Origin of the sequence: Tessaracoccus sp. MC1679 (assembly GCF_014164775.1) — a bacterium.
Lineage (GTDB): Bacteria > Actinomycetota > Actinomycetes > Propionibacteriales > Propionibacteriaceae > Arachnia.
Window position 1 is genome coordinate 57,672 of record NZ_JACJGB010000002.1, and the last position, 112,289, is coordinate 169,960.

107 protein-coding genes and 2 pseudogenes (1 of these 109 only partly in view) are annotated in these 112,289 nt (G+C 69.3%); 38 read left to right on the forward strand and 71 right to left on the reverse strand.

The genetic code is table 11. From position 1 onward, the window contains the following. Positions 1-2: 2 nt before the first annotated feature. The 8 genes from H5398_RS03390 to H5398_RS03425 form a co-directional block, all read right to left on the reverse strand. The gene (locus H5398_RS03390; protein ID WP_182799025.1) at positions 3-557 is read right to left on the reverse strand and encodes a TlpA disulfide reductase family protein; all 555 of its coding nucleotides are present in this window, start codon (positions 555-557) and stop codon (positions 3-5) included. Further along, entirely contained in the window at positions 550-1,452 is a 903-nt protein-coding gene (gene ccsB / locus H5398_RS03395) for a c-type cytochrome biogenesis protein CcsB (RefSeq protein WP_182799026.1), read from the reverse strand. Before ccsB ends, H5398_RS03390 begins: the two co-directional genes overlap by 8 nt. Further along, entirely contained in the window at positions 1,436-2,839 is a 1,404-nt protein-coding gene (locus tag H5398_RS03400; protein ID WP_220489115.1) for a cytochrome c biogenesis protein ResB, read from the reverse strand. The genes ccsB and H5398_RS03400 overlap by 17 nt, the downstream gene beginning before the upstream one ends. 6 nt (positions 2,840-2,845) lie before the next feature. Then, on the reverse strand, positions 2,846-3,646 hold the full coding sequence (locus tag H5398_RS03405) for a hypothetical protein (RefSeq protein ID WP_182799027.1): 801 nt from the start codon (positions 3,644-3,646) through the stop codon (positions 2,846-2,848). Beyond that, positions 3,636-5,111: an ammonia-forming cytochrome c nitrite reductase subunit c552 gene (locus H5398_RS03410; RefSeq protein ID WP_182799028.1), complete on the reverse strand. Its 1,476-nt coding sequence runs from the start codon at positions 5,109-5,111 to the stop codon at positions 3,636-3,638. The genes H5398_RS03405 and H5398_RS03410 overlap by 11 nt, the downstream gene beginning before the upstream one ends. A 5-nt stretch (positions 5,112-5,116) precedes the next feature. Further along, on the reverse strand, positions 5,117-5,602 hold the full coding sequence (gene nrfH, locus H5398_RS03415) for a cytochrome c nitrite reductase small subunit (RefSeq protein ID WP_255422096.1): 486 nt from the start codon (positions 5,600-5,602) through the stop codon (positions 5,117-5,119). 75 nt (positions 5,603-5,677) lie between these two features. Then, entirely contained in the window at positions 5,678-6,625 is a 948-nt protein-coding gene (locus H5398_RS03420; protein WP_182799296.1) for an alpha/beta hydrolase, read from the reverse strand. A 16-nt stretch (positions 6,626-6,641) separates the two neighbouring features. Then, positions 6,642-6,854 (reverse strand): DUF3073 domain-containing protein, encoded by a 213-nt coding sequence (locus H5398_RS03425; RefSeq protein ID WP_182782278.1) that lies wholly within the window; start codon positions 6,852-6,854, stop codon positions 6,642-6,644. 196 nt (positions 6,855-7,050) lie between these two features. On the opposite strand from H5398_RS03425, the gene H5398_RS03430 reads away from it, so the two are divergent. Then, complete coding sequence (locus tag H5398_RS03430; RefSeq protein ID WP_182799029.1) at positions 7,051-9,264, forward strand: NADP-dependent isocitrate dehydrogenase; 2,214 nt, start codon at positions 7,051-7,053, stop codon at positions 9,262-9,264. Between the two features lie 80 nt (positions 9,265-9,344). Here H5398_RS03430 and H5398_RS03435 read toward each other — a convergent pair whose 3' ends face one another. The 4 genes from H5398_RS03435 to H5398_RS03450 all read right to left on the reverse strand — a co-directional run bounded on the left by H5398_RS03435 (position 9,345) and on the right by H5398_RS03450 (position 13,124). Continuing rightward, entirely contained in the window at positions 9,345-10,031 is a 687-nt protein-coding gene (locus tag H5398_RS03435; protein WP_182799030.1) for a YceI family protein, read from the reverse strand. Positions 10,032-10,115: 84 nt separating this feature from the next. After that, a complete protein-coding gene (locus H5398_RS03440; RefSeq protein WP_182799031.1) occupies positions 10,116-11,408 on the reverse strand; it encodes an MFS transporter in 1,293 nt (430 codons plus the stop codon). Further along, on the reverse strand, positions 11,398-11,832 hold the full coding sequence (locus H5398_RS03445; RefSeq protein ID WP_182799032.1) for a MarR family winged helix-turn-helix transcriptional regulator: 435 nt from the start codon (positions 11,830-11,832) through the stop codon (positions 11,398-11,400). Before H5398_RS03445 ends, H5398_RS03440 begins: the two co-directional genes overlap by 11 nt. Before the next feature lie 44 nt (positions 11,833-11,876). Further along, on the reverse strand, positions 11,877-13,124 hold the full coding sequence (locus H5398_RS03450; protein WP_182799033.1) for an ROK family protein: 1,248 nt from the start codon (positions 13,122-13,124) through the stop codon (positions 11,877-11,879). A 112-nt stretch (positions 13,125-13,236) separates the two neighbouring features. Between H5398_RS03450 and H5398_RS03455 the strand changes: the two genes are divergently transcribed. The 5 genes from H5398_RS03455 to H5398_RS03475 are packed head-to-tail and all read left to right on the forward strand — an operon-like array spanning position 13,237 to position 19,816. Then, on the forward strand, positions 13,237-14,541 hold the full coding sequence (locus H5398_RS03455; RefSeq protein ID WP_370586040.1) for an ABC transporter substrate-binding protein: 1,305 nt from the start codon (positions 13,237-13,239) through the stop codon (positions 14,539-14,541). Between the two features lie 18 nt (positions 14,542-14,559). Further along, entirely contained in the window at positions 14,560-15,465 is a 906-nt protein-coding gene (locus H5398_RS03460) for a carbohydrate ABC transporter permease (protein ID WP_182782271.1), read from the forward strand. Beyond that, complete coding sequence (locus H5398_RS03465; RefSeq protein ID WP_182782270.1) at positions 15,462-16,355, forward strand: carbohydrate ABC transporter permease; 894 nt, start codon at positions 15,462-15,464, stop codon at positions 16,353-16,355. The genes H5398_RS03460 and H5398_RS03465 overlap by 4 nt, the downstream gene beginning before the upstream one ends. A gap of 36 nt (positions 16,356-16,391) precedes the next feature. After that, complete coding sequence (locus H5398_RS03470; RefSeq protein ID WP_182799034.1) at positions 16,392-18,116, forward strand: alpha-glucosidase; 1,725 nt, start codon at positions 16,392-16,394, stop codon at positions 18,114-18,116. 26 nt (positions 18,117-18,142) lie between these two features. Next, positions 18,143-19,816 carry a glycoside hydrolase family 13 protein gene (locus tag H5398_RS03475; protein ID WP_182799035.1) on the forward strand — a complete coding sequence of 558 codons (1,674 nt, stop codon included), beginning with the start codon at positions 18,143-18,145 and terminating at the stop codon, positions 19,814-19,816. A gap of 1,036 nt (positions 19,817-20,852) precedes the next feature. On the opposite strand, the gene H5398_RS03480 is transcribed toward H5398_RS03475, so the two are convergent. From H5398_RS03480 to H5398_RS03510, 7 genes are all read right to left on the reverse strand, one after another. After that, positions 20,853-21,797 (reverse strand): AEC family transporter, encoded by a 945-nt coding sequence (locus tag H5398_RS03480; protein WP_182799036.1) that lies wholly within the window; start codon positions 21,795-21,797, stop codon positions 20,853-20,855. 53 nt (positions 21,798-21,850) lie between these two features. Continuing rightward, positions 21,851-22,894 carry a phosphoribosylformylglycinamidine cyclo-ligase gene (gene purM, locus H5398_RS03485; RefSeq protein ID WP_182799265.1) on the reverse strand — a complete coding sequence of 348 codons (1,044 nt, stop codon included), beginning with the start codon at positions 22,892-22,894 and terminating at the stop codon, positions 21,851-21,853. Further along, positions 22,891-24,318 carry an amidophosphoribosyltransferase gene (gene purF / locus H5398_RS03490; protein WP_182782266.1) on the reverse strand — a complete coding sequence of 476 codons (1,428 nt, stop codon included), beginning with the start codon at positions 24,316-24,318 and terminating at the stop codon, positions 22,891-22,893. Before purF ends, purM begins: the two co-directional genes overlap by 4 nt. 62 nt (positions 24,319-24,380) lie before the next feature. After that, on the reverse strand, positions 24,381-25,442 hold the full coding sequence (locus tag H5398_RS03495) for an ABC transporter ATP-binding protein (RefSeq protein WP_182799037.1): 1,062 nt from the start codon (positions 25,440-25,442) through the stop codon (positions 24,381-24,383). Next, positions 25,435-26,217 (reverse strand): ABC transporter permease, encoded by a 783-nt coding sequence (locus H5398_RS03500; protein ID WP_182799038.1) that lies wholly within the window; start codon positions 26,215-26,217, stop codon positions 25,435-25,437. The genes H5398_RS03495 and H5398_RS03500 overlap by 8 nt, the downstream gene beginning before the upstream one ends. Continuing rightward, positions 26,214-26,918 (reverse strand): molybdate ABC transporter substrate-binding protein, encoded by a 705-nt coding sequence (gene modA, locus H5398_RS03505; RefSeq protein WP_220489116.1) that lies wholly within the window; start codon positions 26,916-26,918, stop codon positions 26,214-26,216. The genes H5398_RS03500 and modA overlap by 4 nt, the downstream gene beginning before the upstream one ends. Further along, a complete protein-coding gene (locus H5398_RS03510; protein ID WP_182782264.1) occupies positions 26,915-27,322 on the reverse strand; it encodes a molybdopterin-binding protein in 408 nt (135 codons plus the stop codon). The genes modA and H5398_RS03510 overlap by 4 nt, the downstream gene beginning before the upstream one ends. 77 nt (positions 27,323-27,399) lie before the next feature. Here H5398_RS03510 and H5398_RS03515 point away from each other — a divergent pair, with 77 nt between their 5' ends. Next, a complete protein-coding gene (locus tag H5398_RS03515) occupies positions 27,400-27,912 on the forward strand; it encodes a molybdenum cofactor biosynthesis protein B (RefSeq protein WP_182782263.1) in 513 nt (170 codons plus the stop codon). On the opposite strand, the gene moaC is transcribed toward H5398_RS03515, so the two are convergent. Further along, positions 27,913-28,389, reverse strand: coding sequence for a cyclic pyranopterin monophosphate synthase MoaC (moaC, locus tag H5398_RS03520; protein ID WP_182782262.1), 477 nt, complete (start codon positions 28,387-28,389; stop codon positions 27,913-27,915). Between the two features lie 79 nt (positions 28,390-28,468). Between moaC and H5398_RS03525 the strand changes: the two genes are divergently transcribed. Next, on the forward strand, positions 28,469-28,813 hold the full coding sequence (locus H5398_RS03525) for a helix-turn-helix transcriptional regulator (RefSeq protein WP_182782261.1): 345 nt from the start codon (positions 28,469-28,471) through the stop codon (positions 28,811-28,813). Positions 28,814-28,816: 3 nt separating this feature from the next. Then, a complete protein-coding gene (locus H5398_RS03530) occupies positions 28,817-29,299 on the forward strand; it encodes an SRPBCC domain-containing protein (RefSeq protein ID WP_182782260.1) in 483 nt (160 codons plus the stop codon). Positions 29,300-29,362: 63 nt separating this feature from the next. On the opposite strand, the gene glp is transcribed toward H5398_RS03530, so the two are convergent. From glp to moaA, 10 genes are read right to left on the reverse strand one after another with little or no spacing between them, the layout of a single operon-like run. After that, a complete protein-coding gene (gene glp, locus H5398_RS03535) occupies positions 29,363-30,571 on the reverse strand; it encodes a gephyrin-like molybdotransferase Glp (RefSeq protein WP_182799039.1) in 1,209 nt (402 codons plus the stop codon). 13 nt (positions 30,572-30,584) lie between these two features. Further along, the gene (locus H5398_RS03540; RefSeq protein ID WP_370586041.1) at positions 30,585-31,001 is read right to left on the reverse strand and encodes a molybdenum cofactor biosynthesis protein MoaE; all 417 of its coding nucleotides are present in this window, start codon (positions 30,999-31,001) and stop codon (positions 30,585-30,587) included. 22 nt (positions 31,002-31,023) lie between these two features. Further along, positions 31,024-32,415 carry an MFS transporter gene (locus H5398_RS03545; RefSeq protein ID WP_182799040.1) on the reverse strand — a complete coding sequence of 464 codons (1,392 nt, stop codon included), beginning with the start codon at positions 32,413-32,415 and terminating at the stop codon, positions 31,024-31,026. Continuing rightward, on the reverse strand, positions 32,412-33,755 hold the full coding sequence (locus H5398_RS03550; protein ID WP_370585700.1) for a nitrate/nitrite transporter: 1,344 nt from the start codon (positions 33,753-33,755) through the stop codon (positions 32,412-32,414). Before H5398_RS03550 ends, H5398_RS03545 begins: the two co-directional genes overlap by 4 nt. 38 nt (positions 33,756-33,793) lie before the next feature. Then, on the reverse strand, positions 33,794-34,552 hold the full coding sequence (gene narI / locus H5398_RS03555) for a respiratory nitrate reductase subunit gamma (RefSeq protein ID WP_182799041.1): 759 nt from the start codon (positions 34,550-34,552) through the stop codon (positions 33,794-33,796). Continuing rightward, a complete protein-coding gene (gene narJ, locus H5398_RS03560) occupies positions 34,549-35,163 on the reverse strand; it encodes a nitrate reductase molybdenum cofactor assembly chaperone (RefSeq protein ID WP_182799042.1) in 615 nt (204 codons plus the stop codon). Before narJ ends, narI begins: the two co-directional genes overlap by 4 nt. Next, positions 35,160-36,740: a nitrate reductase subunit beta gene (gene narH, locus H5398_RS03565; RefSeq protein WP_255443525.1), complete on the reverse strand. Its 1,581-nt coding sequence runs from the start codon at positions 36,738-36,740 to the stop codon at positions 35,160-35,162. Before narH ends, narJ begins: the two co-directional genes overlap by 4 nt. Next, positions 36,740-40,453 (reverse strand): nitrate reductase subunit alpha, encoded by a 3,714-nt coding sequence (locus H5398_RS03570; RefSeq protein WP_182782254.1) that lies wholly within the window; start codon positions 40,451-40,453, stop codon positions 36,740-36,742. Before H5398_RS03570 ends, narH begins: the two co-directional genes overlap by 1 nt. Before the next feature lie 56 nt (positions 40,454-40,509). After that, positions 40,510-41,112, reverse strand: a complete 603-nt coding sequence (locus H5398_RS03575) for a molybdenum cofactor guanylyltransferase (protein ID WP_182799043.1) — start codon at positions 41,110-41,112, stop codon at positions 40,510-40,512. After that, positions 41,109-42,128, reverse strand: a complete 1,020-nt coding sequence (gene moaA / locus H5398_RS03580; RefSeq protein WP_182799044.1) for a GTP 3',8-cyclase MoaA — start codon at positions 42,126-42,128, stop codon at positions 41,109-41,111. Before moaA ends, H5398_RS03575 begins: the two co-directional genes overlap by 4 nt. 55 nt (positions 42,129-42,183) lie before the next feature. Between moaA and H5398_RS03585 the strand changes: the two genes are divergently transcribed. Continuing rightward, positions 42,184-42,849, forward strand: a complete 666-nt coding sequence (locus H5398_RS03585) for a helix-turn-helix domain-containing protein (RefSeq protein ID WP_182799045.1) — start codon at positions 42,184-42,186, stop codon at positions 42,847-42,849. Between the two features lie 50 nt (positions 42,850-42,899). Here H5398_RS03585 and H5398_RS03590 read toward each other — a convergent pair whose 3' ends face one another. The 3 genes from H5398_RS03590 to H5398_RS03600 all read right to left on the reverse strand — a co-directional run bounded on the left by H5398_RS03590 (position 42,900) and on the right by H5398_RS03600 (position 46,706). After that, entirely contained in the window at positions 42,900-43,787 is an 888-nt protein-coding gene (locus H5398_RS03590; RefSeq protein ID WP_182782250.1) for a sugar ABC transporter permease, read from the reverse strand. Then, positions 43,787-45,361 (reverse strand): ABC transporter permease subunit, encoded by a 1,575-nt coding sequence (locus tag H5398_RS03595; RefSeq protein ID WP_255443526.1) that lies wholly within the window; start codon positions 45,359-45,361, stop codon positions 43,787-43,789. The genes H5398_RS03590 and H5398_RS03595 overlap by 1 nt, the downstream gene beginning before the upstream one ends. 94 nt (positions 45,362-45,455) lie before the next feature. Then, complete coding sequence (locus H5398_RS03600) at positions 45,456-46,706, reverse strand: maltose ABC transporter substrate-binding protein (protein ID WP_182799046.1); 1,251 nt, start codon at positions 46,704-46,706, stop codon at positions 45,456-45,458. Positions 46,707-46,993: 287 nt separating this feature from the next. Between H5398_RS03600 and H5398_RS03605 the strand changes: the two genes are divergently transcribed. The 6 genes from H5398_RS03605 to H5398_RS03630 all read left to right on the forward strand — a co-directional run bounded on the left by H5398_RS03605 (position 46,994) and on the right by H5398_RS03630 (position 53,014). Further along, positions 46,994-47,992, forward strand: coding sequence for a LacI family DNA-binding transcriptional regulator (locus H5398_RS03605; RefSeq protein WP_182799047.1), 999 nt, complete (start codon positions 46,994-46,996; stop codon positions 47,990-47,992). Then, a complete protein-coding gene (locus H5398_RS03610; protein WP_182799048.1) occupies positions 47,982-49,607 on the forward strand; it encodes a glycoside hydrolase family 13 protein in 1,626 nt (541 codons plus the stop codon). The genes H5398_RS03605 and H5398_RS03610 overlap by 11 nt, the downstream gene beginning before the upstream one ends. A gap of 152 nt (positions 49,608-49,759) precedes the next feature. Further along, positions 49,760-50,014, forward strand: a complete 255-nt coding sequence (locus H5398_RS03615) for an HPr family phosphocarrier protein (protein WP_182799049.1) — start codon at positions 49,760-49,762, stop codon at positions 50,012-50,014. Between the two features lie 42 nt (positions 50,015-50,056). Further along, a complete protein-coding gene (locus H5398_RS03620; RefSeq protein ID WP_182799050.1) occupies positions 50,057-51,205 on the forward strand; it encodes a cytochrome P450 in 1,149 nt (382 codons plus the stop codon). 25 nt (positions 51,206-51,230) lie between these two features. Beyond that, positions 51,231-52,145 (forward strand): nitronate monooxygenase family protein, encoded by a 915-nt coding sequence (locus tag H5398_RS03625; RefSeq protein ID WP_182799051.1) that lies wholly within the window; start codon positions 51,231-51,233, stop codon positions 52,143-52,145. Next, on the forward strand, positions 52,142-53,014 hold the full coding sequence (locus H5398_RS03630; protein WP_182799052.1) for an enoyl-CoA hydratase-related protein: 873 nt from the start codon (positions 52,142-52,144) through the stop codon (positions 53,012-53,014). The genes H5398_RS03625 and H5398_RS03630 overlap by 4 nt, the downstream gene beginning before the upstream one ends. Positions 53,015-53,019: 5 nt before the next feature. Here H5398_RS03630 and H5398_RS03635 read toward each other — a convergent pair whose 3' ends face one another. Continuing rightward, positions 53,020-54,495, reverse strand: coding sequence for an aspartate ammonia-lyase (locus H5398_RS03635; RefSeq protein WP_370585699.1), 1,476 nt, complete (start codon positions 54,493-54,495; stop codon positions 53,020-53,022). Between the two features lie 56 nt (positions 54,496-54,551). Here H5398_RS03635 and H5398_RS03640 point away from each other — a divergent pair, with 56 nt between their 5' ends. After that, the gene (locus H5398_RS03640) at positions 54,552-54,986 is read left to right on the forward strand and encodes an NUDIX domain-containing protein (protein WP_182799053.1); all 435 of its coding nucleotides are present in this window, start codon (positions 54,552-54,554) and stop codon (positions 54,984-54,986) included. On the opposite strand, the gene H5398_RS03645 is transcribed toward H5398_RS03640, so the two are convergent. Together H5398_RS03645 and H5398_RS03650 are read right to left on the reverse strand one after the other, a co-directional pair. Next, complete coding sequence (locus H5398_RS03645; protein WP_182799054.1) at positions 54,983-55,981, reverse strand: glycoside hydrolase family 76 protein; 999 nt, start codon at positions 55,979-55,981, stop codon at positions 54,983-54,985. The two genes, H5398_RS03640 and H5398_RS03645, sit on opposite strands and share 4 nt — an antisense overlap. Beyond that, positions 55,978-57,303 carry a dipeptidase gene (locus tag H5398_RS03650; protein ID WP_182799055.1) on the reverse strand — a complete coding sequence of 442 codons (1,326 nt, stop codon included), beginning with the start codon at positions 57,301-57,303 and terminating at the stop codon, positions 55,978-55,980. The genes H5398_RS03645 and H5398_RS03650 overlap by 4 nt, the downstream gene beginning before the upstream one ends. Positions 57,304-57,345: 42 nt before the next feature. Here H5398_RS03650 and H5398_RS03655 point away from each other — a divergent pair, with 42 nt between their 5' ends. Further along, positions 57,346-57,825: a hypothetical protein gene (locus H5398_RS03655; RefSeq protein WP_182782237.1), complete on the forward strand. Its 480-nt coding sequence runs from the start codon at positions 57,346-57,348 to the stop codon at positions 57,823-57,825. Here H5398_RS03655 and purL read toward each other — a convergent pair. The 6 genes from purL to H5398_RS03685 are packed head-to-tail and all read right to left on the reverse strand — an operon-like array spanning position 57,761 to position 64,839. Next, the gene (purL, locus tag H5398_RS03660) at positions 57,761-60,016 is read right to left on the reverse strand and encodes a phosphoribosylformylglycinamidine synthase subunit PurL (protein WP_182799056.1); all 2,256 of its coding nucleotides are present in this window, start codon (positions 60,014-60,016) and stop codon (positions 57,761-57,763) included. The genes H5398_RS03655 and purL overlap by 65 nt on opposite strands. 4 nt (positions 60,017-60,020) lie before the next feature. Then, positions 60,021-62,546 (reverse strand): aminopeptidase N, encoded by a 2,526-nt coding sequence (gene pepN, locus H5398_RS03665; protein ID WP_182799057.1) that lies wholly within the window; start codon positions 62,544-62,546, stop codon positions 60,021-60,023. A 49-nt stretch (positions 62,547-62,595) separates the two neighbouring features. Next, positions 62,596-63,270: a phosphoribosylformylglycinamidine synthase subunit PurQ gene (purQ, locus tag H5398_RS03670; protein WP_182799058.1), complete on the reverse strand. Its 675-nt coding sequence runs from the start codon at positions 63,268-63,270 to the stop codon at positions 62,596-62,598. Next, entirely contained in the window at positions 63,270-63,509 is a 240-nt protein-coding gene (purS, locus tag H5398_RS03675) for a phosphoribosylformylglycinamidine synthase subunit PurS (protein WP_182799059.1), read from the reverse strand. Before purS ends, purQ begins: the two co-directional genes overlap by 1 nt. 59 nt (positions 63,510-63,568) lie before the next feature. Continuing rightward, positions 63,569-63,934 (reverse strand): GntR family transcriptional regulator, encoded by a 366-nt coding sequence (locus tag H5398_RS03680; protein ID WP_182782232.1) that lies wholly within the window; start codon positions 63,932-63,934, stop codon positions 63,569-63,571. Continuing rightward, complete coding sequence (locus tag H5398_RS03685; RefSeq protein WP_182799060.1) at positions 63,931-64,839, reverse strand: hypothetical protein; 909 nt, start codon at positions 64,837-64,839, stop codon at positions 63,931-63,933. Before H5398_RS03685 ends, H5398_RS03680 begins: the two co-directional genes overlap by 4 nt. Before the next feature lie 105 nt (positions 64,840-64,944). Here H5398_RS03685 and H5398_RS03690 point away from each other — a divergent pair, with 105 nt between their 5' ends. Further along, entirely contained in the window at positions 64,945-66,117 is a 1,173-nt protein-coding gene (locus H5398_RS03690) for a pyridoxal phosphate-dependent aminotransferase (protein WP_182799061.1), read from the forward strand. Positions 66,118-66,120: 3 nt separating this feature from the next. Here the strand turns inward: H5398_RS03690 and H5398_RS03695 are convergent, their stop codons facing one another. From H5398_RS03695 to H5398_RS03705, 3 genes and pseudogenes are all read right to left on the reverse strand, one after another. Next, a complete protein-coding gene (locus H5398_RS03695) occupies positions 66,121-66,738 on the reverse strand; it encodes a DNA-3-methyladenine glycosylase (protein ID WP_182782229.1) in 618 nt (205 codons plus the stop codon). Continuing rightward, on the reverse strand, positions 66,738-67,586 hold the full coding sequence (locus H5398_RS03700) for an aminotransferase class IV (RefSeq protein ID WP_182799062.1): 849 nt from the start codon (positions 67,584-67,586) through the stop codon (positions 66,738-66,740). The genes H5398_RS03695 and H5398_RS03700 overlap by 1 nt, the downstream gene beginning before the upstream one ends. Positions 67,587-67,632: 46 nt before the next feature. Next, positions 67,633-68,496, reverse strand: a pseudogene (locus H5398_RS03705) (phosphoribosylaminoimidazolesuccinocarboxamide synthase); the annotation flags it as partial. A gap of 515 nt (positions 68,497-69,011) precedes the next feature. Here H5398_RS03705 and H5398_RS03710 point away from each other — a divergent pair. From H5398_RS03710 to H5398_RS03725, 4 genes are all read left to right on the forward strand, one after another. After that, positions 69,012-69,674: a carbohydrate ABC transporter permease gene (locus H5398_RS03710; protein ID WP_220489117.1), complete on the forward strand. Its 663-nt coding sequence runs from the start codon at positions 69,012-69,014 to the stop codon at positions 69,672-69,674. Continuing rightward, positions 69,671-70,615, forward strand: a complete 945-nt coding sequence (locus H5398_RS03715) for a carbohydrate ABC transporter permease (protein WP_255422093.1) — start codon at positions 69,671-69,673, stop codon at positions 70,613-70,615. The genes H5398_RS03710 and H5398_RS03715 overlap by 4 nt, the downstream gene beginning before the upstream one ends. Before the next feature lie 79 nt (positions 70,616-70,694). Beyond that, entirely contained in the window at positions 70,695-72,053 is a 1,359-nt protein-coding gene (locus H5398_RS03720; RefSeq protein ID WP_182782225.1) for an ABC transporter substrate-binding protein, read from the forward strand. Between the two features lie 130 nt (positions 72,054-72,183). Beyond that, positions 72,184-73,695 (forward strand): alpha-N-arabinofuranosidase, encoded by a 1,512-nt coding sequence (locus H5398_RS03725; RefSeq protein WP_182799064.1) that lies wholly within the window; start codon positions 72,184-72,186, stop codon positions 73,693-73,695. 650 nt (positions 73,696-74,345) lie between these two features. On the opposite strand, the gene H5398_RS03730 is transcribed toward H5398_RS03725, so the two are convergent. From H5398_RS03730 to purB, 9 genes are all read right to left on the reverse strand, one after another. Then, a complete protein-coding gene (locus tag H5398_RS03730) occupies positions 74,346-75,638 on the reverse strand; it encodes a sulfate adenylyltransferase subunit 1 (protein ID WP_182799065.1) in 1,293 nt (430 codons plus the stop codon). Beyond that, the gene (gene cysD, locus H5398_RS03735) at positions 75,638-76,549 is read right to left on the reverse strand and encodes a sulfate adenylyltransferase subunit CysD (protein ID WP_255422089.1); all 912 of its coding nucleotides are present in this window, start codon (positions 76,547-76,549) and stop codon (positions 75,638-75,640) included. Before cysD ends, H5398_RS03730 begins: the two co-directional genes overlap by 1 nt. Continuing rightward, a complete protein-coding gene (locus H5398_RS03740; RefSeq protein ID WP_182782221.1) occupies positions 76,546-77,265 on the reverse strand; it encodes a phosphoadenylyl-sulfate reductase in 720 nt (239 codons plus the stop codon). The genes cysD and H5398_RS03740 overlap by 4 nt, the downstream gene beginning before the upstream one ends. Next, a complete protein-coding gene (locus H5398_RS03745; RefSeq protein ID WP_182799066.1) occupies positions 77,258-77,440 on the reverse strand; it encodes a hypothetical protein in 183 nt (60 codons plus the stop codon). Before H5398_RS03745 ends, H5398_RS03740 begins: the two co-directional genes overlap by 8 nt. Next, positions 77,437-79,104 (reverse strand): nitrite/sulfite reductase, encoded by a 1,668-nt coding sequence (locus H5398_RS03750; protein ID WP_182799067.1) that lies wholly within the window; start codon positions 79,102-79,104, stop codon positions 77,437-77,439. The genes H5398_RS03745 and H5398_RS03750 overlap by 4 nt, the downstream gene beginning before the upstream one ends. Before the next feature lie 101 nt (positions 79,105-79,205). Beyond that, positions 79,206-79,616, reverse strand: a complete 411-nt coding sequence (locus H5398_RS03755) for a hypothetical protein (RefSeq protein WP_182799068.1) — start codon at positions 79,614-79,616, stop codon at positions 79,206-79,208. After that, the gene (locus H5398_RS03760; RefSeq protein ID WP_182799069.1) at positions 79,613-80,422 is read right to left on the reverse strand and encodes a hypothetical protein; all 810 of its coding nucleotides are present in this window, start codon (positions 80,420-80,422) and stop codon (positions 79,613-79,615) included. Before H5398_RS03760 ends, H5398_RS03755 begins: the two co-directional genes overlap by 4 nt. Before the next feature lie 170 nt (positions 80,423-80,592). Then, complete coding sequence (locus H5398_RS03765; protein WP_182799070.1) at positions 80,593-80,976, reverse strand: hypothetical protein; 384 nt, start codon at positions 80,974-80,976, stop codon at positions 80,593-80,595. Between the two features lie 301 nt (positions 80,977-81,277). Further along, positions 81,278-82,708: an adenylosuccinate lyase gene (gene purB, locus H5398_RS03770; protein WP_182799071.1), complete on the reverse strand. Its 1,431-nt coding sequence runs from the start codon at positions 82,706-82,708 to the stop codon at positions 81,278-81,280. 168 nt (positions 82,709-82,876) lie between these two features. On the opposite strand from purB, the gene H5398_RS03775 reads away from it, so the two are divergent. Beyond that, positions 82,877-83,668 (forward strand): DUF559 domain-containing protein, encoded by a 792-nt coding sequence (locus H5398_RS03775; protein WP_182799072.1) that lies wholly within the window; start codon positions 82,877-82,879, stop codon positions 83,666-83,668. A gap of 440 nt (positions 83,669-84,108) precedes the next feature. Here the strand turns inward: H5398_RS03775 and H5398_RS03780 are convergent, their stop codons facing one another. Genes H5398_RS03780 through H5398_RS03795 form a run of 4 tightly spaced genes read right to left on the reverse strand, consistent with a single transcriptional unit; the run spans position 84,109 to position 87,956 of the window. Beyond that, positions 84,109-84,474, reverse strand: a complete 366-nt coding sequence (locus tag H5398_RS03780; RefSeq protein ID WP_370586042.1) for a YchJ family protein — start codon at positions 84,472-84,474, stop codon at positions 84,109-84,111. Continuing rightward, the gene (locus tag H5398_RS03785; protein WP_182799073.1) at positions 84,471-85,325 is read right to left on the reverse strand and encodes a MaoC/PaaZ C-terminal domain-containing protein; all 855 of its coding nucleotides are present in this window, start codon (positions 85,323-85,325) and stop codon (positions 84,471-84,473) included. The genes H5398_RS03780 and H5398_RS03785 overlap by 4 nt, the downstream gene beginning before the upstream one ends. Then, on the reverse strand, positions 85,325-86,713 hold the full coding sequence (locus H5398_RS03790; RefSeq protein WP_182799074.1) for a 3-oxoacyl-ACP reductase: 1,389 nt from the start codon (positions 86,711-86,713) through the stop codon (positions 85,325-85,327). The genes H5398_RS03785 and H5398_RS03790 overlap by 1 nt, the downstream gene beginning before the upstream one ends. 1 nt (position 86,714) lies before the next feature. Beyond that, a complete protein-coding gene (locus H5398_RS03795) occupies positions 86,715-87,956 on the reverse strand; it encodes an acetyl-CoA C-acetyltransferase (protein WP_182799075.1) in 1,242 nt (413 codons plus the stop codon). 75 nt (positions 87,957-88,031) lie between these two features. Here H5398_RS03795 and H5398_RS03800 point away from each other — a divergent pair, with 75 nt between their 5' ends. Beyond that, positions 88,032-88,694 carry a TetR/AcrR family transcriptional regulator gene (locus H5398_RS03800; RefSeq protein WP_182799076.1) on the forward strand — a complete coding sequence of 221 codons (663 nt, stop codon included), beginning with the start codon at positions 88,032-88,034 and terminating at the stop codon, positions 88,692-88,694. Then, a complete protein-coding gene (locus H5398_RS03805; RefSeq protein ID WP_182799077.1) occupies positions 88,691-90,682 on the forward strand; it encodes an acyl-CoA dehydrogenase in 1,992 nt (663 codons plus the stop codon). Before H5398_RS03800 ends, H5398_RS03805 begins: the two co-directional genes overlap by 4 nt. A gap of 12 nt (positions 90,683-90,694) precedes the next feature. Here H5398_RS03805 and H5398_RS17150 read toward each other — a convergent pair whose 3' ends face one another. From H5398_RS17150 to trxA, 4 genes are all read right to left on the reverse strand, one after another. Further along, the gene (locus H5398_RS17150; protein WP_182799078.1) at positions 90,695-92,308 is read right to left on the reverse strand and encodes a hypothetical protein; all 1,614 of its coding nucleotides are present in this window, start codon (positions 92,306-92,308) and stop codon (positions 90,695-90,697) included. 53 nt (positions 92,309-92,361) lie between these two features. Continuing rightward, positions 92,362-93,588, reverse strand: a complete 1,227-nt coding sequence (purD, locus tag H5398_RS03815; protein WP_182799079.1) for a phosphoribosylamine--glycine ligase — start codon at positions 93,586-93,588, stop codon at positions 92,362-92,364. A gap of 31 nt (positions 93,589-93,619) precedes the next feature. Beyond that, complete coding sequence (locus H5398_RS03820; protein ID WP_182799080.1) at positions 93,620-94,903, reverse strand: adenylosuccinate synthase; 1,284 nt, start codon at positions 94,901-94,903, stop codon at positions 93,620-93,622. Between the two features lie 111 nt (positions 94,904-95,014). Then, entirely contained in the window at positions 95,015-95,431 is a 417-nt protein-coding gene (trxA, locus tag H5398_RS03825; RefSeq protein WP_182799081.1) for a thioredoxin, read from the reverse strand. 169 nt (positions 95,432-95,600) lie between these two features. Between trxA and dhaK the strand changes: the two genes are divergently transcribed. From dhaK to H5398_RS03855, 6 genes are all read left to right on the forward strand, one after another. Beyond that, a complete protein-coding gene (gene dhaK / locus H5398_RS03830) occupies positions 95,601-96,596 on the forward strand; it encodes a dihydroxyacetone kinase subunit DhaK (RefSeq protein ID WP_182799082.1) in 996 nt (331 codons plus the stop codon). Then, positions 96,593-97,228, forward strand: coding sequence for a dihydroxyacetone kinase subunit DhaL (gene dhaL / locus H5398_RS03835; protein WP_182782201.1), 636 nt, complete (start codon positions 96,593-96,595; stop codon positions 97,226-97,228). The genes dhaK and dhaL overlap by 4 nt, the downstream gene beginning before the upstream one ends. Then, positions 97,228-97,941 (forward strand): dihydroxyacetone kinase phosphoryl donor subunit DhaM, encoded by a 714-nt coding sequence (gene dhaM / locus H5398_RS17690; RefSeq protein WP_182782200.1) that lies wholly within the window; start codon positions 97,228-97,230, stop codon positions 97,939-97,941. Before dhaL ends, dhaM begins: the two co-directional genes overlap by 1 nt. 23 nt (positions 97,942-97,964) lie before the next feature. Continuing rightward, entirely contained in the window at positions 97,965-98,411 is a 447-nt protein-coding gene (locus H5398_RS03845; protein ID WP_255422088.1) for a DUF3151 domain-containing protein, read from the forward strand. Between the two features lie 134 nt (positions 98,412-98,545). Further along, the gene (typA, locus tag H5398_RS03850; protein ID WP_182782199.1) at positions 98,546-100,408 is read left to right on the forward strand and encodes a translational GTPase TypA; all 1,863 of its coding nucleotides are present in this window, start codon (positions 98,546-98,548) and stop codon (positions 100,406-100,408) included. A 105-nt stretch (positions 100,409-100,513) separates the two neighbouring features. Continuing rightward, positions 100,514-101,230: a PadR family transcriptional regulator gene (locus H5398_RS03855; RefSeq protein ID WP_255422087.1), complete on the forward strand. Its 717-nt coding sequence runs from the start codon at positions 100,514-100,516 to the stop codon at positions 101,228-101,230. Here H5398_RS03855 and H5398_RS03860 read toward each other — a convergent pair. Further along, entirely contained in the window at positions 101,206-101,751 is a 546-nt protein-coding gene (locus tag H5398_RS03860) for a metal-dependent phosphohydrolase (protein ID WP_182799083.1), read from the reverse strand. The genes H5398_RS03855 and H5398_RS03860 overlap by 25 nt on opposite strands. Before the next feature lie 29 nt (positions 101,752-101,780). Next, entirely contained in the window at positions 101,781-102,209 is a 429-nt protein-coding gene (locus H5398_RS03865; protein ID WP_182782197.1) for a hypothetical protein, read from the reverse strand. A gap of 85 nt (positions 102,210-102,294) precedes the next feature. Here H5398_RS03865 and H5398_RS03870 point away from each other — a divergent pair, with 85 nt between their 5' ends. Further along, positions 102,295-102,933 carry a SatD family protein gene (locus H5398_RS03870; protein WP_182799084.1) on the forward strand — a complete coding sequence of 213 codons (639 nt, stop codon included), beginning with the start codon at positions 102,295-102,297 and terminating at the stop codon, positions 102,931-102,933. A 572-nt stretch (positions 102,934-103,505) separates the two neighbouring features. On the opposite strand, the gene H5398_RS17155 is transcribed toward H5398_RS03870, so the two are convergent. Both H5398_RS17155 and ppk2 read right to left on the reverse strand, forming a co-directional pair. Continuing rightward, on the reverse strand, positions 103,506-104,015 hold the full coding sequence (locus tag H5398_RS17155) for a low molecular weight phosphatase family protein (protein ID WP_255443551.1): 510 nt from the start codon (positions 104,013-104,015) through the stop codon (positions 103,506-103,508). Positions 104,016-104,024: 9 nt separating this feature from the next. Beyond that, positions 104,025-104,900: pseudogene (gene ppk2, locus H5398_RS17160) on the reverse strand (polyphosphate kinase 2); the annotation flags it as partial. Positions 104,901-104,982: 82 nt separating this feature from the next. On the opposite strand from ppk2, the gene H5398_RS03880 reads away from it, so the two are divergent. Then, positions 104,983-105,276: a redoxin family protein gene (locus H5398_RS03880; RefSeq protein WP_182799086.1), complete on the forward strand. Its 294-nt coding sequence runs from the start codon at positions 104,983-104,985 to the stop codon at positions 105,274-105,276. Here the strand turns inward: H5398_RS03880 and H5398_RS03885 are convergent. From H5398_RS03885 to H5398_RS17165, 4 genes are read right to left on the reverse strand one after another with little or no spacing between them, the layout of a single operon-like run. Next, complete coding sequence (locus tag H5398_RS03885; protein WP_182799087.1) at positions 105,269-106,642, reverse strand: acyltransferase; 1,374 nt, start codon at positions 106,640-106,642, stop codon at positions 105,269-105,271. The genes H5398_RS03880 and H5398_RS03885 overlap by 8 nt on opposite strands. Before the next feature lie 34 nt (positions 106,643-106,676). Then, entirely contained in the window at positions 106,677-107,606 is a 930-nt protein-coding gene (locus tag H5398_RS03890) for a folate-binding protein YgfZ (protein ID WP_182782193.1), read from the reverse strand. 1 nt (position 107,607) lies between these two features. Further along, complete coding sequence (locus tag H5398_RS03895; protein ID WP_370586043.1) at positions 107,608-108,111, reverse strand: FABP family protein; 504 nt, start codon at positions 108,109-108,111, stop codon at positions 107,608-107,610. Beyond that, the gene (locus H5398_RS17165) at positions 108,108-108,230 is read right to left on the reverse strand and encodes a hypothetical protein (protein WP_255443528.1); all 123 of its coding nucleotides are present in this window, start codon (positions 108,228-108,230) and stop codon (positions 108,108-108,110) included. The genes H5398_RS03895 and H5398_RS17165 overlap by 4 nt, the downstream gene beginning before the upstream one ends. A 34-nt stretch (positions 108,231-108,264) precedes the next feature. Here H5398_RS17165 and dtd point away from each other — a divergent pair, with 34 nt between their 5' ends. Beyond that, positions 108,265-108,702 (forward strand): D-aminoacyl-tRNA deacylase, encoded by a 438-nt coding sequence (dtd, locus tag H5398_RS03900; RefSeq protein WP_182799088.1) that lies wholly within the window; start codon positions 108,265-108,267, stop codon positions 108,700-108,702. 3 nt (positions 108,703-108,705) lie between these two features. On the opposite strand, the gene H5398_RS03905 is transcribed toward dtd, so the two are convergent. Next, positions 108,706-109,461, reverse strand: a complete 756-nt coding sequence (locus H5398_RS03905; protein ID WP_182799089.1) for a hypothetical protein — start codon at positions 109,459-109,461, stop codon at positions 108,706-108,708. A 90-nt stretch (positions 109,462-109,551) separates the two neighbouring features. On the opposite strand from H5398_RS03905, the gene H5398_RS03910 reads away from it, so the two are divergent. The 3 genes in view from H5398_RS03910 to H5398_RS03920 are tightly spaced (at most 6 nt apart) and all read left to right on the forward strand, a layout consistent with a single transcriptional unit that may run on beyond the window. After that, a complete protein-coding gene (locus tag H5398_RS03910) occupies positions 109,552-110,205 on the forward strand; it encodes a winged-helix domain-containing protein (protein WP_370585695.1) in 654 nt (217 codons plus the stop codon). Further along, positions 110,195-111,052: a mycothiol synthase gene (mshD, locus tag H5398_RS03915; RefSeq protein WP_182782189.1), complete on the forward strand. Its 858-nt coding sequence runs from the start codon at positions 110,195-110,197 to the stop codon at positions 111,050-111,052. Before H5398_RS03910 ends, mshD begins: the two co-directional genes overlap by 11 nt. A gap of 6 nt (positions 111,053-111,058) precedes the next feature. Then, positions 111,059-112,289 carry the 5' portion of an RNA degradosome polyphosphate kinase gene (locus tag H5398_RS03920; RefSeq protein WP_182782188.1) on the forward strand. The gene runs 848 nt beyond the window's last position, so only the first 1,231 of its 2,079 coding nucleotides appear in the window; its start codon is at positions 111,059-111,061; the stop codon falls past the right edge of the window.

The following is a 112,289-nucleotide window of genomic DNA, read 5'->3' on the forward strand; positions in this document are numbered from 1 at the left end:
TTCTAGCCCACACTGAGCAGCGCGAGGGCCTCATCGATCTCGTCCGGGGATAGCGCACCCTTGCGGATGTCCGCCACCGTCCCGTCGGCGTTGATGAAGTAGTGCGTCGGCACTGACGAGGCGAGGTAACGCAGCGAGATCTCGCCGATCGGGTCCGGCACGCTCGTGATGCTCAGCCCCATCCGCGCCGCGTAGTCGGTCACCAGCTCGCGGTCCTCGCGCAGGTAGATGGCCACCACGTCGATGCGATCCGACGCCTCCTCCACGTCAGGAAGCTCCGCGCGGCAGATCGAGCACCAGGTGGCCTGGAACAGCAGCCATACGGGTCGGCCGGCATAGTCCTCGAGCGAGACCGGGGCCCCGTCGATGTCCAATGCCCTGAATCCGGGGGCGAGGGCCCCGACGGACGGCCCCTGGAGCGGCACCGCCTGCCCCGTGGAGGCCGCCTCACTGGCCGCCCCACCCTTGATGAGGTAGATACCGCCGACGACCAGCGCGACGAGCACAGCGAGCCCCAGAGTGCCAAGGAGGCGCCCCCGGGCCCGGTTGCTAGGCATAAGAGTGCAACCCTCCGAAGAAGTGGTTGCCGAAGTAGGCGAACAGGATGGTGAGGAACCCGATCACGAGCAGCCAGGAGGCCTTGGTGCCTCGCCAGTCCCGCACGACCCGGGCGTGCAGGAACGCGCCGTAGACCAGCCAGGTGACCAGCGCTGCGGTCTCCTTCGGGTCCCAACCCCAGTAGCGACCCCACGCGGTGCTCGCCCACACCGAGCCCAGCACGATCATGATGGTGAGCAGAGGAAAGGTGATGACGGCCGCCCGGTAACCCACATCGTCAAGGACCTCCTGCCGCGGCAGGTGGACGCGGGTGATGTGCGGGTGGAGAAGGTAGAGCACGGCCGCGCCGAAGGACACGCAGGCGGCGCCGTAGGCAATGATGGCGAATCCGACGTGCAGGGTCAGCAGCAGGTTGTTCTGAAGGGCAGGGATCAAGGGCCGGACCCCGGTGTCCAGGCTCAGCGCGTAGACCAGCATGGCCGCCGCCACGGGCAGCACGACCAGCGACAGCATCCTGATCCGGTAGCGCAACCCGAAGAACAGGTTGACCAACAGGATCCCCCACGTGAAGGCGACGGCGAATTCGTGCTGGTTCGCGAACGGCCCGTGCCCGGTGAGGCTCATCCGGATCGCCATGTAGGCCGTCAGCAGCAGCAGCGCGATCACCTGGAACGCCGTGGCGTACCACCCCAGACTGGTGCCCCGTCCGGCCTGCACGGGCGCCTCGGACTGCGCGGGAGCCAACGCGGCACCACCCACACTGACCTTCGCGCGCACGCTGACCGTCGCAACGGGATTCCTGCGGCGCGAGGTGACCAGCGCGATGCCGCTGACCAGGCCCAGCAGGACGAAGACCGCGGCGGCGGTGACCAGATATTCAGCGAACTCGAGCATCAACAGGCTCCTTCTCAGCAGCGTCCGGGGCGGTCGCGTCGATCTGCTCCACGAGGGCACGGAAGTGCCGCTCGAAGGTGGTGTCCAACTTCTCGGCGGAGGCGATGCGCAGCATCGTGTGATCCCCCTCCGGCACGGCGCGCACCCAGAGGCGGCGGTGGCGCAGCGTGAAGGTCATCGTCATGCCGATCACCAGCAGGGCCGAGCCCACCCACATCCACATCGCCCCCGGGTCCTGGCGAGCGATGATGCCGGTGTAGCGCTGCTCCCGCTCGAAGGTCAGCTGCAGCCCGTCCCCGGAAGCGGTCTCCCCCTGCTCCACGGGCAACACGTCGATCTTCTCGCCGCTGGCCACGTCGTAGAGCTCGAAGACGGCGCTCCCCGCGGTGATGGCCGCGTCGACCGCACCGGAGGCGGGCGTGACGACCAGTACCTCGGTGCCGGCGGCCTCCGGGGTGACCTTGCCGATGGCGTAGCGCCCGTCGTTGCTCTGCCACTTCAACGGGACCGATCCCTCGAACAGGGTGGCGCCGGCATCGTCGGCGATGCGGATGCGGGCCGCGATCCCGAAGGAGGCCTGGTGAAGCGCGGTGCCCTCCACCACCAGCGGCGAGTTGACCCGGACGTCGCGGGCATCAAGCACGGCACCGTCGCGGGTGACGACGAGGTGGCTCACGTAGTCCGTGGGGCGGCCGGCGTCGTCGTAGGAGTCCTTGAAGGACTGGGCGGTGACCGTGAGACCGGTGCCGTGGCCCACCTCGACGCTCTCGCCGACGGCGATGTCGAGGTTCTGCTCGAAGCCGGTGAACGCGGACACCCCGAAGGCCGCCAGGATGACCACCATGGCGGCATGGGCGATGGCCGTGCCGAAGGGGCCCCACCTGAACCGGTCGGCGTAGAGGCCGACGGCGGGGGCGGCGAGCCGTTCATCCGCAAGGAAGCGGTAGCGCTGGCCACCCAGCACGGAGCGCACGTGGCCGTCCGCCTCCTGCGGACTCAGCGGCAGCGTCATCTCCGCCCGGTACTGCGCATGCTCGAAGAACTTGTCGGTGACATGCGTCCGGGGACGGGTGGCCCGCTCCCACAGCTGCGGAAGCCGGTGCACGGTGCAGGCGATGATCGACATCGCCAGCAGGGCCGTCACTGCGAGGAACAGCGGGGAGGTCCAGAGCCCGAACAGGCCGAGGAACTCGAGGACGGACGTCCATCCGCCGTAGCGGGGCCGCACGGACTCCAGCCAGTCTGCTCTGGCGAGGGTGTCCAGCCCCGAGGGGGCCTGGACGATCAGGGTGCCCAGCAACGACAGCACGGCCATCGCCAGGATGACCAGAACCCCCAGCAGCTTCGAACGCAGAACCCGGTAGGTCCAGCTGAACAGCTCGCGCACGGCCCCTCACTCCTCGCTGGACGGGGACGGGGAGGCCACTGAGGCGGCCAACGCATCCAGGTGGGAGCGCACGGTGGCCGCCAGGTCCGAATCCGGCGCCACGTCGAGCACCCTCTGCCAATCGGCCTGAGCCGCCTCGGCGTTGGGCGGATCCTCCGACAGGTGGACGAAACCCAGGTTGAACCAGGCCTGCGGATTGCTGGGGTCCACCTCTGTCACCGTCGTCCAGAGCTGCTCCGCCCGCTTCACATCACCGTCGTTGAAGGTGAGCACGCCGAGTTCGAGGTTGGCTGCGACATCCTCCGGGCTGTCCGCCAGCGTGGCCTCCAGCTCGGCCCTGCGGGCCACGCTGTCGGTGGCCGACGCCTGGGTTGCCTCCGTGGTCGCGGGAGCCGCGGTGTCCGCGGGGAGACCCAGCCGGAACACCCCGTAGACCACCGCCGCAACCAGCAGCACGCCCAGCAATGGCATGAGAAACCCGGACTTTCTGGGCACCGACGTGACCAGGGCCGCTGGCTTGTCCGCCGGCGTGTGGACGACGGGGCGACGGCGGGGCTCGTCGTCGTGCTCCCCCAGCTCGGCCAAGGCGAGGTCTGCCGCGTCGTGGACCCCGGTGGGCGTGATCGACGGGGGTTCCGGCTGCGCTGACGAGGCGAGCGCTCGTGCCTCGTCCGCGCGGGCGTCGGCCCAGTCCCGCAGCGGCCCAGGGGCCGTGGCGAGAAAGTCCAGCAGGAGTTGGGTGTGCGCGTCCGCGGGGCCCTCGACCGTGTCGGGGGCCCCGGGCCGCGCGCTGGTGTCAGGCTCCACGTTCCTCGGACTTCTTCTCGTTCTCCGCGCTGATGTCGGAGGGCTCCAGAGTGGTGACGTCGACGCCGCTGAGGACCAGCTGACCCTTGCGCGACGCGTCGAGCGAATCCGCGAGGATCCGCTGGATGTAGGCCGGCGCGTGGAACCCGTAGGAGTTCTCGGAGTACACGTAATCCAGGTAGAAGCTCGCCTTGTTCTGGAACTCGCGTGCCTGCTCGATCGCCTCCGCCGGGGTGCCGTCCGTCTGCGCCGTCTCCAGTGCCCGGATCAGCGCCACGAGCGAGTCGAAGGCCACGTCGCGGGTGCCGATGAACTCATCCTGGATGCCCACAACGCGCTCGGTCATCTCCTCCTCGCTGGTGTGGTGGCAGGTCATGCAGGAGGAGTTCACGGCCAGTAGCGGCGACTGGATGTGATGGTCGGTGACCTTCCTCGCGCCTTCAGCCTCGTAGGGCATGTGGCAGTCGGCGCAGCTGACGCCGTTGGCCGCATGCACCGAATTGGACCAGAAGATGTCGAACTCGGGGTGCTGCGCCTTGACTACCTGGGCTCCCGTGGTGGCGTGCTCAAAGTCCTTGTGACCGTCCTTCAGGTAGTACTCCCAGATCTGGTCGATGTCCAGGCCCTTGGTCCAGGGGAACGTCAGCTCCTTGGTGTCCTTCTCGAAGTAGTACTCCACGTGGCATTGGCCGCACACGAAGCTGCGCATCTCCTGACGCGTGGCGTCACGGTTGACGTCGTAGTCCTCCACACCCTCGCTGGCCTTGAGCGCCGCGATCCCCTTCTCGAACGCCGGGCGGGTTATCCGCAGTTCCATGGTCTCGGGGTCGTGGCAGTCGATGCAGGCCACGGGGTGCTCGACGAGCTGGGTGACATCCGCGTAGGACATCTGGTTCATCGCCGTGAAACCGGCCTCGCGATCGCCGTCGCCGAGCTCGTCCATGAGCGCGACGGTGGAGGCGTGGCAGTTGAGGCAGGTGCCGGGCTGGTCGAACTCGGTGACCCGCAGGGTGTAGCGCTGGTCCTCGAGCATGTACTCGTGCCCGCGGGCGTGGCGGTAGTCCACGGAGAACGGGTAGCCGGCCCACATGTCCGTGAGCCGCGGATCCTCCTCCAGCCTGCTGGTGGACACGATGGTCCGCGGATCGGTCGCGGTGGGCGTGCGCTCCTGCTCGACCGAACCCGCGTGGGTGGTTCCCCCCATCTGCTGCGTCTCCAGGTAGGACTGGTACTGGGCGGGGAAGTTCTGCCCCCAGACAGCCGGGTCCACGACGGTATCGTCGAGTTCGACCACCTTCGTGAACGAGTCGCTGGCCTCACCCATGCGCTCGATGACGTTCGCCAGCAGCGCGGTAATGCCCGCCGTGACGACGGCGGTGATCGCTATCGCCACGATGAGGATGCCGATCCAGCGGTTGCGCTTCCTCTTCTCCGGCGTTGCCTGGGGTTCTTCGGTGGTAGTCATGTGCCTCACCTGCTCCTGTGCCCGACGTCGACGTGGCAACGGGTGCAGTTGACCTGCTCGCTGCCGGCTGTCATTCGCATATCGCTCGTGAAATCCGAGTGGCAGTAGAGGCACGCCTCGTTCGTCACCGCCCGGTTGGAATCACGGATCTCGATGTTCTCGGGGTACCAGCCGGTGGTGAACTTCAACCCGTGCCAGAACCCGTTGTCGGCCTTGACGTAGTACTTGTTGACGAGGTTGTCGTGGGGAGCGTGGCAGTCGTTGCACGTCGCCACATTGGTGTGGCTACCCGCCAGCCAGGCGTCGTACTGGCGCTCCATCACGTGGCAGTTGACGCAGGATGCCGGGTCGTTGCCGAGGTAGGAGATGCCGCGGGCGTACACGAAGGTGAACAGGCCGACGCCGATGAGCGAACCCACGACGAACACCGCTGCTGCGATGAGCAGCCGCGGCTTCGTCATCCAGGCGCGGACGCCGGTCTTCGCGGTCAAGGCAATCACTCCTACGACGCATAGTAGTGCTACGCGTAGTAGTAGATGCCGAGTTTGGCAGAACCTGCGGCGAGATCAGCGGGCGTAGCAGCGCAGGAAGCGCGAGTACTCCGCGAACACCTTCGCCCGAACGTCGGCCCCTGACAGAACCAGGTCATGGACCGCATCCGGGATCCGGGCAATGACGACGAAGTTGCCCAACTGGGGGGCGCGGTCCGCGATCCGGTCCACGTCCAGCACGACGTCCGCCAGGCGGAACTCTTCGGCCCACACCCGCCGGAAGTCGCTTCGCCCGGAGACGGCCACCAGCACGGGGCAGTCGATGGAGAGGCCGGCGGCGACGCTCGCGTGCCCCTCGAGGATGGCCGCCATCCACCCCACCCGGATCAGGAACGCCGGGTCACCCTTGAGGTTCGCGTTGTACGCCCACTCGCCCTCCTCCGCCTTCGAGATGGTTCGGCGGTAGAAGCCGGTGTCCATCTGCGGCAGGGCCGTGGTGGCCACGACGGCGCGGGCAGCGCTGAACATCGGCTGGGTGGCTGGGCGCAGCAGGGAGTTGGCCTGCAGTTCCAGCCAGGGCGCGTTGAGGATCAGCGCCGAGAACACGCCCGGGCGCTGGTCCGCCCAGAGGGAGGCGATGAGGCCGCCCGTCGAGTGGCCCATCAGCACGATGTCGTCGTGCCCCTCGTCGACGAGGATGGCGAGAGCCCGGTCAAGCTCGTGGAAGTAGTCCGTCAGGTGAACGATGTAGCCGGCCAACTGCTTGCCGCGCAGCGACCGGCCGTAGCGGCGAAGATCCACGGCGTAGAAGTCGTAGCCCTGGCCGGCCATCTCGTCAGCCAGGTGGGCCTGGAAGAAGTAGTCATTCCAGCCGTGGAGATACAGGACGGCGCGACGACCCGTGGGTGCGTTGCGCCGCACGAGCGTGGCAACGAGACTGCCCTCAGGCTCAAGGGCGTACGTCGGCTCCTCCGGCAGAGGAATGACCAGCTGCTCGTAACCAGGCAGCTCGGTGTCCGGCACCCACGGGTGCGGAGCCTCAGGAGGTGTGGCGCTCGAACTGATCGTCGTCGTAGTCGTCGTCCTCGCCCGTCGTCTCTGCGTAGGCCTCGGGGATGTCGTTGTTGGTCTCGTCGACGACAGCATCGCCCCTGAGCTCGCGCTCCAGGGACGTGAAATCGGTGGACACCGAGCGATACTTCAGATCGCGGGCCACCCTAGTCTGCTTCGCCTTTGCACGGCCGCGCCCCATATCGGGTCGACCCCCTTGCTTTGTCCATCGCGGGTTGGCCGCGGAATCTGTCAGATACTCGTGGGGTACAGGCTACCCAATCCGGCGGGTTCCTCCAAAGAGCGCACTGTCGCTGGGCAGCGGCGTTCGCCGCCGTCGAACGCATCCCCGGCAGCGATAGGCTGAGGCATCCAACCCTCGAGGAGTTCATCGCAACATGGGCAAGATCATCTACACCCTCACCGACGAGGCCCCGCTGCTCGCCACCTACTCGTTCCTCCCCATCATCAACGCCTTCGCCGGCCAGGCCGGTGTGGATGTGGAGACCCGCGACATCTCACTGGCGGGGCGGATCCTCGCCCAATTCAACGACACCCTCCCCGAGGACCAGCGGGTCGACGACGCCCTGACTGAGCTCGGCGAGCTGGCGAAGTCACCAGAGGCCAACATCATCAAGCTGCCCAACGTGTCGGCCTCCGTGCCGCAGCTCAAGACCGCCGTGGCCGAGTTGCAGTCCCAGGGCTTCCAGCTGCCGGACTACCCCGAGGACCCCCAGAGCGACGCGGACCGCGACGTCCGCGCCCACTACGACCGGGTGATGGGCTCGGCGGTCAACCCCGTGCTGCGCGAGGGGAACTCGGACCGCCGCGCGCCGGAATCGGTGAAGAACTACGCCAAGAAGAACCCTCACCGCATGGGCGCCTGGACCTCCGAGTCCCGGACCGCCGTCGTCACCATGGACTCCGACGACTTCCGCCACAACGAGCAGGCCGTGGTCCTCCCGTCGGCAGACACCCTCACCATCCGGCACCGCGCCAGCGACGGCACGGAGACCGTGCTCAAGAGCGGCCTGTCCGTGCTCGCCGGCGAGGTCATCGACGCCACCGTCATGCGGGCCGCGGCGCTGGATGAGTTCCTGCGCACCCAGGTGGCCGCTGCCAAGGAATCGGGGGTGCTGTTCTCCATCCACCTCAAGGCCACCATGATGAAGGTCTCGGACCCCATCATTTTCGGCCACGTCATCCGGGCGTTCTTCCCCGACGTGTTCGAGCGCTACGGCGCGGACCTCGCCGCGGCGGGCCTGTCCCCCAACGACGGGCTCGGCGCCATCCTCGCAGGGCTGGACGCGCTTCCGAACGGGGCCGAGATCAGGGCAGCGTTCGAGAAGGGCCTTGCCGACGGACCGACGCTGGCCATGGTGAACTCGGACAAGGGCATCACCAACCTGCATGTTCCCTCCGATGTCATCGTCGACGCATCGATGCCCGCCATGATCCGGCAGTCGGGCCACATGTGGGGCCCCGACGGCGGGGAGGCCGACACGCTGGCCGTCCTCCCGGACTCGTCCTACGCTGGTGTGTACCAGGCCGTGATCGAGGACTGCCAGGCCCACGGCGCCTTCGATCCGCGCACCATGGGCACCGTGCCCAACGTCGGTCTGATGGCGCAGAAGGCCGAGGAGTACGGCTCGCACGACAAGACCTTCGAGATCGCGTCGGACGGCGTGGTCGAGGTCGTGGACCAGTCCGGCACGGTACTGATGAGCCACACGGTCGCGGCCGGTGACATCTGGCGGGCCTGCCAGACCAAGGACGCCCCCATCCAGGACTGGGTGAAGCTGGCTGTGACCCGCGCCCGCCTCACCGGATGGCCGGCGGTCTTCTGGCTGGACACGGAGCGGGCGCACGACCGTCAGCTCATCGAGAAGGTGCGCGCCTACCTCGCAGATCACGACACCGACGGGCTCCAGATCGAGATCATGAGCCCCGTGGAGGCCACGAAGTTCACGGTCGAACGCCTCCGCAAGGGTGAGAACACCATCTCCGTGACCGGCAACGTGCTCCGCGACTACCTCACGGACCTGTTCCCCATCCTCGAGCTGGGCACCTCCGCCAAGATGCTGTCGGTGGTGCCGCTGATGGCCGGCGGAGGCCTGTTCGAGACCGGCGCCGGTGGGTCCGCCCCGAAGCACGTGCAGCAGCTCGTCGCCGAGGACTACCTCCGGTGGGACTCGCTCGGCGAATTCCTGGCACTGGCCGCGTCGTTCGAGCACCTCGCCCAGACGGAGGGCAACGCGCGCGCCGGGATCCTGGCCTCCACGCTGGACCGCGCCACGGGCACCTTCCTGGACCAGGACAAGTCGCCCACGAGGAAGCTCGGCGGCATCGACAACCGCGGATCGCACTTCTACCTGGCGATGTACTGGGCCCAGGAGTTGGCCGCCCAGACCGACGACGCCGAGTTGGCGGGGGTGTTCGCACCGGTGGCGGAGGCGTTGGCCTCGAACGAGAGCGTCATCGTCGAGGAGCTGTTGGCCGTGCAGGGCAAGCCCGCCGACATCGGGGGCTACTACCGCCCCGACGAGGCGAAGACGGTCGCGGTGATGCGCCCGTCGCAGACCCTGAACGAGATCATCGACGCCCTCTGCTGAGGCCCTCGACACATAGGCGACAGGCGCCGCCCGATGTGGGCGGCGCCTGTCGCGTCATGAGCGTGAGGTGGTTTGACCGCTCAGGCGAAGAGCCTCTTGAGCCAACCCGCGAAGCCAGCCTGAGCTGCGGGGGCCGCCTGCTCGGTGGCTGGGGCGGCCGGGGCCGGGGCCGGCTCCACCGCGACAGTCTCGTCGGCGACCGCCTCGGCGGACGCCTCGGGGTCCTTGATGGCGGACACCTCGAAGACCAGGTTCACATTCTCGGAGACGAGGACGCCACCGGTCTCCAGCGCCGCGTTCCACACCAGGCCGAAGTCCTTGCGGTTGACCATGACCGAGCCGGAGAGCCCGACGCGCTCGTTGCCGAACGGGTCCGTGGCCACGCCGTCGTAGTCGAAGTCGATGACCACCGGGCGCGTGACGTCCTTGATGGTGAGGTCGCCCTCGACGCGCAGCGTGTCGTCAGCAGGGGCGGTGACGCTGGAGGAGGCGAAGCGGATGGTGGGGTACTGCTCGACGTCGAAGAAGTCCGCGGAGACAAGGTGTCCGTCGCGGTCCGCGCTTCCCGTCGAGACCGACGCGGCGTTGATGGTCATGTCGAGGGCCGGGGAGCTCAGGCCGGCGCCCGTCGAGGCGGTGCCGGAGAAGTCGGTGAAGGCGCCACGGACCTTGGTCACCATGGCGTGGCGGGCGGTGAAGCCGATTTCGGTGTGGCTGGGGTCGATGGTGTAGGTCCCGGCGAGCTGGTTCAGGGCGGTGGCGGTCATGGGCGTCTCCTCGTGGCGGCGTGCGGTAGGTCGTTGAACGTGAAACCAGACTAGCCCGTCTTAGTTGAACTGTCAATTATCCCGTCAGCGACCCACGGGCTGCGGCTCGCGCTGCGCGGTCCACACGCGCAGCCGGAGCGGCCACCCCCGCTCGATCGCGAGCCGGACACCGTCGTGCGTCACCAGGTAGCCGAGCACCGCCAGGGCTGCCATCCCGGTGGCCACCGCGCCGGTGAGCACCATGGCGCGGGGCCCCCAGAGCTCGCCGAGCCAGCCGATCACCGGGGCGCCGAGCGGTGTTCCGCCCGTGAAGATGGCCACATAGACGGCCATCACGCGACCCCGGTACTCCGGTGCCGTCCCGAGTTGCACCGCGGCGTTCGCCGTCGTCATCACGGTGAGCGCGAAGAATCCGCAGGGCACCAGGAGAACGGCGTAGACGGCGAAAGTGGGGGCTGCCGACAGCAGGGCCGTGCTGACGGCGAAGGCGCCCAGCGCGAGCAGGACCGTGCGGAGGCCCGGCTGCGTGCGCCGGGTGGCGACGAGCGCGGCGCCGAGCGTGCCGATCGCCATGACGGTGCCGAGCAGCCCGTACTCCTGGGCCCCCTTTCCGAACACCTCAGTGGCCATGGTGGCGTTGTAGATCTGGAAGTTCATGCCGAAGGTGCCGAGGGCGAACACGATCACCATGAGGACCACGAGGTCCGGACGGTCGCGGAGATAGCGCAGACCGTCGACGGTGGCACCCCTCGCCTTGACCCGCCTGGAGGGGCGAAGCTCGCCGGGGCGGAGCGCCACCACCGCGGCCAGCATGGCCCCGAAGCTGAGCGCGTTGATCAGCAGCGTCGGGCCCACACCAAATGCGGCGATGAGGAGGCCGGCGGCTCCGGGGCCGACGAGGCGGGCCCCGTTGAATGAGGTCGAGTTCAACCCCACCGCATTGGGGAGGAGTTCGGGGGCGACCAGCTCGGAGACGAACGACTGCCGCGCCGGGTTGTCGAACGCGGTGATGACGCCCTGGAGGAAGGCGAAGACGAACACGTGCCACAGCTGCACCACGCCCAGCGCCACCACGGCCCACAACGCCAGCGCCGTGATCCCGAGGAGGACCTGGGTCACCAGAAGCAGGCGTCGCTTGGGGAGGCGGTCCGCCAACGCGCCGGCATAGGGGGCGAGGATCGGGATGGCCAGGAACTGCAGCGCCGTGACCATGCCCAGCGCGGCGCTCGAGCCGTCGGTCAGCTCGGTGAGGACCAGCCAGTCCTGACCCACGCGCTGAACCCAGGTTCCGATGTTGCTGATCAGGGCCCCGGCGAAGAACACGCGGTAGTTGCGCACGGCGAACGAGGCGAACATGCGCCCCCGGTCACTCCGCATGCGACACCTCCATCAGGATGTCCGCCGCCCGACGGAGCAGGTCCAGCCGCTCGGGCGACAGGGTGGCGATGTGGGCGAGCATCCAGGTGTCGCGGCTGGCGATGGTCTGCTCAACCACCCGCCGCCCCTCGTCGGTGAGCGACACAAGGATCTGCCGGCCGTCCTGCGGGTGCGGTGATCGCTCGACGAGCCCCTTGTCAGCAAGGCAGTTCACGGTCCGCGTCATCGACGGCGTGCTCACCGCATCGCGGGCCGCCAGCTGCGTCGGCGTCTGGGGCCCGGTGAAGTGCAGGAACACGAGCACCGAGAACTGGTGCGGCGCGACGTCGCTGGTGCTCTCGAACCGCACCCGGCGGGAGATGCGCTGACACGCGACGCGCACGTCGTTGGCGAGGCTGAGAAGATCTGGGTCGTAGTCCGGCATGCAGTCCTTTCGCGGGAACTGCTTAGCCTAGTTCATTATCTTGGTTAATCAACTGCGGGGGTGCGGGCGGCGAGGCGGCGCGCGGTCAGCAACGGGAGAACGACCTGGCGGGCCGATTCGCGGGCGGCTGACAACGCCCCCAGCGACACGACGTCTCCCCCGAGCCCCGAGGCGACGATGCCGGGCGGCGGCAGCTCCAGCTCGCCTGCCATGTGCGCGACGGCGATCTCGATCACCTCGCCCAGCGTGCCCGCGATGGCCCCGCACACGACGATGACCTCGGGATCGAAGAACCGCGACACCACTGTGCAGATCCGCCCGAGCGTGCCCCCCAGCTCCTCCACCAGCGGCCGCGCCACAGGGTCCGCCAGCCGCGCGCGAGAGAGGACCGCCTCGCCGGTGACGGCGCCCCCACTCAGGGCGGCCCAAGGGTGGTCAGCAGGAATCGCGCCCATGCCGAGCTGCGCCCTCAGCCACTGCTCCGCCAGATAGCCGAGACCCCAGGTGCCGCCGACACCGGGCACATAGGCAAGTGCCTCGAGCTCCCCGACGCCGCCGTGCGCGCCGCGCACCAATCGCCCCTCCAGGACCACGCCCGAGCCCAGGCGAAGCCCCGACAGCATCGCGACGTAGTGCTCGCGCCCCTGCGCCTCGCCCAGGGACCCCTCAGCGACAGCGGCGAGGGAAGCGTCGTTCTCGACACGCACGACAGGGAACTCCCCACTCAGCGCCTCACGGAGGCCTGCGTTCATATAGCTCCAGAAGCCGGACGTGTGCGTGGGCGAGGCCCCCTGGCCGTCGACCGGGGCAGGCACGCCCACCCCGACGGCGATCACCTCATCTCGGCTACCCCCGGCAGCGGCGAGCACCGCGTCGATGGCCCGGAGGGCCGCGGTGTGCCGGGTGGCCGGGTCCGGAGCCTCCAGCTCGAAGAAGCTGGTGAGGTCGAGGTGTTCGCGCGCGAGGATCCGGCCGCTCAGATCGGCGGCTATCGCGGAGAAGCGTCGGCCGCCGGCGTCGAGGCCCACGATCAGTCCGGCCTCGCCTCGCAGCTCGAATCGTCGGGCAGGCCTTCCCAGCCGCTGGGCGGGCCCCGCGGAGCTCGTCAGCTCCTCGATCAGGCCGACGTCGATCAGCTCATCGAGCGCGGAGAGTGCCGTGGATCGGGTCATTCCGAGGGCGGAAATGACGTGGTCCGCCCCGAAGGCGCCGGAGTCCCACGCGTGGTCGAGGACCGCCTCTGTGCTCGCGCGGTGGCGCGTCTGGCGCTCGGCCACACCCACTTTCCGCACCCCCCTTGACGATCCCTCAACCGTGATGCATCCTAGACCCAGATGACTTTCTTCGATAGTTAAATCTATTGCTCGAAAACAAATCAGTCACCGACGACGAAGGGACAACGACGTGCCTCAACCCTCACCGACGCCTCCCCCAGGGCTGGCCCCCGCCTCCTGGGCGCCGCCTCGGCGCACCTTCCTCAAGGCCCTCGCGGCGGTGGGAGCCGCCAGCACCATCCCGTTGGTGACCGGCTGCTCCTCTGGCGGGCAGCAGACCATCCTGTTCCACCAGTCCAAGCCGGAGGCGGTGCCCTACTTCCGCCAGCTGGCTGCCGACTTCACCGCCTCCCAGGACCAGTTCCGGATCCTGCACGACATCTCGACGAACCTCTCGGCGAGCTTCGTGCGCAGCAACCCGCCGGACCTCGGGATGCTCAACTACAACCTGGAGATGGCCAGGTTCATGGAGCGCGGTGCGCTCTCGGACCTCTCGGACCTGCCGGAGGCCGCCACCATCCGCGAGGACATCATCGAGCTGTCGAAGTCCTACCCGCAGTACGAGGATCGCACCAGCGTGCTCCCCTACTCCGCGATGGCTGCGTCCGTGATCTACAACAAGCGCATCTTCGCCGACAACGGCGTCGAGGTGCCCACCACCTGGGATGCGCTCATCGACGTGTGCGAGAAGCTCACCGCCGCAGGGGTCACCCCGTTCTACGCCACGTTCATGGACCCGTGGACCATCATGCAGGGCTGGTTCGACTACCCGGCCGGCGGCATGGTCGACATCGCCGAGTTCTACCGGAAGATGAACGAGATCGGCGCCGACGTCGGCCCCGACTCCGAGGTGTCCTTCCAGAAGACCATGCTCGAGCCGGTGCAGAAGATGGTCCAGCTCACCGGATACATCAATGACGACGCGGGGAGCCGCGGATACGGCGACGGCAACACCGCCTTCGCCAACGGCGCCGCAGCGATGATCTTCCAGGGCCCCTGGGCCTTCGGCGAGTTCGAGAAGGTGGGCAACGACCTGGACCTCGGCACGTTCCCCCTCCCCGCGACCGACAACCCCGAGGACCTCAAGGTCCGCGTCAACATCGACCTGGCGCTCTGGGTGCCCGAGGTGGCCGACGGGCAGGAGGGCGCGCGAGCCCTCCTCCAGCACCTCATGAAGCCGGAGATCCAGGACCCCTACAACGCCGAGTTCCTGGGCTTCGGCACCACGAAGAACGCTCCCCCGGTCACTGACGAGCGGATCATCGGTATGCAGGAGTACTACGACAGCGGCCGGTTCTACATGGGCCCGTCGCAGTTCATCCCCAACAACATCCCCGCCCCCAACTACTTCCAGTCGATCGCCCTCGGGGCTGAGCCGGAACCGCTGCTCGCGCAGCTGGACCGCGACTGGGCCCGGCTCGCCTTCCGCGCCTGAGACAAAGGAGTCACACGCATGTCAACCCCGTCCAGGGCCAGCGCGCCCGCAGCGAAGACAGGGCCGAGACGCCCCGTCGAACCCGTCTACTGGTTCTTCCTGGTGCCCGCCGTCGCGGTGTTCACCCTGATGATCGCCTACCCAGCCGTCGAGGGCATCACGATGAGCTTCACCAACTCGATGGGCTTCGGCGACTTCGAGTGGATCGGCTTCCGCAACTACGTGGCCCTCTTCCGCGACGAGAACATCCTCTCGTCCTACGGCTTCACCCTCCTGTTCGCCGCCGTCACCGTCATCCTGGTCAACGTCATCGCCTTCTTCCTGGCCCTCGGGCTCACCTCGAAGATCAAGTTCACCAACCCGCTGCGCACCGTCTTCGTCATCCCCATGGTGATCTCGGCCATCATCTACTCGTTCGTCTTCCGCTTCCTGTTCAACAACTCGCTGCCGCAGATCGGTGCGGCACTGGGGATCGACGGCCTCTCGACGAGCCTGCTGGCCAACCCGGACTGGGCGTGGTTCGCCATCGTCCTGGTCACCACCTGGGGCTCGGTGCCCAGCGCCATGCTGATCTACATCGCGGGCCTCATGACGGTCCCCGGTGAGGTGTACGAGGCCAGCTCGATCGACGGTGCCACCCCGGCGAAGAACCTGTGGCACATCACGCTGCCGCTGGTGGCCGGCTACGTGGGCATCAACATGATCCTCGGCTTCAAGGGCTACCTGGCTGTCTACGACCAGATCGTCGGCCTGACCCAGGGCGGCCCCGGCACCGCCACCCGCAGCGTCGCGTTCACCATCTTCGCCGGCTTCAGCGGCGGAGACTACGCCTACCAGATGGCCAACGCCGCCGTCTTCTTCGTCATCACCATCGTCATCGCGCTGCTGCAGCTGCGCCTCACCCAGGGAAGGTCCGGGTCATGAGCACCCCACTCGCCACCGTCGCCGTCGGCGTCCCGGCCCCCACTGCGGCGTCGCGCCGCGGGCGGGTCGGCCAGGAGAAGGTCAACTGGACCGCCACCATCCTGCTGATCCTCGCCGCAGTCACCGTCCTCGTGCCGCTCTACGTGACCATCTCGATGGCTTTCAAGACCACCCAGCAGTCCACCGACCTGAACGCGTTCAGCCTCCCCAACCCATGGAGTTTCAGCGGGTTCGTCGAGGCGTGGAGCCTGACCAACTTCCCCCGGGCCTTCCTCGTCTCCCTGATCGTGACCCTGGTGGCCGTGGCCGGTGCCATCCTCGTGTCGTCGATGGCCGCCTACGCCATCGTGCGCAACTGGGACCGGAAGCCCTTCAAGTACTCCTTCTACTACCTGCTCGCCGCCATGTTCATCCCGTTCCCGGTGGTCGCGCTGCCGCAGGTGCGGCTCACCGGCCTGCTGGGGTTGGACAACTACTTCGGGGTCGCGATTCTCCACATCGTGTTCGGGCTGGCGTTCAACACCCTGCTGTTCAGCACCTTCCTCCGCTCCATCCCGCTGGAGCTCGAGGAGTCCATGCGCATGGACGGCGCGAGCACCTGGCAGGTGTTCTGGAAGCTGATCTTCCCCCTGCTGTCGCCCATGGCGGCCACGGTGGGCATCTTCGCCTTCCTCAGCTCCTGGAACGACTTCATGATGCCCTCGCTGATCATCTCCCAACCCGAATGGCAGACGATCCCCGTGGTCAACAACATCTTCCAGACCCAGTTCAGCAACAGCTACAACGTGAGCTTCGCGTCGTACCTGATGGCCATGGCCCCGGCTATCGTCGTCTACCTGTTCGCGCAGCGCTGGGTGATGTCCGGCCTGACGCAGGGCGCCATCAAGTAGTCATCCGACCCACCACCAACCGCACCAAGGAGAACCATGACCGCAGAACGCCATCAGACCGCCCCAGCTTCCCGCCCGGACGGCTGGTGGCGCTCCGCGGTGGTCTACCAGGTCTACCCCCGCTCGTTCCAGGACTCCAACGGCGACGGCATCGGCGACATCCCAGGCATCACCAGCCGCCTCGACCACCTGGCCGAGCTCGGGGTCGACGTCATCTGGCTGTCGCCCGTCTACCGCTCGCCGCAGGTGGACAACGGCTACGACATCAGCGACTACCGCGACATCGATCCCCTGTTCGGAACCCTCGCGGACCTCGACGAGCTCCTCGCCCAGGCTCACTGGCGCGGGATCAAGCTGGTCATGGACCTGGTGGTCAACCACACCTCGGACCAGCACCCGTGGTTCGTCGAGTCCCGCGACCCGGCCTCCCCCAAGCGGAGCTGGTACTACTGGCGCCCCGCCCGTCCCGGACACGAGCCCGGCACGCCTGGCGCCGAGCCCGACGACAGCGCCGCGGCCTTCGCGCCGTCGGCCTGGACGTTCGACCCGGCCAGCGGCCAGTACTACCTGAGCATGTTCAGCCCCGGGCAGCCGGACCTCAACTGGGAGAACCCCGAGGTTCGCGAAGCCGTCTACGACATGATGCGGTGGTGGGTGGACCGCGGAGTCGACGGCTTCCGGATGGACGTGATCAACCTCATCTCCAAGCCACACGACCTCGCCTCCGGCGGCCCGATCGAGCCCGGCTCGGCGGACTTCCGCCAGATCGCCAACGGTCCCCGTCTCGACGAGTTCCTCGCCGAAATGAACCGCGAGGTGGGCCTCGACGACCAGAATCTGCTCACCGTCGGCGAGATGCCCGGCGCGACCGTTGAGTTGGCCCGGCGGGTCACGGACCCTGCCCGGCGGGAGCTGAACATGGTCTTCACGTTCGAGCATGTCAGCCTCGACCAGGCCTCCGGTAGCAAGTGGGACCTGATGGCACTGCCCCTGCCCGCGCTGAAGGGCAACCTTGCCCAGTGGCAGTACGGTCTGGCGGAATCGGGCTGGAATTCGCTGTACCTCGACAACCACGACCAGCCGCGGGCAGTGTCCCGCTTCGGCGACGACTCCCCCGAGCACCGCGTCAACTCCGCCAAGACGCTGGCCACCGTCCTGCACCTGCACAAGGGCACCCCGTACGTGTACCAGGGTGAAGAACTCGGCATGACGAACTCCCCCTTCACGGAGATCGGGCACTACGTCGACGTCGAATCGCTGAACCACCACACCCTGGCCACGGCCATGGGCACCGCCGAGGCCGAGATCCTCCGCTCGCTGGCCGCGAAGAGCCGCGACCATGCACGCACCCCCGTCCAGTGGAACGACGGCCCGCACGCGGGCTTCACCACCGGCGTGCCCTGGCTGCCGGCCAACCCCAACTACCGCGACATCAACGCCGAGGCGGCCCGCCTCGACCCCGCGTCGGTGTTCGCCCACTTCCAGAGTCTGATCGCGCTTCGACACACCGACGAGGTGGTCCGCGAGGGCCGCTTCGAGCTCCTGCTGCCCGACCACGAGCAGCTCTGGGTGTTCACCCGCACCCTGGGTGACACCACACTGCTCGTCCTCGCCAACTGTTCGTCGACCTCGGCGGAACTCCCGCTCGACGCCCTCCCCAGCCTGGACGGCGCCAAATTGATCCTGGCCACCCACGATGCCGCCGACCCCTCGTCGCTCGCGCCGTGGGAGTCCCGAATCCTCCGCCTGGCCACCCGCTGACCCTCACCACTGTAGGACCTTCCCCCATGCAGGACATCACGGACCAGGCGACCCTGGTCTCCGACCAGAGCGCCCAATGGTGGCGCCAAGCCCTCGTCTACCAGATCTACCCCCGCAGCTTCGCCGACAGCAACGCCGACGGCATCGGCGACCTGCGCGGCATAGCGTCGCGGCTCGACTACCTCTCCGGCCTCGGCATCGACGCGGTGTGGCTGAGCCCCTTCTATCCCTCCGCCCTCGCCGACGGCGGCTACGACGTCATCGACTACCGCGGAATCGACCCGCGCATCGGCACCCTCGATGACTTCGACGAGCTCGCCGCCGGGCTGCACGCGCGTGGCATCCGGATCCTCATCGACATCGTGCCGAACCACACCTCGAACCTGCACGACTGGTTCCAGCAGGCGATCGCGGCGGGCCCCGGATCGGCCGAGCGGGAGCGCTACATCTTCCGCGACGGCACCGGCCCGGACGGCTCCGAGCCGCCCACGGACTGGGTCTCGATCTTCGGTGGCAGCGCCTGGGAGCAGGTGGCCGACGGACAGTGGTATCTCCACACCTTCGCCGTCGAGCAGCCGGATCTGAACTGGGCCAGCGATGAGGTCCGGGAGGAGTTCCTCAGCATCCTGCGCTTCTGGGCCGATCGCGGCGTCGACGGCTTCCGCGTGGACGCCGCCCACATGCTCGCCAAGGACCTGACGGAGCCGCTGCCCACGCAGGCCGAGCTCGAGGCCCACCCGAGGGACGGCAGCCATCCCACGTGGGACCGCGACGAACTCCAGGAGATCTACGCCGAGTGGCGCGGGGTGTTCAACTCCTACGACCCGCCGCGCACGGCGGTCGCGGAAGCCGCGGTGCACTCGTCACGCGTGCCGCTCTACGCGAGCCCGTCCACGCTGGGGCAGTCGTTCTTCTTCGACCTCCAGCTCGCCAACTACGACGCGGCAACCTTCCACCGGATCATCGACGAGTGCCTGGGTGTCGCGGCCGTGTCCGGCTCGTCGGTCACCTGGGTGCTCAACAACCACGACACGATCCGGTCAGCCAGCCGCTACGGCACCCCGTTCCCGGGGACGAACCCCGACGGGACGCCGCTGCGCAAGCACGGCGGCGACTGGCTGTTGGCCGGAGGGGACCCTGTCCTTCTCGACGCGGCCACTGGCCTTCGCCGGGCGCGCGCGGCGACGCTGCTTCTCATGGCGCTGCCCGGCTCGGCGTACCTCTATCAGGGCGAGGAGCTCGGCCTCCAGGAGGTCGCGGAGATTCCCGACTCGCTGCGCGCCGACCCGTCGTTCTTCCGCAACCGTGAGCTGGAGGTGGGCCGCGACGGCTGCCGGGTGCCGCTGCCGTGGACGCGGTCCGGGTCGTCGTTCGGCTTCGGCGACGACGGCTCGCACCTGCCGCAGCCGCTGTGGTTCGGGCACTACTCCGTCGAGGCGGAGTCCGAGGATCCGGGCTCGACGCTGTCGATGTACCGACGGGCGGCGCAGCTGCGGCGGGAGCTGCAGACAGACGAGTCCATGGTGTGGATCCCGACCGACTACGACGAGGTGCTGCGGTTCCGGCGGTCGGGCGGCTGGGAGGTGGTGTCGAACTTCGGCAAGGATCCGGTTCAGCTGCCCGAGGGAGAGATTCTGGTCGCCTCGGGCCCGTGGGGAGACGAGCTTCCGGGCGAGACCACCGTCTGGCTCCGCGCCTGACCGCCCGCCGGGCCATCTTCGCTCCCTGAGGAGCTCCGCGCCATCCTCGGTCCCTGAGGAGCTCCGCGTCGCGTAGCGACCGTGGAGCGTCTCGAAGGGTCGTATAGTGACCTTCCCTCGGACTTAACCCACTCGCCCGGGTCCGCCTCGCCCTGGTCCGCCTCGCCTTGGTCCACCGTCTGGGTGCGGGGATCCGGGTTCCGCTGCACGGGCGGCCCGCGGTGGCCGGGTCCCCTCGTCGCCAGACACCACCGGGTGGTCGGGGCCTGCGGCGCCTCTGAGGGCCGCCCGTGCAGCGGATCCCGGTTCCCCGCCGCCTTCTGCTGTGGCGTGGCCAGGTTGGGGTGTGGCCCGTCAGGGCGGCCCTGGCAACAGCCTGCTGAGGCGGGAGCCAGCCGGGTGATCGTCGGGTTGAGCACCGCTACGCAGTGCCGCCCTGACGTCCCGCACCCTCGCTGCACCTCACGGTTTGTCACTGGGGTTACGACTTTGCGACCAAAGACCCCGGCGTCTGAAGCCGCCCCCCGCGGGTTGAGCCGGGCATGCCGCGGAGCGGCGCAGCCCGCGTCGAAACCACCCTGAGCCCATGAACCCAACCGCCCGACGGCCTCGCTCCGGTCGGTGAGAAAAGGGACCCCGCGTCTGGGCCCGCTACCAAATCGGTAGATCTGGGTTCGTAGTCGCCACCAGATCCACCCAACAGACAGGCGATGACGGGCCCTTTCGCGAGGGTGGGGACGACAGGGCGGCACTGCGCAGCGGTGCAAAACCCGACGAGCACCTGACTGCCCTCCGCCTCGAGGAACTCAAGCCAGGGCCGCCCTGACGGGCCACACCCGAACCCGGCCACACCACAGGCCAAGCCAGTGCAGGGAGACGGGAGCCGAGGCACGGGCGGCCTCACCACCCAACCACCCTCCGAGTCCGGAGGACGTGCAGACCGTGGACAACGGCCGCTCGGGCCTCGGGTCACGGCTCCCTGCACCGGACAGCAGGGTTGATCGGGCAACGCGCGTCACGACCCGCGGGGCAGGCCTCAGCCGACGGTGGCGAACACGTAGGCGACGAACGTCACCACGCTGACGACCGTATACAGACTCAACACGTTGTTGGAGTAGGCCACCTCGTCGCGCCTGTGGGCGGGCAGGAAGATCGGGACGATGAACGGCGGCGGAAGGATGAACAGCATGAAGACCGCCGCTTGGGCGAACTGGTCAAGGCCGAGCCACCGACCCACGACGAGTTCGGAGAGGACCAGCGCCAGGATCAGGCACACCACGAAGCGGACGGCCACCAGCGGGGCCGCCTCCCGGACTCCGGCGCGGCTCAGCCTGGTCCCGTAGCCCACGATGAGCAGGATGACGGGCACGATCACGGCGGCGAGGTAGCCGAGCGCGCCCAGCACCCCGGCCGAGAACGGGTTCGCCGCAAGCGGTTCGGCCACGCCGAGCGCGTTGAGCACCAGACCGGCGAAGATCGCGAGGATGACCGGCGACTTCACGAACGAGGAAAGCGTCTCGATCAGCGACACCGCCCCGTCGCTCTGACGCTTCAGGAGCGTCACGAAGATGAACCAGATGAAGAACTCGTGCCCCAATCCGACGATCGCCGCCGTCGGCACGTTGCCCAGGCCGTAGGCCGCCGCGTACAACGCCAGCCCCACCATGCCGAACTCGAACCCGGTGAACAGGAAGGTGGCCACGGGCGGCGCCCCCAGAGCGCGCCGCGCCACGGCACCCATGCCGAGCAGCAGGACGCAGGCGACGGGGATGATCACGATGAGCGCCAGGTATTCGGCCCGGAACTCCATCGACAGGAATGCGGTGAACAGCACCGCAGGGAGCACAACGCTGACGATGAGGCGCTTCAGGCCCTCGACCACGCCGTCGTCCAGCACCCGAAGGCGGCGTAGGAGGATGCCCAGCGCGATCAGCAGGACGATGGGGATGACGCTGGCGAGCGTCTCTGCGATGGTGCCCATGGCTGGCACCCTAGCGAGCCCTCGTCGTGCCGACGACGGTGGGGCTCCTCCCGCTAGAGGAGGAACGCCTCGCCAGGCCCCTCGGAGGCCTGGATCTCGCCCAGCACCCACCCGTGGACACCGCGTGCGGCGAGCGCCGCCAGGGCCGCGTCGACCTCATGCTGAGGCAGGATGGCCACCATGCCCACGCCCATGTTGAGGGTGGCGTCGACGTCGGCCTGCTTGAGCCCGCCCACCGTCTGCACGATCTGGAAGATCGCGGGCGGGGTCCAGCTGGAGCGGCGCAGCACCGCGGCCATGTCGTTGGGGATGACGCGGGCCAGGTTGTTGGCCAGCCCGCCGCCGGTGATGTGGCTCATGGCATGCACCTCGACGGTGTTGATGAGGTCCAGCACGTCGAGCGCGTAGATTTTCGTCGGCTCCAGGAGTTCCTCGCCGAGGGTTCGGCCGAGCTCGTCGACGTGGCGCCCGAGGTCCCAGCCCGCCTGGTTCAGCAGGACGTGGCGGACCAGTGAGTAGCCGTTGGAGTGCAGACCGGACGAGGCCATGGCGATGACCGCGTCGCCCGTGCGCACCCGCTCGGGCCCGAGGATCTTAGAGCGCTCCACCACGCCCGTCGTCGCGCCGGCGATGTCGTACTCGTGCGGCTCGAGGAGGCCGGGGTGCTCGGCCGTCTCCCCTCCGATGAGGGAGCAGCCCGCCGCGACACACGCGTCCGCGATCCCGCTGACGATCGCGGCGATCCGCTCCGGGACCACCTTGCCGCAGGCGATGTAGTCGGTGACGAACAGCGGCTCGGCGCCGCAGACCACGAGGTCGTCGACGAGCATGCCGAGGAGGTCGAAGCCGATGGTGTCGTGCTTGTCCAGGGCCTGGGCGATGGCCACCTTGGTGCCCACGCCGTCGGTGGAGGTGGCCAGCACCGGATGCTGGTACCCCTTCAGCGCCGAGGCGTCGAAGAACCCTGCGAAGCCGCCGAGACCGCCCAACACCTCGGGCCGACGGGTGCGGCCCACGTGGGCCTTCATCAGTTCGACGGCGCGGTCGCCCGCCTCGATGTCGACGCCGGCGGCGGCGTAGGCACTCTTCTCCACTATCTCTCCTCGAGTCTCAGCAGCTCGGCCTGGGCCGGCGGGATCGCGACGGGATAGTTCCCGTCGAAGCAGGCACGGCACAGGTTGTCGGCGGGCACGTGGGTGGCCTCCGTCAGGCCTTCAAGCGAGATGTAGCCAAGGGAATCTGCGCCGAGGGAGCGGCGGATCTCCTCCACCGTCAGGCCTGGCGCGATCAGCTCGGCCCGGGAGGCGAAGTCGATGCCGTAGAAGCAGGGCCACTTCACGGGCGGCGACGAGATGCGCACGTGGACCTCGCGGGCGCCGGCCTCGCGCAGCATCCGTACCAGGGCGCGCTGGGTGTTGCCCCGCACGATGGAGTCGTCGACGACGACGAGCCGCTTGCCCTCGATCACCTCGCGCAGCGGGTTGAGCTTCAGCCGGATGCCGAGCTGGCGGATGGTCTGGCTGGGTTGGATGAAGGTGCGGCCCACGTAGGCGTTCTTCACCAGGCCCTGCCCGTAGGGGATGCCCGAGGCAGCCGCGTAGCCGATGGCCGAGGGCGTGCCCGACTCCGGCACCGGGATCACCAGGTCAGCGTCGACGGGGTACTCCTCCGCGAGCTTCCGGCCGATCCGGACCCGGACCGTGTGCACGCCGTGTCCGGCGATGGTGGTGTCCGGGCGGGCGAGGTAGACGTACTCGAAGATGCAGCCCTTCGGCTTGGCCTCGGCGAAACGCACGGACCGCAGTCCGCGCTCGTCGATGGCGAGGAACTCGCCGGGCTCCACCTCACGCACGAAGCTGGCGCCCACGATGTCCAGCGCCGCGGTCTCGGAGGCGACGACCCAACCGTTGGACAGACGCCCGAGGACCAGGGGCCTGATGCCCTGCGGGTCTCGGGCCGCGAAGATCGTGCGTTCGGTCATGAAGGTGAGGCAGAAGGCGCCCTTCAGGCGGGGCAGGACCTTCATCGCCACCTGCTCGATGGGCTCCTCGCCGAAGCTGGCCATGAGAGCCGTCACCAGCGACGTGTCGTTGGTGGAGTCCATGGTCTTCTTCTCCGGCACCCGCTCGGTGGGGTCCAGCTCCGCCAACCACGCCTCGAGCTCGTGGGTATTGGTGAGGTTGCCGTTGTGGGCCAGGGCCAGTCCACCGGCGTGCGTGGCGCGGAAGGTGGGTTGCGCGTTGTGCCAGACGCTGGCCCCCGTCGTCGAGTAGCGGGTGTGACCGATGGCCAGCCGGCCGGGAAGCGACTTCAGCGTGGCCTCATTGAACACCTGGCTGACCAGGCCCATGTCCTTGTAAACCATGATGCGCTGGAGGTTGCTCACCGCGATGCCGGCGGACTCCTGGCCTCGGTGCTGCAGCGCGAACAGGCCGAAGAACGTCAGCTGGGCCACGTCCTCTTCGGGCGCCCAGACACCGAACACGCCGCATTCTTCCTTGGGACCGTCGTAGCCGAGCACGCGGCAGACTCTACCCGCTGGCGCCGTTCCGGGCGCCGTCCCCTCCTCCGGTGGGCCGATGCTCAGGCCGACGACGGGTACAGCGACACCAGGGTGGCCTTGATCACCGCCACCACCCGATCACCGGGCGCCAAGCCCAGGTCGCGGACCGCGGAGGGGGTCAGGTCGGCAGCGACCCGCTGCCCCACCACGTCCAGCGTCACCCGCTGCACGGGCCACCTGTCCTCGATTCCCACCACCAGGGCGGGCAGTTCGTTGCGCGGACTCCCGTGCGGGGCCTCCCGGAACACGCTGACCGCGGTGGGCGCGAACACGGCGCGGGCCGGCCCCGGCGGCAGAGGGCCCGCGGAGATGCCCGCCACCATGATCCCCTCGTCCAGCCGGACCCCGCCGTCGCCCGTGGCCTCGCCGTGCAGCAGGTTGACCCCGACGAAGCCGGCCAGGAAGGCGCTCGTGGGGCGCTGACACACTTCGTCGACGTCCCCCTCCGCGACGACGCGGCCTTCGCTCAGCTCCACCACCCGGTCCGCGAGGGTCACCACGTCGAGGAAGTCGTGGGTGACCAGGACGGTGGTGATCCCGCGGAGGCGCTGCCTGAGGAGCACCCGGACCTCCGGCGCCACGGTGGCGTCGAGCGCAGCGAGCGGCTCGTCGAGCAGCATCACCTCCGGGTCGATGGCCAGGGAGCGGGCCAGGGAAACCCGTTGCGCCTGCCCGCCGGAGAGGGACCTCGGGCGACGCCGCCGCAGGTCGGCGCACCCGACGGCGGCCAGCTCGTCGGCCGCCCGGGCCCGGGCGGCCCCCCGCGACACGCCGCGGGCGCGGAGTCCGAAGGCGACGTTGTCGAGGACGTCGAGGTGGGGAAACAGCAGGGAACGCTGCTCGACGTAGCCGAACCGCCGCTGGTACGGGGCGACGTGCCCCTCCGGCCCGGACAGCTCCAGTCCGAGGACGCTCACGCGGCCGCTGGTGGGGCGCAGGTCGCCGGAGAGTAGCTGGACCAGGCTGGACTTGCCCGCGCCGTTGGGGCCCACCACCGCGACAGTCGCGCCCTCGGGGACGCCCACATTGAGGGTCAGGCCCCGGTCCGCGACAGAGGCGTCGACCCTGATGGCCTCAGGCATCGGTGCGGCCCGTCCGCATCGCCACGAACACGACGACAGCCGCGACCCCCAGCAGCACCAGCGCCAACGCCAGCGCCAGCTCGGCGTCGGACTCCCGCAGCAGGTAGATCTCCAGCGGCAGCGTGCGGGTCACGCCCTGCAGGGACCCGGCGAACGTCAGTGTTGCGCCGAACTCTCCGAGCGCCCGTGCGAACGCGAGCGCGGTGCCGGACAGGATCGCGGGGGCGGCCAACGGCACCGTGACCTGCCCGAACACGTGCGTGGGCCGCGCGCCGAGCCGTGCCGCGGCCCGCTCGTAGTCGGTGCCCGCGGAGCGCAGGGCCCCCTCGAGCGAGACCACCAGGTACGGCAGGGCGACAAATGTCTGCGCGACGATCACGGCGGCGGTCGTGAAGCCGATCTCGATCCCGAGCACGGCCAGCGGCGCGCCGATGAGCCCGCGCCGCCCGAGGGTGGCGAGCAGCGCCAGCCCCGCGACGACGGGCGGCAGCACCATCGGCACCGCCACGACCGTCCGCGCCACGCCGACCCACCGGCCCCGCGACCGCGCCAGCACGAGCGCCGTCGGGACGCCGAGGATGAGCACCGCGAGGGTGCTGGCCAGGCAGGTGCCGAGGCTGAGCGCCAGCGCGTCACGGGCCCGCTCGGAGCCCAGGAGTTCACCCAGCCTCCCCCATGGGACCCGCAGCAGCAGGCCGAGCAGGGGCACGACGAGGAACGCCAGCGCGGCGGCGAAGGGCGCCCACGCCCAGCGCGGGAGCGCTGCGGCGGTCACTGCGGTGGCCCGAACCCGGCGGCGCGCAGGTCATCCTGCCAGGGCCCGGTCAGCTCGTCGATGAAGCGCTCAGCCGCGTCGGGGTGGGGCGCATCGGCCACCGCCGCAACCCAGTAGGTGTTCGGATCGTCGCCGGCACCGGCGATCTCGATGCTCTCCACGGCGGTCGAGGCCGCGGCGTCGGTGGCGTAGACGAGGCCGGCGTCGGCCTCCCCGGAGGCGACCTTGCCGAGGACGTCGGCCACCCTGCTCTCCTCGGAGACGGGACGGAGCTCCAGCCCGGCCGCGTCGGCCAGCCTGTGTGCGGCGGCCCCGCACGGCACCTCCACCGCGCACGCCACGAGCTTCCCGCGGTTCAGCGACTCGTCGAATCCCGACACCCCGGCCGGATTGCCTCGCGGTACGGCGATCACCAGCCGGTTGGTGGCGAACATCACCGGATCGTCGACGACGAGACCCGCGTCGACGGCGCGCTGCATCACCGCGCGGTCGGCCGAGGCGAACACGTCGGCCGGGGCCCCACCGGCCAGCTGGTCGAGCAGCCCGGACGAGCCGTCGAAGCTGAAGGTAGCCTCGGCGCCCACGTCCTGCAGCACCTCACTCAGGGATGACGCCGCGAACACGACCGGGCTCGTCGACGAAGGCTGCCCGCAGCCCGTGAGTGCCAACGCGGCGGCGAGCAGTGCCGCGGACCTCTTCACGACCTGAGCCCCTCGATCGAAACGTTCGTCGCCTTGATGACAGCGGTGGCCACCGAGCCGACCTCGAGCCCGAGTTCCCGCACCGCCTCGGTGGAGATCAGGCTGACGATGCGGTAGCGGCCGCACTGCAGCTCCACCTGGCTCATCACCAGATCCGAGGTCACCTTCGTCACGATCCCGGTGAGGTGGTTGCGCGCTGATCGCGTCCCCGCTCCCCCGTCCAGGTCGTCCAGCCCTCCATCGGCGAGCTCCTGGGCGAGCGCGGCCAGCGCGGCGCCGTCGACGACCCGTCTCCCCTGCTCGTCGGCGCTGGCCGGCAGACGGCCGGCCTCAACCCAGCGACGGACCGTGTCGTCGCTCACCCCCAGAAGGCTTGCCGCCGCCGAGATCCGCATCTGCGTCATGCTTGACCCTAACACTCCGCTCCTGCGGATCGGTGGGTCTGGTCCTGTCGGCCTTCGCGCCGGAATAGGCTGGGGCCATGAGTCACAGAGCCGCCGTCATCACCTGCTCGGATCGCGCCTCGGGCAACGTCTACGAGGATCGTTCGGGCCCGATCATTCGTCGCGCGCTGAAGGAGTTGGGATTCGAGGTGACGGAGCCGGTCATCGTGCCGGACGAGGCCGAGGTGATCGCCACAGAGATCCGGCTCGCGGTGGCCGACGGCGCCCGCGTGGTCATCACCACGGGCGGGACGGGAGTGGGCCCGCGGGATGTCACCGTCGAGGCGACCCGGTCCCTGCTCACCTACGAGGTGCCGGGGGTGGCGGAGGCCGTCCGCAGCCTGGGCGCGGCGAACACTCCGCTGTCGTGGCTCTCCCGGGGCCTGGCCGGGGTGATCGACCACAACGAGAACCGCGCGTTCGTCTACAACGCCCCCGGCTCCCGGGGTGGGGCCCGCGACGCACTCTCAGTGCTGGCCCCGCTGCTCGTCCACATCGTCGACCAGCTCGACGGCGCTGATCACGACCTCAATCGGCCCTCCAGCCAGTAATCAGGAATCCGCGGGCCGGCTCCAGTCGCCTGAGCGCCCCCCGCTCTTGGCGGTGATCCGCGCCGACACGATCTCGGCCGAACGGTCCACGCCCTTGACCATGTCCACCACCGCCAACGCCGCGACAGTCACCGCCGTCAGCGCCTCCATCTCGACGCCGGTCCGGTCCGCGGTCCGCACCGTCGCTTCGATGGCGACCCCCTCGTCGACGATCGACAGGTCGACGACGGCGCCGTGCACGCCGATCACGTGTGCCAGCGGCAGCAGATCCGGGACCCTCTTCGTCGCCGCGATCCCCGCGACCCGGGCGACGGCCAGCACGTCGCCCTTCGGCACTGTTCCCGTGCGCAACGCCTCAACCACCTCCGCCGAGCAACGGACGGAGGCGACGGCGGTGGCCGAGCGGACCGTGGGTTGCTTGGCGGTGACGTCGACCATGCGGGCCTCGCCGCGGGCATCAAGGTGCGTGAACTCCATGGCGCAAGCGTGTCAGGTTCCATGACCGGGGCCAACCCGGGGCTTTACAGGTGACCTATCGGTCACATATTGTCGCGGTATGGACGACGACCTCGTGTTCAAGGCGCTGGCGGATCCCATCCGCCGGCTGCTGATGGACGCGCTCTTCGAGCGGGACGGCCGCTCGCTCGCGGAGCTGACGGACCTCGTCCAGACCCGGGCGGAGATGACCCGGTTCGGCGTCGCCAAGCACCTCCGCATCCTGGAGGACGCCGGCGTCGTCACCACGCGAAGGCAAGGCCGGGAGAAGCTCCACCACCTCAACCCGGTCCCGATCCAACAGATCCACGAACGGTGGATCGGCAAGTACACCGAACGAGCGGGCATCGCCTCCGTGCTGCTGCAGCTCAAACACGTCGTCGAGGACGACCCTTCGAAAGGCTGAACCATGAACAACACCGTCATCTACAGCATCTACATCAACGCCCCGGCGCAGAAGATCTGGGACGCCATCACCACATCGGAGTACACGTCTCGCTGGGGCTACGGCGGAGACGTCGAGATCGACCCCCGACCCGGGGGCGTGTACCGCAACCTCACCACCGACGAAATGAAGCAGATGGGGATGGGCGAGGTTGCGGTCAACGGCTCAGTGGTGGAGATCGACGAGCCGCGACGGCTCGTCCTGGACTGGGCGCCCGCCTGGTACCCGGAGGCAGAGGCAACCCGCGTCACCTGGGAGCTCACCGAATACCCGGGCGGCCTGACACAGGTCGTCCTCACCCACGACGTGACGAACAACCCGCAGCTGCTCGCCGAGGTCACGGGCGGCGCGGATCCGGGCACCGGTGGCGGTGGATGGCCGTGGGCACTGTCGGGGCTCAAGACCCTGCTCGAGACGGGCCGATCCATGGACCAACCCGCCGCCTGACCGCCGAGCGCGGCAGGCAGTGACGTCGGGTGTCGCAGCCGGCACCCGGCGTCACTCCTCAGGTCAGGTGAGGCCGTGGACCGCCACGACATCGCCCGGGCTGACCGCTTCCACCAGCTCCGGAACGACGGCGAGGCCGTCGGCCAGGTGGAGCGAGGCCACCAGGTGCGAACCAGAGCCGAGCCGGTGCGTGGGCAGCACCGCACCGGCGGCGATGCGCACCGGCGTGTACTGCCGGCGCCCCAGCGGGCTGCGCCACCCCTCGGCGACGGGGAGCTCGACGGACGGCCACCCTGTGGGCAGGCCCTGGAACGCGGCCAGCAGAGGGCGCAGGAAAGCCCAGGCGGAGACGAACACGCTGACCGGGTTGCCGGGCAGACCTACGAACGCCACTGCCCGCCCATCACGGTCGCGCAGTGCGCCGCAGGCCTGCGGCTTGCCCGGCTGCATCGCCACCGTGACGAACTCGATCTCGCCCTCGACCACCTGACGGACCACCTCGAACGCGCCTACCGACACCCCGCCGGAGGTGACCACCACGTCAGCGGCGGCGCAGGCCTCGTCGAGCACCCGCGCAAACCGGGCGCCGTCGTCGGGCACCGATCGCCGCAGGACGACCCGGCCGCCGAACCTCTCCACGAGGCCGGCGAGCAGGATCGAGTTGGAGTCCGGGATCTGGCCGAAGCCGAGTGGCTCACCGGCGGGCGCAAGCTCGGAGCCGGTCGACAGCACCGCGACACGCGGCCTCCGACGCAGCGGCACTGACCCGAAGCCGATCGACGCCGCCGCGGACGCGGCCTCTGCCCCCCACACGGTCCCGGAGGGCAGGACGGTGTCTCCCGCGCGCACGTCCTCACCCGCCCGCCTCACGTGCCGGCCCGGCACCGCTGCCTCGCTGACGACAACGCGATCGGGCAGCGGTGCGGCGCCCATCGGCTGGTCGGTGGCCTCCACCGGGACGACGGCGTCCGCCCCCGGTGGCATCGGCGCGCCCGTCATGATCCGGGCCGCCTCCCCGGGCCCCACCGTCGGCGTGGAGGTGGCGCCGGCAGGGATGTCGCCGACCACGCTGAGCGCGGCGCCGGTCGTGGCGTCGGCGGCGCGCACCGCGAACCCGTCCATGGCCGAATTGTCGAAGGGGGGGACCGCCACCCGCGCCGTCAGGTCCTCCGTCAGCACCCGTCCGCGACCCTCATCGACGGGTGTCGCCTCGGATGGCAGGAGCGTGGCCAGCGCCAGCACCCGCTCCAGGTACTCCTCGACGCTCAGCATTCCCAGCCCCGGCTCACGGGCACTGCGACCACTCGTGGGTGCCGTCGGCGAGGAACTGCTTCTTCCAGATCGGAAGCCTCTCCTTGACCCGCTCCACCAGGTCCGACGCGCAGTCGAACGCCTGCGCCCTGTGCGACGCCGCGACCGCCACGAACAACGCCACTCCCCCGATGCCCAGCGTGCCGAGGCGGTGCTGCGCCGCGATCGCATGCACGCCGTCGCGGCCCTCGAACTCGGCCACGATCTCCCGCATCACAGCCTCCGCCGTCGGGTGCCCGACGTACTCGATGCCCGTGACCGCCACCCCGTGGTCGTGGTTGCGCACGATGCCGCCGAACGTGACGACGGCGCCCGCGCGGTCATCGTTGACGAACGCCGTCAGCGCGTCGATGTCCACGTCGTCGGCCGTCACCCCCGCGAGTTGCTTCACACTCACACCCTAACGCGGGGGGTCAGCTGGGCTTCGGCGCGCCTGGGCGGGCGTACCGGAACCAGGTGATGGCGATGCACATCACGGCCCAGACAGCGCCGATCGCGTAGAAGATCGTGGGGCTCATGATGGTCAGGCCGACACCGAACAGGAACGGTCCGAAGGCCGCGATGGCCGCGGTCCAGCCGATCACGCCGCCCGCCTGCCGCTTCTCGAAGATCATCGGCATCTGCTTGAACGTGGACGCGTTGCCGATCCCGGAGAACAGGAAGATCAGCAGCATGCCCCACAGGAACTGGTTGAACCCGCCCTGCAGCGCGGCAGCGCTGGAGGTGTCCGGTGTGAGCGCCGGGATCGTGAAGAGGATCGAGCCCAGGATGCCGATGCCGGAGATGAGCGTCCAGATGGCGCCACCCATCCGGTCAGTCAGCGGCGAGAACACGATACGGGCCCCGGCACCGACGAGCGGCCCGAGGAAGACGAACTTCACCGGATCCGGCAGCGTGTAGCCGTCGACGAGCATCGTGGCCGTGGCCCCAGCGCCCTCGACGATGGCGGCGTTGCCCGCCCCGTAGAGGTTGAGCATCAGCAGGCCGAACTGGGCCGCGAGCCCGGAGAAGGTGCCGAAGGTCATGATGTAGAGGATGGTCATCCACCAGGTGTCCTGGTTGGAGAAGATGTCGAACTGTTGCTTGATGTTGGCCTTGATCGGCACGGACCGCAGCGCGATGTAGGCCCAGATGGCGCCGACGATGATGAACGGGATGTAGACCAGCGCCGAGTTCTGGTACCAGACCGTGACGGGGTCCCTGCCCGCGAACGACATCTGCTGCGAGCCGAGGAACCCGAACATGCCGAAGGTGATCAGCCAGGGCGTCATGAGCTGCACGAGCGACACGCCGAAGTTGCCGATGCCCGCCTGCAGGCCCAGCGCGGTGCCCTGGAGGCGCTTGGGGAAGAAGTACGAGGTCGAGGGCATGAATCCGGAGAACGCACCGCCGCCGATGCCGGAGAGGAACGCCAGACCCAAGAGCCGCCAGTAGGGCACGTCAGGGTTGGTGACCTCAAAGCCCCACCCGAGGACCGGCAGGATGAGCAGGAGGGTGGTCAGGGTCACCATCTTGCGGGTGCCGATCTTGGGCGGCAGCACCATCCACACGAGCCTCAGGATTCCGCCGGACAGGCCGGGCATGGCGGCCATCCAGTAGAGCTGCTCCTTGGTGAAGTCGAAGCCGAGCGCGTTGAGCTTGGGCACGATGGCGCTGGGGAGGAACCAGGCCACGAAGGCCAGGGTCAGCGTGAAGGTCGTGATGGTGAGGGTGTTCCAGGCGAGTCTGCTGTCCCACTTCTCCGGATCCTCCGGGTCCCAGGCCTGGAGCCAGTCGCCCTTGGTCTCGAGCTTCTTGGTACTCATACTGCGGACTCCTCAAGGGGAAGTTCGATGGTGCCGGCGAGTTCGGGTGACTTGTCGTGCAGCATCTTGACGATGGTGAGGTGCATCCACACCGCGCAGATGACGGTGAGGAGGAACAGGACGAAGAAGGTGGACGTGGGGAACCCCGACCACAGCTTGGTGTAGGCGAACAGCGGCGGAAGGACGAACCCGCCGAGGCCACCGAGGGTGCCGACGAGGCCGCCGACCGAGCCGACGTTCTCCGGGAAGTACTCGGGGATGTGCTTGAACACCGCGGCCTTGCCCAGGCCCATGGCGCAGCCCAGGAGGAACACCAGCACCGCGAACATCCAGAGGCTGAGGCTGTAGGCGAGGTGCTCGGTCTGGGAGCCGTCGGCGTGCTCGATGACGATGTGGCCGTTGGGCATCATGAGGATTCCGCTGGTGAGCAGCATCAGAGCGAACGTCCAGTACATGACCCTGCGGGCGCCGAAATGATCCGACAGCCAGCCGCCCACGGGACGCAGGAGCGAGGCCGGGAAGATGAAGGTGGCCGTGAGCAGACCCGCGGTGGTGAGGTCAACGTCGAAGTTGTCGACGTAGTACTTGGGTAGCCACGCCGACAGCGCCACGTAGGCGCCGAAGACCGCCACGTAGTAGAGGCTGAACCGCCACACCCGCATGTGCTTGAGCGGCAGCAGCATGGTGCGGACGCTCCGGCTGGTGCCGGGCGCGCGATCCACGCGCGGCACGATCACCCACACGGCCACCCCGACGATGACCAGCAGCACGGCGTAGATCACCGGAACCAGGCGCCAGCCGCCCTCGATGCCGAACGCGAAGGTGGCCCCCGCCGTCCCTGCGATCAGCGGGGGGCCGATGAACTTGGTCACCGACGCGCCCACGTTGCCCGCACCGAAGACGCCCAGGGCGAGGCCCTGGCGCTTGCGGGAGTACCAGGCCGCGTTCCAGGCGGTGCCGACGGAGAACAGGTTTCCGGCAAAGCCGACGAGGAAGGCCAGCACGAGCAGGAGCCCGTAGCTGTCGGCCTTCGAGACCAGGAAGGCGGGCAGCGCGGTGGCGAACAGCAGGAACAGCGTGACCTTCCGGCCGCCGATCCGGTCCGCCAGAATGCCGGCCGGGAGCCGCCACATCGAGCCGTTCAGGACGGCCAGGGCCGAGATCCAGGACAGCTCCACGTCGGTGAGGCCGAGTTCCTTCTGGATGGGGACGCCGAGGATGCCGAACATCAGCCACACCGCGAACATCAGCGTGAACGCGAGGGTGGACATGATCATGACGCGGCCGGCGCCCTTGCCCGTCTCGTGGACGGGCTCAACCTCGATGAGGTGCTTACTCACGTGTGGGGTGTCTCTCTAGGGGGAAGGCGGCAGGGAGCTCAGCGCTGGGCGCGCTTGTTGTCGGGGGTACCCACGGGGTCCCAACCGCGACCCTTGACCGTCTCGGAGCGACGCGACGAGTCGTCGCGCGAGCGGTAGACGATGTAGGGGCGGAACAGGTAGTGGAACGGTGCGGAGAAGGCGTGCACCAGGCGGGTGAAGGGGATCATCGCGAACAGCAGCATCCCGATGACGACGTGGGTCTGGAACTGCCAGGTGGCGGCCCCCATCGCCTCCACGTCGGGCTGGAACACGAACAGGGAGCGGAACCACACCGATACCGTCTCGCGGTAGTTGTGCTCCTCGCCTGTGGGGGTGGTGTCGCCGGTGAGCGTGGCCACCATGCCGAGCCCGATCACGGTGGCGAGCACCAGGTACATGATCTTGTCGTTCCACGTGGTGGCCTTGAACACCGCCGTGGTGGAGCGACGGCGCCAGATCAGCATCGCCAGGCCGACGATCAGGGCGATGCCCGCCAGCCCGCCGCCGTAGAGGGCGCCGGCGTGGTAGGTGTGCTGATCGATGCCGATCCAGTCCGTGAACGCCTTGGGGATCAGCAGGCCGACGATGTGGCCCATGAGCACCGCGATGAGCGCGAAGTGGAAGATGGGCGAGCCGATCTTCAACAGCCTGGACTCGTAGAGCTGAGACGAGCGCGTGGTCCAGCCGAACTGATCGAACCGGTAGCGCCAGATCAGCCCACCCACGAGGATCAGCAGCACCACGTAGGGCAGGACTCCCCAGAGCAGAATGTTCATCGCGTGCTCCCTTGCAGTTGCGGGTAGGGCAGGAAGGTGGGTTCGAGGCCGACGGTCTCGGTGGGCGGGCCGCCCAGCAGGTCCCGGACCTCGGAGCGGGTACGCGGCGAGGGCCCGCCCAGCGCGGCGCAGACGGCCTCGACCACCCCGGACTGCGGGAGCTTGTCCTCCGCCAGTCCGATGCGGAGCAGCTCGAGGCTGGCGCGGTAGGCGTTGAGGAGCCCCAGCCCCAATTGGGGGTGTCCAACGGCGGCGAACTCGAGCACCATCGGGAGGTAGTCCGGCAGCTCACCGGCGAGGTCCACCACGAGGCCGGAATCCCGGTAGGTCTGCTTGATGGCGGCCAGCACCTCGCCGCGGCGGCGGGTGTCGCCGTCGGTCCAGTAGGTCAGGTGCAGCGCGTGCCGGCGTGACAGGTCGAACTCCTGCACGTACCAGCTCTGCAGCTCCATGATCGGCATGCTGCGCAGGTGCGCGAGGGTGGGCGCGAAGTACTCTCCCGCACCAGCCTCGGCGACGGCGGCCTCGATCACCGGGAGCCGATCCAGCAGCTCCTCGTCCGGGTAGCCGAGCAGCAGCCCGGCCGCCTGGAACACCACCGCTGACATCATGCTCCGCTCGCGTCGAGCTGGCGGGCCTTCGCGTCGGCGAAGCTCTCGATCGCCACCGGGACCACGCGGCCTGAAGAGGTGCCGAACGGCCCCTCTCCCCCGGCGCCCGGCCCGCCCTCGAAGTCCAGCGAGCAGCCCATCTCCTCCAGGTTGTGCGCCTGCTCGGCATGGGCCTTGGGGATGACGTAGCGCTCGTCGTACTTGGCGATGGCTAGCAGCCGGTACATCTGCTCCAGGGCCGCGGGCTCCATGCCGACGGCGTGCGCCAGCTCGGGCTGCCGCTCTCGGCCGAGCGTCACGTCGCGCATGTAGGAGCGCATCGCGGCCAGCTTCTGCAGCACGCCCGTCACCACGTCGGCGTCTCCCGCGGTGAACAGCTCAGCGAGGTATTCGACGGGGATGCGGAGGGTGTCGATGGCACCGAACAGGTTGCCGCCGGCCTCGGAGTCGTGGCCCTGGGCCTTGAGCAGGTCCACCACCGGGGAGAGCGGGGGCACGTACCAGACCATCGGCATGGTGCGGTACTCAGGGTGCAGCGGAAGCGCCACCTTGAAGTGCTTGATGAGGGCGTACACGGGTGACTTCTGGGCGGCGGCCAGCCAGTCGCCAGGGATCCCGTTGGCCTTCGCATCGGCGATCACCTGCGGGTCGTTCGGGTCCAGCATCAGGTCCATCTGGGCCTGGTACAGGTCCTTGTCGTCGACGAGGGCGGCCTTGGTGACCTGATCGGGGTCGTAGAGGATGATGCCGATGTAGCGCAGCCGGCCCACGCAGGTCTCGGAGCACACCGTCGGCAGTCCCACCTCGAGGCGGGGGTAGCACATGGTGCACTTCTCGGCCTTGCCGGAGCGGTGGTTGAAGTAGATCTTCTTGTAGGGGCAGCCGGTGATGCACTGACGCCAGCCGCGGCACTTGTCCTGGTCCACCAGGACGATGCCGTCCTCCGAGCGCTTGTAGATGGCGCCGGAGGGGCAGGAGGCCATGCAGGAGGGGTTGAGGCAGTGTTCGCAGATCCGGGGCACGAAGAACATGAAGGTCTTCTCGTACTCGAACTTGATCTGCAGGTTGGCGTCCTCGCGAAGCTTCTTCACGATCGGGTCGTCATGGCCGGTCTCGTGGATGCCGCCCAGGGCGTCGTCCCAGTTGGCGGAGGCCTTGATGGCCATGTCCTCGCCCGTGATCAGGGACTTCGGCCTCGCGACGGGGAAGTCGTCGCCCAGCGGTGCCTGGATGAGGTTCTCGTAGTCGTAGGTCCACGGCTCGTAGTAGTCGTTCATCTCCGGCTGCACCGGGGAGGCGAAGATGCTCAGCAGCTTCTTGAACCGGCCACCGGAGCGCAGCTTGAGCCGCCCGGACTTGGTCCGCACCCAGCCGCCCTGCCACTTCTCCTGGTCCTCGTAGGTGCGGGGGTAGCCCTGCCCGGGGCGGGTCTCCACGTTGTTGAACCACACGTACTCGGTGCCGGCCCGGTTGGTCCAGGCCTGCTTGCACGTAACCGAGCAGGTGTGGCAGCCGATGCACTTGTCGAGGTTCATCACCATGGCCACCTGGGCCATCACGCGTCGCTGCTTGGCCATCAGTACTGGACCTCCTGGGAGCGGCGGCGCACCGTCGACACGATGTCTCGTTGAACGCCGGTGGGGCCGATGTAGTTGAAGGCGTACGCCTGGTGTGCGTAGCCGCCGATGAGGTGGGTGGGTTTGAGAAGGATCCGGGTCACCGAGTTGTGGATGCCGCCGCGCTTGCCGGTGGCCTCGGACTTCGGCACGTCGATGGTGCGTTCCTGGGCGTGCTGCACGTAACAGATGCCGTCCGGCAGCTTCGGCGTGACGACGGCGCGGGCCACGAACACTCCGTTGGCGTTGGTCAGCTCGATCCAGTCGTTGTCCCTGACCCCGATGCTCGCGGCGTCGGCGACGCTGAGCCAGGCCTGCGGCCCGCCGCGACCGAGGCTGAGCATGAACAGGTTGTCCTGGTACTCGGAGTGGATGGACCACTTGTTGTGCACCGTGATGTAGCGCAGCGTGATGGCCTTCTCACCGTTGGGTCCGAGCTCGGGCTCGCCGTAGTCGCGGCCCATGTCCAGCGGCGGCCGGAAGATCGGCAGCTGCTCGCCTGCGTCGGCCATCCAGTCGTGGTCCAGGAAGAAGTGCATCCGCCCGGTCAGCGTGTGCCATGGCTTGAGCCGCTCGGTGTTGATGGTGAACGCGGCGTAGCGGCGGCCGCCGGTCTCCGACCCCGACCACTCCGGGGAGGTGATGACGGGCTGCGGCGACTGCTGGGTCTGGATGAAGGTGATCTGCTTCTCCTCGGACCCCTCAGACAGGTCCGCCAGTCTGCGGCCGGTCTTGCGCTCCAGGTCGCGGAAGCCCTGCGTGGCCAACTCTCCGTTGGTGGTGCCGGAGAACATCAGGATGGCCTCGGCGAGCCGCTGGTCGGTGTTGATGGCGGGGCGGCCTGCGGCCGGGCCGGAGGGGTACACCCCGTGCAGCTTGCCGAGCTTGGTCACCTGGTGGCCCACGTCGTAGGTGATGTTCTTGACGGTGAAGCCCAGCTTCTCCGCCAGCGGGCCGACGGTGAGCAGCTTGTCCGCGATCGCCGTGTAGTCGCGCTCAACGACGGCGAGCACCGGCATGTTCTTCCCGGGCACACCCTCCAGGTCGGTGCCTCGCCAGTCGGGCACATGGCCGCCCGGCTGGGCGATCTGGCCGGGGGTGTCGTGCTGGAGCGCAACCGCCACCAGGTCCTTGCGGGTGTCCAGGCGTCCCTTGGCCAGCTCGGAGAGCTTGATCGCGAGTTCGGCGAACACGTCGAAGTCGCTCTTGGTCTCCCACGGCGGGTCGATCGCGGGCGTGAACGCGTGCACGAAGGGGTGCATGTCCGTGGAGCTGAGGTCGTACTTCTCGTACCAGGTGGCGGCAGGGAGCACGATGTCGCTGAGCAGCGTGGAGCTGGTCATGCGGAAGTCCGCGGTGATCAGCAGGTCCAGCTTCCCTTCAGGGGCCTCGTCGTGCCACTTCACCACATCCGGGCGGAGGTCAGCCCCGTGACCGTTCTCCATCACGTTGTTGTGGGTGCCGAGGAGGTGCTTGAGGAAGTACTCGTTGCCCTTGGCCGAGGAGCCGAACAGGTTCGAGCGCCACAGGATCATGGTGCGCGGCCAGTTCTCGGGCGCGTCGATATCCTCGACGGCGCTCTTCAACTCGCCGGAGTTGAGCCTGGCGGCCACGTAGGCCTGCGGGGTCTCGTACTCACCGCGTCCGACGGCGGCGATCGCCTCGTCCGCCAGGTCCAGCGGGTTCGCGTCGAACTGCGGGTAGAACGGCATCCAGCCCAGGCGGTGTGACAGCGCGATGGCGTCCGCCGAGTGGGTGCCGTCGAGGCTGCCGGTGGACAGCGGGGACTTGATCCGGTCAGCCGAGAAGCCGTCGGTGCGCCACTGATCGGTGTGCATGTACCAGTAGGCGGTGCCGATCATGGTGCGCGGGGGCCGCGACCAGTCCGTGGCGTTGGCCATGTTGAACCAGCCCGTCATGGGGCGGCACTTCTCCTGGCCCACGTAGTGCGCCCAGCCGCCGCCGTTCTTGCCGATGCAGCCGGTCATCATGAGCAGCGCGATGATGGCGCGGTAGGTCACGTCCGCGTGGAACCAGTGGCAGATGCCGGCGCCGATGATGATCATCGTGCGGCCCTTCGACTCCTCCGAGTTGGCCGCGAACTCACGGGCGATGCGGAGGCACGCCTCGGCGGGCACGGAGGTGATCTCCGCCTGCCAGGCGGGGGTGTAGGGAACTGTGGCGTCGTCGTACCCGGCAGGCCACTGGCCAGGGAGGCCGTCGCGGCCCACGCCGTACTGGGCGAGCATGAGGTCGAAGACTGTGGTGACGAGCTTGCCCTCGACCACGCGGGCAGGGACACCGCGGTGGATGATGCTGCCCTCCCCCTTCGGGTCCTCGAAGCACGGCAGGGAGATCTCCACCTTCTGCGCGTCGGCCTGTTCGATGAGGCTGAGCGCGGGTCGGATCTCGCCGAGGTCCAGGTTCCAGAGACCGGCCCCGTCCTCGGAGTAGCGGTAGCCCATGGAACCGTTGGGCACCGCAGGGCTGGAGGTGGCGTCGTCCCACACCACGGTCTTGAAGGCGGCGTCGGAGACCTCTGCGGTGGCCGGCAGGTCCGCGGCGGTGAGGAACTTGCCGGGCACCAGCCCATGGCCTTCGGGGTGATCCACCAGGGTGATCAGCATGCCGAGGTCCGTGTACTGCTTGACGTAGTCGTCGAAGTACTCGACCTTCTTGTCGACGAAGTTCTCCTTGAGGATGACATGCCCCATGGCCATGGCCAGCGCGGCATCGGTGCCGGCCTGGGCGGGCAGCCACTCGTCGGCGAACTTCACGTTGTCCGCGTAGTCCGGCGCCACGGTGACCACCTTGGTGCCGCGATAGCGGACCTCGGCCATCCAGTGCGCGTCCGGGGTGCGCGTGACGGGCACGTTGGAGCCCCACATCATCAGGTAGGTGGAATCCCACCAGTCTCCGGACTCCGGCACATCGGTCTGGTCGCCGAACACCTGCGGGGAGGCGACGGGGAGGTCCGCATACCAGTCGTAGAAACTGGTCATCGCGCCGCCGATGAGGTGCGTGAAGCGGGTGCCGATGGCGTGGGAGACCATGCTCATCGCCGGGATGGGCGAGAAGGAGACGCAGCGGTCCGGGCCGTAGAACTTGATGGTGTTGACGTAACTGGCGGCGGAGATCTCCAGGGCCTCTTCCCAGGAGATGCGCACCAATCCGCCCTTGCCTCGGGCCTGCTGGTAGCGGCGGCGCTTGACCGGATCGGTGGAGATCTCACGGAAGGCGGCCACCGGATCGCCCAGGCGCTTCTTCGCCTCCCGGTACATCTCGATGAGCACGCCGCGGCCGTACGGGTAGCGGACCCGGGTGGGCGAGTAGGTGTACCACGAAAAGGCGGCCCCACGGGGGCATCCGCGGGGCTCATACTCCGGCCGGTCAGGCCCGGTGGTGGGATAGTCCGTCTGCTGGGACTCCCAGGTGATGATCCCGTCCTTGACGTAGACCTTCCAGGAACAGGAGCCGGTGCAGTTGACGCCGTGCGTGGAGCGGACCACCTTGTCGTGGCTCCAGCGGTCGCGGTAGAAGACGTCTCCCGCGCGGCCACCCTGGCGGAAGACGGCGCGGCCGTCGTCGGTCTGGTCCCACTTGGTGAAGAAGCGGCCAAGCTTCAGCAGGGCATCGGAGGCGGGGCCGTCAACGCGCGCGGAATCGGTGCTCATGGGCGTCAGCTTTCCATGCCGGAGAGCGGTACGTCCAAACTTCTCGGAAAAAAGTCTTACGCGCCGTCGTAGTTGCGAAATTCAGCGCCGGCGAGTCGCGCCTGGCTAGGGGTGTCGACGTCTCGGACGAGGGCTGGCGGGGCTGCCACCCGGGCCAGATCCAAAGTCCCGAGGAGGCGACGGACGGACACGTCGCGCAGGGCTGGAGCACCGCCAACGGCGAGCCTCAGAGCGGCCGCGCGGTAACGCCCCGCCAGCAGCTGGGGCCAGCCCTCTTCGTCCTCCAGCACCACACCGTCGACCCCCATCGGCGCCGCGCGCAGCGCTCCCACGACGGCGTGAGGATCTGCCAGGTCACCCGCCAGCAGGAGCACCTCCTCCGCCTCGCCGGGAAGGGCGGCCACCGCCGCCGCGATGCCTGCCACGGGGCCACCGAAGGGAGGATCCTCCAGCACGAAGACGATGCGCTGGTCCGGGAACCCGGCGCGGACGGGTGAGGCGACGATCACCTGGCCGGCCCAGCCGAGGGAGGCATCGCAGGCGCGCTGCAGCAGCGAACGGTTCCCGACGGTGAGCTCCAGCTTGTCGGTGCCCATCCGCGACGAGCGCCCCCCGCCCAGCACGATCGCGCAGCGGAGGCCGGGCGATTCGGGAGTCATCCTCCGATGGCGCTCATCGTGCGGGCGGGCTGGACGAACCCGATGTCATCGATGCCGTGGGCCCGCGACTTTGTTGCGTGGGCGCCCGCCCAGGCCGCGACGATGTCGTCGTCCGAGCCGCCCCCGCGCAGGATTGCGCGCAGGTCCGTCTCCGTCCTGGAGAAGAGGCAGTTGCGGACCTGACCGTCCGAGGTGAGCCGCGTCCGGTCGCAGGCGGCGCAGAAGGGGTTGGTCACCGAGGCGATCACGCCGACGGTGCCGCCCGGCTGCTCGGCGTCCGGGTCCACCCGCCAGAGCTCCGCGGGGGCCGCGCCTCGGGGCTCGTCCAGCGGGGTGAGGCGGAAGCGGGTCTCCAGCGCATCGAGGATTTCCCGGGAGGTGACCATCTGTGATCTGTCCCACTCATGCTTGGGACCGAGCGGCATCTGCTCGATGAAGCGCAGCTGGTAGCCCCTCGCCAGGCAGAACGCTGCGAGCGGCACGATGTCCGGCTCGTTCTCGCCGCGCATGATCACGGAGTTCACCTTCAGCGGGCGCAGGCCGGCGGCGTCGACGGCCTCGATACTGGTCAGCACGTCGTGCAGCCTGTCGCGGCGGGAGAGCCGGGCGTAGCGGACGGGGTCCAGCGAGTCCAGCGAGATGTTGATCCGGTCCAGGCCGGCGGCCTTGAGCCCCGCGATGCGCTTGTCCAGGCCAAGCCCGTTGGTGGTGAGTGCCAACTCAGGGCGCCCGCCGGGACCCTCCATTGCCGACGCGGCAGCGACGATGCGCTCCAGCCCGGGCCGCAGCAGTGGCTCTCCCCCGGTGAACCGGACCCGCTCCACCCCCAGGCGCACGACGGCCACGCGGATCAGGCGCACCACCTCGTCGTCGGTGAGGGTCTCCTCGACGGGCAGCCAGGCGAGGCCCTCTGCGGGCATGCAGTAGGTGCAGCGCAGGTTGCAGCGGTCGGTCAAGGACACGCGGACGTCGCGTGCGACCCTCCCGTGGCTGTCCAGCAATCGGTGCTCCTGCATGGGCGCATGCTACCCCGACCCGGGAGGGGTGCCCTGAGCATGCGAAACTGGATCAGTGACCAGCGAACCCCACGGGCTCGGCCCCACCCGCACGCGCGTGCTGGCGTTGCTGCAATCCGCCGCAGGCCCGGTGGCGGTCGCCGAGGTCGCGGACCAGCTGGGGCTGCACCGCAACTCCGCCAGATTCCACCTGGAAGGGCTGCGCGATGCGGGCTACGCCGTCAGCGCCGCGGCTCCGCTCGGGCAGGCAGGGCGCCCGCCGCTGCTGTTCGCCGCCACCAGCGACTCCCCCAACGTCAGCAACTCACACCTGATGGAGCTCACCGAGGTGCTGATCCAGAACTTCGTGGCCACTCTGCCGGACGGGTCGCGGCTGGCCGAGCAGGCGGGGCGCTCCTGGGGCGGTTCGATGGTCGATGACGAGCCCGAGGACACCGAACCCGTCGAGGGGCTGGTGGCTCATCTCGCCGAGCGGGGGTTCGGGACCGTCGCCGTCGGAAACCAGCTCACCTTCACGCGCTGCCCGTTCCGGGCCGAGGTGGGCCTCAGGGAGCTCCCGATCGTGTGCGCCATCCATCAGGGCTTCGTCGACGGCTACCTCGAGGCGAGCGCGAGCGGGATGGTGGCGGGTCGGATCGACGTCGGCCCCCGGCTGTGCCACCTGGCACTCCAGCCGGATACGGGCGCCGAGCCTCGAGACGCGACCACGCCGGTGGGCTGAGCGACCCATCGGGTCGCCCGCACACCGGCGTGGATCGGTAGAGCCTTCGATCAGCCCTTGACGCCACCAGCCGTGAGGCCGGAGACGATGTACTTCTGCAGGTACATGAACAAGGCGATGATCGGGATGGCCGCCAGCACGCCACCGGCCGCGAACAGCGACCACGGGGCGTTGCGCTCGTCGGAGCCCCAGACGTACAGGCCCACGGCGAGCGTGTAGTTCTCGGGCCTGGCCAGCACGATGCGGGCCAGGATGAACTCGCCGTAGGAGCCCACGAAGCTGAGCAGACCCACCACCGCGAGGATCGGCGTGACCAGGCGCATGATCATGCCCCAGAAGATCTGGGCATGCGTGGCGCCGTCGATCTTGGCGGCCTCGTCGAGTTCGATCGGGATGGTGTTGAAGAACCCGTACATCAGGAACGTGTTCGCTCCCAGCGCGCCGCCGAGGTAGATGGCGATCAACTGGAGGTGCGAACCGAGGCCGAGGAACGGGAAGATCTCCCCCAGCGTGAGCGCCAGCAGGAAGATGGCAACGAAGGCCAGCATCTGCGGGAACATCTGGATGATCAGCAGCGCGGTCAGGCTGGCGCGGCGCCCCTTGAACCGGAATCGGCTGAACGCATAGGCCGCAGCCGCGCCCATGAGGACCGTCCCGATGGCCGTCAGTCCGCTGACATAGAGCGAGTGCAGCGCCCACTTCGGATAGTCAGTGGTCATCAGCTCGGCGTAGTGCTCGGTGGTGAAGCTCGTGAAGAGCCGCAGGGAGCCCGTGATGGATCCGTTCGTGTTGAGCGAGGCCGACAGCACGTAGAGCAGCGGGAACACGCAGTAGATGATGACGATGATCCCGAAGACGTGCCTCCAGCCGACCTCCTTCCACCACCGGCCGCCACGAAGACGGGTGTCGTTGTCGCCGTTGGCTAGCTTCTTGGCCATCACATGATCTCCTCAAGCTTGCGGGTCTGCCTGAATCCCAGCCAGGAGATGAAGCCGACCACCAGGAAGATGACTATCGACATGGCGCTGGCCAGGCCGTACTGCCGGTTGCCACCCTCGAAGGCGATGGCGTAGACCATCGAAATCAGGATGTCCGTCTCGCCGGCAGGCACCGGGGCACCCGGATAGTTCGGTCCGCCGCCGGTGAGCATGTAGATGAGCGAGAAGTTGTTGAAGTTGAACGCGAAGCTCGCGATGAGCAGCGGCGCTACCGACACCAGCAGCAGGGGAAGCGTGATGCTCCAGAACCGCCTGAGCGGGCTGGCGCCGTCCATGATGCCCGCCTCCGTGAGCTCCTGGGGGATGGACTGCAGGGCGCCGGTGGTGACGAGGAACATGTAGGGGAAGCCCAGCCACAGGTTGACCCCGAGGATGGCCAGCTTGGCGAGGTTTCCGTCAGTGAACCACGGGACGCTCGCACCGCCCAGCAGGACCTGGTTGATGAAGCCGAACTCCTGGTTGAGCAGACCGCGCCACACCAGCGCGGCCAGGAAGCCAGGGAAGGCGTACGGGAGGATGAACAGGGCCCGGTAGAGGGTGCGCCCCTTGATGCGCGGGTCGTTGAACACCACCGCCAGCAGTAGCCCGAAGGCGAACGTGGTGAGCACAGACAGGATGGCGAAGGCGAACGTCCACACCAGTGAGGACAGGAACGGGCCCGCGAGCCGGGCGTCGGTGAACATGGCGGCGAAGTTGTCGAAGCCCACGACCACGCGCCAGCCCGGTGAGAGGCTGCTTCCGTCGTCGGCGACGAACAGGCCACGGCTTGGGTCTGCCGTGTAGACCTTGCCGTCGGCGTCGGTGAACGTATCTGCGGCCTCGTCGTAGGCCAACAGCGACTTGGCGATGTAGGCCCTGGCCCCGTTGTCCGTCCTGAGCCAGCCGTCGTCCGGGTTGTCGGACACGCTCACGCGCAGGTCCAGCACCTCGTTCTGGCGCTGTTGGACGTCGGCCAGCGCGAGCACCGTGGCGTCGGGCACCTCGGTGACCCGATCACCGTCGACGACGGCATCCGGAGCGTCTGCCAGCGGGGTCTCGGCGTCGCCGATCCGGGCCTGGTCTCCCTCCACGATCGCGAAGCCGAGCTGGCCGTTGCGGTCGAAGACGGTGACCTGATACTCCGGGGTGCCCTCCACCCGGCGATCCGAGGTCTTCAGGATCTGGGTGATGGCCGGTTCCTTGGCGTCGTTGTGTCCGTCGCCGTAGTTGGTGAAGGCCACGTAGGCGGTGTTGATCATCACGTAGATCTGGAACACAGCGAGGAAGATGAGGCCGGGGACGAGGTACTTGCCGGGGATCGCGCGCTTCGAGAAGTACACGTAGTCGACGATGATCAGGGTGATGACGAGGAAGACGAGGACGCCCCACTCCTGCTGGCCGTAGCTGGCCAGGATGCCGTAGACGCCGAAAGCGTTGACAAGCATCATGAGGACGAGCTTCGCGATGAAGCCCGGGCGCGAGAGGTCCCGCGCGTGGGAGAGCCTCGGCGACTGCGATGTCGGGGAGTTGCTCAAGGGAGTTCAACCTTCGCTTCGTTGCGGATATGGGCCGGAGGTTGGGCCGCCTTGGCTTCCCAACCCCCGGATGCGACCGTGTGGTCGAGAGGCGTCAGAACTTGGCTTCGATGTTCTTGATCATCGCGTCCCACGCCGCGGCGGGCTCGGCGTTGCCGGTGATGATGCTCACCTGCGCGCCGCCCCAGAACTCCCAGACAGCGCCCATCTCGGGGATGGACGGCATCGGCTGGCCATCCTTGCCGGCCTCGCCGAACCCGGCCAGGACCTCGTCGGTGACGGCGTCAGCAGACTCGGTGAGCGCGGGCATGCGGCCGCCCAGCTCGAGCATCTGATCCTGGGCCTCCTTGCTCGCCATCCAGTCGAGGAATTGCGAAGCCAGCAGGGTGTTCTCGGACTTCGAGGACAGGAAGACGCCCTGCACGCCGACGAACGGCGCGGACGGCTGGCCACCGGCGGACGGGACGGGCAGCACCGTGATGTCCATGTCGGCCGCCACGAAGTCGGCGACGTACCAGGGGCCGGTGATGATGTACGGCGTCTTGCCGTCGAGGAAGGCCTGCTTGGCGGTCTCACCCTCGAGCGAGGACGAGACGACCTTCTCGGCGGCGAGCGTCTTCAGGTACTCGGCGAAGGCGAGACCCTCCGGGCCACCCATGCCGAGTTCGGCGGTGTAGTCACCGTTGGCGTCGGTCTTGAACACCGGCGCACCGAACGAGGTCTGGATCGGGTACAGGTGGTACGCGTCACCGTCGGGGCCCTGCTGGATCACGGCGGGGAACTCGGCGCCAGCGGCGGCCTTGCCCTGCGCGATCAGCTCGTCGAACGTGGCCGGGGTGTCCTGCAGCATGGCGTTGTTGCGGACGAGCGCGATGTTCTCGATGGCGTACGGGACGCCGTAGAGCTGGCCGGCCTGGGTGAAGCCGCGGGTGGCGACCTCGTTGAAGTTGGAGACCTGGTCACCGAGCTCGACGGGGGCGATGACGCCGTTCTTGACGAGGTCGCCCGTCCAGTCGTGCGCGCCGACGATGAGGTCCGGGCCCTCGCCGGTGGGGGCCTGGGCGATGAAATCTGTCTTGACGTCGCCGGACGGCTTCTGCACGACGTCCAGGGTGACGCCGGTGGCGGCCAGGAAGGACTCGCCGATCGTCTTGAACGCGTCGATGCGGGTCTCGTCCACCCACACGGTGAGGGTGCCGGCGGCCGCGGGGGCCGAGCTCTCGGCGGGGGCGCTGCTCGAGGCCCCGTCGGTGGCGGAGGGGGAGGTGGTTGACGTGCCGCCACCACAGGCGACCAGCGTCAGAGAAAGCCCGGCCGCTGCGGCGGCGAGAAGGCTCTTGCGCATGTGTGTAACTCCTTCGTTGTCTCGGGACGCTCCGGTGCCGACCCGATCTGCTGAGAAGCGTAACCGTCTTTGCAACGTTTGCAAAGTCGTTGCAATAACGGTTCGATAACAATCTGCGTCGGGAAACGTCTCCAGAGCTTCGCGACGCACGTGATGCCCTGGACTAGGTCTGCCAGTACCCGGCCCGCCCTGCAACGATTTGCAAGATCATTGCTAAGTCCTCCGAATACCTGCACACTAGCCTGCGAGCACTGTTGATGTGCACGGACTCGAAGGAGAGGAGGCCCATGATTCCCCCACGGGCCAAGCTGGCGGACCTAGCCGTCGCGGCAGGCGTGTCGACCGCCACAGTCTCCAGGGTCCTCAACGGCAAGCCCGGCGTGGCCGACGCCACCAGAACCTCCGTCCTGGCCACCCTTGAGCGGCTCGGCTTCGCGGCGGAGCCGGACCAGCCCTCCGGCGAGGGCCTCATCGCCGTGATGGTGCCGGAGCTCGCCAACCCGTCCTTCGCCCTGTTCGCCAACGAGCTGGCCCTGGTGCTCACGGCGGCGGGCCGCCACATGATCATCTGCACGGCAGGGCCCGGTGGGACCAGCGAGGAGCAGTACCTCGACGCGCTGCTTGGCGTCGAGATCGCGGGCATCATCTCCGTCTCTGGCACCCCGGCGGACGCCGAAGCCTCCCCCGAGCACTACCAGCGCCTCATCGACGCCGGCGTGCCAGCGGTCTTCATCAACGGCTACAGCTCCGCCGTCGATGGCGCGTTCTTCTCGTGCTCCGACGCCGAGGCGGTGTCCATCTCGGTGGCGCACCTGCGCTCCTACGGGCACGAGCGCATCGGCCTGGCGGTGGGGCAGCTGCGCTACATGCCGAGCCGTCGCAAGCGGGAGGCGTTCATCGGGTTGGGCCTGCCGAGCAGCTCGACTGTGTCGACGATCTTCAGCGTCGAGGGGGGCCAGGCGGCCGCCTCGCGGCTGTTCGACGCGGGGCACACGGCCATCGTGTGCGGATCCGATGTGATGGCGTTGGGCGCCATCCGCGAAGCGCGCGCCCGGGGCCTGGACGTCCCCGGCGACGTCTCCGTGGTCGGCTACGACGACACCCCGCTGATGGCCTTCACCAGCCCCGCGCTCACCACGGTGCGCCAGCCGGTGCCGGCCATGACGAGGGCCGCCGTCGGCTCGCTGCTCACCGCGATCCGGGGCCTCCCCACCGACTCCACCGAGATGCTCTTCCACCCGGATCTCATCATCCGTCAATCGACAGGACCTCACCATGGCAGCTGAATGGTGGCGCGACGCCGTCATTTACCAGATCTACCCGCGCTCGTTCGCTGACTCCACCGGCGACGGCTACGGTGACCTTCCCGGGATCATCGAGAAGATCCCGTACCTGGCCCGCCTCGGGGTGGACGCGATCTGGATGTCCCCGTTCTACAGGTCCCCCATGGCCGACGCCGGCTACGACGTGGCCGACTACGAGGAGATCGACCCGCTCTTCGGTGACCTGTCGGACGCCGACCGCCTGATCGAGACCGCCCACGCGGCGGGGTTGCGCGTCGTCGTCGATCTGGTGCCCAATCACACCTCCGATGAGCACCGGTGGTTCAAGGCGGCGGTCGCGGCCGGGCCGGGCTCGCCCGAGCGCGACATGTACCACTTCCACGACGGGCTCGGCGAGCACGGCGAACTGCCGCCCAACAACTGGAAGTCCGTCTTCGGCGGGGCTGGCTGGACGCGCCTCACCCGGCCGGACGGCACGCCGGAGCAGTGGTATCTCCACCTCTTCGACGTGAAACAGCCGGACCTGGACTGGTCCACCGAGCGGGTGCGCGAGGCGTTCGACGGCGTGCTGCGCTTCTGGCTGGACCGGGGCGTCGACGGGTTCCGCGTGGACGTGGCCCACGGCCTGATCAAGGCCGACGGGCTGCCGGACTTCGACGCCGAGCAGTCGATGCTGGACCTCGACGGACCCGCCGGCCCGATGTGGGACCAGGACGGCGTCCACGACGTGTACCGCCGCTGGCGCTCGGTCCTGGACTCCTACCAGGGCGACCGCTCGCTGGTGGCCGAGGCCTGGGTGGCCGACCCGAAGCGCCTGGCGCTGTACCTGCGCCCGGATGAGATGCACACCGCCTTCAACTTCCAGTTCCTGGACAGCCCATGGGATGCCGCGTCATACCGCGAGGTGATCACCTCGACGATGGCCGAAGACGAAGCCGTGGGCGCGCCCACGACCTGGGTGCTGAGCAATCACGACGTACTGCGGCACGTCAGCCGTCTCGGGCTCAAGGAGCCGGGCTCCAGCCACGAGGGCCTGGGGGCCGACGATGAGCAGCCCGACAACATCCTTGGCCTGCGCAGGGCACGCGCCGCGACCCTCATGATGCTGGCGCTTCCCGGCTCTGCCTACCTCTACCAGGGCGAGGAACTCGGACTCCCGGACCACACCACGCTGCCGGACGACCTGCGTCAGGATCCCGCGTGGTTCCGCTCCGACTTCACGAAACCGGGCCGCGACGGATGCCGGGTTCCGATGCCCTGGGCGGCCGAGGAACCGGGTCTGGGGTTCTCGCCCACGGGGAAGACGTGGCTGCCGCAGCCCGAGTCCTATCGGGCGCTCGCCGTGGACCGGCAGGAGGACGCGCCCGGCAGCACCCTGACGATGTACCGGGCCGCCCTCGCACTCAGACGGGACAGGAGGCTGGGTGGCGGAGAGCTCGAGTGGGTTCCTGCCGGGGACTCGGTGGTGGCCTTCGACAACGGCCCGGTCCGGGTGATGACGAACGTGCTCGGCGCCCCGGTGGAGCTGCCAGAGGGTTACGAGGTGCTGCTCTCCAGCGTGAGCCTGCGCGGCCACGTGCTGCCCACGGACACGACGGTGTGGCTCACCCGACTCTGAGCCCGCCTCGGTGGCGGCATGCCCGGGAGGATCTCGTGCCTTGTCGCGGGCACCTTCCCCACCAGGACCCGCGTCGGAGACGGGCTCCCCTGGTGGCTATGATTACTCGCGTGTCCGCCCGCAACGGTGCGGCGGCAGATAAGGAGCCTCTGATGGCCAGCAAGTCCGTGACCGTCGGGTCCGTCGTGGGGCTGCACGCCCGTCCCGCCGCCCTCATCGCCGCAGCAGCCGGCGAATACGACGACGACATCACCATCTCCCTCAACGGGGCGACGGTGGATGCCGCCTCGTCGCTGCTGATCATGACGCTCGGCGCCGAGAAGGGTGCGGTGGTCACGGTGGAGTCCGAGAACGAGGAGGCGGTCGAGCGGATCGCCGGCATGGTGGAGCAGGATCTCGACGCCTGACCTGCCCGATGGGCTGAGCTGACACGCACAAAGGAGCTGGTGATGTCCGATCACGTCCCCGACGATGTGGACCCCGCGGGCCGCGACCTGCGGCAGTACACGGACCAGTTGCGTCCGGGCCATCCGGTGGTGCGCAACGTCCGCGGTGAGTGGGTGCTGCTCCGGCACGCCGACGTCGTCCGGGCCGCCGAGGATCCCGCGACGTTCTCCAGCGCGGTCTCGGCCCATGTCCACGTGCCCAACGGGCTCGACGGCGACGCCCACCGCGCGGCCCGCCAGACCCTGGACCGCTACTTCGAGCCCGACGCCCTGGCCCCGCACGAGCCGGCCTTCCGCGAGGTGGCGCGCAGCCTGTTCGCCGCGCTTCCCCGGGGCGTTCCGGTGGACGCGGTGCGCGACATCGGCTTCCCGTTCGCCGTCCGCGCGCAGAGCGCGTGGCTGGGGTGGCCGGCCTCGTTGGAGGCCCAGCTGCTGGGCTGGATGGCCGCCAACCATGCCGCCACCCGCTCGGGGGATCGGGCCAGGACGGCGGAGGTGGCGGCGGAGTTCGACGCCATCATCCGCTCGGTTCTCGCCCCCCGCCGGGCCCTGGGCGACGACGCCCCCGACGACCTCACCACCGCGCTCCTCCGCGACGAGGTGGCGGGCCGGCCGTTCACCGACGAGGAGCTGGTCTCCGTGCTGCGGAACTGGACCGGTGGGGACCTCGGCTCCATCGCCCTGTGCGTGGGGGTGCTGTTCGCCTTCCTGGCGGACCATCCGGAGCTGCAGCGCCGCCTGCGCTCGGGGGTCAGCGACGCGGAGATCGACGCGACCGTCGACGAGATCCTGCGCATCGACGACCCGTTCATCTCGAACCGGCGCAGGACCACCTGCCCCGTCGACATCGCCGGGGCCACCATCCCCGAGGGCGCCGTCGTGAAACTGCACTGGACCTCGGCAAACCGGGACGCGGCCGTCTTCGCCGACCCGGACGCCTTCGACCCCGAGGGGAAGGCGCGCAGAAATCTGGTCTACGGAACCGGCCCGCACGTGTGCCCGGGCCGGCCGCTGGCCACCCTGGAGCTGCGGATCGGGGTTCAGGAGGCGTTGGCGGCCACCACATGGATCGAGTGGGCTCCGGGCGGGTCCGCCGAGCGCGAGGTGGCTCCGCTGGGCGGCTGGGCCCACGTGCCGGTTCTGCTCGGCTGATGTCCGGCCGCCGATGGGAGGCCCGATGACGTTGCCCGCGCAGTTGGCCGACCGGCTGCGGATTCCCGTCGTCGCGGCGCCCATGTTCCTGGTCTCCGGGCCCGAGCTCGTCATCGAGTGCTGCCGGGCAGGGGTGCTCGGCACGTTCCCGGCCCTCAACCGCCGGACCACCGAGGCATTGGCCGGGTGGCTCGACGGGATCCGCGACGCGCTGACCCCGGCCGACGCCCCGTTCGGCGTGAACCTCATCGTCCACCCCACCAACACCCGCCTCGAGGCGGACCTCGCCGTCGTCGTCGAGCACCGCGTGCCGGTGGTGATCACGTCCCTGGGCGCGGTCCCGGAGGTGGTCGAGGCCGTGCACGGCTACGGGGGGCTCGTGTTCCACGACGTCACTACGCTCAGGCATGCGCGCAAGGCGGCCGGCGCCGGCGTCGATGGGCTGGTGCTGGTGGCCGCCGGGGCCGGCGGGCACGCCGGGGCGCTCAACCCGTTCGCCTTCGTCGCCTCCGTGCGGCCGTGGTTCGACGGGGCCCTGCTGCTCGCGGGGGGCATCACCAGCGGCGACGATGTGGCGGCAGCCATAGCGATGGGGGCGGACCTCGCCTATCTCGGCACCCGCTTCCTCGCCACGCAGGAGTCGCTGGCGGGCGACGCCTACCGGGCGATGGTGATGGCCGCGGGCGCCGCGGACGTGGTGTACACGCCCGCCGTCAGCGGAATTCCAGCCAACTTCCTGGCGGGCAGCCTGTCCGCCTCCGGCATCGCCCCAGCAGGGCCGCCCGCCGAACACGAGGATGTCAAGGCGTGGCGCGACGTGTGGTCCGCCGGGCACGGCGTGGCCGGGATCACGGACGTCCCCACCGTCGCAGAGCTAGTTGACCGTCTCGAGACCGACTACCGCGCCGCCTGCCGGCGTCTGCAAGGAGACCACCCATGAGCACCGTCCTGCTGACCCGCGACGACGGCGTCGCCACTCTCACCCTGAACCGGCCCGACAAGCTCAACGCCTTCACCCTCGAGATGGGCCGCGAGTTCGTGGCCGCCCTGCACGAGGCCGACCGCGACGACACCGTCCGCGCCATCATCGTCACCGGCTCAGGTCGCGCCTTCTGTGCAGGCATGGAGCTCAGCGACGGCGACAACGTGTTCGGCTTCGACCCACGGATGGACCTCAGTCCAGCCGAGCTGCGCGACCACTGGACCGAGCCGGAGGTCGCCGACGGCGCCCGCGAGCCCGGCGGGAAGCTCACGCTGGCCATCCTCGAGTGCCGCAAGCCCGTGATCGCCGCCATCAACGGTGCAGGCGTGGGCATCGGCTCGACGATGACGCTGCCGATGGATGCGCGGCTGGCCTCGACGGAGGCGCGGATGGGGTTCGTGTTCGCCCGCCTCGGCATCACACCGGAGGCCTGCTCGACGTGGTTCCTGCCGCGCATCGTGGGGCAGTCCAAGGCGCTCGACCTGCTCTACAGCGGCGACATCATCCCGGCCTCCCGCGCGCTGGAGATCGGGCTGGTGGACGCCGTTCACGAGCCCGGGGATCTGCTGGAGGCGGCCCACGCCGTCGCGGATCGGATGACGAGGGGGCGCTCCGCGCACGCGGTCGCGCTGACCAGGCAGCTGGTGTTCCGCCACCTCGCCGGGGCGAGCGTGCTGGACGCGCACCTGGCGGAGTCCCTGGCCCTCAGGTACTCGGCCCACGGCGACGGCCGTGAGGGCGGGCTGGCGTTCCTCGGCAAGCGGGAGCCGCGCTTCACCCAGCCCGCCCCTGAGGGCTTCGGCCACGTCTTCCCACCTGCCGGCTAGTCGGCTCAGGCCTCGTCGTGGCGGTCCGCCTCGTCGAGCTCCCGCTCGATGCGCGAGATCAGCTCGGCGGTCATCGGGGGCAGCGGTCCGGTGTCCTGCAGCCCGGACAGCGCCGCGGGGGCCAGCAGCTCGTCGAGCACCTCCGCGCTGATCAGGCCCTCCCGCAGCACCAGGTCGCGGACTGAGCTGCCGCTGCCGAGGGCCTCCTTCGCCAGCCGCGTGGCGCGCGCGTAGCCCAACACCGGCATCAGCGCCGTGACCACACCCACCGACTGGCCCACCTGCGCCCTGGTGCGCTCGGCGTTGGCGGTGATGCCGTCGATGCAGTTGATCCGCAGCGTCCGCGCGGCGCGCCGCAGCCACGTCGAGTTCTGCAGCAGTACGTGCGCCATCACCGGCTCGAACGCGTTGAGCTGCAACTGGCCCGCCTCGGAGGCCATGGCGATCGTGACGTCGGAGCCGGCGATGACGAACGCCACCTGGTTGACGGCCTCCGGGATGACAGGGTTGACCTTGCCGGGCATGATCGAGCTGCCGGCCTGCACCGGGGGCAGCACGATCTCGCCGAGCCCTGCCTGGGGGCCGGAGCTGAGCAGCCGGAGGTCGTTGCAGATCTTCGAGAGTTTCATCGCCGTGCGCTTCATCACCGATGAGGTGGACATGAACACGCCGGTGTCGCTGGTGGCCTCGATGAGGTCGTCTGCCAGGACGAGCTCCGGGAAACCGCTGATCTCGCGCAGATGCCGGATCACCGCCGGCCCGTAGCCGGGCGGGGCGGTGATACCCGTGCCGATGGCCGTGGCGCCGAGGTTGAGCTCCATCAGCAGCGGCCGGACGTCCTCCATGCGGTCGATGTCCTCACCCAGCGTGGTGGAGAAGCCGCGGAACTCCTGGCCCAGCGTCATGGGCACGGCGTCCTGAAGCTGGGTGCGGCCCACCTTGAGCACCTCCCGGAACTCGCGGCCCTTCGTCGCAAAGGAATGTCTGAGGAGGCGCAGCTCGTCGGCGAGCTTGGTGAGCGCCATGATGAGGCTGAGTTTGACTGCGGTGGGGTAGGTGTCGTTGGTGGACTGGGACCTGTTGACGTGGTCGTTGGGCGAGAGGAACCCGTAGTCGCCGAAGGGGCGGCCGGCGAGTTCGAGCGCCCTGTTGGCGATCACCTCGTTGACGTTCATGTTGGTGGAGGTCCCTGCCCCGCCCTGGATCACGCCGACGACGAACTGTTCGTGCAGCCGGCCGTCGATGAGGTCCTGGGCCGCACGGTCGATGAGCTCCGCGCGCTCGTCCTCGAGCACGCCGATCTCGCGGTTGGCGCGGGCCGCGGCCTGCTTCACCTGGGCGTAGGCGACAATAAGATCCGGGTAGACGCTGATCTCGCGGCGGCTGATCCTGAAGTTGTGCACTGCCCGGGCCGTGTTGATCCCCCAGTAGGCGTCGTCGGGGATCTCCATCTCTCCCAGTGAATCCCGCTCGATCCGCACCTCGATGTCCGTTCTGTCGGCTGAGGTTCACGCTACCGGCGCGGTTAGATAGGGGCATGGGTTTCGAGTTGATCGCCTGGGTTGCACTCCGCGATCCCGCCGGCCGCGTGCTCCTGGCACGGCGCGACGGGACGGACCGCGGCGACGGGCTGTGGAACCTTCCGGGCGGGCACGTGAACGACGGCGAGCCGATCGCCGTCGCGGCGGCACGCGAGGCCTCCGAGGAGGTGGGGGCGCTGATTGATCGGCTGGCGCTGCGTCACGTCGGCGTGCAGCGGTTCGACCTCTCCTACCCCAGCGGGCGGGCGCGGGGGTTCAACTTCTTCTTCGAGTCACACGTCTGGCTGGGCGAGCTGGCTCCGGGTGAACTGACCTCCGAGCTGGGCTGGTTCGCCCTCGATGACCTGCCGTCCGACATCCTGCCGTGGCTGCCCGCGGCGCTCGCTGCGCACCTGGTGGAGGGTCGGTTCTGGGTGGAGTCGGTGGGCTAGACGCCGACAGCGGCCGCTGCCTCGAACGCCATCCACGCCTGGAGCTGGGTGGCCAGCTCGACGGTGTGAGCGACCGGGACCGCGCCGTGTGGCGAGGTGTCGACGGGGAAGAGCGTCACCGCTGTCCCCCGCCATCCGCGAGTGTCGCGGCCCTGCCACAGCGCGTCTGCGAAGGCGTTGACAAGGCCGGATGCCTCCCTCCTGCTCTCCGCGGGGAGGCGGGTGTCGCCTGCCGCGAGCGCCAGGTAGCGCGTGAGGATGCCGGTGAACAGGCCACCGTCGCCGTCGCCGTGGGTTCTCAGGATCCGCGACCCGGGGTGGGTCAGATGTGTGGCCACGGCCTCGATGTGACTGGCCGCCTCGTCGAGCCTGCCCAGTTCGAGCATCGTGCCGAGCACGGGGCCCTGGTTGTAGGTGAACACGTGGGGCACCATCGCCGGACCGTCGGGCGTCAGGCGCAGGCCGTCCTGGAAGAGCCCGGTCCGGGGATCGGCGAGGTTGGCCCGGAGCCAGTCGTGGAGACGGGAGGCCTCGAGGATGTTGCCGGTGCGTGCCAGGTGCAGGGCGATGGGGCCGGTGGCGGCCGTGTTCTTGAAGTCGCGGTCCAGGCTCCAGAACGCGCCGCCACCGAGGTCGTCGGTAAGCGCCTCGCGCAGCGCGCGATCCAGCGACGGGGTGCGTCGGCCGGCCCGGTGAGCCGCGAGCGCGAGCCACGCCATGTCGTCGTAGAACCGGTTGGGGAGGCGTCCCCAGTTCCGCAGCCGGATCCCGCGGAGGTGGCGCCCGATCAGGCGACCGGGCACCGTGGCGGAGCCGCGGGCGTGCGCATCAACCATGCAGTCGAGGAGGTGTGCCTGCCACCAGTAGTGCCAGGGTCGCGGCGGGGGGCCGGGGCGCGCGGTGACCGCCAGGTGGGTGCCTGGCAGGCCGAACAGACGCCGGCCGAAGAGAGCCAGGACCGAGCGCGCCGCCTCGTCGGCCCGTTCGCCCGTCACGCCAGGCGCTGGAGGAACAGGGTCTCGGCGAGCGCGGCCCTGGCGAGGTCGCCGAGGTCCAGCGACTCGTCGATGCCGTGCATCCGCGACGTCGGGTCCGTGACCGCCGTGACGAGGACGAGCGCGCCGGGGTTGCGGCCCGCGAACTCCGCCACGATGGGAATCGAGCCCCCGACCCCGATCTCCACCGGGGCAACCCTGAACGCCTCGGTGAACGCGTCGACGGCGGCGCGGGCGCGGTCGTCGACGAGGGAGATGACGCTGCCCGTCCCGTTCTGGCCTGCGGCGACCGTCACCTGGGCGCCCCACGGGGCATTGGTCAGGAGGTGGTGGCGGAGGGCGGCCTCGGCGGCGTCGGCGGCCTGGCCGGGGGCGAGGCGGACGCTGACCTTGGCGCGGGCGGTGGGGATGAGCGTGTTGGAGGCGTCCTTGACGGGCGTGGCATCGATGGCCAGCACGGAGGCGGCGGGCCTGGTCCACATCCTGGCGGAAGCGGGGCCGTCGCCGATCCACCGCACGCCCTCGAGGATCCCGGTCTCGTCACGGAGGCGGTCCTCGTCGTAGTCGACGGCGGGATCCGGGTTGCTGGTCAGGCCGGCGATGGCCACGTTGCCGCGATCGTCGTGCAGGGTGGCCAGCAGGCGGCAGAGCGCGGTGAGGGCGTCGGGCACCACGCCGCCGAACTGGCCCGAGTGCAGGCCGGTGGTCAGTGTGGAGACCGTGACCTCGGCGTCCACCATTCCACGCAGGGTGGTGGTGAAGGAGGGCTCGCCGACCTTCCAGTTGACCGAGTCCGCGATGACGAAGATGTCCGCGGCGAGGTCATCGCCGTAGGTGTCGAGGATCTCGCCCATCGAGGGCGAGCCGATCTCCTCCTCGCCCTCGATGAAGACCTTCACCCCTACGGGCGGCTTGCCCTCGAACGCGCGCAGCGCGGCGAGGTGGACCGCGATGCCGCCCTTGTCGTCGGCGGATCCGCGGGCGTAGAGCCGGCCGTCGCGTTCGACCGGCGCGAAGGGGGCCGAGGTCCAGGCTGTGTCGTCGCCGTTGGGCTGCACGTCGTAGTGGGCGTAGAGCAGCACCGTCGGGGCGCCGGCGGGGGCCGGGTAGTGGCCGAAGACGGCCGGCTTGCCGGCTGGGACGTGGAGCATCCGGACGTCCGGGCAGCCGGCGTCGCGGAGGAGCTCGGCCACGGCGTCGGCCGCGGACAGGACGTTGTCGTCATGCTCAGGCATCGACGAGATCGAGGGAATCATGATGAGTCGCTTGAGGTCGGTGAGGACGGAGGGCAGGACGTCTTTGACACGATCGTTGAGGCTCATGGCTCCACCCTACCGAGGGGGTTGCGCGGCTAATGTTGATCCATGGTGCGCCGCGACCTCGCAGACCTGATCAGGGAAGGCCGCATCGAGTCCGTCCCGCCGGAGCCGGCCCAGGTGGCCATCCTGCGGGAGCAGGCCGTCCGGCACCTGGCCAGTTCCCGGACGATCAGCGAGACGGATCCGGCGGGCGCGTTCTCGCTCGCCTACGACGCCATCCGCAAGGAACTCACCGCCCTGCTGCTGGACCACGGCTTCCGGGCCAGAAGCGCGGGAAGCCACACGGCCACAGGCCAGGCTGCGGCCATCCTGCTGCCCAAGTTCGACGCCGACGGCTTCGAGTGGTTGCGGACGGTGCGGATCGCCACCGAGTACGGCACCGACAACCGCGGTACGGCGACACCCGCAGACCTTGAGCGGGCCTGGAGGTTCGCCGACGGGCTGGCTCAGCTCCTTGCGGCTACGCCATCGCGGCTGGGATCGGCGCCATCCACACGGATTCCGCCTCGCCCAGATCCACGGTGAATTGCCCCACGAATTCCATCTCCGGCTCACCGGTGACCTCACCCAACCGCGACACCACCACCCCGCGCTCCGCACACAGCGCCTCGAACTCCGCGACACTCGAGCCCGGCAGCGACACCACCGCCCGGGCGGCAGATTCGGAGAACAGCGCGACGGTGGGGTCACCCTCGGGCAGCGTCACCGCGAAGCCGAGCCCGTTGCGGAAGGCCGATTCGGCCAGCGTGACGCCGAGGCCGCCCTCGCTTACGTCGTGCGCGGAGGACAACAACCCGCGCCTGGCCGACTCCCCCATCACCTCCGCCAACGCCTTCTCGGCCGCGAGCACCACGGCCGGCGGCAGCCCGCCCAGGTGTCCGTCATGGAGGGCCGACGCCCAGATGGAGCCCGACAGCTCCTCCCGCGTCTCGCCCAGCAGCAGGATCGAATCCCCCGGATGGGTGAAGCCGGATCGGATCCTCGTGGCCACGTCGTCGATCACGCCAAGCACGCCGACGGTGGGCGTCGGCAGGATCGGCGCGGTGGCGGTCTGGTTGTACAACGACACGTTGCCGCCGGTCACGGGCACGCCGAGCTCACGGCAGCCGTCGACCAGGCCCAACACGGCCTCGGCGAACTGCCACATCACCTCCGGGTCCTCGGGTGAGCCGAAGTTGAGGCAGTCGGTGATGGCCACCGGCTCGGCGCCGGTGACGGCCACGTTGCGGTAGGACTCGGCCAGCGACAGCTGCGCGCCCAGGTACGGGTTGAGGTAGGAGAAGCGCGAGTTGGCGTCCAGCGCGAGCGCGATGCCGAGCCCGGTCTCCTCGTCGATCCGCAGCATGCCGGAGTCCTCCGGCTGCGCGAGGACGGAGTTGCCGCGGACGTAGCGGTCGTACTGCTCGGTGACCCAGGTCTTGTCCGCGATGTTGCCGTGACCCAGGACCGTGATCAGCGCGGCCTTCAGCGCCTCGGGCGAGTTGTCTCGGGGCAGGTCCTCGGCGCGGTTGGCGTTGACCTCATCGAGCCACTCGGGGCGGTGGTAGGGCCGGTTGTAGACGGGGCCCTCGTGCGCGACCGTCTTGGGGTCCACGTCGACGATGGTCTCGCCGTGCCACTGGATGATCAGGCGGTCGCCCTCGATGACCTCGCCGACGATGGTGGCCTGGACGTCCCACTTGGCGCAGATCTCCATGAAACGCTCGACGTTGGCGGGCTCGACCACCGCCATCATCCGCTCCTGGGACTCGCTCATGAGGATCTCCTCCGGCGCGAGGTTCGGGTCGCGGAGGGGGACGAGGTCCAGGTTGACGAACATGCCGCCGTCGCCGGCCGATGCCAGCTCCGAGGTGGCGCAGGAGATGCCGGCCGCGCCGAAGTCCTGGATGCCGTTGATGATGTCTGCCTGGAAGAGCTCAAGGGTGCACTCGATGAGGAGCTTCTCCATGAACGGGTCGCCCACCTGGACGCTGGGCCGCTTGGCGGGGCCGTCCTCGTCGAAGGTCTCCGAGGCGAGGATGGAGGCGCCGCCGATGCCGTCGCCGCCGGTGGCCGCGCCGAACAGGATCACCTGGTTGCCGACGCCGGTCGCCTTGGCGAAGTGGAGATCCTCGTGACGGAGCACGCCGACGCACAGCGCGTTGACGAGCGGGTTGCCGAGGTAGCTCTCGTGGAACTGCACCTCGCCGCCGATGTTGGGCAGCCCGAGGCAGTTGCCGTATCCGCCGACGCCGGCGACCACACCGGGAAGGACCCGGCGGGTGTCGGCCTCGTCGAGCGGGCCGAACCGCAGCGAGTCCATGACGCCGATGGGGCGGGCGCCCATGGCGAGGATGTCGCGGACGATGCCGCCCACCCCGGTGGCCGCGCCCTGGTAGGGCTCGACGAACGACGGGTGGTTGTGAGACTCGGCCTTGAACGTGACCGCGTAGCCCTGACCGATGTCCACGACGCCGGCGTTGTCACCGATGCCCGCGAGCAGCGGGCCGCGGGGGGTCTCCTGGCTGAGCTCGCCGAACCTGCGCAGGTGCACCTTCGAGGACTTGTAGGAGCAGTGCTCGGACCACATCACCGAGTACATGGCCAGCTCGGCGGACGTGGGCCGACGGCCCAGGATCTCGCGGATCTGCGCGTATTCGTCGTCCTTCACGCCGAGCGCGGCGTAGGGCTGCTCGACGTCGGGGGTCTGGGCTGCGTGCTCAACGGTGTCTGCCACGGGGTCAATCTACCGCCGCGACGCGCGGCGCGGGGACCGCTCGGGCGTTGGCGGACCGCACATGGGCCGCGACCTCAGCCTCGTAGACCTCCTCCCGGACCAGCCGCCGCAGCGCATCCGGGGCGTCCGGGTGCTCGCGCAGCCAGCGATGGCCCGCCTCGACGCCGTCGACGGGGAATCCCCCCTGCACCAGCCGCATCGCGATCTCGATCGGGTGGTCGCGCCACACCTCGGTCAGGTGCTCGAAGTATCGCCCCGCGAACCTCGCGCGCAGCGCGTCCTGCCCGGGTGCGCCGAAACCGTCCATGAGGGCGTCCACTGCGTCGTTGGTCTCCCCGTCGACGGTGTGGGCGCGCCGCCAGGCCTCCTCCTTCACGCCCGGGTCCGGCCGCGACATCGTCGCCTTCAGATGGGCCATCTGCCCGGTGGCCGTGTCGTCGGCGGCCAGCGCTGCCGCCAGCTCCGCGTCCGAGGCGCTCCCCTGCGCGGCCAGTGACTGCCATCCCAGCCACGCCACGTCGACGGACACCTCAAGGCCGGGCATCCCGCCGTCGAGCACCCAGCGGACGTCCTGGGGTGCCAGCGCGGCGGCCCTCAGGTAGGCCTTCGTCCACAACAGCTGCTCGGCGGAACCCGGGACCGCCGCCAGCGCCGCCCCGCGACACCCGTCGCGCCACAACCCTGCCGCGACGCCGTCGGCCGCGTACCGGTCCACCGCTGTGAGGGCCCTCCCCTGCAGCGAGGCCAGCACCCCGGACTGCGGCTCCTTGGCGCGCAGCACCGAGTCGACGAAGTCCGCGGGAGCCAGCAGGCCCGCCCGCACATCACCCCACAGCGCCGTCCACACCACCGCGCGCGCCAGCGGCTCCAGGTCCGCCACGTGCGCCAGCAGCACGTCACGACTCCGGGCGTCCAGCTCGACGCGGGCGAACGTCTGGTCCGTGTGGTTGATCAGCACGGCGTCGGGCACGGGCAGCCCGTCGGCCTCGGGGATGCGCACCTCCGCGGCCTCGATCCGCACGTCGAAGGCGTGTTCCAGCCGCAGGCGATCCCCGTGCAGCCGGTAGAGGCCGACGGTGGTGGCGTGGCGGCGCTCGGCCTTCGGGTCGCCGGCCCCGTAGAAGTCGCGCCGCACCCGCAGCCCGGTCAGGTAGCCGCCGTGAACGTCCCAGTGCGCGCTCAACCGGTCGTGGCCGGCCGACTCTAGCCAGGCCTCAACCCAGCCGCGCAGGTCGCGGTCGGTCTCAGCGTCGAGGGCGGCGATGAAGTCCGGCAGCGTCGCGGAGTCGAAGGCGTGGGCGCGGAAGTATCGACGGCACCCCGCCAGGAACGCCTCGATCCCCACGTAGTGCACGAGCTGGGTCAGAGCGGAGGCGCCCTTGGAGTAGGTGATCCGGTCGAAGTTCGTCTTGGCCGCTTCGAGGTCGGGGATGTCGGCGACGACCGGGTGCGTGGTCGGCATCGAATCGGCCAGGTAGCCGCCCACCTTCCGCGACGTGGCGAAGTTCACCCAGCCGTCGGCGAAACCGCACGCCTCGACGGAGATGTGGGTGCCCATGAACTCGGCGAAGCTCTCCTTCAACCAGAGGTCGCCCCACCAGCGGGGTGTGACCAGATCGCCGAACCACATGTGGCTCATCTCGTGCACCAGGGTGTTGGCGCGGCCCTGCAGCTGCGCGGGTGTCGCGGGCGAGCGGAAGAGGTACTGCTCGGTGAAGGTGACCAGGCCGGGGTTCTCCATGGCCCCGAGGTTGTATTCGGGCACGAAGATCTGGTCGTACTTCCTGCCCCAGGGATAGTCGCCGAAGTTGGCGGTCAGCCAGTCCAGGCCCGCCCTGGTCAGCCGGAACAGCTCCTCCGAATCCAGGTACCGGGCCAGGCTCTGCCGGCACATGAGCCCCAGCTCTATGCCCTGCCACGTGTCGACGACGCGGTGGTAGGGCCCGGCGGCCAGGCATGTGATGTAGGTCGACAGGGTGTGGGTAGGCGCGCACTCGACCCGCACCACGCCGTCGGTCACAGTCTCCCGGCGGGCCTCCGGCTGGTTGGAGCCCAGCCACCAGCCCTCCTGACCCGTCAGAGAGAACGAGAAGGGCGCCCGGATGTCGGGCTGGTCGAGGTTGGGGAACACTCGCCGCGCATCGGCCGGCTCATACTGGGTGTAGAGGTAGGTCTGGCCGTCGGCCGGGTCGACGAAGCGGTGCAGCCCCTCACCCGTGCGCGAGTACCGGCCGCGCGCGTGCACGGTGACCGTGCAGCGGCGACGGGGTAGGCCGGCGAGCCGGATCCGGGCACCGTCGTACTCCACGGGCCGCTCCACCCCGTCGATCAGGAGTGTGTCGACCTCGCCGATGAAGTCCAGCCAGGTCTCGCGGGATCGGCTCGTGAGCGTGATCGACGACGTGACCGGGAAGGTGTGCGCCGCCGGGTTCGTGGCGTCGCGGACGTCGACGTCGACGCGGTAGTCATGGACGCGCACATGGCGCGCGCGGTTGGCGGTCTCGGCCTGGGTGAGGTTCGCGGACGGCATGGGCCCCATCCAAGCACGAGACCCGCCCCCGCGAGGAAGGCGGACGCAGTCAGACGCGGGCGGAGAGGAACTGCAGGACGGACTCGAAGAACGTGACCCCGTCGAGGGTGGGGCTGGTCAGCTCCTCGACGTTGTGCTCCGGGTGCGGCATCAGGCCGACGACGTTGCCCCGCTCGTTGGTGATGCCCGCGATGTCGTTGGCCGACCCGTTGGGGTTGTCCAGGTAGCGGAAGACCACCTGGTCGTTGTCCTCGAGCTTGCGCAGCGTCTCCGGCGAGGCCTGGTAGTTGCCCTCGCCGTTCTTCAGGGCGATGGTGATCTCCTCGCCCTTGGTGAACGCGCAGGTCCACGTGGTGTCGATGGTCTCGACGCGGAGCCGCACGTCGCGGCAGATGAAGTGCTGGTGTTCGTTGCGGATCATCGCGCCCTCGAGCAGGTGTGCCTCGCAGAGCAGCTGGAAGCCGTTGCAGATGCCGAGCACCGGCATGCCGGCGTTGGCGGCGTCGATCACGGTGCTCATCACCGGGCTGAACCGGGCGATGGCGCCGCAGCGCAGGTAGTCGCCGTAGGAGAAGCCGCCGGGAAGGATGATGGCGTCCACGCCGTCGATGGAGTCCGACCCGTGCCACAGCGGCACGGCCTCGCTCCCCGTCAGCCGGACGGCGCGCAGCGCATCATGGTCGTCCAGCGACCCCGGGAACGTGACGACGCCGATGCGAGGCATCAGTCGGCCACCACATCGAAGGACTCGATGACGGTGTTGGCGAGCAGCGTCTCCGCCGCCTCGCCGATCTGGGCCAGCACCTCGGGCGTGACCTCGCCGTCGACCTCGATCTCGAACCGCTTGCCCTGGCGGACGGTGAGCCCGTCGAAGCCCAGCCGCTTGAGGGCGCCCGTGACGGCCTTCCCCTGCGGATCCAGGATCTCGGGCTTCGGCATGACGTTGACGACGACGCGTGGCATGGCACGGATCCTAGCGGACCAGCCCCGGCCGGCCGTGACTCCGGCCACCCTCGGACTGATCAGGATCCGGCGAGGGCGGCCTCCACGCAGGCCCGGATGTCGCCCGCGGCCGCCCCCAATCGCTGCGCATCTGTCACGAACCGGGCCGCGAGCGAGGCCAGCGCCTCGCCCGAGGGCTGTGGCGCGCCGACCACGACGGTGCCTTGCCCCCGGCGGCTGGCTATCAGGCCCTCGCCCTCCAGCTCCCGGTACGTGCGCATCACCGTGCCGGGGGCCAGGCCCAGGTCCTTGGCCAGCTGCCGCACGGTGGGCAGCCTCGTGCCCACGCTCACGGCCCCAGCGCGGATGAGCACCGCCAGCTGCCGGCGCAGCTGTTCGTAGGGCGGGGTGGGATCCGCCGAGTCGACGCGCAACGCGACCGTCATCGCCCGCCCCCGTCGCGGGGAACCAGGAGCACGACGGCTGACCCGAGGAGTCCGACCAGGGCACCCACGGCCACAATGAGGCTGACCGCACCGGACGCGGTCGCGAGCGGCACCGGACCCAGCTCCAGCAGATCCATCCCCGAGACCAGCGTGACGGCAAGGGCCGATCCGCTCACGCCGACCCCGACGGCGGCCACGATCCCCTCCACGGTGATCCGACGCAGGGCGTCGTCCACCCGGACCAGTTCTGGGTCCGCACCGTTGCGCGGCCGGCGCACCGTCAGGACGAGCCCGAGCACCGCCAGCGCGAGGAGGAGCGCGAGGGCGAGACCGACCCATGAGGTGTAGAAGCTCCCGGGGAACGGGGTGCGGGCTGCTCCGTAGGTCCCTGACTGCGCGCCCTCCCCCTCGATCCACCACACCGACACGGCGCGCCCGGCGCGACCCATGTCGTCGGGAGACGCGGCGAGGGTCGAGAACAGGACGGCCGTGAGGAGCAGGGCCAGCAGGCACACCGTCCACCTGGTCAGGGCCGGCGGCAGGTAGCTGCGCAGTTGCCGGCGCTCGAGACCGGCGCTGCCGGTGACCCGCGCCGCCCGGTAGGCGCTCTGCTGACCGACGACGATGGCCGCGACCACGACGACCGCGGCCAGCAGGGGTGCGGCGAAGGTGAGCGGCCGGAGGTGACCCCACGCCAGGGCGGCCGCCCCGGCCACCCCGCCGACGGCCAGCCCGATGCCCCGGTAGCGGATCGTGGCACGCCGGAGCGATCGCAGGCCTGGGTAGATCGTCTCGTCGAAGGCGAGGGAGCGCGCCCGACGCCCACCGGCCAGGAGCGCTGCGGCGCCGACGATGATGATGGCCAGCGGCAGGAACACCAGTGAGACCAATCCCGAGATGACCATTGCTTCTCCTTGTGTCAGATAAGTGATACAAACGTAACGACCCGGTTCTCTTGTGTCAAGCCACTGACACAAGAGACTCCTGGGCCGGCCGGTACCCTGACGCCCATGCCGTCGTCGCGCTCCGCCGTCCCGCCGTTCGAGGTGATGACCGTCCTCGACAGGGTGGCCACGTTGCGGGCCGCCGGGCGCGACGTCATCTCGCTGTGCGCGGGCGAGCCGGCCGGGGGTGCGCCGACGGCCGTCAGCGCCGAAGCTGCCCGGCTCCACGCCGCGGGGAGCCCATTCGGATACACCCCGGCGCTGGGCATCCGCCCGCTCCGGGAGGCGTTGGCCGGACATTACCGACGGTGGTACGGGGTTGAGCTGAGCCCTGAGCGGGTCGCCCTCACCACCGGGTCCTCCGGCGGATTCCTGCTCGCGTTCCTGGCCGCGTTCGAGGCGGGCGACAGGGTGGCGCTGGCCCGGCCCGGCTACCCCGCCTACCGCAACATCCTCAGCTCGCTCGGCTGCGAGGTGGTCGACATCGACTGCGGACCTGAGGTGCGGTTCCAGCCCACCGTCGAGCTGCTGGCTGCGGCCCACTCGGAGGCGCCCCTGGCCGGGCTGATCCTCGCCTCCCCGGCCAACCCCACGGGCACCATGGTGAGCCGGTCCGAGCTGGCCGCACTGGTGGCGTGGTGCGAGGACAACGGGGTGCGGCTCGTCAGCGATGAGATCTACCACGGTGTCACCTACCCCGTCGGAGCTGATCGCGGGACCTCCGTCCTCGAGCTCAGCGGCGACGCCGTCGTGGTGTCGTCGTTCAGCAAGTACTGGGGCATGACGGGGTGGCGGCTCGGCTGGCTGGTCCTCCCGGAGGCGCTGGTGGGCGCCGTCGACGCGTTGGCTGGAAACCTGGCGCTCTGCCCGCCCGCGCCGGCGCAGCACGCAGCGCTTCGGGCGTTCGACGACGCGTCCTACGCCGAGTGCGACGAGGCTGTGGCCGACTTCGCCGCCGCGCGCTCGGTGTTGCTGTCATCCGCGGGGCGCCTGGGGTGGGGTGTCGCGGCGCCGGCGGACGGGGCCTTCTACTACTACGCCGACCTCGGGGACCAGCTGGACCGGTGGGGCACGTCGGCTGCCTACGCCTCGGCGCTGTTGGAGGCCACCGGGGTCGCGGTGACTCCGGGGCGCGACTTCGACTCCCGGCTGGGCGACCGCACCGTGCGGATCAGCTTCGCCGCCGGCAGCGCCGCGATCGCGGAGGCCGTGGAGCGGATCGTCGCCTTCCAGGCGTGAGCGTCAGCGGGAGACGGTGGGGTCGCCGTCGATCCAGAACCGGAGCGGGAAGTCCGCGGCCTTGCCCACGCCGATGCGCGGACCGACGGCGACCCGCGGCTCCTCCCCCACCCGCGGGGTGAGCGTGAGGCCGGTGCTGCCGTCGAGCGGAGCGCCGGCGTCTGGGAGGGTGATGCCCATGGCGACGGTGAGCCGGGCGGGCCCGGCTGCGAGGTCGGTGTCGCGGCGGGTGACGCCCCTGGCCGAACGCCGCGCCCGGGCGGTCTCGAGGCCCTCGATCACCTCGCCGGCCCGGATCAGCACCCCGGTGGGGGTGCCGTCCACGGCCACCACCACGTTGAAGCAGGTGTGCAGGCCCATGTGCCGGTACACGTAGGCGTGCTGCCCGGGCCCGAACATGGCGGCGTTACGTGCGGAGGGGCCACGGAAGGCGTGCGACGCGGGGTCGAATCCTCCGCCGTAGGCCTCCACCTCGGTGATCCGCAGCGTGACGCGCGCGCCGTCGCGGTCGACGGTGAGGGTGCCGTTCAGGAGCGCCCTGGCCTTGGCCGCCACCTCGTAGAGCAACGCGACGGCCTCGGCGGGCAGCTCCGCGTAGGAGATCGACGGTGGAACCAGCATCACTCGCCGCGGGGGGTCAGCACCTCTGCCAGCCGGGCGCCGAGGGGAGAGTGCGGCATGGGCTCACCGTCGACGTGCGTGACCGGCGCGACAATGCGGCCGCTGGACAGCAGCCAGGCACCGCGGCAGCGCTCCAGGTCCGAGCGGGTGAGGGCGGCGACCTCGACGGTCAGTCCCGCACCCTCCGCCTTGTCGAGGAGCTCGGCGATGGTGATGGAGCGCAGGATGCCGTGGAGCGGGGGCGTGACGAGGATCCCGTCGATGTCCAGCACCACGCTCGACGTGGGGCCCTCCAGGAGTGAGCCCGACGGGGTGACGAAGATGACGTCGTCGGCGCCGTTGGCCTTCGCGTAGCGCTTCGCGGCCATGTTGATGCCGTAGGACAGCGACTTCGCACCCGGCAGGAGCCAGGGCAGCGGGGCCACGTCGGCGCCCTCGAAACCGCGGTCCAGGATCAGCACCCGGACCCCCTCGGCGCGTTCGCGCTTCGTGGTGGCGTCGAGCGGCGCAGCCATCACCCAGCCGTTGGGCTCGTCGAGGCCCTCGGGGCCGCGGGTCATGATCGTCCGCAGGACCGCCTCGGGATCCTCGTCCCAGTCCCAGGCCGCCAGGATCGCGGCGACGGCGCGGCGGTAGCCGGCCTCGTCGGGGGCGGGCAACTGGAGGATGCGGGCGGAGGTGGCCAGCCGGTCGAGGTGCTCGTCGAGGTGGTGCGCGCGGCCGAAGCTGGCCAGCATCGCGTCGAACACGCCGTCGCCTCGGACCACGCCCTGATCGTCTGCGCGGACGATGGGTGTCGCGGGGTCCACGAGGGTGCCGTCGAGCAGGGCGAGCATGCGGATGGTCATGCGGCCGAGATTACGCCTCAGTGGACCCGACGGGGGCGAAGCCGCGGCCGGTCAGGCGACGGTAGGCCTCGAGGTAGCGCTCACGAGTGGCCGCGACCACCTCGTCAGGCAACGGCGGGGGCGGGGTGTCCGTCGCCCTGTCCCAGCCGGAGTCCTTCGCCAGCCAGTCGCGCACGTACTGCTTGTCGAAGCTCGGCAGCGACTCCCCCGGCTTCCACGTCTCGGCGTCCCAGAACCGCGAGGAGTCCGGCGTCAGCACCTCGTCGGCCAACACCAGGGTGCCGTCGGCGCGGCGGCCGAACTCGAACTTGGTGTCGGCCAGGATGATCCCTCGCGCCGCCGCGATCTCCTGGGCGCGCGCGTAGATCCTCAGCGTCAGGTCCCTAAGCTCACCGGCCAGCTCCTCACCGTGGAGGGAGGCGATCGTGGCGAAGTCCACATTCTCGTCGTGCGCACCCAGCGGCGCCTTGATGGCCGGGGTGAAGATCGGCTCCGGCAGCTTGTCGCCGTCGCGCAGCCCCTCGGGCAGCGGCACGCCGCACACCGTCCGCGACACCTGGTATTCGGCCCACCCGGATCCGGTGAGGTAGCCGCGGGCGACGCACTCCACCTCCACCATGTCCAGCGCCTCGACGAGCGTGGCCCGCCCCGCGACAGCAGCCGGCACGTCGGTGCTCACCACGTGGTTGTCGACGAGGTCCGCCAGCTGCGCGAACCACCAGAGGCTGAGCTGGGTGAGGATGGCCCCCTTGTCCGGGATGGGGCTGGCCAGCACGTGATCGAAGGCCGAGATGTTGTCTGTGGCCACCATCAGGATGCGCTCGGTGCCGCCGTCGTCGACGGTGTACAACTCGCGCACCTTGCCGGCGTGCCGCAGCGGAAGGTTGAGGACGTCCCCGAACTGACTCACGCGGCTGAGCCTAGTGGCTGCCTCGACGCCGGCGAAAGATCACGATACGGACCCAATCCCGGACCCCCCTTGACGCGGGTGCCGGTCGCGGTTTAGCGCTATTTCATCGATGTAAACCGGACGTGGCCGAGGTTGGTCAAACAGGCTCATCGGAGCGGGTCGGCACGGACGCCGAGCTCGTTTTCAACGCTATAACAGGTGGCACGCCCATGTCGGCGTGCAAGAGGCGGAGGCTCGCTGTGATCCAGCGCACATACAGGTCAGGACGGGGGTCAGCTCAGTGAAGAGATGGCTCTACTCGCCCAAGGTGGCCCCTTACATCTTCGTGTTGCCGTTCGTCCTGACGCTGGCGATCTTCTGGGTGAGCCCGCTGATCAAGTCGTTCATCATGAGCACGCAGGACATCATCCCGGGCTCGGTGACCAACGTCGGCCTGGCCAACTTCGAGCGGCTGATCGGCGATCGCCTCTTCTACGTGGCCCTCGGCAACTCCATGAAGTACATGATCTTCACGCTTGTTCCTGCTCATCCCCATCCCGCTGCTGCTGGCCGTGCTCATCAATTCCAAGCTCGGCACGGACAAGATGAAGGCCATCTTCAAGTCGGTGATGTTCATCCCGGCGCTCACCTCCGTCGTGATCGCGGGCATCGTCTTCCGCCTGATCTTCTCCGAGTCCCCCACCGCGCTGATGAACCAGGTGGTCGGAGCCTTCGGCGTCGATCCGGTGAAGTGGCTCAAGGGCAGCGAAACCGGCTTCCTGGCACTCCTCACCGTGGCGAGCTGGCGCTGGACTGGCGTCAACATCCTGTACTTCCTCGCCGGCCTGCAGGCCATCCCCACCGACTACTACGAGGCCGCCTCACTGGACGGCGCGTCGGCATGGCAGAAGTTCTGGCACGTCACCGTTCCCCAGATGAAGCCCACCATCGTCTTCGTGATCACCATCAGCGTCTACGGCGGCCTGGCCATGTTCCTGGAGAGCTTCATGCTCTGGGGTGGCAACAACTCCCCGCAGAACATCGGCCTCACCATCGTCGGCTACCTGTACCGGCAGGGCATCGAGAAGAACGACCTCGGTTACGCCTCGGCCGTGGGCGTGGTGCTGCTCATCATCGTGCTCGCCATCAACATCCCGCAGCTGATCGCCACCGGGACCTTCAAGAAGGAGGAGCGATGAGCACCTCGTCGTCACAGGTGAAGCCGATCGACGCCAGGCTCACCAAAGAGAAGGCTTCGCGCATCGGCAAGAACGACCGCCAGATGAGCGACGAAGGCAAGGCGTTCCGCCGCCGTTCCCGCGGCGCCACGGCGCTGATGGTCCTGTTCTTCGTGGGCCTGGGGCTGCTGGTGCTCCTCCCGTTCTGGGCGATCTTCGTCGCCACCTTCCAGGACGGCAACATGATCGTCCGCTACGGACTCAACCTCGGGATCGACTTCTCCACGGCCAGCTTCGACAACTGGGTGGCCCTGTTCACGGACTCCGGAAGCTACTTCCGGTGGTTCTTCAACAGCACACTGGTCACGCTTCTCCAGGTGGGCCTGACGCTGGCCATCAGCTCGTTCGTGGCCTACGGGTTCGCCATGTACGAGTTCCGGTTCAAGAGCGCTCTGTTCATCTCCGTGATCCTGCTCATGTCGGTGCCGTTCGAGATGCTCATGCTCCCGCTCTACATCCAGATCAACGACATGCAGCTCCAGGACACCTACACCGCCGTGATCCTGCCGTTCCTGGCGCATGCCGTGACCATCATGTTCTTCCGGCAGTACCTGCGGGGCATCCCCAAGGAGATCGTCGAGGCGGGCCGGATCGACGGCGTCACCGAGATGGGCATCTTCTTCCGGCTCGTGCTGCCGCTGACCAAGCCGGCCTTCGCCGCCATGGCCATCTTGAACGGCATGGGTAGCTGGAACAACTTCCTCTGGCCGCTGCTCGCTCTGCGCAGCCCGGACAAGTACACGTTGCCCATCGGCCTCAACACCTTGTTGACGCCGTACGGCAACAACTACGAACTCCTCATCGTCGGATCGTTCTTCTCCATGATCCCGATCTTCATCCTGTTCATCCTGTTCCAGCGGTTCTTCATTGAAGGCATGACCGCCGGCGCCATCAAGGGCTGACGCCCACTCCCCCCGTCCACCACAACTCAACATCCGACTCCCCAGCGCAGGTGCTGGAGGACAAGAAAGGTATCTGTCGATGAAACTCAAGAAGTTTGCCACAGCGGCTCTTGCAGCGGGCATGGCCACCATGGCCCTCACCGCGTGCAACACCGCTACGCCCGACACGTCGGCCGAGTCGACCGCCGAGGGCTCCGTCATCACCCAGGAGGCCGTCGAGGGCGCCACCGAACTGGAGCTGTGGACGTTCGTGGAGCTGCACGCGCAGTTCTACACCGAGATGGCTGAGATCTGGAACGAGCAGAACCCCGACAAGCTCGTCCAGATCGCCGTCAACGTCCTGCCCTACGACGACATGCACAACAAGCTGCAGATCGCGCTCACCTCGGGCCAGGGCGCCCCGGACATCTCCGACATCGAGGCCGGCAAGTTCCCGCAGTTCACGCAGGGCACCCCCGCGCTCATGGACCTCACCGAGGCCGCCGCACCGTACCGCGACAACATCGTCGAGGCCCGCCTCGACCTGTTCTCCAAGGACGACGCCCTCTACGGCCTGGACTTCCACGTGGGCGCCACCGTCGCGTTCTACAACACCGAGCTGCTCGAGGCCGCCGGGATCGACTACACGACGATCGTGACGTGGGACGACTACAAGGAGGCCGGCGTCGAGTACTTCGAGAAGACCGGCAAGTACCTGGGCACCGTCGACACCTCCGCGGCCTGGCAGGAGGGCCTCCTGCTGGCCCAGCTCGGCGGCGAGTACTTCACCGACGACGGCAAGGTCAACGTCAACAGCCCCGAGATGATCGAAGCGATCACCATCCTCAAGGGTCTTCAGGACGCCAACGCCGCCGCCGTCCCCCCGGGCGGCCAGCCGGACACCGAAGAGGCCTTCGGCGCCTACAACAACGGTGACTTCGCGGCTGCCGTGATGCCGTTCTGGTTCACCTCCCGCTACCTGGCCTACATGCCCGACTTCGCCGAGAAGATCGCCATCGCTCCCCCGCCCACCGTCGAGAACCCCGTCAACATCTCCGTCGGCGGCGGCGGCACCGGCACCGCGGTGATCAAGGACGGCGAGAACGCCGAACTGGCCGCCGAGTTCATCTCCTGGGCCAAGCTGGGCACCGAGGGCAACATCTCCACCTGGGAGCTGCTGGGCTTCGACCCGCTCAACACCGAGGTGTGGGCGGATCAGGAGATCACCCACAACCCGGAGAACAAGTTCGTCAAGTACTTCCAGAACAACCCGTTCGAGCCGCTCCTGGAGATCCAGGACAGCATCGGCCACCTGGAGTCCTTCACCAACGGCTCCATGCCTTCTGTGAACAACCTGCTCAACACCCAGACCCTCAACGACATCTTCGAAAACGATGTGCCGATCGAGGACGCGCTGAACCAGGCGCAGTCTGACCTGCAGAACGAGCTCGGCGAGTAATCGTCGCTCTCCCATCCCTCTGAAACGGGGCGATCGGGCTTAGCCCGCGGGCTACCGGATCGCCCCGTTTCGCTGTGCCCCGCCGCGTGCAGGGCACCCCGAACCACACTCGTCTGAGGAAGACACTTTCATGACATCTCACCGCATCAGCGTGGACCCGGACTTCGTCGTCGGCCCGGTCCGCCCCAGGACCTTCGGCTCCTTCGTGGAGCACCTCGGGCGCTGCGTCTACACCGGCATCTACGAACCCGGCCACCCCACCGCCGACGACCAGGGCTTCCGCCAGGATGTCCTCGAGCTGGTCCGCGAGCTCGGCGTCTCCACCGTGCGCTACCCCGGCGGCAACTTCGTCTCCGGGTACCGCTGGGAGGACGGCGTCGGCCCCGTCGACCAGCGCCCCGCCCGTCTGGACCTGGCCTGGCACTCCACCGAGCCCAACACCTTCGGCACCGACGAGTTCATGTCCTGGTGCGTCAAGGCCGACGTCGAGCCGATGATGGCCGTCAACCTCGGCACCCGCGGCATCCAGGAGTCGCTGGACATTCTCGAATACTGCAACGTTCCCGGCGGTTCGCACTTCGCTGATCAGCGCCGCGGCAACGGCGCCGAGGACCCCTACCGCGTCAAGATGTGGTGCCTCGGCAACGAAATGGACGGCCCGTGGCAGATCGGCCACAAGACCCCCCAGGAATACGGTCGCCTCGCCGCCGAGACCGCGCGCGCCATGCGGATGATCGATCCGGGCCTGGAGCTGGTGGCCTGCGGCTCATCCAACACCGAGATGCCCACCTTCGGCGAGTGGGAGCGGGTGGTCCTGACGGAGACCTATGACGTGGTGGATATGGTCTCTGCCCACGTCTACTACTACGAGGACGAGGGCGACCTCGGTTCGTTCCTGGCCTCCGCCGTCAACATGGACAGCTTCATCGACGGCGTGGTCGCGACGGCGGACGCGGTGCGGACCGCGACGAAGCGCACCAAGCGGATCAACATCTCGTTCGACGAGTGGAACGTCTGGTACCAGCAGCGCGTCGAGTCCAAGGTGTCCGAGGGCGACGACTGGCCGGTGGCTCCGCGTCTGCTGGAGGACCTCTACAACGTGGCCGACGCCGTCGTGGTGGGCAACCTGCTCATCTCGCTGCTGCGCCACACGGACCGGGTGCACTCCGCGTCGCTGGCGCAGCTGGTCAACGTGATCGCCCCGATCATGACCGAGCCCGGCGGCCCTGCATGGAAGCAGACCACCTTCCACCCGTTCGCGCTCACCTCGAGGTACGCAAAGGGATCTGTGCTCAACGTTCAAGTCCGGAGCGAGACCTACGAGACGGCCAAGTACGGCGAGGTCGCCCAGATCGACGCGGTGGCCACGCACGACGCCGAGGCTGGAGAGGTCGCGGTGTTCGTGGTCAACCGAGGGATGGCGGGGACTGCACCCATCGAGGTCAACCTGAAGGCGTTCGGGGAGGCGCGACTCGTCGAGGCGGTCCAGCTGTCCAACCCGGATCACACCTGGGCGGCGTCGATGCAGGACTCGACGTCGGTCGAGCCCCAGTCGATCGACGGCGCCGCGATCGTCGACGGCGTCCTGAAGGCGGAGCTCCCTGCGGTCAGCTGGGCGATGTTCCGCATCGCGACCGCGTGAGCTGATATCGCCTCCCGCTCCCGGTGCCGGGAGACATGACACGAGGCCCGTGCGGCCCTTGACCACACTCTGCTTCTCGACCGCAAGCCGGTCAGGGGCAGGGTAGTCGAGGCCGCACGGGCCTCGTCTCATGTCTCCCTGCACTGGTCCGGAGGTGGCGTGGCCGGCCCCGGGCTGGTGCCGACAGGGCGGCCTGGTGAAGGTCTGTCCAGGCGGGACGCCAGTTCGGTGACCCTCAAGCTGGGCACCCCGACGCAGAACGCCCTGCCGTCCCCCACCCTCGCGCACAACCCGCGTCGCGCGCCGGCCCGCTCGGCTGGCTGAGGCGCGAGGAGCGCAGCGACGACCCCACCGCTGGCTGAGGCGCGAGGAGCGCAGCGACGAGCCTCGAAGCCTAAGAAACGTGCGCTGACAAGGTCACCTTCCATAGGCTTCGAGGCCGCTGCGCGGCACCTCAGCCAACGAGACATGAGCCACGAAGCCACCGACGGGGACAGCAGGGCGGTGGGTGGTGGGGGCCGGGGCAGGTTGGGTGGGCGTTGAGGACGGCGTCGCAGCGCGAAGCGCCGCCGCCGGCATCATGGGCGGCCCGGCCCCCACCACACGCCGCCAACCCGACCACGGCCAACCGGAGAACAGGAGAACAGGAGTCAGATGTCGGCGCCGGCGTAGCGGTCCGGAGCGTCCGCCATACCGGCGGCCAGGGTGGCGCCGTCGGCGTCGTCGATCAGCAGGAACGCGCCGCTCCTGCGCAACTCGTGGTAATCGTCGATGGGCAGGTCGTCGGCCAGCCGGACCCGGACCCGGCCGATGTCGTTGAGGCGCAGCTCCTGCGGGGCGCGGCGGTAGTCGACCGTGTCGATGTCGAGCAGGTCGATGATCTCCTCCACCATGGCCCGCACCGTGCGCGTGCCGGCGCGCAGCAGCACGCGGTCCCGCGGGCGGATCGGGCGCTCCGACAGCACGCACACCGTGCCACCGACCGAGCGCGTCACATACCCGCGACGCTCGGGCTCCGCGATGAGATCGCCCCGCGAGATGTCGATGTCGTCGGCCAACCGCAGGGTCACGGACTGCGGCGCGTGCGCCACCTCCAACTCCCGCACCGAGCCGTCGGCCTGCCCCAGGTCGATGCCGACGACGGTGGTGGTCCGTCCGCCGGGCAGCACGGCCACCTCGTCGCCCACCTTGACCACGCCGGCGGTGATCCGCCCCGCGTAGCCGCGGTAGTCGCGGTGCTCCCCCGATTGGGGGCGGATGACCACCTGGACGGGGAACCGAAGCGGCTGTTCCGAGGGATCGGTGCCGACGGGGACCGACTCCAGGTGTTCCAGGAGCGTGGGCCCGTCGTACCAGGCGGTGTGGGCCGAGCGGTCCACGACGTTGTCACCCAGCAGCGCCGAGAGGGGCACCGCCACCACGTCCTCGATGTCGAAGCGGGCGGCCAGTGCCCGCGCGTCGGCCACGATCTCGTCGTAGCGCTCCCGGCTCCACTCCACCAGGTCCATCTTGTTCACCGCCAGAGCCACGTGCCGCACGCCCAGAAGCCCGGTGACGGCGAGGTGTCGCCGGGTCTGCTCGACGACGCCGTAGCGGGCGTCGACGAGGATCAGCGCCAGCTCGGCGGTGGAGGCGCCGGTGACCATGTTGCGCGTGTACTGCACGTGGCCGGGGGTGTCCGCCAGCACGTAGGAGCGGTTGGCGGTGGAGAAGTAGCGGTAGGCCACGTCGATGGTGATGCCCTGTTCACGCTCGGCGCGCAGCCCGTCGGTGAGGAGCGCCAGGTCCGCGCCCTCGAGGCCGCGCTCCTTCGACACCCTCTCCACCGCGTCGAGCTGATCAGCGAGCACAGACTTGGTGTCGTAGAGGAGGCGCCCCACCAGGGTGGACTTGCCGTCGTCGACGGAACCCGCCGTCGCGAGCCGGAGGAGGTCGTGCGTCATCAGAAATATCCCTGCTTCTTGCGGTCTTCCATGGCGGCCTCGGAGAGCCGGTCGTCGGCGCGGGTTGCGCCGCGCTCGGTGATACGCGAGGCAGCGACCTCGAGGATCACGCCCGCCACGTCGGCCGCGTCGGACTCGACGGCGCCCGTGCAGCTCATGTCGCCGACGGTGCGGTAGCGCACGATGCGGGTCTGGGTGGGCTCGCCCGGCTTCGGGCCGCCCCACTCCCCCGCGGTCAGCCACATGCCGTCGCGATTGAACACCTCACGCTCGTGCGCGTAGTACAGGCCGGGCAGCTCGATGCGCTCACGCTCGATGTAGCGCCACACGTCGAGTTCGGTCCAGTTGGACAGCGGGAAGACGCGCACGTGCTCGCCGGGCGAGTGCTTGCCGTTGTACAGCTCCCACAGCTCGGGGCGCTGCCTGCGGGGATCCCAGGCGCCGAAAGAGTCGCGCAGCGAGAACACCCGCTCCTTGGCGCGGGCCTTCTCCTCGTCGCGCCGCCCGCCGCCGAACACGGCGTCGAATCGGCCGGCCTCGATGGCGTCGAGCAGCGGGACGGTCTGAAGCGGGTTGCGGGTGCCGTCGGGGCGCTCGCGGAGGCGTCCGTCGTCGATGTAGTCCTGCACGGAGGCCACGTGGAGCCGGGCGCCGATCCGCGCGACGGTGTCGTCGCGGTAGGTCAGCACCTCGGGGAAGTTGTGGCCGGTGTCCACGTGGAGGAGCGCGAACGGCAGCGGCGCCGGGGCGAACGCCTTGAGCGCCAGGTGCAGCATGACGACAGAGTCCTTGCCGCCGCTGAACAGGATGACGGGGCGCTCGAACTCGCCCTCCACCTCCCGGAAGATGTGGATGGCCTCGGACTCCAGGTGGTCCAGGTGGTCCAGGGTGTATTCGGGGGGAAGTGTCATGTGTGCAATCCGCATTCGGTCTTGTTCTTCCCGGCCCAGCGGCCGGCTCGGGGGTCTTCTCCGGGGGCGACGGGGCGCGTGCAGGGCGCGCAGCCGATCGACGCGTAGCCGCGCTCCCGCAGCGGGTTGAGGTGGACGTCCTCCTCGAAGGCGAACCGGTCCACGTCGTCGTCGTCCCAGGCCGCGATCGGGTTGAGCTTGACGATCCGCCGCTTCTCGTCGAAGCCCACCAGCGTGATGTCGGTGCGGGTGGGCGCGTCAACCCGCCGCATCCCCGTGACCCAGGCCTTGTGACCGGCGATGGCGCGGTTGAGGGGCTCCACCTTGCGCATGGCGCAGCAGAGGTCTGGGTCGCGGTCGTGGAGCCGGGCTCCGTATTCGGCGTCCTGCTGGTTGACGCTCAGCACGGGCAGGATGGTGCGGATCTTGACGCGTTCGGCGTAGTGGTCGCGGGTTTCGAGGGTCTCGGCGAAGTGGTAGCCGGTGTCGAGGAAGAACACGTCAAGGCTGGGCGCCGACTGGGCGATCAGCTCCACCAGCACCTCGTCGCCCATCGACGACGCGACAGTGATGTCCGCGCCGAAGGTCTCCTCGGCCCACTGCAGGACCTCGCGGCTGAGCTTCACCTTGCCGAGGTGGCCCGCGTAGGCGGGGTCCGACTCGAGGGCGGTGAACCGCTCGTTGGCCTCGTCGGCGATGGCGTGCAGGTCATCCATGGTGCTTGGCCTCCTCTTCGGCGATCCGGGCTGGGATGTGCTCGGCTGCCACCCGGTGCTGGGTGACGGAGAACACTCGGGCGCAGGCCAGGCAGTGCCAGGCCCCGGCGGGCTCCTCGACGGGGCGCAGGTCCTCCTCCGCGCAGAACGGGCAGTGGAAGATCACCGCGCTCATCGCAGGAGGTCCTCGTCGGCCCGGTGGGCCCACTGCGCGAAGGGCTCGTCGGCGTCGCGGTGGGCGAGGAACGTGCGTGCCAGGCGCTCGATGTAGTCCGGCAGGTCCGCGGCCGCCACCTTCAGTGCCCTGGTCTTGCGGGCCAACTGCGGGGTGGCGCCGAGTCCGCCGCCGAGGTGCACCTGGAAGAGCTCGACGAGGTTGCCGTCCGCGTCGGACTGCACCATGCCCTTGAGGCCCACGTCCGCCACCTGGGTGCGGGCGCAGGCGTTGGGGCAGCCGTTGACGTGGATGCTGAACGGCACGTCGAACTCCGGGAGCCGGGCCTCGAGTTCCTCGACGATGAGCCGGGCGCGCGCCTTCGTCTCCACGAGCGCCAGCTTGCAGTACTCGATGCCGGTGCAGGCCATCACGCCGCGGCGGAACTCCGACGGCCGCGCGGGCAGGTCCTCGGCGTCGAGCGCCTCGACGAGAGCCTCGACGGCGTCGCCGGGCACGTCGAGGACGAGCAGCTTCTGGTGGGGGGTGAGCCGCACGCGGCCGGAGCCGTGCTGGGCGGCGAGGTCCGCGATGCGGGTGAGCCGGGTGCCCGAGACGCGGCCGGCGATGGGCGCGACGCCCACCCAGAACGTGCCGTCGGCCTGGGCGTTGACGCCCACATGGTCGCGGCGGAGGTGGGTGGCGTCCTGGGGTGGGCCGTCGAGAAGCTTGCGCCCCAGGTACTCGGTCTCGAGGATGTGGCGGAACTTCTCCGGCCCCCAGTCCGCCATGAGGAACTTGAGGCGGGCGCGGTTGCGGAGGCGGCGGTAGCCGTAGTCGCGGAAGATCGAGACCACGCCCTTCCACACCTCTGGGACCTCCTCCAGCGGCACCCAGGCGCCGAGGCGCTGCGCGAACATCGGGTTGGTGGAGAGCCCGCCGGCTGCCCATACGTCGAAGCCGGGGCCGTGTTCGGGGTGGACGACGCCGACGAAGGACACGTCGTTGGCCTCGTGCGCCACGTCGAGGTTGGGGCTGCCGGAGATGGCGGTCTTGAATTTGCGGGGCAGGTTGGAGAACTCGGGGGTGCCGATGTAGTTGTCCAGGATGGCGCGCACGGCGGGGGTGCCATCGACGATCTCGTTGGCGGCGATGCCCGCCACGGGCGAGCCGAGGATGACGCGGGGGGTGTCGCCGCAGGCCTCAGCGGTGGTCAGGCCCACCGCCTCGAGGCGGCGCCAGATTTCCGGCACGTCCTCCACGCGGATCCAGTGCAGCTGGATGTTCTCGCGGTCCGAGATGTCCGCGGTGTCGCGGGCGAACTCGGTGGAGATGGTGGCGACGACCCGCAGCTGCTCGTTGGTCAGGGACCCGCCGTCGGAACGCACGCGCATCATGAAGAACTCGTCGTCAAGGGCCTCGGGAGGCAGCGTGGCGGTCTTCCCGCCGTCGATTCCGGGCTTGCGCTGCGTGTAGAGGCCCCACCAGCGCATCCTTCCGCGCAGATCCTCTGGCGCGATGCTGGAGAAGCCCTCCTTGGAGTAGACCTCCTCGATGCGGGCGCGGACGTTGAGCCCGTCGTCGGCCTGCTTGAACACCTCGTTGGGGTTCAGCGGCGTCTTGTCGCCGTCGGCCCAGGCACCGGTGGCCTGGTTGCGCTTGGGGCGGGTTACCGCTTCGGTCATCGTCGGTCCTTCGTCGGGGGCCTTGCTGAATCCCCCAACCCGACGATGGGGCCGGTCATTCCCGACGGCCAGCCGTGATCGCCATGGGCGAACAGGATTTCTCAGGCCTCGGCGCCGTCGAGCGTTGTCACGGCCTGGGCGCTGCCCTCCACCTCGATGGGGATGGTGTTGATGGCGATGATGCCGAGAAACAAAGTCTCGTACGAGCCGCGCACCGTCACGTGGGCGCGGTTGCCGCCCTCGACCCTGGCCTCGGCGGACAGCCCCGCCGCGCGGGCGAAGCTGACCGCCTCCCTCCTGGCCGCGGCCACGTCGAGGGTGGCGCCGTCCGGGGTGATGCGGAGCTCGTGTGTCGCGGCTCTGGCCGCCTGGGACGCCACCGCCCTCGCCTCCTGCTCGGCGGCGGCGTGCCCGGCGAAGTCCACCCCGAGGCCCACCATGAGGATGAAGGCGGGCAGCGACACCGAGGTCCACACCGACAGCGCGAGCCCTCGTTGGTCGCGGGTGGTCATCGCACCGACACCGACTGCAACTCACCGACGATGACGTCCGCGGAGCGACTCAGCTGCAGTGGGAGGGTGCCGGTGAAGCCGGCCGCGGACCAGTCCACCGACCAGGTGGAGGTCGCGGTGACGGTGTAGCGGCCGTCCTCGAGGTACACGTACCCGCAGTCGGGCGAGGCGACGTTCTTCCCGCCCTGGGTACGCGCGGAGGACCACGCGGTGCCGCGGCCGCAGGAGACCGTTTCGCCGTCGCCCATGTCCCACTGGACGCGGCTGGCGCCTGCGGTCAGGGTCACGGCGATGCCGGAGTCGGTCGCGGAGGCGGTGACCGGGCCCCACTGCTTGTCCGATGGGGAGTCGGCCCACAGCCAGGTCTCCCATCCGACGAAGCCGATCCGTTCGGTGGTGTCGCCGCGGGGCTGCATGCCGAGGTCGATGGCCTCGAGGCCGATGGATGCCAGGACCCGTCGGGCGGCGGCCTCGGCATCGGCCTGAGTCACTGGGTCTGGGGGCGCGGGTAGCCAGCGCGTGAAGACCATCCCGGGATCGCGCACCAGGGAGCCGTTCGGACGAATACAGGTATAGATGGCGCCCTCGCTGTTGGCCTCCCATGACGCGTCAGTCAGCGGTGGCTGCGGCTCCTTGATTCGGCACCAGCCTTGGGCCGCGCCGCTCCACGTCCCGTAGGCCGTCCGGCAGGCGATCTCCTCGCCGGCATACGAGCAAGTTCGCTCGCCGGCGGATACTGTGGTGGTGCCCACCCCGGCGCTGCCCTCACTGCGCGGCGGCTCTGCCTCTATGTAGCACTCACCCACACTGAAGTCGTTGGACAACTGGCACCCGACCCCAGGCGATGCGGCAGATTGCGGCGCAAACCCGACGCTCACAGCTGTGAACAGAGGAGCGGCAACTAATAGGCCTAAGACGAAGGCGACGAATCGGCGCCCGCCAAGCCCCTCCTGGCCAGTGGGACTCGGCTCTGCGATTAGCACGCCTCCTCCTGGTTGCGTCGTTCAGCCAACCTCCAGCGCCCATCCTTGCCCTGCTTCATCACCGCAGTCTCCGCGAGGCTTGGAAGTGACTGCACAGAAACAGTGCCGGTCTCGGAATCCTCGATGCGCATGCGCGATCTGTCCACGCAGTACGTCATCTTGCTCGTCACCTCACCAGCACCCGCGGCGGCCGGCTCGGCAATGGCGATGTCGCGAAACTGCCAACCTCCGAGGAACGCAAGGTTGTCATCACGCAATTGGCCAATCGCATCCAGGATCACATTCTGAGCCTCACCGGTCGTGACCTGCTGAGTCTCAGTCAGATCAGTGAGCGATGGATCTCCGGCGAACTTCTCATAAACCCGCCAGTACTCCATCCAGGCCGCCCGAATCGCAGCCTGCTCAGCCGACTCCGTCGCGGGGGCCGGCGGGAACGACTCCACTGCGGTCGGGGACGGACTCGGCGACACCGAGGGACTCGCGGACGCCGTAGGCGACACGAACACCGACGGCGACGCCGTCGGGGCGACGTCCGGGGTGCAGCCCACGGCGAGCGCCACGACAGCGAGGGGCACGAGAAGGTGACGCATGGGCTCTCCGATCGAACAGGTCGGGGCCTATTCAACCAAGCAACCGGGTCATCTCCGCATCCGGTCCGTCAGCTGTGGATAACTCCGGTCAGAGCACGGCGCCCGGGCGGTACGCGGCCGCCTCCGGATCCGCCGCGACGACCTCAGCCACGCGCGCCGCCACCCGCGACACCTGCGCCTGCGCCGTTCCCGCCAACTCCAGCGGGCTGACCACCAGCGCGCCGAGCTCGTCGCGGGTGAGCCCGAGGCGCTCGTCGCCGGCGAGTCGGTCGAGGAGGTCGTTGACCCGCGCTCCCTTGCGCAGGTCCAGCGCCACCGCGACGGCGTGCTCCTTGATCGCCTCGTGCGCGACCTCCCGGCCCACGCCCTTGCGGACGGCGGCCATCAGCACCTTCGTGGTGGTGAGGAACGGCAGGTAGCGGTCGAGCTCGGCCTCGATGACGGCGGGGAAGGCGCCGAAGTCCGCCAGCACCGTGAGGAACGTCTCGAACAGGCCGTCGAGGGCGAAGAACGCGTCCGGCAGCGCGATCCTGCGCACCACGGAGCAGGAGACGTCGCCCTCGTTCCACTGGTCGCCGGCGAGCTCCCCCACCATGGACACGTAGCCGCGGATGACGACGGCGAGGCCGTTGACGCGCTCGCAGGAGCGGGTGTTCATCTTGTGGGGCATGGCGGAGGAGCCCACCTGCCCCTCCTTGAACCCCTCGGTCACCAGCTCGAGGCCCGCCATCAGGCGGATGGTGGTGGCCACGTTCGACGGCGCCGCGGAGATCTGCGCCAGCGCGGTGACCGCGTCGTAGTCAAGCGAGCGCGGGTACACCTGCCCCGTCGAGGTGAGGACGGCCCCGAAGCCGAGTTCGTCGGCGATCCGCTGCTCAAGCTCGGCCAGCTTGCCGGCTTCGCCACCGAGGAGGTCGAGCATGTCCTGGGCGGTGCCGACGGGGCCCTTGATCCCGCGAGCGGGGTAGCGGGCGATGAGGTCGTCGAGGCGGGCGAGGCCCGTGAGCAGCTCGTCGGCCGCCGTCGCGAACCGCTTGCCGAGGGTGGTCAGCTGCGCGGCCACGTTGTGGGAGCGGCCCGTCAGCGGCTGATCGGCGTACTCGGTCGCCAGCCGGGCGAGTTGCGCCAGCGCCGCCACCACGCGGATCCGGACTGCCCGCAGCGAGTCGAGCACCTGCAGCTGTTCGATGTTCTCGGTGAGGTCGCGAGACGTCATGCCCTTGTGGATGTGTTCGAACCCGGCAAGGTCGTTGAACTCCTCGATCCGGGCCTTCACGTCGTGGCGGGTGATGCGTTCGCGGGCGTTGATGGAGTCGAGGTCCACCTGGTCGATCACCCGCTCGTAGGCCGCGATCACCTCGTCGGCGTTCGCCCCGCCGAAGTCGACGCCGAGGTCGCGTTGTGCGCGCAGCACGGCGAGCCATAGCTTGCGCTCGGAGACGATCTTGGCCTCGGGGGCCCAGATGTCGCGCATCTGCTGCGAGGCGTAGCGGGTGGCCAGGACGTTGGGGACGCTCATGGCACCACAGCCTAGGACTCCCCCTGTGGATACCGGAAAAGTCGGTGCCCAGCGCCCCACCATGGCGACGTGCCCAGCCAGCCATCACACAACCAGTGCGATTCCGGGGAGATAGAGCCCAGAGAGGGCCATCTCCCCGATTCCTCACTCCCAAGCCTCCCCGGGGTCATGTCCCTGGCCCACCTCAGGACCCTGGGCTACGACTCGGCCCGGATCAGGGGCGAGCTGGATGACGGACGTCTGAGGAAGGTGTCGCGGGGCTGGTACGCGACTCCCCAGGCACATGCGTGGGAGTTGGAGGCGCTCGCCGCTCGCGCCCGGGTTGGCTGCTTGAGCGGGTGCCAACTGCATGGCCTCTGGACGCCCCAGGTAGCGGAGGCGCACTTCATCGTCGGCATGGGATCCGCCTCCCTGAGCTCGACCTGGCATCGATCGCGCGGGGACTTGCCGAGGATCGCGCTCTATCCGCTGAGCGACTGCCTCGCCCAGGTGATCCGCCACCACAGTCCCGAGAAGGCCCTGATGGTCCTCGAGTCAGCCGTCCGCAAGGAACTACTGTCCACCGATGTCACAGACATCCTGATCCGCGAGGCTCCAGTCCACAAGCAGCGCACCTTGCAGTTCTTCGACGGCGATGCGGGGTCCGGCTCGGAAACGCGGGTCCGACTGTTCCTCCAGCAGCACCGTTTCTCCGTCCGTTCCCAGCAGCAGATCTCAGGAGTGGGAGCGGTGGATCTGCTCGTCGGGAGATCCCTGATCATCGAGTGCGACAGCGCCGCCCACCACACCGATCACAAGGAGGACCGACGACGGGACCTGGCGGCGCGCGAACTCGGATACTCGACGTTGCGGCTGAGCTACAGCCAGATCCATAGGACCTGGAGCAAGACCAGCGCCAAGTTGCTGCGCATCCTGCGGACGGGCGGGCACCTCACCCCTCCGTCGCCGGTACCTGAATAGTGAGGATCCGGGGAGATAGCTCCCGTAGACGGCTATCTCCCCGGATCCTCACCATCTGAGAAGCCCGACGACAGGGCGGGCCCCGGGAAAGCCGAAAGATAAGCACGGGGGTGGGGGACGGCAGGGCGGCTGCGCAGTGATGCCCAACCCGGCGATCACCAGGCTGGCGTCCCGCCTGAGCAGACTGTCGCCAGGGCCGCCCTGCCGGGGCCCGCCCAGGGCCGAGCACGCCACCGACGAACCAGTGCGGGGAGACCTGAGACGAGGCCCGGGCGGCCTCAACTACCCGACCACTGACAGTCGGGCAGCCGACGAGTCGACGGTGGGCGAGGGCCGCACGGGCCTCGTGTCAGGGCTCCTTGCACCTGCGCCGGCTCCAGTGGCTTCGACGCAGCGGCGCTCCGCGCCGCAGCTGGCTCACCCAACGGAACTGCCTCGTGTCAGGGGTCGGGGAAGGCACCGTCGACGTACATCCACCGTCCCGCCCGGCGCGCGAACCGGGAGCGTTCCCGCAGCGCACCGTCGCGATGCGCTGCCTCGAACTCCACCACGCCCGCCTCGTCGCCCGGCCCACCGTCGACCACGTCCAGGACCGTCAGCCCCGTCCACTCGACGCCGTGCGCACGAACCGATCCCGGGCGCGTGCTCGGGTGCCAGGTGCGCCACAGGTAGTCGCCGTCGCCGACCACGAACGCGCTGTACCGCGACCGCATCAGCTCCTCAGCGGTCGCCGCCTGGCGCTCGCCTGCCAGAAGCGGCCCGCAGCACGTCCCCCAGGAGGCCCCACCGCAGAGGCACGCGCTCACGTCAGCTCACCCACGAGGTGGGGCTTGCCTTCCCGGTTGACGACAGCGAACCTCCAGCCCGCCTCGTCGCGCGCCGCGGCGAACCGCACCTTTCCCGGCAACAGGATGGGCTTGGCGAACTGGACCCGCACCGTGTACGCCTCCGGCAGCCCGCCACCCAACGCCGCGACAGCGCGGGCGTGGGTCCACATCCCGTGGATGATCGGCCTCGGGAAGCCGAACAGCCGGGCGGTCAACGGGTTGAGGTGGATGGGGTTCGAGTCGCCCGAGACCGCCGCGTAGCGACGCCCCTGGTCCGCGCCCAGCCGCCACTCCTGCGACGGCGCCACCGACGGCGCATGCAGCCGCACCGGCGACGGCGCCTCCCCCGCCACCTTGGCCCCCGACGCCAGGTACACCGAAACTCCCCGCCACACCAGCTCATCTGCGGCGTGGATCTCGCCCACCATGTCGAAGGTGGCCCCCTTGGCGTGGGGCTGGAGATTCTCCGCCCGCACCAGGATCCGCAGCGGCTCGTCGACGGTGACCCGACGGTGCAGCATCATCTCGTTGGTCACGTGCACCAGCCCGGCCAGCGGGAAGGGGAAGTCGTCTGCCGCCATGGCCTCCATCTGCAGCGGGAACGTCAGCACGTGCAGCCAGGTGGCGGGCATCGCGTCGCGCAAAGCGAAGCCGGTCTCGGCGCAGTAGGCCGCCAGCCGCGACACCTCAACCCAGTGCTCCAACACCAGGTAGCTGCGATCCGGCAGGGACGACACCTCCCCCGGCTTCTTCAGCATCCCCAGCGCGGCCTTCGCCAGCACGCCCGACGGCTCCGGCAGCGCCGGAAGCACCCGCACGTCGCGCGCCATCAGGCGCCCACCAGGTTCTGCCCGCACACCCGGATGACCTGCCCGTCGACCCCGCCGGAGGCCGGCCCGCACAGGTAGGCCAGCGTCTCGGCCACGTCGACGGGGTTGCCACCCTGCGTGAGCGAGTTCGAGCGCCGGAAGATCTCGCGCTGCACGAACGGGATGGCGGCCGTCATCTCGGTCTGGATGAACCCGGGCGCGACGGCGTTGACGGTGATCGGCCGGTCCGCCAGCTCGTCGCGCATCGCCCAGACCAGGCCCATGACGCCGGCCTTGGAGGCGGCGTAGTTGGTCTGTCCCTTGTTGCCCGCCACGCCCGAGGTGGACGCGATGCCGACGATCCGGGCCGCCTCGTCCAGCCCACCGGGCACGTCGTGGGTGAGCAGGTAGTCGTTGATCCGCATCTCCGCGGCGAGGTTCACGTCGAGCACCGAGGACCACCGCTGCTCGTCGAGGTTGGCGAGCAGCTTGTCGCGGGTGATGCCCGCGTTGTGCACGATGGCCCAGATCCGGGCGGACTCCCCGTGCACGTGAGCCACGTGGGCCGCGATCCTGGCCCCGGCATCCGCCAGGGTGATGTCGAGCTGCAGCGCCGAGCCGCCGATCCCGTTGGCGACCTTGGCCAGCGCGTCCCCGGCAGCGGGGATGTCGACGGCGACCACCGTCGCCCCATCACGGGCGAAGGTGCGCGCGATGGCGGCACCGATCCCCCGGGCCGCCCCCGTGACCACCACGATCCGCCCCTCGAACGGGCGCGCCGTCAGCTCATGCGGGTCCTTCGACGGCCCCACCCGCCACGTCTGCCCGCTCACGAAGGCCGAGCGGCCCTCCAGCAGGAAGGACAGCGTGGAGGCGAGGTCCGCGGCGGAGGTGCCGGTGCGGACGAACACCAGGTTCGACGTGGCGCCGCCCCGCAACTCCTTGGCCACCGTGCGGTTGATCCCGTCGATGCCCTGGGCCACGGCCTTGGCCTCCAGGCCGGTCACGTCGCGGGCGTCGGTGGCCAGGATGATCACGCGGCCGGAGCCCTCCAGGGAGCGCATCGCCGGACGCAGCACCTGGCGGAGGCCCTCCAACTGGGGGATCTCGCGCACGCCGGTGGCGTCCACCACGACGGCGCCGGGGCGCACCGGGTAGCGCGGCGGTACGTCGCGACCCTTCTCGTCCTTCGTCCGCGTCTCCGGGACGTCGAGCATCGCCTCGCCGGGGACGACGCCCAGCTGGGCCAGCGTCGACGCGGCCAGGCCCCCACCGTCGAGCTCGCCCAGCACCACTGGCCCCGACGGCATCACACGCCCGCGGCGGAGCACCGGCGGGTCGGCCAGGCCGGCCTTCCGGGCCACGAACTTCCCAGCGGGGGTTGCATACAACTTCTCCAGCACGTCCATCTCACGCCTCCAGGATCGCGACGACGCCCTGGCCGCCGGCCGCGCAGATCGACACCAGTCCACGGGAGCCCGGGCCCCGCTCGTGCAACATCTTCGCCAACGACGCGACGATTCTGCCGCCGGTGGCCGCGAAGGGGTGACCCGCAGCCAGCGACGACCCCTTCACGTTGAGCTTCGAGCGGTCGACGGTGCCCACGCCGTTGGCCTCCAGCGCCGTGATCGTGGCCAGGACCGTGGAGGCGAACGCCTCGTGGATCTCCAGGAAGTCGAAGTCCGCCAGGGTCAGGCCGTTGCGCTCGAGGAGCTTCGGGATGGCGCGCGTCGGCGCCAGGAGGAGGTCCTCCTTGCCCGTCGTGTAGTCCGCGGCGGCCACCTGCGCGTCCACCACCCTGGCCCAGACGGGCCAGCCGCGGCCGCGCGCGAACTCCTCCTCCGCAACGAGCACCAGGGCGGCGCCGTCGGTGAGGGCCGTGGAGTTGCCGGCGGTCATAGTCGCCTCGTCACCCTTGCCGAAGACGGTGCGCAGCTTCCCGAGCGCCTCTTGAGTGGTGTCGGGTCGAAGGATGCCGTCGCGCGACACCTTCAGGTACGGCGTCACCAGGTCGTCGAAGAACCCCTCGTCCCACGCGGCGGCCAGGTTCCGGTGCGAGGCCAGGGCGAGGTCGTCCTGGTCCTCGCGCGTCACGCCCCACTTCGCGGTGGTCAGCGCCTGGGACTCGCCCATGCTCAGGCCGGTGCGCGGCTCGACGACGGCGGGCGGCACGGGAGCCAGGTCCGCGGGACGGATCCGCGCCAGCGCGGCGAGCTTGTCCGGCAGGGACCTGGCCCGCGACAGCGCCAGCATCGCCTTGCGCATCCCCTCGGAGGTGACCAGCGGAGCGTCGGAGGCCGAGTCCACGCCGCCCGCGATGGCCACGTCCACCTGGCCCAGCCGGATCTTGTTCGAGGCGTAGACCACGGCCTCCAGGCCGGTGCCGCAGGCCTGCTGCAGGTCGCACGCGGGCGTGTGAGGCGAGAGCGCGGAGCCGAGCACCGCCTCGCGGGTGAGGTTGAAGTCACGCGTGTGCTTGAGCACCGCCCCTGCGACCACCTCGCCGACCTCCTGGCCCGCCAATCCGAAGCGGGCCACGAGACCATCCAGGGCCGCGGTGAGCAGATCCTGGGACGAGGCCTCCGCGTACTTGCCGCCGGCCTTGACGAAGGGGGTGCGGTTGCCGCCCACCACCACTGCGGTGCGTGTCATCGACGTTGATCCTCTCGCTGGGGTATTCGATACCCACAGTAGCAGATACGCAGAGTTTCAGGTACTCTGAGTTGCATGAAGATCGCCGACGATCCCCCGACGGTGGCCGCGCCCCCCCAACCGGACGGCCGCGCCTCACGCTGGGACGAGCACAACAGCCTCCGCCGTCGGGCGCTGGTCGAGGACGCCGTGCGCGCCATCCGCGAGCACGGGCCCTTGGTGGGCATGGACGAGATCGCCGCGTTCAGCAGGACGTCCAAGACGGTCCTCTACCGTCACTTCGGCGACAAGGCGGGCCTGTACCGCGCCGTCGTCGAGTCCGTGCACGAGTTCATCCTGCGCAAGCTGCCGCTTGAGGACGCCGCGACCTTCGAACCCCGCGACCTCGTGCGTACCCTCGCCGACGCCTACCTCGCCGTCGTCGAGCGGGACCGCAACCTGTATCTGTTCGTCTCCACCAGGCCCGCCGGGGAGTCGCCGGTCGACGATCCGGTCCTCGGCATCACCACACGCATCGGCAACGAGGTGGCCGCCGCCTTCCGCTCCTGGCTGAGGCGCCAGGGCCTCGACGAGGAGCCCGCCAACACGTGGGGCCACGGCGCGGTGGGCTTCATCTGGGCGGTCGCCGACCGCTGGATCATCACCAATCTCCGACGGCCCCGCGCAGAGGTCGTCGACTACATCGACCAACTGTTCGCCCCGGCGTTCGCCGCTCAAACCAAGGAGCTGACCCCATGACACTGACCGCCACCCGAGACACCCGACCCACCACCTCCGCCGGCCCGGCCGCCCACGGCACCACCATCTCCCCCACCGGCGAGGCCCTGCGCCGCGCCCTCGACGGGCCCTTCCACGCGCTGAAGCAGCGATGGCGCGACGAGGTGAGCCCCGACGACGTGGTCCGCGACACCGCCCTCACCGTCGACGAGGCCCGGGACTGGACGCTGGACCGCGTGGTGAAGCTCGCCCAGCGCAACTTCGTCACCGCGGGCTTCCCCATCGCCCAGGGCGGCACGGGCACCGCGGCCGAGTCCGTGGCCAACTTCGAGATGGTGGCTATGGGCGACCTGTCACTCACCATCAAGACCGGCGTGCAGCACGGCCTGTTCGGCGGCGCCATCACCAACCTCGGCACGCAGTACCACCACGAGACGTTCCTGCCCGGCGCCATCAGCACCGAGCTGCTCGGCTGCTTCGCCATGACGGAGTTGGGCCACGGGTCAGATGTGCAGTCCATCGAGACCACCATCACGTGGCTGCCCGAGACGGCCGAGTTCGAGGTCCATTCGCCCACGCCATCGGCCACCAAGGCCTACATCGGCAACGCAGCCCGGGACGGACGGATGGCCGCCGTCTTCGGGCAGTTGATGGTCGACGGCGAGCACCAGGGCGTGCATGTGGTGCTGGTGCCCATCCGCGACGAGGCGGGCAACGACCTGCCGGGCGTCACCACCGGGGACCACGGCCACAAGGGCGGCCTCCTGGGCATCGACAACGGCACCATCGCCTTCGATCACGTCCGCGTGCCGCGGCTGATGCTGCTGGACCGCTACGGGGGCGTCGACGACGAGGGCCACTACCAGTCGCCCATCGAGAGCAAGAACGCGCGATTCTTCACCATGCTCGGCACGCTGGTCCGCGGCCGGATCTGCGTCGGCGGTGGGGCCGCCTCGGCTGCCCGCAAGGCGCTGAGCATCGCGGTGCGCTACGGGGACGAGCGCCGGCAGTTCCGCCGCCCGGGTCTCGGGGAGGAGATCCTGCTGCTGGACTACCTCACCCACCAACGCCGGCTCCTGCCCCATGTGGCACGGGCGTACGCCTACGGATTCGCACAGAACGAGCTCGCGCTTCAGCTGCAGCGCGTCATGGATGTGGGAAGCTCGGACCAGCGGGCCTCGCGCGAGCTCGAGACGCGCGCCGCCGGCATGAAGGCGCTGCTCACGCGTTGGGCGTTGGACTCCATGCAGGAGGCCCGCGAGGCCTGCGGGGGCGCCGGCTACATGTCGGACAACGGCATCACGATGGCCCGCCAGGACGCCGACGTGTTCGCCACCTTCGAGGGCGACAACACCGTGCTGCTCCAGCTGGTCGCCAAGGCGCTGCTGCTGGAGTACAAGTCCACGTGGGGCGACATGGACCTGCGCGGCACCGCGCAGAAGACGGCGGCCATGATCGGGCAGACCGTCCTGGAGCGCACGACGGCGCGCTCCCTCATCGACCGACTCGTGGCCATCGCCGACCGCAAGCCGGACTCGGAACGGATGCGCGCCCGCGGGTGGCACGTGCAGATGTTCGAGTTCCGCGAGAAGCACACCGTCGAGGGCCTCGCCCGGCGGATGCGGGCCGCGAGCAAGCTGCCGGACGCGCAGCAGCCGGCCGCGCTGAACGCGTGCCAGACGCACATGCTCGAAGCCGCGAAGGCGCACGTGGACCGCATTGTGCTCGAGGCCTTCATCGAGGGGATCGAGCAGTGCGACGACGACTACGTCACGGCGATGCTGGTGAAGGTCTGCGACCTCTACGCGCTGGCCACCATCGAGTCCAACCGCGCCTGGTACCTGGAGCACGAGGCCTTCGACCCGCGCCGCAGCAAGGCGATCACGGCCACCGTCGACGACCTGTGCGGCGAGCTGAGGCCGAGGGCGCGTGAGTTGGCCGAGGGCCTGGGCGTGCCGGAGTCGTGGCTGAAGCACCCGCGGGAGGCGGTGCCGCCGCTGCTCCCCTGACCGCTCCTCCCGCTACTGGTACGACACGAAGTTGGGTCGCGGCTCCACGTCCTCCATCGTCTCCTGGGGCGTCATCGTCGGGGAGTCCTCGTCGATGAAGTTCTTCCACCCCAGCCAGACGTTGGCCGGCAGGCCCTCCTTGAGGTTGCGCCAGGTCGCCTGCTTGAGCGGCGGGTTGCCGTGCCCGTCGGCGTGGACGAGGTACTGTAGCTCGTCGCGGGTGGTGTCGAGCCGCTCGCGGCCGACGATCATCCGCTGCTGGAACTGGTGCAGGATCACCACCTTCGGGGGCAGGTTGTTGGCCGCCACCAGGTCCGCCAACCAGGCTCCGGTGGCGTTGACCTCGTCCACCTCCACCTGGCCGATGATGGTCATGTGGCGCTGGCCGGGCTTCAGCCGCCACTCGGGATCGATCGCGAGACCGACGGTGGGCCGCTTCAGCAGCTCCTCGTAGCGCTTGGCCTGGGTCAGGAAGTCGGTGTGCCCGGGCTGGAGGTCCAGCACGCAGTAGATGCCCGCCGCCTCGGCCGCCTCGATGTAGGGCAGTAGCTGCTCGGCCGGGGTCTCGTAGGAATAGTCACCGTCGGGGCCGGCCGACGCGCTGGCCACGGTCGTGATGATCTCGAACGCGCCGATGACCGGGACGTCACTGAAGGCCTGATACTGGGCGGCCAACTCCTTCACCCGGGCGACGGACTGTTCCGGCCCCTGCTCGCCCAGCACCCCGAGGGTGCCGCCGGACGGGTGCCCATAGAGGGCCACCATCATCCGTCCCGGGAACGGCGCGACTCCACCGCCCGGCAGTTCCGGAAGCGTGCGGGCGGCCTCCACCCGCGCGGCGAAACGGGCGGAGTCGCCGAACGCGCCGACGCCGAGGACGGCTCCGGTGGCCCCCTTGACCAGCGCCACCGACTCGGCCGTGGCGCGCGGATCCGTGAAGGGCACCTCGGTGAGGGCGATGCCGGCTGCCGCCAGGATCGCGGCCGTGGCGGCGGAGACGGACTCGCCCCTGGGTCGCAGCGCGGCGGCGGTCGCGGGGGCGGTCTCGGCGGGGAGTCCCTCCACCTGCAGCTCGGCGGGATCGGCCGGGCCGTCGACGACCTCGCGGTCCCCGAGGTCCAGCCCTGCGGCCGGGTAGGCGATCACGGTGCGGGTCTGGAGGCGGTTGAGCTCGGCAGCGAGCTCGGGCCCGGCGATCAGCAGGGGGAGGCCGAGCGCGGCCGCGGTGGCGGAGGCCGCCGCGACGTCCCCACCGGCAGCGGGCGTCGGAGACGTGGCCGCGCTGGGAGAGGCGCTGTTCGACGGCGAGGCGCCAGCCGACGGCGAGGCCGGAGCGCTCGGCGTTGGCGGGGCCGGCTGAACGACGACCACGGCGGTTGCCTCGGCCAGCACCAGCCGGCTCACGGCCAGGGCGCCCTCGTCGTCTGAGGGCAGCACCCCCGACGCGAGGCCGGTGTTGACCGCAACGCGGTGGCCGATCGTCGACGGCGATGCTTCAGCCGACGGGCCCTGCGTGCCTCCGGAGGAGCTGGAGCCCGATCCGTCGCTTGGCGAACCGCTGCAGCCGGAGGCGGCGGCCACCGCTGTCGCGGCGAGTCCGAGGAGGGCAATTCGGCGAGTGATCATCCCAAAAGCCTGCCATCTCGCGCCGCGACCCCGAAATCCCGCCACGGGTGGCCTCAGTGCGGGATCCCGATGTCGGTGCGGTGGAAGCCGTCCGCATAGTCCACGCGCGAGAGGAGCCCGTACGCGCGCTCACGTGCCTCATCCACGCTCGCGCCGCGACCCACCGTGCCCAGCACGCGTCCGCCTGCGGACACGAGCCTCCGCCCGTCCAGGCGGGTGCCGGCATGCAGCACGTAGGCGTCGTCATCGTCGTCCGGCAGCACGATCGCCCCACCCGTGGCTGGAGTACCGGGGTAGCCCGCCGCCGCCGACACCACCACGACAGCCGCGCCCTCGCGCCACGCCAGCCCACCGACGGTGTCCAGCTCCCCGCGGGCCGCGGCCTGAAGCACCCCTGCCAGCGGGGTCTCGAGCAGCGCGAGCACGGCCTGGGTCTCCGGGTCTCCGAAGCGGACGTTGAACTCCACCACCCGAAGGCCCCTCGACGTGAGCGCCAGCCCGGCATAGAGCAGCCCGATGAACGGGGTGCCCCGTCGGCGCATCTCAGCCAGCGTGGGGGCGATGACCTCGGCCATGATCTGGTCTGTCAGCCCGGGATCCGCCCAGGTCAGCGGCGAATACGCGCCCATGCCGCCGGTGTTGGGTCCCGCGTCGCCGTCGCCGACCCGCTTGTAGTCCTGCGCGGGCAGCAACGGGAGCGCACGCTCGCCGTCGCAGATCGCGAACAGGCTCACCTCCGGACCGTCCAGGTAGTCCTCGATGACCACCCGGCCGCAGGTCGCGGCGTGCGCAAGGGCCGCCTCGCGATCGTCGGTGACCACCACGCCCTTGCCGGCGGCGAGGGCGTCGTTCTTGACCACGTAGGGGGCGCCGAACTCGTCCAGCGCCGCCGCCGCCTGCTCCGGCGTCTCACAGAGGCGTGAATCCGCGGTGGGCACCAAGGCCGCCCGCATGACCTCCTTGGCGAACGCCTTGGACCCCTCGAGCACGGCGGCCTCGCGGCCGGGCCCGAACGCGTCGATGCCGGCCTCACGCAGGGCGTCGGCCACCCCCTCCACCAGCGGCGCCTCCGGACCGATGACCACCAGATCGACACCCAGCCGCTGCGCCGCCTCCACCACGACGGCCGGCGACGACGGGTCCAGGGAGTGCAGCGTGGCGATGCGCCCGATCCCCGGGTTCCCCGGGGCCGCGTGCAGCTCGGTGACGGACGGGTCGGCGGCGAGCGCGCGGGCGAGGGCGTGCTCGCGACCCCCGGAGCCAAGGAGAAGAATCTTCACCCGCGTCAGCCTAGTGGTCCGCTCCCGGACTTCAGATCAGGTCGTTGATGGCCACGGACTGCTCGCGGCCGGGGCCGACCCCGATGCCGCTGATCCGGCACCCGATCAGCTCCTCGAGCCTGTGCACGTAGGCCTGGCAGGTGGCCGGCAGCTCATCGAACTCGCGGCACCCGCTGATGTCCTCGGCCCAGCCGTCGAGCTCCTCGTAGATGGGCTTGGCGTGGTGGAAGTCCGACTGCGTCATGGGCATCACGTCGTGTCGGACGCCGTCGACCTCGTAGGCCACGCACACCGGGATCTTCTCCCAGCCGCTCAGGATGTCCAGCTTGGTGAGGAAGATGTCGGTGAAGCCGTTGATCTTGACCGCCTGCTCCACCAGCAGCGCGTCGAACCAGCCGCAGCGACGCGGGCGGCCGGTGGTGGCGCCGAACTCGGAGCCGATGCGGCGAAGCTCCTCGCCGTCGTGATCGAACAACTCCGTGGGGAAAGGGCCCTCGCCGACGCGGGTGGTGTAGGCCTTCGCGATGCCGATGGTGCGATCGATCCGGGTGGGGCCCACGCCGCCGCCCGTGGTGGCGCCGGCCGCCGTCGGGTTCGACGAGGTGACGTAGGGGTAGGTGCCCTGGTCCACGTCGAGGTGGTGCGCCTGGGCGCCCTCGAAGAGCACCACCTTGCCCGCATCCAGCGCGTCGTTGACGTAGCGACCGGAATCCACGATGTGGGGGCGGATGGTGTCGGCGTGCTTGAGGAGGGCCTGCACCACCTCCTCCGCGATGATCGGGCGCCGGTTGTAGACCTTCACCAGCAGCTGGTTCTTCTGATCCAGCGCGGCCTCGACCTTCTGCCGCAGGATGGACTCGTCGAGGATGTCCTGGATCCGGATACCGAGCCGGTTGACCTTGTCCGAGTAGCACGGCCCCACGCCGCGGCCCGTGGTGCCGATCCGCCGCTTGCCGAGGAACCGCTCGGTGACCTTGTCCAGCACCTTGTGGTACTCGGTGATGATGTGGGCATTGGCGGAGATCAGCGGGTGAGCCACGTTCACGCCCCGCGACGCCAACACGTCCAACTCCTCGGCCAGCACGTCCAGATCCACGACGACGCCGTTGCCGATCACCGTGGTGGTCCCGGGGTTGAGGATGCCGGAGGGCAGCAGATGGAGGACGAACTTCTCGCCGCCCACCACCAGCGTGTGGCCCGCGTTGTTGCCACCGGAGTAGCGGACGCAGACGTCGACGCGGTCCCCCAGCTGGTCAGTCGCCTTGCCCTTGCCTTCGTCTCCCCATTGAGCCCCGACCACGACAACGCTTGGCATCTTGCCACCTCCACACACATGGATGAAGCCCCAGCTCTTCGCGGGGGCCCTACCGGGGCAGTCTAACGGAGCCGAGGCCCGGCCACCGGAGGCGGCCTCCTTCCTGAACCCTCAGGCGGAGTGCTGCTCCACCCAGCGCTCGAGCTGCTGCGCCGGCAACGCGCCCACCTGCCGCGCCACTTCCTTCCCGTCGCGCATCAGCACCAGCGTGGGGATGCTCATCGCCTCGAACCGGGCCTGCAGAGCGCGGTTGTGATCCACATTGATCTTGACCACCTTGAGCCGTCCGGCCTTGGCCTTCGCGAGGCGCTCAAGGACGGGCGATACCATGCGGCACGGCCCGCACCACGGCGCCCACAGGTCCACCACGACGGGGACCCGGGTGGCCACCACTCCATCGAAATCCGCGTCGGTGGCGTCGACGAGCCACGGCAGGTCGGCCTTGCACTTGGCGCATCGCGGCAGGCCGGTGGCGGCGGCGGGGACCCTGTTGCGTGCGCCGCACGCGACGCAGGTGGAGATGCTCATGACTCCATGGTCCACCCTCCCCCGAAATGTGGGATGACAGGGCATGAGATCGGCGCACATCGGTGGCCCCGGGCTTGGAGGAAACTGCACGAAAGGTCAGGGCCCTTGCCTACGATCGCTGTGGGAATCAGGATCGATGGATACCCGCAACGACGCAGGAGGTAGGACCGTGAAGAAGCTCATCAATTCCGCCGACGACGTGCTCGCCGACGCCCTCAAGGGCGTGGAGGCATCAGACGCGAATGTCCGCGTCGATCACGAGAATCGGGTGATCTACCGCGTCACCCCGAAGGAGGCCGGGAAGGTCGCCATCATCTCCGGCGGCGGCTCCGGTCACGAGCCGATGCACGGCGGCTTCGTCGGCGTGGGCATGCTCGACGCCGCGTGCGCCGGCCAGGTGTTCACCTCCCCCACCCCGGACCAGATGTTCGAGGCCACCACCGTCGTGGACAACGGCGGGGGCGTGCTCCACATCGTGAAGAACTACACCGGCGACATCATGAACTTCGAGATGGCCGCGGAGATGGCCACCGACGCAGGTATCACGGTTGAGACGGTCATCGTGGCCGACGACGTCGCGGTGCAGGACTCCCTCTACACTGCGGGCCGCCGCGGCGTGGGCACCACGGTGCTCCTGGAGAAGATCGTCGGCGCCGCCGCCGAGGAGGGCCAGGACCTGGCCGCCGTCAAGGCGTTGGCGCAGCGGGTGGCGGACAACGGCCGCTCGATGGGCATGGCGCTCACCTCGTGCACCGTCCCGTCGGCCGGCAAGCCCACCTTCGACCTGCCCGAGAACGAAGTGGAGATCGGCATCGGCATCCACGGCGAGCCCGGGCGTCACCGAGAGCCCATCGCCGACGCGAAGTCCATCGCCAAGCAACTGGTCGATCCCATCCTCCACGACCTCGACTTCACCGGCGCTCCCGTCATCGCCATGCTCAACGGCATGGGCGGCACCCCGCTGATCGAGCTGTACCTCATGTACGGCGAGGTTGTGGCGCTGCTGAACGAGGCCGGCGTCACCATCGAGCGCAACCTCGTGGGCAACTACATCACCAGCCTGGACATGGCCGGCTGCTCGCTCACGCTCGTCAAGGCGGACGACGACATGATTCGCCTGTGGGATGCCCCCGTGAAGTCCGCGGGGCTACGGTGGGGCATGTGAGCGCACAACACCTGACCCTGGACCTGCTCGCCGACTGGCTGCGCCGCTACGCGCAGATCGTCGACGAGAACAAGACCTTCCTCACGGACCTCGACTCGGCCATCGGTGACGCGGACCACGGCGCCAACATGGCCCGGGGTACCGCGGCGGTGGTGACCCACCTCGATGCGGCCACCACTGTCGACGGCCTGCTCAAGAAGGCGGGCATGACGCTGGTCAGCACGGTCGGCGGCACCGCCGGCCCGCTGTACGGCACCCTGCTGATGAAGATGGGGATGGCCACCGGGTCCGTGATGGAGCTCTCGCCACAGGAGTTCGCGAAGGCCTTCCGGGCCGGGCTCGAGGGGCTGATCGCCCGCGGCAAGACGGAGCTGGGCGACAAGACGATGGTGGATTCGCTGGCCCCGGCCATCGACGCCTTCGACGCGGCCCTGGCCGACGGAGCGGATCTGCACGACGCCGTCGCGGCGGCCGCGCAGTCCGCCGCCGTGGGCCGTGACGCCACCACCCCCATGGTGGCAAAGAAGGGACGCGCGAGCTACCTCGGCGAGCGGTCCGCGGGTCACCAGGATCCGGGGGCCACCTCGTCGGCGTACCTGTTCGACGCCTTGGCGGACGTGATCGGCGCCTGATGGCGGTGGGCATCGTGGTGGTCTCGCACAGCCGCGCGCTGGCCGAGGCCGCCGTCGAGCTGGCCATGCAGATGGTCCACGAGGAGCCCCCTCCCGTGGCCATCGCGGCCGGCATGCCCGACGGCGGGCTGGGTACGGACGCCGCGGCGGTCGCGGAGGCGATCGCGGAGGTGGACCGGGGCGACGGCGTGGTGATCTTCGTCGACATGGGCTCAGCGATCATGAGCGCCGAGATGGGCGTGGAGTTCGCGGGCGTCGAGAACGTGCGCGTCCTCTCCGCCCCCTTCGTGGAGGGTCTCACGGCTGGTGTGGTGCGCGCCGTGGGTGGAGCGTCGATCGACGATGTCGCGGCAGAGGCCGAGTCGGCGCTCGCCCCGAAGCTGTCCGCGCTGGGGAACGCTCCTGCGGCACCATCCGTGCCACCCGTGGTCGCGGCGGACGGCGACGCCACCGGGACGGCTGTCCTGGTCAACGAGACCGGCCTGCACGCGAGGCCTGCGGCGCTCTTCGTGGCCGAGGCAAGGAAGTTCGACGCAGATGTCCGCATCTGCAACGGGGACGTCGGCCCCGTGAAGGCGGGCAGCAGCATCGGCCTGGCCACCCTCAACGCCCGCAAGGGAGACACCCTGAGCCTCACGGCCACAGGCCCGCAGGCGCAGGACGCCGTCGACGCGCTGGTGGCGTTCATCTCGGCCGGGTTCGGCGAGAATTGAGGCCCGCTCGCTAGGCTGACGCCATGAGCGAGACGCACCCCAACCTGATGGCCTCGAACGTCGTCGTGTTGCTGCCGGACGACCCTGCTCTCGCGGCGATCTCCGAGCACGGCAAGGAGCGCTTCCTGGAGGTCGTGGCGCAGCACCCCACCTCCTCGTTGTGCTGGGCGCTCCTCGCCGAGACCTGCCTCGCCGAGGAGGGACTGGGAAGCTCCCTGGCCGCCTACGCCTACGCCCGCACCGGCTACCACCGCGGGCTTGACACGCTGCGGCGCAACGGCTGGAAGGGCTCAGGCCAGGTGCCGTGGGAGCACGAAGCCAACCGCGGCTTCCTGCGGGCGCTGTGGGCGCTGAGTGTCGCGGCGGGGCGGATCGGCGAGCACGAGGAGCAGGAGCGCTGCGCGCAGTTCCTCCGGGACTCCTCCGAGACCGCCTACCAGGTCCTCGCTCAGCCCGAGCAATCCGATTGACTGAGCCTCCCGCGCTCCGCCGACCCCATCGGCACTCGATCCGGCGTCTAGTCGAGGTTCACGGTTCGTGGCGCCAGGCTCCCGCCGCGTAGACTCTCCCGCGGCCCCCACCGTCGATCCCCCGGAGATGCCACATGCCCACACGCGAAGACCTGCGCAACGTCGCCATCGTCGCCCACGTCGACCACGGTAAGACGACGCTTGTCGACGCCATGTTGTGGCAGTCCGGAGCCTTCCGCGAGGGATCCGATGTCAACAACCGCGTCATGGACTCGATGGACCTGGAGCGCGAGAAGGGCATCACCATCCTCGCGAAGAACACCGGCGTGCGGCACATCCGCCCCGACGGCTCCGGGGTCACGATCAACATCATCGACACCCCCGGCCACGCCGACTTCGGCGGCGAGGTGGAGCGCGGGCTTGAGATGGTCGACGGCGTGGTCCTGCTGATCGACGCGTCCGAGGGTCCGCTCCCCCAGACCCGCTTCGTGCTGCGCAAGGCGCTGGCCAAGAACCTGCCGATCGTCGTGGTGGTCAACAAGGTGGACCGTAGCGACGCGCGCATCTCCGCCGTCGTCGAGGAGACCTACGACCTCTTCATGGACCTCATCGACGACGACGCGGCCCACGTGCTCGACTTCCCCATCGTCTACGCCTCCGCGAAGGCCGGCCGCGCCTCGCTGACGCAGCCCGAGGACGGCGGCATGCCGGACAGCCCCAACCTCGAGCCGCTGTTCGACACCCTGATGGAGCACATCCCCGCCCCCGTCTACGAGGAGGGCGCGGTCCTCCAGGCGCACGTCACCAACCTCGACGCCTCCCCCTACCTCGGCCGCCTTGCCCTGTGCCGCATCATCGCCGGCGAAATGAAGCGCGGGCAGCTGGTGTCGTGGTGCAAGACCGACGGGACCATCTCCACGGTGAAGCTCACCGAGATGTTCATGACGCAGGCACTGGATCGCGTGCAGGCGGATCTGGCGGGCCCCGGCGACATCGTCGCCATCGCGGGCATCCCGCAGATCATGATCGGCGAGACACTCTCGGACCCCGAGAACCCGAAGCCCCTGCCGCTCATCCACGTCGACGAGCCGTCGATCTCCATGACCATCGGCATCAACACCTCACCGCTGGCGGGCCAGTCCGGCAAGAACCTCACCGCCCGCCTGCTGAAGGCGCGCCTGGAGCAGGAGCTGGTCGGCAACGTGTCGATCAAGGTCAACACCACCGAGCGCCCGGACACCTGGGAGGTGCAGGGTCGCGGCGAGCTGCAGCTGGCCATCCTGGTGGAGATGATGCGCCGGGAGAGCTTCGAGCTCACCGTCGGCAAGCCGCAGGTGGTCACGAAGCTGGTCGACGGCAAGGTCCATGAGCCCATCGAGCGCCTCACCGTCGACATCCCCGAGGACTTCGTCGGGGTGGTCACGCAGCTCATGGGGCTCCGCCGCGGCCGCATGGAGATGATGGTCAACCACGGCACCGGCTGGGTCCGGCTTGAGTTCATCGTCCCTGCCCGCGGCCTCATCGGCTTCCGCACGGAGTTCCTCACCGAGACGCGCGGCACCGGCATCATGAACCACGTGGGCGAGGGCTTCGAGCCCTGGGCCGGAGACTTCCGCACCCGCCCCACCGGCTCGCTGGTGGCGGACCGGACGGGCGTGACCACGTCCTACGCCCTGTTCAACCTGCAGGAGCGCGGCACCTTGTTCGTCCCTCCGGGCGCCGAGGTGTACGAGGGCATGATCGTCGGCGAGAACCCCCGGGCCGAGGACATGGACGTCAACCCCACGAAGGAGAAGAAGCTCACCAACGTGCGCTCCTCCACGGGCGACGAGCTGGAGCGGCTGATCCCGGCCAAGAACATGTCCATGGAGCAGGCGCTGGAATTCTGCGCGGGCGACGAGTGTCTCGAGGTCACCCCGGCGATGGTGCGCATCCGCAAGGTGTCGCTCAACGCCAACGATCGGGCCAAGGAGCGCAAGGGGCACAAGAAGCCCTGACTCTTTCACGATAGTTCGCGATATATCTTTGACATATCGCGAGCTATCGTGCATCCTGGAACACGTACGGGGCATTCAGCCCCCACTGTCCAGAAGGAGTTCGCGATGGACTACGCGATGCATCACCCCTGGGGCGGCCGAGGCGCCGCCCTGCACCAGATCTTCGGCGCCCTGCTCAACGAAAGCAGCACGCCCGAGGAACCCACCGACGATCGGCGCGGCGAGCGCCGCGGTCGCGGTCACCGCCACGGAGGCCCTAGCCGCGGCAGGATGGGCGGGCACGGCCCGTCCGGCGGCGGCCCGTTCGGCCCCGGCGGCTTCGGACCCACACCCTTCGGCCCCGGCGGCTTCGGCACCGGCCCGTTCGGTGGCCGACGTGGAGGCCGCGCCCGTCGCGGCGACGTCCGCAACGCCGCCCTGCTGCTGATCGCCGAACAGCCGCGCAACGGCTACCAGATCATCCAGGAGCTCGACAACCGCAGCGGCGGGCGCTGGAAGCCGAGCCCCGGCGCCATCTATCCGGCGCTCAACCAACTGGAGGACGAGGGGCTCATCCGCCTCATCGCCTCCGAGGCGGGGAAGGCCTATGAGATCACCGACGCCGGCCGCGCCGAGGCCGAGGCCACCGAACGGCCCACCCCGTGGGAGCAGGACGACGACGCGGCCGCACATCCCGCGGCCGGGCTGGCACAGGCCTATGGTCAGGCCTGGTCCGCCGTCGGGACGATCGCCCAGAGCGGCAACGAGGACCTCATCGGTCAGGCGACGGCCGAGGTCGAGGACCTGAAGAGGCGTCTCTACCAGCTGCTCGCCGAGAGCTGATCCAGCTCTCGCCGGAGGTTGTACCGGGCCTGGTGCTCCCAGAGCGCCAGGCCCTTCGGCGTGTGGAAGACCGATCCGCGGCTCAGCATCCGCTCGATGAAGCGTCGCCGACGCTCGACCCATTCGGCCGGCCCCAGGTCGGGGAGCTCGGCCCGGATCGCCGCGACATTGACGCAGTACCGCTCCCACGGGAGCCTCAGTCTGTGCAGGTCTGCGTCGGCCATCCGTCCACCGGCCTCGTCGTCGGGGTGAGGCGCGTGATCGACGGTGACCAGGATCAACCCGCACACCTCGTCGACCTCCGCGGCCGGCAGACCGCGGAGGAGGCCCCGCGCCAGCGCGACGGAGGCGAGTTCGTCGTCCGGGCTGGCGTTGTGGTGGACCGCGTCGTGGAACCAGAAGGCGACTCTCTCCAGCCTGCCCGCCTGCAGCAGATCCAGCGCGGCCAGCCCGTCGCGCAGGTGGGCCTGGGAGTGATAGCGACGATGCGGCTCTGCCCACCTGTCGAGGAGCTCTGCCACCACATGTTCCGGGAGCAGGCCCCCGGCGCTCACCACGCCCGGACGGCGAAGTAGGCGACGCCGGCCCAGAGCCCTGCCCACAGCATGCTGGCGAAGGTCCCGATGATGAACAACTCGCCCTTGCGCGAGGTCCCCGAGTCCGACGCCGTGGCCAGGTCCGCGTACCGCCCCAGACCCTTGACCGCCAGCACCATGGCGATCCCGGCAGGAAAGCCCGCCACGATGCACGCGTAGACCGCCACCCGCTCCAGCATGCCGATCCACCGGCCGCCCGGAAGCTCCTTCTGGGCCGCCTCCAGGCCGAGGCTGGCCCGGGTCTGCGCCACCTCCACCTCCGACGACGGGAGGGACGCCTTGTCGATCCGTCTCAGTAGGGCACGCACGACGGGGTTGCCGAGGGCGGCGACGAGGCCCGCGAGCAGCACGATCGCGGCCTTCAGTACCAGCCCCCAGTCCATGCCGGAAACGCTACACGGCCGCCCCGACACTCCCGCGGGATAAGGTTTGTCCTTCACCCGGAAGCTATGAAGTTATTCTCTACATATGAAGACTACGAAGGTGCTGCCCGTTGTGGCTCTGCTCGTCGACATCGTGGCGTCGCGCACCGCGCAGAGAGACGCCCTGCATGCGGACGTGCTCCGGGCGGTCGCGGGCGTCAACGCCGCCGTCGAACCGCTGCACGAACTTCGCCCCACCGTCGGCGATGAACTCCAGGGGGTATACCCCTCCCTCGGCGCCGCCTTGACTGCCGGCTTCTCGCTCAGGCTCGCGCTCGCCCCCCGGTGGGACGCACGCTGCGGACTCGGGGGTGGCCAGGTGGTCGTCGTCGACGAGGCTCGCGGGATCCAGGACGGTTCCGCCTGGTGGCAGGCACGCGAGGCGATCGACTGGGTCAAGGGACAGGCGGCCAAACCGGGATACGAGGCGGTGCGCACGGCGGTGCGTGACGAGCGGGCCACGGCAACCCCCTCCGCCGACGCCGTGTCGCGGCTGATCGACGCCCATCTCGGCCGGCTGCGGCCGGGGGCGCTCTCCACCCTCCGGGGCATGCTCGACGGCCTGGACAACGCCGAGATCGCCGGTCGCGAGGGGATCAGCGAGTCGGCCAATTCGCAGCGCGTGCGCAACAACGACCTGCGCCCGCTGATGGATGCCATCCTCGCCCTCGGCCGGCTCCCCTGACCCGTCCCTGGGCGCGAGAGTTGGGGACGGCAGGGCGGCCAGGCTCGGTCCCTGAGGGTCCCGCGTCGCGAAGCGACCGTGGGAGTCTCGAAGGGTCAAAAACCCGCGGCCAAACGCAAGGGTGAGGGACGGCAGGGCGGCACTGCGCAGCGGTGCCCAACCCGACGATCACCCAACAGGCATCCCGCTCAGGCAGACCCGACCCCAACGCCGCCCTGCCGGCCCACACCCTGGACCAGGCAACGCCGCAGACAGGACGAGTGCGGGGAGACGGGAGACGATGCCCGGGCGGCCTCAACAACCCGACCACCGACCCGGCTGGACGAAACATCGAGACCATGGACAACGGCCGCCCGGGCATCGACTCACGGCTCACCGCACCCGCCCACAAGAACTGCGTCAAGGTGGTAGTCACAACCCTTCGAGACGGGCCACGCCGCTTCGCGGGCGGCCCTCCTCAGGGAGCGGAAGTAGACCGGCCACGCCGCTTCGCGGGCGGCCCTCCTCAGGGAGCGAAAGGGCGACCTTCCACCCGCGCTGCGGGCGGTCCAGCTCGGCTCAGGGACCGACCGTCAGTCCGCGGAGGGCGGCACCAGCTCGGAGAGGAGGGCACGCACGCGGGCGTCGATGTCGTCGCGGACCAAAGTCATGCGCTCCTCGCCCTCGATCCCGCGTAGGGACGGCTCGTCCGTCAGCCACGTCTCGATCGTGCCGCGCATGCCCTCGACGGGCTCCACCACCGCCTCGCCGCCGACGAGCACCACCCTGTCGACGCTGCGGAGAATCTCGGGGTCGATCGCCTTCGGCTGCTCACCGTCGAACGTGGCACCCACCTGCTCGACGCTCGCTCGCGATTCCTCGTTGAGCGTCGCGGCGGGCTTGGTGCCGGCCGAGTACACGTCGACGGCGTCACCCGCGTGCAGCCTGGCGAGGGCGGCGGCCATCTGGCTCTTGCCGCCGTTCTTCACGCAGACGAACAGGACGCTCGGCTTGGTGGAGGCCTGCTCAGGGTCCGTGGTGGATCCGCGGGTCGCATCGAGGCGGACTGCGGCGTCCTCGGCGGACTCCTCATCCGCCTTCATCCACTTCTTGCGGCCCCGCTGCACGATCAGCGGGTCCGTGGGCCTGATCGCCGACGGATCCTTGCCCTCGTAGTCGTGCAGGTCCAGGAACAGGCGCATCGCGTTGAGCCGGGCGCGCTTCTTGTCGTTGGACTTGATCCGGTACCAGGGGGCGATCTCGGTATCGGTGTGCTTGAGCATCGCCGTCTTCGCAGCGGTGTAGTCCTCCCAGCGGCCCAGCGACTCCAGGTCCATCGGTGAGAGTTTCCACTGCCGGACGGGGTCGATCTGGCGGATCGCGAACCGCGTGCGCTGTTCGCGTTGCGCCACCGAGAACCACAGCTTCGTCACGGTGATACCAGATTCGATCAGCATCTGCTCGAACAGGGGGGCCTGCCGGATGAAGCTCTCGTACTCCTCATCGGTGCAGAATCCCATCACCCGCTCGACCCCCGCCCGGTTGTACCAGGAGCGGTCGAAGAGGACGATCTCGCCCGCCGTCGGGAGGTGCTGCACGTAGCGCTGGAAGTACCACTGGCCCTTCTCCCGCTCCGTGGGCGCGGCGAGCGCGACGACGCGCGCGCTACGAGGATTGAGGTGCTCGGTGAAGCGCTTGATGGCACCTCCCTTGCCTGCAGCGTCGCGCCCCTCGAAGATGATGATGTGCTTGGTGCCCGCATCCTGGGCGGCGTACTGGAACTTGAGCAGTTCGATCTGCAGCTCCCGCTTCTCCGCTTCGTACGAGTCCCGGTCCAGGAGCTCGTCGTAGGGGTGGCGATCCCGCCAGGTCTCCACCGCGTTGCCGAGCGGGTCGATCAGATACGGGTCCTCGCCGTGGACATCGGCGACTGCGTAGCCCTCGGAGCGCAGATGGTCGATGTATTCGCGGAGATTCTGTTGGCTCATGGGAGTAGTTCACCACCTTCGGGTGAACGCGAGTTGAACGGGCTCAAACCGCGACGAGCCGTGTCGCGCTCACCCACACCCGATGAGCACGCTCGTGGCGAACAGCACTGCGGATGGCGGCCCGGGCATGGCCGGATTTGTCGTCATCTTCCACTCCCTGGACACCGGCACCTGCGCGATCAGCGTGGTGGCCTCGGACTTCCGCTCGGACTTCGGAGGCGCCTACGGGGTCACCTACACCGACGGTCCCATCCGCGGCCTCCTGGCGCGCTCCGTCGTCGTCATCGACGGCGAGGGAACGGTGATCTACACCGAGCAGGTGTCCGAGACCTCACACGAGCGAGACTATGACGCCGCCCTGGCCGCCCTCAACTGATCCGGTCCACCAACTCCCCGGGGACCTCCGCCTCCGGGGAGTTGTCCGCCCGTCGGACCCCGAGTCCGCGCAGCGGCTTGAGGAGGTCGTCTGGGCTGCGCGCCACCCCCACCGGTCGGGACGCCCGCACCATGGTCCAGGTCCCGGCCCAGATCGCCACCACCCCGAGGATCGCCCCCGGGTAGGCCGGGTGGAGGACCGTGCCGTGGCGCCACACCAGCATCGCGCCGGCGATCATCAGCACGTAGCTCAGCAGCGCGAGGTAGCGGTCCTGTGAGGTGCCGAGCGGCGGGATCAGCCGGTACTCCACGAGCCCGATGAGCGGCACCAGGACCAGGATCAGGACCACGCCGACCGCCAGCACTGTGGTCTGGGCCAGGAGCACCGGCGCCGCCATCGGCAGTGCCGTGGCCAGCAGTAGTAGCGCGGCTGCACCGATGAGCAGACACGGCACGTGCCACAGGTAGACCGTCATCATGAGCGCACTCAGCCTGGCGAGCCGCGCCTCGGCCCGCGGTGCGAGGTCGGCGAACACCCGTGACCGCTCCACGAGCCCGAGACCTGCCACCTGGGCAACTCCCAACAGCGCCATCGCCAACGTGGGGGGAAGGTGGTTGGCCCGGGGGGCGTTGCCGAAGCCGACCGCCGAGGCCGGGTAGCCGAAGAAGGCGATCAGGAGCACGATCGCGCCGGCCGCGGCCAGCAGGAGTGCCCAGGTGCGGCGCGCCGGGCCCTCCCTGAACCAGCCACGCTGGTACCCGATGCCCAGCTGATGGCAGAGCGGCCACACGAGGAACATGTTGATCTGACCGATGTCGTTGCGGCCGAACCCGATCCATGCGCGGTCCACCACGATGATGCCCAGCAGCATCACGACGATCACCCACGCCCCGAACCGGTCGTGGAGCATCACCATGAACGGCGCGAACAGGACGATCACGAGGTAGACGGAGATGAACCACAGGAGGAACATCAGGGAGCGGCTGAGCTCCGCGGCCAGCGCCCGATAGCCCACCCAGGCGGCCCCGGTGGCGATCACCGCAAACACCGTCACGAAGACAGTCAGCCCTCCGGTGAGCCGACGGCCCCGGTTGGCGAGATAGTGCGAGAACCCGGTGCCCCGCCGTCGCATCTTGTCCACGATGATCGCGTTGGCGAAGCCGCCGCAGGCGAAGAAGAGCGGCATGGACATCAGCAGCCACGACAGCCCCCACACCCAGATGGGCGGCGCCCACAGCTCCGCCTGCAGAGCGCCGTCGGGCCCCACTGAGGCCTGGAAGATGAGTCCGTGGAAAACGACGACGACGAACACGGAGAGAGCGCGCGCGACGTCGATCGTGGTGTTACGCGCCGGCTCGTTGTGCACAGGAGAATGATGCCAGCTGGCGAGCGACTCTCCCTTATCCCAGGACGGGGCGCACGTGCAGGCCCACGTCGGGGTCCACCAGTGCCTCCTGCGCGGCCGGGATCCCGTCCGCCAGCAGCTCCGCGTCAACGGCGAGCGACCGTTTCACCAAGGCGAGCGCGATGGGGCCGAGCTGGTGATGGCGGGCCGAGGAGCCCACCACACCCACCACCCGGCCGGCCAGCTCGACAGGTGCGCCCCACTCCGGCAGCGCGGACATCGTCCCGTCGAGGTGCAGCAGCACCAGGCGTCGAGGGGGCCTGCCCAGGGTGTGAACCCGGGCCACGGTCTCCTGGCCTCGATAGCACCCCTTGTTCAGGTGCGTACCCACCAGCCCGATCTCGTTGGGGATGGTCTTGTAGTCGGTGTCGATGAAGATCCGGGGGACGCCGGCGGCGATGCGCATGGCCTCGAGCGCCCAGGTGCCGACGGTGCCGGCGAGCTCAGCCTCCGCAGGGAGGAACACCTCGAGCCCGCCCAACTCGGAATCGCGCCTCCGCCACGCCCCGTCCAGGGGCACGCGATGCCCCACCCAGGCCAGGCGCAGGTCCGGGCGGGAGGCCACCTCCACGCGCATCGAGAAGCGCATCTTCTCCAGGAAGGCGATCAACTCGGCGGCCCGTCCCGGTTCGGTCCAGGCGAGGAACGAGGCCCCGTCGTCGACGCCGTGCAGGACGTGCTCGATGTGCCCTGTGGGTGACAGGATCAGCGCCGTCGTGGCCTCGCCGGGAGCCAGCGCACTCAGGTGTTGGGTGGTCAGGGAATGCAGCCACCCGAGCCTGTCCGGCCCGCTGATCTCCAGGATCTCGCGGTTATGGAGGTCCACGACCCCCTCCCCAGCCTCCAGGGCCCGCGCCTCGGCGACCGGGTTGCCGAAGTGCCAGGCGAGGCCGGCGTCCACACCGGACTCGAGCATCACGGGCATCTCAGGTCCGCTTCAGTCTGGCCCACATGTGGGGACGCAACTCGTGCTCGGTGGTGGCTCGATCCAGCGCGTACATCAGGTCACCCTCCACCTTGCCGTAGAGACGCTGGCCCGCGGAGTGCGTGACGGTGGCCGACTCCGTGCGGACCACGGCGTCGGTCATCAGGTCGATGCGGGTGACCTGGATCTTGCCGACGAGCACCTCGGTCCAGCCGTCTGCGCTGGTCAGCACCACCTCAAGGGAGGCGTCCTTCTTGGGGCGCCAGAAGCCGGTCTCCATGCTCATCGGCACCTGATCGGCCCCCTCGCTGCCGAGGAGGAAGGTCTGGGACGCGTAGTACAGGTACTCGCCGCCGTTGTGGTTGAACTCGATGCGCTGCTCGAACTCGAACCCGTTCCCGTCGTGGTCCGTGCCGTTGCCGGTGCCCTCCCACCGGCCCACCAACCAGCCCAACGCCGTCAGGGCGGGGTTGAGGCCCTCAGGCACCTCGATGTCAATGTTCACGACTCATCTCCTCGCAGCTGTCTCCACAGCCCTCGCAGGGTCACGCCCAGCGCGATGAGCGCACCGGCGCCCAGCGCGACGGTGGCGACAATCAGCACCCACACCAGGACCGCGGCCATGCGGGCCAGTATACGAACCGGCCACAATGGGGCCATGCGCGTGGTGGTGACGAAGGTACTCGAGGCGTCCGTCGAGGTGGGCGACGAGGTGGTCGCGCGGCTGGACCGGCCCGGCCTGCTGGTGCTGGCCGGTGTCGGGCACGGAGATGCCGACGCCGACGCGGCGGCCCTCGCGCGCAAACTGTGGGGCCTGCGGATCCTCGACGACGAGGCCTCCGCCAGCGACACCGGGGCCCCCTTCCTCGTGGTCAGCCAGTTCACCCTCTACGCCTCCACCCGCAAGGGGCGCCGTCCCTCCTGGAGCGGGGCCGCGCCCGGCCAGGTGAGCGAGCCCCTCGTCGAGGAGTTGTGCCGGCAGCTGGAGCTGCTGGGGGCGACAGTGTCGCGGGGACGCTTCGGCGCCCACATGCGCGTCTCCTCGGTCAACGACGGCCCGGTGACGATCCTGATCGACACGCACGACTGGGCCTGAGGGTCAGGCTGGGCCGAGGAAGTCCAAGGCGCTGATGGACACAGCGTCCATGGACACGCTGGTGCCTCCGGGGGCGGTGGACTCGAGGATGGTCAGCGTCACCCTGTCTGTGTCCGTCTCCGGGAAACGCACCTCCTGCGGGGTTCGATCGTTGGCCGCCAGACCCTGCTCGAAGAACGAGCCGTCAGCGAATGTCCACCGGATGGTGAGGATCCGGCGTTCGGCCAGGTAACGGTCCGTCCAGACGGTGTTCCCATTGACGACCCGTAGCCCGACGAGGGTGCGGACCCCGGGAAAGCGCACCGTGACGCTCTGCTCGGCGCCGTCGCCGCGACACCGCCAGATCGTCTCGCCGTTGTTGTCCACCAGCGCCAGCGGGGCGTCGCGGCTGCCGCCCTCGACGCAGCGCCCTTCGGCCGCGATGGCCTGGACCGCCGTGACGGCGCCGTCGTACGGGGCGAGAACATCCGGCGACGCGGAGGGAGAGGGCATCGCGGAGACGGAGAGCGAAGGGGCGGGTTCCGGACGCGGCTGCTCGTCCGGGGGGAAGACCCAGAGCCGCCCGACGGTGAAGGAGGCCCCCACCACCACCACCCCCAAGGTGGCGACGGCGCGAGCCGTCCAGCCGACGCGGATGTCTGCGAGCGCGACGGCCTTCGCGGCTGCCCTGTCCGGGAGCGGGCGGTCGCTGTCACCAGCGCGCACGTCGTCGGATTCAGCGGCTGGCCGGAAGTACTCATCAGGAACCCGCTGCCCCATGGCGGCCATGCTACAAGTCGTCGCGGATAACGCCGGGAGTCCCGCGGCGTTACGATGAGCCAGTCACTCGACCGGAAGGAGGTCTCCCGCGTGAGCAATATTCTCTTCGTCTCGGAAGGGGAACCCCCGGTGGAGCTGACCCTGCTGAGCCATCACGTGACACAGGTCACCTCCGCCGCCCAGGCGTTGGTGGAGGCGGAGGCGGTGGCGGTGGTGATGGTCGACGGCCGCACGGATCTCGCAGGGGCGCGCTCAGCCTGCCAGACCCTGGCCAAGAGCGGCGGCACACCCGTCCTCCTGCTCGTGGCCACCTCCGGGTTGGCGGTCCTGTCGCCGGACTGGGGCTTCAGCGACTTCGTCGCGGCGGGCGGCGAGCCCGCGGAGCTGGACGCCCGCCTCCGCATCCTGGCCAAGGCCAACGTCGATCCCGATGTGCTGACCGCCGGCCCCATCCGCGTCGATGGCGCGGCCTATTCGGCCAGCCTCGACGGCGCCCCCCTGGACCTCACCTACACCGAGTTCGAGCTGCTGCGCTACCTGATGCAGCACCCCGGGCGGGTACTGTCGCGGGAAACCCTGGTCAGCCAGGTCTGGGGCTACGACTACTACGGCGGGACCCGTACGGTGGACGTCCACGTGCGCCGTCTCCGGGCCAAGCTCGGCCAATACGACTACTACATCGGCACCGTACGCAACGTGGGCTACCGGTTCGCCAGCTCGAGGGAGGGACACCGTGCTGATTAGCCTCAACACGTTGACGCCGACGATGCAGGACGCGCTGAGGCGCCTCGTCGCCGCCATCACCGAGCACGACGGCATCTCACCCCTCAACGAGTCCGGCTCGATGGGCATCGACGGCACCCGCGAGGCAGACTTCTTCTTCATGGGATCGCGCTCGGACCCCCACGGGTTCGTGGTGTGTGACGAGCGCGACGGCACGCTGCTCCTGGGCGTGCATCCCGCCCACCGCTCGGAGGGGGTGGGCGCCGCGCTGTTGACGGAGGCGCTCCGGGCCCACCCGGACTCCGCCGTGTGGGCGTTCGGCACTCTGCCCGGCGGTGACGCACTGGCGAGGCGCCTCGGGTTGACACCGGTTCGCACGCTGCTGCGCATGGAGCGCCCCCTCCGCAGCGACGAACCGGGGGGGCAACTCCCCGAGGGCTACCGCATCGTCACCTACACCCCGGATCGGGCCGCAGCGCTGCTGGCGCTCAACGCACGGGCTTTCGCGCACCATCCGGAGCAGGGCCGGCTCACGGCGAAGGAGTTCGACGACCTGACCCGCCAGCCCTGGTTCGACGCCGCTGGATTCTTCGTCCTGTTGCACGGCGACGACGTGGTGGGCCTGCACTGGACCAAGCGGCACGGCGACGCCTTGGGTGAGGTCTACCTCATCGCCGTCGACAAGGCCCACGAAGGCAAGGGGTTGGGGCGCGCCCTGCTGGCACACGGCCTCGCGCACCTGGCCGCAGCGGGTGACCGCACCGTCCAGCTCTACGTGGAGGGCGATCAGGACAGGGTGGTCCGGATGTACCAGAATGCTGGCTTCCGGATCGCCCAGACCGACACCAGCTACCGCCTCGAGAGGTGAGGGACATTGAGTGAGACCCCGCTACCCACGGACCGCTACCTAGATCGCGAGATCTCCTGGCTTCAGTTCAACGACCGCGTCCTGGATCTCGCCCGGGACCGGGACCGCATCCCGCTGATCGAGCGGGCCAAGTTCCTGGCCATCTTCTCCTCCAACCTGGATGAGTTCTTCATGGTCCGCATCGCGGGCCTGAAGCGTCGCATCGCCGCCGGCGTCGCCGTCCCCACCGTCACCGGCAAGATGCCGGGCGAGTTGCACTCCGAGCTGCTGGGCAAGGTGGCCGACCTGGTGGTGGAGCAGTCGCGCGTCTTCCAGGAGGTGATCCGGCCCGAGTTGGCCGCCGAGGGCATCCAGATCCTCCGGTGGGATCAGCTGACGGCCTCCGAGAAGGACAAGATGCGCGCCCTGTTCGCGGAGCGCATCTTTCCGGTCCTCACCCCGCTGGCCGTGGATCCGTCGCATCCGTTCCCCTACATCTCGGGGCTGTCGATCAACCTGGCGGTCCTGCTGAAGAACCCACAGACCGGTGGGCGGCAGTTCGCGCGGGTCAAGGTGCCGCCGGTGCTGTCGAGGCTGGTCAAGTTGGCCGAGGGCCGCTTCCTGCCGCTGGAGGAGATCATCTCCCGTCACCTGGGGCAGCTGTTCACCGGCATGCAGGTGATCTCGCACACCACATTCCGGGTGACCCGCAACGAGGACATCGAGGTGGAGGAGGATGACGCGGAGAATCTCCTCTTCGCGCTGGAGAAGGAACTCCTCCGCAGCAAGGTGGGCCGCCCGCCTGTGCGCCTCGAGGTGGAAGAGGGCATCGACGAGCACATGCTGGCGATGCTGATGGCCGAGCTGGACGTCCACGACAACGAGGTGTTCCGGCTCTCGGCCCCGCTGGACCTCACTGGCCTGTTCTCGCTGGCGGACTCGCAGCGCGAGGACCTGAAGTACCCCAACTTCCTGCCCATCACGCACCCTGATCTCGCGGAGGTGGAGAGCGCCAGCCCCGCGGACATGTTCAAGTCGCTCAAACTGCGCGACGTGCTGGTCCAGCACCCCTACGACTCGTTCGCCACGTCTGTGCAGCGCTTCATCGAGCAGTCGGCGGCGGATCCTGCCGTGCTGGCCATCAAGCAGACCCTGTACCGGACCTCAGGCGACTCTCCCATCGTCGACGCCCTCATCGAGGCCGCCCAGGCCGGGAAGCAGGTGCTCGCCGTCGTCGAGATCAAGGCCCGCTTCGACG

What these genes read in the sequence shown, in the direction of transcription:
- H5398_RS03725 (WP_182799064.1), top strand. Translation starts at nt 72,184, where the DNA reads ATGACATCTCACCGCATCAGCGTGGACCCGGACTTCGTCGTCGGCCCG.
- H5398_RS17155 (WP_255443551.1), bottom strand. Translation starts at nt 104,015, where the DNA reads ATGAAGGCGGATGAGGAGTCCGCCGAGGACGCCGCAGTCCGCCTCGAT.
- H5398_RS03805 (WP_182799077.1), top strand. Translation starts at nt 88,691, where the DNA reads ATGACACTGACCGCCACCCGAGACACCCGACCCACCACCTCCGCCGGC.
- H5398_RS03605 (WP_182799047.1), top strand. Translation starts at nt 46,994, where the DNA reads ATGATTCCCCCACGGGCCAAGCTGGCGGACCTAGCCGTCGCGGCAGGC.
- H5398_RS03590 (WP_182782250.1), bottom strand. Translation starts at nt 43,787, where the DNA reads ATGGCCAAGAAGCTAGCCAACGGCGACAACGACACCCGTCTTCGTGGC.
- H5398_RS03880 (WP_182799086.1), top strand. Translation starts at nt 104,983, where the DNA reads ATGAGCACGCTCGTGGCGAACAGCACTGCGGATGGCGGCCCGGGCATG.
- H5398_RS03630 (WP_182799052.1), top strand. Translation starts at nt 52,142, where the DNA reads ATGAGCACCGTCCTGCTGACCCGCGACGACGGCGTCGCCACTCTCACC.
- pepN (WP_182799057.1), bottom strand. Translation starts at nt 62,546, where the DNA reads ATGCCGTCCGCGAACCTCACCCAGGCCGAGACCGCCAACCGCGCGCGC.
- H5398_RS03620 (WP_182799050.1), top strand. Translation starts at nt 50,057, where the DNA reads ATGTCCGATCACGTCCCCGACGATGTGGACCCCGCGGGCCGCGACCTG.
- H5398_RS03820 (WP_182799080.1), bottom strand. Translation starts at nt 94,903, where the DNA reads ATGCCAAGCGTTGTCGTGGTCGGGGCTCAATGGGGAGACGAAGGCAAG.
- H5398_RS03615 (WP_182799049.1), top strand. Translation starts at nt 49,760, where the DNA reads ATGGCCAGCAAGTCCGTGACCGTCGGGTCCGTCGTGGGGCTGCACGCC.
- typA (WP_182782199.1), top strand. Translation starts at nt 98,546, where the DNA reads ATGCCCACACGCGAAGACCTGCGCAACGTCGCCATCGTCGCCCACGTC.
- H5398_RS03525 (WP_182782261.1), top strand. Translation starts at nt 28,469, where the DNA reads ATGGACGACGACCTCGTGTTCAAGGCGCTGGCGGATCCCATCCGCCGG.
- H5398_RS03435 (WP_182799030.1), bottom strand. Translation starts at nt 10,031, where the DNA reads ATGACCGCCACCGCCCTGAACCAGCTCGCCGGGACCTACACCATCGAC.
- H5398_RS03775 (WP_182799072.1), top strand. Translation starts at nt 82,877, where the DNA reads ATGTCCCTGGCCCACCTCAGGACCCTGGGCTACGACTCGGCCCGGATC.
- H5398_RS03570 (WP_182782254.1), bottom strand. Translation starts at nt 40,453, where the DNA reads ATGAGCACCGATTCCGCGCGCGTTGACGGCCCCGCCTCCGATGCCCTG.
- H5398_RS03440 (WP_182799031.1), bottom strand. Translation starts at nt 11,408, where the DNA reads ATGCGGAGTGACCGGGGGCGCATGTTCGCCTCGTTCGCCGTGCGCAAC.
- trxA (WP_182799081.1), bottom strand. Translation starts at nt 95,431, where the DNA reads ATGAGCATCTCCACCTGCGTCGCGTGCGGCGCACGCAACAGGGTCCCC.
- H5398_RS17150 (WP_182799078.1), bottom strand. Translation starts at nt 92,308, where the DNA reads ATGATCACTCGCCGAATTGCCCTCCTCGGACTCGCCGCGACAGCGGTG.
- H5398_RS03655 (WP_182782237.1), top strand. Translation starts at nt 57,346, where the DNA reads ATGGTGCGCCGCGACCTCGCAGACCTGATCAGGGAAGGCCGCATCGAG.
- H5398_RS03700 (WP_182799062.1), bottom strand. Translation starts at nt 67,586, where the DNA reads ATGACCATCCGCATGCTCGCCCTGCTCGACGGCACCCTCGTGGACCCC.
- H5398_RS03475 (WP_182799035.1), top strand. Translation starts at nt 18,143, where the DNA reads ATGCAGGACATCACGGACCAGGCGACCCTGGTCTCCGACCAGAGCGCC.
- ccsB (WP_182799026.1), bottom strand. Translation starts at nt 1,452, where the DNA reads ATGCTCGAGTTCGCTGAATATCTGGTCACCGCCGCCGCGGTCTTCGTC.
- H5398_RS03510 (WP_182782264.1), bottom strand. Translation starts at nt 27,322, where the DNA reads ATGACGCAGATGCGGATCTCGGCGGCGGCAAGCCTTCTGGGGGTGAGC.
- H5398_RS03650 (WP_182799055.1), bottom strand. Translation starts at nt 57,303, where the DNA reads ATGAGCCTCAACGATCGTGTCAAAGACGTCCTGCCCTCCGTCCTCACC.
- H5398_RS03390 (WP_182799025.1), bottom strand. Translation starts at nt 557, where the DNA reads ATGCCTAGCAACCGGGCCCGGGGGCGCCTCCTTGGCACTCTGGGGCTC.
- H5398_RS03685 (WP_182799060.1), bottom strand. Translation starts at nt 64,839, where the DNA reads ATGGTCATCTCGGGATTGGTCTCACTGGTGTTCCTGCCGCTGGCCATC.
- dtd (WP_182799088.1), top strand. Translation starts at nt 108,265, where the DNA reads ATGCGCGTGGTGGTGACGAAGGTACTCGAGGCGTCCGTCGAGGTGGGC.
- purB (WP_182799071.1), bottom strand. Translation starts at nt 82,708, where the DNA reads ATGAGCGTCCCCAACGTCCTGGCCACCCGCTACGCCTCGCAGCAGATG.
- cysD (WP_255422089.1), bottom strand. Translation starts at nt 76,549, where the DNA reads ATGACACTTCCCCCCGAATACACCCTGGACCACCTGGACCACCTGGAG.
- H5398_RS03530 (WP_182782260.1), top strand. Translation starts at nt 28,817, where the DNA reads ATGAACAACACCGTCATCTACAGCATCTACATCAACGCCCCGGCGCAG.
- H5398_RS03890 (WP_182782193.1), bottom strand. Translation starts at nt 107,606, where the DNA reads ATGCCCGTGATGCTCGAGTCCGGTGTGGACGCCGGCCTCGCCTGGCAC.
- H5398_RS03755 (WP_182799068.1), bottom strand. Translation starts at nt 79,616, where the DNA reads ATGACCACCCGCGACCAACGAGGGCTCGCGCTGTCGGTGTGGACCTCG.
- H5398_RS03690 (WP_182799061.1), top strand. Translation starts at nt 64,945, where the DNA reads ATGCCGTCGTCGCGCTCCGCCGTCCCGCCGTTCGAGGTGATGACCGTC.
- H5398_RS03495 (WP_182799037.1), bottom strand. Translation starts at nt 25,442, where the DNA reads ATGCCTGAGGCCATCAGGGTCGACGCCTCTGTCGCGGACCGGGGCCTG.
- H5398_RS03765 (WP_182799070.1), bottom strand. Translation starts at nt 80,976, where the DNA reads ATGGAGTACTGGCGGGTTTATGAGAAGTTCGCCGGAGATCCATCGCTC.
- H5398_RS03795 (WP_182799075.1), bottom strand. Translation starts at nt 87,956, where the DNA reads ATGACACGCACCGCAGTGGTGGTGGGCGGCAACCGCACCCCCTTCGTC.
- H5398_RS03905 (WP_182799089.1), bottom strand. Translation starts at nt 109,461, where the DNA reads ATGGGGCAGCGGGTTCCTGATGAGTACTTCCGGCCAGCCGCTGAATCC.
- H5398_RS03545 (WP_182799040.1), bottom strand. Translation starts at nt 32,415, where the DNA reads ATGAGTACCAAGAAGCTCGAGACCAAGGGCGACTGGCTCCAGGCCTGG.
- H5398_RS03740 (WP_182782221.1), bottom strand. Translation starts at nt 77,265, where the DNA reads ATGGATGACCTGCACGCCATCGCCGACGAGGCCAACGAGCGGTTCACC.
- H5398_RS03715 (WP_255422093.1), top strand. Translation starts at nt 69,671, where the DNA reads ATGAGCACCTCGTCGTCACAGGTGAAGCCGATCGACGCCAGGCTCACC.
- H5398_RS03410 (WP_182799028.1), bottom strand. Translation starts at nt 5,111, where the DNA reads ATGACTACCACCGAAGAACCCCAGGCAACGCCGGAGAAGAGGAAGCGC.
- moaC (WP_182782262.1), bottom strand. Translation starts at nt 28,389, where the DNA reads ATGGAGTTCACGCACCTTGATGCCCGCGGCGAGGCCCGCATGGTCGAC.
- glp (WP_182799039.1), bottom strand. Translation starts at nt 30,571, where the DNA reads ATGCTGAGCGTCGAGGAGTACCTGGAGCGGGTGCTGGCGCTGGCCACG.
- narH (WP_255443525.1), bottom strand. Translation starts at nt 36,740, where the DNA reads ATGGCCAAGCAGCGACGCGTGATGGCCCAGGTGGCCATGGTGATGAAC.
- H5398_RS03720 (WP_182782225.1), top strand. Translation starts at nt 70,695, where the DNA reads ATGAAACTCAAGAAGTTTGCCACAGCGGCTCTTGCAGCGGGCATGGCC.
- H5398_RS03750 (WP_182799067.1), bottom strand. Translation starts at nt 79,104, where the DNA reads ATGACCGAAGCGGTAACCCGCCCCAAGCGCAACCAGGCCACCGGTGCC.
- H5398_RS03600 (WP_182799046.1), bottom strand. Translation starts at nt 46,706, where the DNA reads ATGCGCAAGAGCCTTCTCGCCGCCGCAGCGGCCGGGCTTTCTCTGACG.
- H5398_RS03745 (WP_182799066.1), bottom strand. Translation starts at nt 77,440, where the DNA reads ATGAGCGCGGTGATCTTCCACTGCCCGTTCTGCGCGGAGGAGGACCTG.
- narJ (WP_182799042.1), bottom strand. Translation starts at nt 35,163, where the DNA reads ATGATGTCAGCGGTGGTGTTCCAGGCGGCCGGGCTGCTGCTCGGCTAC.
- H5398_RS03515 (WP_182782263.1), top strand. Translation starts at nt 27,400, where the DNA reads ATGAGTCACAGAGCCGCCGTCATCACCTGCTCGGATCGCGCCTCGGGC.
- H5398_RS03575 (WP_182799043.1), bottom strand. Translation starts at nt 41,112, where the DNA reads ATGACTCCCGAATCGCCCGGCCTCCGCTGCGCGATCGTGCTGGGCGGG.
- H5398_RS03445 (WP_182799032.1), bottom strand. Translation starts at nt 11,832, where the DNA reads ATGCCGGACTACGACCCAGATCTTCTCAGCCTCGCCAACGACGTGCGC.
- H5398_RS03430 (WP_182799029.1), top strand. Translation starts at nt 7,051, where the DNA reads ATGGGCAAGATCATCTACACCCTCACCGACGAGGCCCCGCTGCTCGCC.
- purS (WP_182799059.1), bottom strand. Translation starts at nt 63,509, where the DNA reads ATGCCACGCGTCGTCGTCAACGTCATGCCGAAGCCCGAGATCCTGGAT.
- H5398_RS03785 (WP_182799073.1), bottom strand. Translation starts at nt 85,325, where the DNA reads ATGGCGCGCGACGTGCGGGTGCTTCCGGCGCTGCCGGAGCCGTCGGGC.
- H5398_RS03640 (WP_182799053.1), top strand. Translation starts at nt 54,552, where the DNA reads ATGGGTTTCGAGTTGATCGCCTGGGTTGCACTCCGCGATCCCGCCGGC.
- moaA (WP_182799044.1), bottom strand. Translation starts at nt 42,128, where the DNA reads ATGCAGGAGCACCGATTGCTGGACAGCCACGGGAGGGTCGCACGCGAC.
- H5398_RS03680 (WP_182782232.1), bottom strand. Translation starts at nt 63,934, where the DNA reads ATGACGGTCGCGTTGCGCGTCGACTCGGCGGATCCCACCCCGCCCTAC.
- H5398_RS03790 (WP_182799074.1), bottom strand. Translation starts at nt 86,713, where the DNA reads ATGGACGTGCTGGAGAAGTTGTATGCAACCCCCGCTGGGAAGTTCGTG.
- dhaM (WP_182782200.1), top strand. Translation starts at nt 97,228, where the DNA reads ATGGCGGTGGGCATCGTGGTGGTCTCGCACAGCCGCGCGCTGGCCGAG.
- H5398_RS03730 (WP_182799065.1), bottom strand. Translation starts at nt 75,638, where the DNA reads ATGACGCACGACCTCCTCCGGCTCGCGACGGCGGGTTCCGTCGACGAC.
- H5398_RS03870 (WP_182799084.1), top strand. Translation starts at nt 102,295, where the DNA reads ATGAAGACTACGAAGGTGCTGCCCGTTGTGGCTCTGCTCGTCGACATC.
- H5398_RS03625 (WP_182799051.1), top strand. Translation starts at nt 51,231, where the DNA reads ATGACGTTGCCCGCGCAGTTGGCCGACCGGCTGCGGATTCCCGTCGTC.
- H5398_RS03865 (WP_182782197.1), bottom strand. Translation starts at nt 102,209, where the DNA reads ATGGACTGGGGGCTGGTACTGAAGGCCGCGATCGTGCTGCTCGCGGGC.
- H5398_RS03460 (WP_182782271.1), top strand. Translation starts at nt 14,560, where the DNA reads ATGTCAACCCCGTCCAGGGCCAGCGCGCCCGCAGCGAAGACAGGGCCG.
- H5398_RS03800 (WP_182799076.1), top strand. Translation starts at nt 88,032, where the DNA reads ATGAAGATCGCCGACGATCCCCCGACGGTGGCCGCGCCCCCCCAACCG.
- H5398_RS03465 (WP_182782270.1), top strand. Translation starts at nt 15,462, where the DNA reads ATGAGCACCCCACTCGCCACCGTCGCCGTCGGCGTCCCGGCCCCCACT.
- purQ (WP_182799058.1), bottom strand. Translation starts at nt 63,270, where the DNA reads ATGCCTCGCATCGGCGTCGTCACGTTCCCGGGGTCGCTGGACGACCAT.
- H5398_RS03845 (WP_255422088.1), top strand. Translation starts at nt 97,965, where the DNA reads ATGAGCGAGACGCACCCCAACCTGATGGCCTCGAACGTCGTCGTGTTG.
- H5398_RS03425 (WP_182782278.1), bottom strand. Translation starts at nt 6,854, where the DNA reads ATGGGGCGCGGCCGTGCAAAGGCGAAGCAGACTAGGGTGGCCCGCGAT.
- H5398_RS03610 (WP_182799048.1), top strand. Translation starts at nt 47,982, where the DNA reads ATGGCAGCTGAATGGTGGCGCGACGCCGTCATTTACCAGATCTACCCG.
- H5398_RS03695 (WP_182782229.1), bottom strand. Translation starts at nt 66,738, where the DNA reads ATGCTGGTTCCACCGTCGATCTCCTACGCGGAGCTGCCCGCCGAGGCC.
- H5398_RS03855 (WP_255422087.1), top strand. Translation starts at nt 100,514, where the DNA reads ATGGACTACGCGATGCATCACCCCTGGGGCGGCCGAGGCGCCGCCCTG.
- H5398_RS03470 (WP_182799034.1), top strand. Translation starts at nt 16,392, where the DNA reads ATGACCGCAGAACGCCATCAGACCGCCCCAGCTTCCCGCCCGGACGGC.
- H5398_RS17165 (WP_255443528.1), bottom strand. Translation starts at nt 108,230, where the DNA reads ATGGCCGCGGTCCTGGTGTGGGTGCTGATTGTCGCCACCGTCGCGCTG.
- narI (WP_182799041.1), bottom strand. Translation starts at nt 34,552, where the DNA reads ATGAACATTCTGCTCTGGGGAGTCCTGCCCTACGTGGTGCTGCTGATC.
- H5398_RS03480 (WP_182799036.1), bottom strand. Translation starts at nt 21,797, where the DNA reads ATGGGCACCATCGCAGAGACGCTCGCCAGCGTCATCCCCATCGTCCTG.